Annotated in this window: 65 protein-coding genes and 1 pseudogene; 59 read left to right on the top strand and 7 right to left on the bottom strand. The window is 49.4% G+C overall.

Going from position 1 to position 90,062, the window contains the following annotated elements:
- On the bottom strand, positions 1-372 hold a 372-nt coding region (locus FFM79_RS09720; protein ID WP_170177440.1), incomplete at its 3' end, for a transposase family protein.
- A 253-nt stretch (positions 373-625) separates the two neighbouring features.
- Positions 626-1,366 carry an HAD family hydrolase gene (locus FFM79_RS09715; RefSeq protein ID WP_137643284.1) on the bottom strand — a complete coding sequence of 247 codons (741 nt, stop codon included), beginning with the start codon at positions 1,364-1,366 and terminating at the stop codon, positions 626-628.
- 507 nt (positions 1,367-1,873) lie between these two features.
- On the opposite strand from FFM79_RS09715, the gene rpsB reads away from it, so the two are divergent.
- The 35 genes from rpsB to lepA all read left to right on the top strand — a co-directional run bounded on the left by rpsB (position 1,874) and on the right by lepA (position 43,854).
- The gene (gene rpsB / locus FFM79_RS09710) at positions 1,874-2,680 is read left to right on the top strand and encodes a 30S ribosomal protein S2 (protein WP_137643283.1); all 807 of its coding nucleotides are present in this window, start codon (positions 1,874-1,876) and stop codon (positions 2,678-2,680) included.
- Positions 2,681-2,784: 104 nt separating this feature from the next.
- Positions 2,785-3,663 (top strand): translation elongation factor Ts, encoded by an 879-nt coding sequence (tsf, locus tag FFM79_RS09705; protein WP_137643282.1) that lies wholly within the window; start codon positions 2,785-2,787, stop codon positions 3,661-3,663.
- Between the two features lie 168 nt (positions 3,664-3,831).
- Positions 3,832-4,554: a UMP kinase gene (gene pyrH / locus FFM79_RS09700; RefSeq protein WP_137643281.1), complete on the top strand. Its 723-nt coding sequence runs from the start codon at positions 3,832-3,834 to the stop codon at positions 4,552-4,554.
- Between the two features lies 1 nt (position 4,555).
- Positions 4,556-5,119: a ribosome recycling factor gene (gene frr, locus FFM79_RS09695; RefSeq protein WP_137643280.1), complete on the top strand. Its 564-nt coding sequence runs from the start codon at positions 4,556-4,558 to the stop codon at positions 5,117-5,119.
- A 120-nt stretch (positions 5,120-5,239) separates the two neighbouring features.
- The gene (uppS, locus tag FFM79_RS09690; RefSeq protein ID WP_137643279.1) at positions 5,240-6,019 is read left to right on the top strand and encodes an undecaprenyl pyrophosphate synthase; all 780 of its coding nucleotides are present in this window, start codon (positions 5,240-5,242) and stop codon (positions 6,017-6,019) included.
- Between the two features lie 15 nt (positions 6,020-6,034).
- Entirely contained in the window at positions 6,035-6,820 is a 786-nt protein-coding gene (locus FFM79_RS09685) for a phosphatidate cytidylyltransferase (protein ID WP_137643278.1), read from the top strand.
- A 39-nt stretch (positions 6,821-6,859) separates the two neighbouring features.
- Positions 6,860-8,137, top strand: coding sequence for an RIP metalloprotease RseP (gene rseP, locus FFM79_RS09680; protein WP_137643277.1), 1,278 nt, complete (start codon positions 6,860-6,862; stop codon positions 8,135-8,137).
- Positions 8,138-8,179: 42 nt separating this feature from the next.
- On the top strand, positions 8,180-9,889 hold the full coding sequence (locus FFM79_RS09675; RefSeq protein ID WP_137643276.1) for a proline--tRNA ligase: 1,710 nt from the start codon (positions 8,180-8,182) through the stop codon (positions 9,887-9,889).
- 219 nt (positions 9,890-10,108) lie between these two features.
- Complete coding sequence (locus FFM79_RS09670) at positions 10,109-14,428, top strand: PolC-type DNA polymerase III (protein WP_137643275.1); 4,320 nt, start codon at positions 10,109-10,111, stop codon at positions 14,426-14,428.
- Positions 14,429-14,603: 175 nt separating this feature from the next.
- A complete protein-coding gene (gene rimP, locus FFM79_RS09665; protein WP_137643274.1) occupies positions 14,604-15,080 on the top strand; it encodes a ribosome maturation factor RimP in 477 nt (158 codons plus the stop codon).
- Positions 15,081-15,101: 21 nt separating this feature from the next.
- Complete coding sequence (gene nusA / locus FFM79_RS09660) at positions 15,102-16,349, top strand: transcription termination factor NusA (protein WP_137643273.1); 1,248 nt, start codon at positions 15,102-15,104, stop codon at positions 16,347-16,349.
- Positions 16,350-16,372: 23 nt separating this feature from the next.
- A complete protein-coding gene (gene rnpM / locus FFM79_RS09655) occupies positions 16,373-16,672 on the top strand; it encodes an RNase P modulator RnpM (protein ID WP_137643272.1) in 300 nt (99 codons plus the stop codon).
- A complete protein-coding gene (locus FFM79_RS09650) occupies positions 16,662-16,967 on the top strand; it encodes a L7Ae/L30e/S12e/Gadd45 family ribosomal protein (RefSeq protein ID WP_137643271.1) in 306 nt (101 codons plus the stop codon). Before rnpM ends, FFM79_RS09650 begins: the two co-directional genes overlap by 11 nt.
- Positions 16,968-16,981: 14 nt before the next feature.
- Complete coding sequence (gene infB / locus FFM79_RS09645; RefSeq protein WP_137643270.1) at positions 16,982-19,573, top strand: translation initiation factor IF-2; 2,592 nt, start codon at positions 16,982-16,984, stop codon at positions 19,571-19,573.
- Positions 19,574-19,598: 25 nt separating this feature from the next.
- Positions 19,599-19,952 (top strand): 30S ribosome-binding factor RbfA, encoded by a 354-nt coding sequence (gene rbfA / locus FFM79_RS09640; protein ID WP_137643269.1) that lies wholly within the window; start codon positions 19,599-19,601, stop codon positions 19,950-19,952.
- 900 nt (positions 19,953-20,852) lie between these two features.
- A complete protein-coding gene (locus tag FFM79_RS09635) occupies positions 20,853-22,313 on the top strand; it encodes an MFS transporter (protein ID WP_137643268.1) in 1,461 nt (486 codons plus the stop codon).
- Positions 22,306-23,475, top strand: a complete 1,170-nt coding sequence (gene aroC, locus FFM79_RS09630) for a chorismate synthase (RefSeq protein WP_137643267.1) — start codon at positions 22,306-22,308, stop codon at positions 23,473-23,475. The genes FFM79_RS09635 and aroC overlap by 8 nt, the downstream gene beginning before the upstream one ends.
- Before the next feature lies 1 nt (position 23,476).
- Entirely contained in the window at positions 23,477-24,025 is a 549-nt protein-coding gene (locus FFM79_RS09625; RefSeq protein WP_137643266.1) for an amino acid biosynthesis protein, read from the top strand.
- Positions 24,025-25,344, top strand: coding sequence for a 3-phosphoshikimate 1-carboxyvinyltransferase (gene aroA / locus FFM79_RS09620; protein WP_137643265.1), 1,320 nt, complete (start codon positions 24,025-24,027; stop codon positions 25,342-25,344). Before FFM79_RS09625 ends, aroA begins: the two co-directional genes overlap by 1 nt.
- The gene (locus FFM79_RS09615) at positions 25,338-26,435 is read left to right on the top strand and encodes a prephenate dehydrogenase (RefSeq protein ID WP_137643264.1); all 1,098 of its coding nucleotides are present in this window, start codon (positions 25,338-25,340) and stop codon (positions 26,433-26,435) included. Before aroA ends, FFM79_RS09615 begins: the two co-directional genes overlap by 7 nt.
- 4 nt (positions 26,436-26,439) lie before the next feature.
- Positions 26,440-26,949 carry a shikimate kinase gene (locus FFM79_RS09610; protein ID WP_137643263.1) on the top strand — a complete coding sequence of 170 codons (510 nt, stop codon included), beginning with the start codon at positions 26,440-26,442 and terminating at the stop codon, positions 26,947-26,949.
- 828 nt (positions 26,950-27,777) lie between these two features.
- A complete protein-coding gene (truB, locus tag FFM79_RS09605) occupies positions 27,778-28,713 on the top strand; it encodes a tRNA pseudouridine(55) synthase TruB (RefSeq protein ID WP_137643262.1) in 936 nt (311 codons plus the stop codon).
- A 13-nt stretch (positions 28,714-28,726) separates the two neighbouring features.
- Complete coding sequence (ribF, locus tag FFM79_RS09600) at positions 28,727-29,731, top strand: riboflavin biosynthesis protein RibF (RefSeq protein ID WP_137643261.1); 1,005 nt, start codon at positions 28,727-28,729, stop codon at positions 29,729-29,731.
- Complete coding sequence (gene budA, locus FFM79_RS09595; protein ID WP_137643260.1) at positions 29,731-30,444, top strand: acetolactate decarboxylase; 714 nt, start codon at positions 29,731-29,733, stop codon at positions 30,442-30,444. The genes ribF and budA overlap by 1 nt, the downstream gene beginning before the upstream one ends.
- A 340-nt stretch (positions 30,445-30,784) precedes the next feature.
- On the top strand, positions 30,785-31,828 hold the full coding sequence (hrcA, locus tag FFM79_RS09590; RefSeq protein ID WP_137643259.1) for a heat-inducible transcriptional repressor HrcA: 1,044 nt from the start codon (positions 30,785-30,787) through the stop codon (positions 31,826-31,828).
- 20 nt (positions 31,829-31,848) lie between these two features.
- On the top strand, positions 31,849-32,454 hold the full coding sequence (gene grpE, locus FFM79_RS09585) for a nucleotide exchange factor GrpE (RefSeq protein ID WP_137643258.1): 606 nt from the start codon (positions 31,849-31,851) through the stop codon (positions 32,452-32,454).
- A 39-nt stretch (positions 32,455-32,493) separates the two neighbouring features.
- Positions 32,494-34,362: a molecular chaperone DnaK gene (gene dnaK / locus FFM79_RS09580; protein WP_137643257.1), complete on the top strand. Its 1,869-nt coding sequence runs from the start codon at positions 32,494-32,496 to the stop codon at positions 34,360-34,362.
- Positions 34,363-34,462: 100 nt separating this feature from the next.
- Positions 34,463-35,608, top strand: coding sequence for a molecular chaperone DnaJ (gene dnaJ / locus FFM79_RS09575; RefSeq protein WP_137643256.1), 1,146 nt, complete (start codon positions 34,463-34,465; stop codon positions 35,606-35,608).
- A 577-nt stretch (positions 35,609-36,185) separates the two neighbouring features.
- Complete coding sequence (locus FFM79_RS09570; RefSeq protein WP_137643255.1) at positions 36,186-37,340, top strand: serine hydrolase domain-containing protein; 1,155 nt, start codon at positions 36,186-36,188, stop codon at positions 37,338-37,340.
- A gap of 12 nt (positions 37,341-37,352) precedes the next feature.
- Positions 37,353-37,502 (top strand): teichoic acid D-Ala incorporation-associated protein DltX, encoded by a 150-nt coding sequence (locus tag FFM79_RS09565; protein WP_137643254.1) that lies wholly within the window; start codon positions 37,353-37,355, stop codon positions 37,500-37,502.
- 30 nt (positions 37,503-37,532) lie between these two features.
- Positions 37,533-39,059 carry a D-alanine--poly(phosphoribitol) ligase subunit DltA gene (gene dltA, locus FFM79_RS09560; RefSeq protein ID WP_137643253.1) on the top strand — a complete coding sequence of 509 codons (1,527 nt, stop codon included), beginning with the start codon at positions 37,533-37,535 and terminating at the stop codon, positions 39,057-39,059.
- Positions 39,056-40,270: a D-alanyl-lipoteichoic acid biosynthesis protein DltB gene (dltB, locus tag FFM79_RS09555; protein WP_137643252.1), complete on the top strand. Its 1,215-nt coding sequence runs from the start codon at positions 39,056-39,058 to the stop codon at positions 40,268-40,270. Before dltA ends, dltB begins: the two co-directional genes overlap by 4 nt.
- Before the next feature lie 26 nt (positions 40,271-40,296).
- Positions 40,297-40,533 (top strand): D-alanine--poly(phosphoribitol) ligase subunit DltC, encoded by a 237-nt coding sequence (gene dltC, locus FFM79_RS09550; protein WP_170177436.1) that lies wholly within the window; start codon positions 40,297-40,299, stop codon positions 40,531-40,533.
- Positions 40,530-41,819 carry a D-alanyl-lipoteichoic acid biosynthesis protein DltD gene (gene dltD / locus FFM79_RS09545; protein ID WP_137643250.1) on the top strand — a complete coding sequence of 430 codons (1,290 nt, stop codon included), beginning with the start codon at positions 40,530-40,532 and terminating at the stop codon, positions 41,817-41,819. The genes dltC and dltD overlap by 4 nt, the downstream gene beginning before the upstream one ends.
- Before the next feature lie 199 nt (positions 41,820-42,018).
- Positions 42,019-43,854: a translation elongation factor 4 gene (lepA, locus tag FFM79_RS09540; protein WP_137643249.1), complete on the top strand. Its 1,836-nt coding sequence runs from the start codon at positions 42,019-42,021 to the stop codon at positions 43,852-43,854.
- 315 nt (positions 43,855-44,169) lie between these two features.
- Here lepA and FFM79_RS09535 read toward each other — a convergent pair whose 3' ends face one another.
- Both FFM79_RS09535 and FFM79_RS09530 read right to left on the bottom strand, forming a co-directional pair.
- Positions 44,170-45,357 (bottom strand): DNA/RNA non-specific endonuclease, encoded by a 1,188-nt coding sequence (locus tag FFM79_RS09535; RefSeq protein ID WP_137643248.1) that lies wholly within the window; start codon positions 45,355-45,357, stop codon positions 44,170-44,172.
- A 512-nt stretch (positions 45,358-45,869) separates the two neighbouring features.
- Complete coding sequence (locus FFM79_RS09530) at positions 45,870-46,160, bottom strand: hypothetical protein (protein WP_137643247.1); 291 nt, start codon at positions 46,158-46,160, stop codon at positions 45,870-45,872.
- A gap of 239 nt (positions 46,161-46,399) precedes the next feature.
- Here FFM79_RS09530 and FFM79_RS09525 point away from each other — a divergent pair, with 239 nt between their 5' ends.
- The 17 genes from FFM79_RS09525 to FFM79_RS09445 all read left to right on the top strand — a co-directional run bounded on the left by FFM79_RS09525 (position 46,400) and on the right by FFM79_RS09445 (position 78,958).
- On the top strand, positions 46,400-46,690 hold the full coding sequence (locus FFM79_RS09525) for a hypothetical protein (protein ID WP_137643246.1): 291 nt from the start codon (positions 46,400-46,402) through the stop codon (positions 46,688-46,690).
- Positions 46,691-46,858: 168 nt separating this feature from the next.
- Positions 46,859-50,059 carry a CapA family protein gene (locus FFM79_RS09520; protein WP_137643245.1) on the top strand — a complete coding sequence of 1,067 codons (3,201 nt, stop codon included), beginning with the start codon at positions 46,859-46,861 and terminating at the stop codon, positions 50,057-50,059.
- Positions 50,060-50,139: 80 nt separating this feature from the next.
- Positions 50,140-50,781, top strand: coding sequence for a DNA-3-methyladenine glycosylase (locus FFM79_RS09515; RefSeq protein WP_137643285.1), 642 nt, complete (start codon positions 50,140-50,142; stop codon positions 50,779-50,781).
- A gap of 120 nt (positions 50,782-50,901) precedes the next feature.
- On the top strand, positions 50,902-51,852 hold the full coding sequence (gene prmA / locus FFM79_RS09510) for a 50S ribosomal protein L11 methyltransferase (RefSeq protein ID WP_137643244.1): 951 nt from the start codon (positions 50,902-50,904) through the stop codon (positions 51,850-51,852).
- Between the two features lie 24 nt (positions 51,853-51,876).
- Positions 51,877-52,635 carry a 16S rRNA (uracil(1498)-N(3))-methyltransferase gene (locus tag FFM79_RS09505; RefSeq protein ID WP_137643243.1) on the top strand — a complete coding sequence of 253 codons (759 nt, stop codon included), beginning with the start codon at positions 51,877-51,879 and terminating at the stop codon, positions 52,633-52,635.
- Between the two features lie 720 nt (positions 52,636-53,355).
- Positions 53,356-53,787: a hypothetical protein gene (locus FFM79_RS09500; protein WP_137643242.1), complete on the top strand. Its 432-nt coding sequence runs from the start codon at positions 53,356-53,358 to the stop codon at positions 53,785-53,787.
- A gap of 169 nt (positions 53,788-53,956) precedes the next feature.
- On the top strand, positions 53,957-54,148 hold the full coding sequence (locus FFM79_RS09495; protein ID WP_225424426.1) for a hypothetical protein: 192 nt from the start codon (positions 53,957-53,959) through the stop codon (positions 54,146-54,148).
- A gap of 213 nt (positions 54,149-54,361) precedes the next feature.
- Positions 54,362-65,620, top strand: coding sequence for a KxYKxGKxW signal peptide domain-containing protein (locus FFM79_RS09490; RefSeq protein WP_307723036.1), 11,259 nt, complete (start codon positions 54,362-54,364; stop codon positions 65,618-65,620).
- 176 nt (positions 65,621-65,796) lie between these two features.
- Positions 65,797-67,443 (top strand): glycosyl transferase family 1, encoded by a 1,647-nt coding sequence (locus tag FFM79_RS09485; protein ID WP_137643240.1) that lies wholly within the window; start codon positions 65,797-65,799, stop codon positions 67,441-67,443.
- Between the two features lie 18 nt (positions 67,444-67,461).
- Positions 67,462-68,973 (top strand): glycosyltransferase, encoded by a 1,512-nt coding sequence (locus tag FFM79_RS09480; RefSeq protein ID WP_137643239.1) that lies wholly within the window; start codon positions 67,462-67,464, stop codon positions 68,971-68,973.
- Positions 68,974-68,978: 5 nt separating this feature from the next.
- A complete protein-coding gene (locus FFM79_RS09475) occupies positions 68,979-70,526 on the top strand; it encodes a glycosyltransferase (protein WP_137643238.1) in 1,548 nt (515 codons plus the stop codon).
- 77 nt (positions 70,527-70,603) lie between these two features.
- The gene (locus tag FFM79_RS09470) at positions 70,604-73,795 is read left to right on the top strand and encodes a CapA family protein (protein ID WP_170177435.1); all 3,192 of its coding nucleotides are present in this window, start codon (positions 70,604-70,606) and stop codon (positions 73,793-73,795) included.
- 292 nt (positions 73,796-74,087) lie between these two features.
- Complete coding sequence (locus tag FFM79_RS09465) at positions 74,088-74,495, top strand: MarR family winged helix-turn-helix transcriptional regulator (RefSeq protein WP_137643236.1); 408 nt, start codon at positions 74,088-74,090, stop codon at positions 74,493-74,495.
- Positions 74,496-74,740: 245 nt separating this feature from the next.
- The gene (locus FFM79_RS09460; protein ID WP_137643235.1) at positions 74,741-75,070 is read left to right on the top strand and encodes a hypothetical protein; all 330 of its coding nucleotides are present in this window, start codon (positions 74,741-74,743) and stop codon (positions 75,068-75,070) included.
- An 84-nt stretch (positions 75,071-75,154) separates the two neighbouring features.
- Positions 75,155-77,419 carry a RelA/SpoT family protein gene (locus FFM79_RS09455; RefSeq protein ID WP_137643234.1) on the top strand — a complete coding sequence of 755 codons (2,265 nt, stop codon included), beginning with the start codon at positions 75,155-75,157 and terminating at the stop codon, positions 77,417-77,419.
- A 28-nt stretch (positions 77,420-77,447) separates the two neighbouring features.
- Entirely contained in the window at positions 77,448-77,894 is a 447-nt protein-coding gene (gene dtd, locus FFM79_RS09450; RefSeq protein WP_137643233.1) for a D-aminoacyl-tRNA deacylase, read from the top strand.
- Between the two features lie 440 nt (positions 77,895-78,334).
- Positions 78,335-78,958, top strand: coding sequence for an HAD family hydrolase (locus FFM79_RS09445; protein ID WP_137643232.1), 624 nt, complete (start codon positions 78,335-78,337; stop codon positions 78,956-78,958).
- 69 nt (positions 78,959-79,027) lie between these two features.
- Here FFM79_RS09445 and FFM79_RS09440 read toward each other — a convergent pair whose 3' ends face one another.
- Together FFM79_RS09440 and FFM79_RS09435 are read right to left on the bottom strand one after the other, a co-directional pair.
- Entirely contained in the window at positions 79,028-79,870 is an 843-nt protein-coding gene (locus FFM79_RS09440) for a fructosamine kinase family protein (RefSeq protein WP_137643231.1), read from the bottom strand.
- A 236-nt stretch (positions 79,871-80,106) separates the two neighbouring features.
- Positions 80,107-80,955, bottom strand: coding sequence for an N-acetylmuramoyl-L-alanine amidase family protein (locus tag FFM79_RS09435; RefSeq protein ID WP_137643230.1), 849 nt, complete (start codon positions 80,953-80,955; stop codon positions 80,107-80,109).
- 384 nt (positions 80,956-81,339) lie between these two features.
- Here FFM79_RS09435 and hisS point away from each other — a divergent pair, with 384 nt between their 5' ends.
- From hisS to FFM79_RS09400, 7 genes are all read left to right on the top strand, one after another.
- Positions 81,340-82,623 carry a histidine--tRNA ligase gene (gene hisS, locus FFM79_RS09430; RefSeq protein ID WP_137643229.1) on the top strand — a complete coding sequence of 428 codons (1,284 nt, stop codon included), beginning with the start codon at positions 81,340-81,342 and terminating at the stop codon, positions 82,621-82,623.
- 21 nt (positions 82,624-82,644) lie between these two features.
- Complete coding sequence (aspS, locus tag FFM79_RS09425) at positions 82,645-84,444, top strand: aspartate--tRNA ligase (protein ID WP_137643228.1); 1,800 nt, start codon at positions 82,645-82,647, stop codon at positions 84,442-84,444.
- 533 nt (positions 84,445-84,977) lie between these two features.
- A complete protein-coding gene (msrA, locus tag FFM79_RS09420) occupies positions 84,978-85,508 on the top strand; it encodes a peptide-methionine (S)-S-oxide reductase MsrA (RefSeq protein ID WP_137643227.1) in 531 nt (176 codons plus the stop codon).
- Between the two features lie 126 nt (positions 85,509-85,634).
- On the top strand, positions 85,635-86,510 hold the full coding sequence (locus FFM79_RS09415) for a YitT family protein (RefSeq protein ID WP_137643226.1): 876 nt from the start codon (positions 85,635-85,637) through the stop codon (positions 86,508-86,510).
- A gap of 177 nt (positions 86,511-86,687) precedes the next feature.
- Positions 86,688-87,821, top strand: coding sequence for a CDP-glycerol glycerophosphotransferase family protein (locus FFM79_RS09410; RefSeq protein ID WP_371852207.1), 1,134 nt, complete (start codon positions 86,688-86,690; stop codon positions 87,819-87,821).
- 52 nt (positions 87,822-87,873) lie between these two features.
- Positions 87,874-88,683 (top strand): ABC transporter permease, encoded by an 810-nt coding sequence (locus FFM79_RS09405; RefSeq protein ID WP_137643224.1) that lies wholly within the window; start codon positions 87,874-87,876, stop codon positions 88,681-88,683.
- Positions 88,684-88,950: 267 nt separating this feature from the next.
- Complete coding sequence (locus FFM79_RS09400; RefSeq protein WP_137643223.1) at positions 88,951-89,847, top strand: deoxyribonuclease IV; 897 nt, start codon at positions 88,951-88,953, stop codon at positions 89,845-89,847.
- 129 nt (positions 89,848-89,976) lie between these two features.
- On the opposite strand, the pseudogene FFM79_RS12855 reads toward FFM79_RS09400, so the two are convergent.
- Positions 89,977-90,062: pseudogene (locus FFM79_RS12855) on the bottom strand (IS200/IS605 family transposase); the annotation flags it as partial.

The raw sequence follows: 90,062 nt of genomic DNA, 5'->3' as shown, positions 1-90,062 counted from the left end.
AATACTACTCATAGTGCGGTCTTCCGTGAGGGCCGCGTCAATGGCGTGCAGGGTGTTTTCAGAAATTTGATGTTGTTTCTTGACTAGCGTTGTTTGAGCGATGCAAGTTTTACCGCAATTTTTACAACGAAATCGCTGTTTCCTAAGTACTAGTAAAGTTGTTCGCTCACTAACCCGTGGCAGTCGAATCACGGCGGTTTTATGCCCGTTATGGCTCATATTTGTTTGACCACAGCGTGGACAAACAATATCATCATAGGATAAATCACCAGTAATGCGCATGACACCGTCAGATGAGACCTCGGCATTAAGATTTTTGATGTTGTGGTCTTTAATTTGAAGTAAAACTCTAGTAGACTGTTCTTGGGACATACTGTTCACTCGCTTTCGATTGGTTTTCGACGACTCGATTGTAGCACAGGGCGGTATGCCCTTTTTGATTTGTAATAAAAAAATTTGGTGTTAATGGATTTCATCCATCAACACCAAATATCATAGACCCTTTTTTGTTGAAACCGGGTATCGAAAGTCGGCTGGCTTTCGATACCCGGTTTGACAATTGAGACTTGGAAGTGCTAAAAAGGGCTGTGACTTGTCGCCACGGCCCTTAACTTAGTTATTATATTTAGTGATTGGGGCAAGCGGTTGGAGCAGCTGCCGCAACGAGTGCTAAGAGGAGCTCGTTTAATTCGGCCGCACTCTGAATGATTTGATCAGGAATGACGGCTGGTTGCGCCTGGTTATTTTCGCGATGGTTAAACCAAAAAGTTTGCCAGCCGGCGTGACTCGCGCTGGTAACGTCCAGCTGGGCGTTATCACCAACGTAAACGGCCTCGTTAGCACGTACGCCCACTTGGTGCGCCCAGGTGGTAAAAATTGATGGGTCGGGTTTAGCTATCCCCAGTTCCTCGGAAATAAAAATATGGTCAGGATGCACGTAGTGTTCAATTTGAAGCTGGTGCAACTTGTTCCGCTGGGTTGCGGCGGGGCCGTTGGTAATGATGCCAATTTTAAAACAATGACTTAGCCGGGTAAGCGTCGCTGCTAGCCCGTCAAAAAGCTGAATGTTTGTGAGCGCCCGTTGATAGGCCATTTGGAACTGAATAGCCCAGTCGGTCGTGACTGCTTCCGAAGTTAATTCAGCTAGACTATGGCGCATCCGCGCGGTTTGCCACGCTTCGAGGGTCAGCTCTTGACCGGTCACACGGTTGAAAGTTTGGTCGTTAAATTCGTGGAAACGCTGAAAAACAACGTTCGCTTGCTCAGCTGTTAACGTGCGTTGCAACGTTTGATTAACAGCGGTAATCAGCGGACTTTTTTGATCATATAACGTGTCATCGAGATCGAAAATGATGGCTTTTATCATGAGTAAGTTACACTTGTTTGCGTGATTGGTGCGGTTGAGACGTGCATCGCAAAACGCAGGTTCCTTTCTTCAGGTATTAGCAGAACGACCCCGGGGGCCTGATGCTGCCACGAACGGTGTGATTTTAGCCTTAACAACGTTGGAAAAGGACGCTTAACTTTCCATAACGCTGAATAGGGGCCGGCGGTTGGCGCGCCGTTTGGCGGCGTTAGCCGCGCGTACTTAATAATTACGTTAACCGCAGGCCCTGCCATTTTGAAGCGTCACGATTTACCGTTTCGGTTCATTCGGGCGATGGTGCCATGCGAAATTGTATTCTAACACACTTTCTGAAAATCACAAATTTCCAGTGAAATAGCTTGCATGCGACCGGGATATTCGGTATACTAACTTTCGGTATCAAACCAATTCACACTCATTGTGATGGCGTCAGGTGTGCTCGGGAGAGTCCCGACGGCAGTTGATCGGTGAGGAGGATCAAAACAAATTTTTGGAGGAACATTTATCATGGCTGTTATTTCTATGAAACAATTGCTTGAAGCCGGTGTCCACTTTGGTCACCAAACTCGTCGTTGGAACCCTAAGATGAAACCATACATCTTTACGGAACGGAACGGCATTTACATCATTGACTTGCAAAAGACGGTTAAGATGATCGACTCAGCTTACAACTTCGTTAAGGATGCTGCTGCTGACGATGGTGTTATCTTATTCGTTGGGACTAAGAAGCAAGCGCAAGATTCAATCGAAGAAGAAGCTACCCGTGCGGGTCAATACTACGTTAACCATCGTTGGTTAGGTGGGACGTTGACTAACTGGAACACCATCCAAACGCGGATCAAGCGTCTTAAAGACTTGAAGAAGATGGAAGAAGACGGTACTTTCGAACGCTTACCAAAGAAGGAAGTTTCATTATTAATCAAGCAACGTGCTAAGCTTGAAAAATTCCTTGGTGGGATCGAAGACATGCCACGGATTCCAGACGTTATCTTCATCGTTGATCCTCGTAAGGAACAAATCGCGGTTAAGGAAGCTCAAAAGTTGAACATTCCGATCGTTGCGATGGTTGATACGAACACTGACCCTGACGATATCGATGTTATCATCCCATCAAACGATGACGCTATTCGTGCCGTTCGTTTGATTACTTCTAAGATGGCGGATGCCGTTGTTGAAGGTCGTCAAGGTGAAGAACAAGACGTTACTGAAGACTCTTTCAAGGGTAACAAGGACGCTAAGAAGTCTGCAGACTCAATGGAAGATATCGTTGAAGCCGTTGAAGGCGACAACGACAAGAAGTCTGACAACAAATAATTAATTTGAAATAATTAGGCTGTCTAAAAAATCGTGGACCGTATCGGCCTGATTTTGCGGGCGGCCTTTTATCTAAAATCAAGCTACTCAAAGGAGAGTAAATTATGGCAAAGATTTCTGCAGCACAAGTTAAAGAACTCCGTGATAAAACCGGTGTTGGTATGATGGACGCCAAAAAAGCGTTAGTTGAAACTGAAGGCGACATGGAAAAAGCCGTTGACGTTTTACGCGAAAAAGGCGTTGCTAAGGCTGAAAAGAAGAGCGGCCGCGTTGCTGCTGAAGGGATGACTGCCGTTGCCATTAAGGACAACAAAGCGGCCATCGTGGAAGTTAACTGCGAAACTGATTCAGTTGCTTCAACTGATAAGTTCAAGGATCTCGTTGCTGAATTAGCTGACAAAATTGCGACCGAAGAACCTAAGACGGTTGACGACGCCTTAGCTTTAACGACTGCTAACGGTACGGTTAAGGATGACATCATTGAAACGACGCAAGTTACCGGTGAAAAGATCAGTCTTCGTCGCTTCCACGTCATCGAAAAGGGTGCGGACCAAAACTTTGGTTCATACTTGCACAACGGTGGTTTAATTGGTGTTTTAGTTGTCTTAGACGGTGCTGATGAAGCAACTGCTAAGGACGTTGCGATGCACGTTGCTGCCATTAACCCAGAATACGTTAACCGGACGCAAGTTCCTGCTGACCGTTTAGCGCATGAAAAGGAAGTTCTTGTCAAGGAAGCCTTGAACGAAGGCAAGCCTGAAAAGATCGTTGAAAAGATGGTTGAAGGCCGTTTGAACAAATGGCTCTCAGAAATCAGCTTGGATGACCAAGAATTCGTTAAGGATTCTGATCAAACGGTTGCGCACTTCGTTGAATCTAAGGGTGGTAAGGTTAACACCTTTGTTCGCTTCGAAGTCGGTGAAGGAATCGAAAAGAAGACTGATAACTTCGTTGACGAAGTCATGGGTCAAATTAAAGACTAATTGATTAGTTAAGTTATAACTTAAAGAGAACGGTGGCAAACTTGGCTTTGTCGCAGTTCTCTTTTTGTGTAAAGTGGCCGATTTTTTCACTAGGATGCGTAGCGGTGCTATAACGGCCGTTGATAATATGGTAAAATAAAGGCAGATAATCTCGAGGAGGACAAAACGATGTCGGAAGTTAAATATAAGCGCGTGATTCTAAAACTTAGTGGTGAGGCCTTAGCTGGCGAAAAGGGCTTTGGAATCAACCCACCCGTTATTAAAACGGTTGCTGAAGAGTTGAAGGACGTCTATGATATGGGCGTTCAAATCGCCATTGTCGTCGGTGGTGGCAATATGTGGCGCGGTGAAGCCGGGGCCCAAATGGGTATGGAACGTGCTCAAGCGGACTACATTGGTATGTTAGCAACCATTATGAACGCTTTAGCGTTACAGGATAACTTGGAATCAATCGACGTTCCAACCCGGGTTCAAACGTCGATTGAAATGCGCCAGATTGCTGAACCATACATTCGCCGCAAAGCAATGCGACACTTAGAGAAGCGGCGCATCGTTATTTTTGCTGGTGGGACTGGTAGCCCATACTTCTCAACCGATACGACCGCAGCGTTGCGGGCCGCTGAAATTAACGCGGACGCGATCTTAATGGCCAAAAACGGGGTGGATGGTGTTTATTCTGCTGATCCGAATAAGGATTCTAGCGCCGTTAAGTTTGACACGTTAACTCATCTTGACATTATCAATAAGGGCTTACAAGTGATGGATACGACCGCTAGTTCGTTATCGATGGATAATGATATTCCGGTTGTTGTCTTTAATTTGAATAAGCCGGGCAATATTCGCAAAGTTGTTGCCGGTGAACACATCGGGACAACGGTTAGGGGGAAATAACATGGCATTGACAGAACCAATTTTAAAAGATGCGCAAGAACGCATGCAAAAAGCAGAAGCAGCTTTACAACGGGAATTAGGTAATATTCGGGCTGGTCGGGCTAACGCCTCACTTTTAAACCGGATTTCCGCCGATTATTACGGGGTTCAAACGCCACTTAACCAAATGGCAGCCATTACGGTTCCAGAACCACGGGTTCTGATGGTGACGCCGTTTGATAAGTCCGCTTTAAAAGAAATTGAAAAGGCAATTTTAGCTTCCGATTTAGGGATTAGTCCTGCAAACGATGGCTCCGCCATTCGGTTGGTCATTCCACAATTAACTGAGGAACGCCGCAAGGAACTCGCTAAGGACGTTAAGGCCGAGGGTGAACGCGCCAAGGTTGCCGTTCGAAACGTACGCCGCGATGCGATGGAAGCGTTGAAGAAGGGTAATAAGGATGGTCAGTTTACTGATGATCAATTACACCAACTCGAAGAACAAACCCAGAAGTTAACCGACGAAGCCGGTAAGGGTGTTGACGCCATTGTGGCGGATAAAGAAAAAGAAGTATTGGAAGGCTAGTTGGCCCACCAATTATTAAGGCTTGGAGAAATTCAAGCCTTTTTTTGTTGACGAATAGTTAAATGCGGCATTTTTTGGTAAAATAAGGCATAGTTAAGCTATTTTTTGTGGAGGTGCGATTTGTTCGCTTTTTTAAATAAAAATGATCCCGCCGAACAGGCGCCGATTGAATTAGACCCGCAGCGGATTCCGGCTCACGTTGCCATCATCATGGATGGCAACGGTCGGTGGGCTAAAGCGCGACACTTACCGCGGGTAGCTGGCCATAAAGAAGGGATGAACACCGTTAAGAAGGTGACCATCGCGGCGAGCGACCTGGGGATTAAGGTGTTGACGCTTTATGCGTTTTCAACTGAGAATTGGAAGCGGCCCTCGGATGAAGTTAACTATTTAATGCAGTTACCAGTCCGGTTTTTCGATACGTTTGTGCCCGACTTAGTTAAAAATAATATTCGTGTTCAAGTGATTGGTTACCCAGAACAGTTACCCGCAGCAACCCGGAAGGCCGTTAACGATGCAATTGCGGATACGGCTCATTGTGACGGCATGGTCCTTAACTTTGCGCTTAATTACGGGTCGCGAGCTGAAATTGTGAGTGGTGTTCAAGAAATTGCACGCCGGGTTCAAAGCGGTCAGCTGGATCCAGCAACAATTGATGAACAAACGATTGATGACGCGTTAATGACGTCGGCACTTACGCCGTACAACGATCCGGATCTGTTAATTCGGACGAGTGGTGAAGAGCGGATTTCGAATTTCTTGTTATGGCAAATTGCATACAGTGAACTTGTGTTTACGGATGTTAAGTGGCCAGATTTTACAGCGACGACCTTAAAGGCCTGCATCGCCGATTTTCAGCACCGCGATCGCCGGTTTGGCGGTTTGTCGGATAAAAAGTAAAGGGAGTTTTATAGGATGAAACAACGGGTCATTACGGCAGTCATTGCCCTAATACTATTTGTACCGGTCATTATTAAGGGTGGCCTGCTTTTAGATATTGTCGCGATGTTGCTAGGTGCAATTGCGATGGGCGAGTTATTGATCATGCGGAAAAAATTGCTAATTTCGTTTGAAGCAATTGTGAGCATGGTGGCGGTTGCAATTGAAATTGCACCTAACAAGTGGTTTAATGGGTTACCAGCCCAACTTGATAAGCAGTACGTGGTGTACTTTTTAGTCATTTTACTCTTACTCCACACCGTGTGGTCACGGAACCGGTTTTCGTTTGACGATGCCGGCGTATTAACGTTAGGTGTTTTGTACATTGGGATGGGCTTCAATTACTTTACGGCTGCCCGCGGTATCAGTGTTTACATGTTACTGTACCTGATGTTCATTGTTTGGTTGACAGATAGTGGCGCGTATATGGTTGGCCGTAAACTCGGTCGACATAAGGTGACGCCAATCAGCCCGAATAAAACTTGGGAAGGCTGCATTGGCGGGAGTGTCGTTGGCGTCATTATTGCCGGCGCCTTCGCGATTATTTTAAACGTCGGTTACCAAAGTGTCGTTTCAATGATTCTGATTACGCTAATCTTATCGATTGTTGGCCAATTCGGTGATTTGGTTGAATCCGCCCTTAAGCGCTATTACGGCGTTAAGGATTCCGGTAAAATTTTACCGGGACACGGTGGGATCTTAGATCGGTTTGATAGTATGTTGTTGGTTTTCCCAATTGCCCACCTATTTGGTCTCTTTTAGGACCGGCAAACAGTCGGTTAGAGCGAAAGGAGCGTTTAATTGATAGTTACAATTATTGCGTTCATCATCGTGTTCGGTATTTTAGTCATTGTTCATGAGTTCGGCCACTTTTACTTTGCGAAGCGCTCGGGCATCCTTGTCCGTGAGTTTTCAATTGGAATGGGGCCGAAAGCGGTGGCATTCCGGCGTAATGCGACCACCTATACCCTCCGCTTTTTGCCAATTGGCGGGTACGTCCGGATGGCCGGGGTGGCTGATGATGAGGACGAAGAATTAAAACCCGGAACGCCAGTTAGTCTGTTGATTGGACAGGACGGGCGCGTTGAGTCGATTAACGCTAGTAAAAAGACCACCTTATTCAACGGAATCCCACTTGCCATCACGGCAACGGACCTGGAAAAGGAACTGTGGATCGAAGGGTACGAAAACGGGGATGAAAGTACCGTTAAACGCTACCCGGTTGATCACGATGCGACGATTATTGAAAGTGACGGTACTGAGGTTCAGATTGCACCGGTTGACGTGCAATTTCAATCGGCCAAGTTATGGCAGCGGATGTTGACCAACTTTGCTGGGCCGATGAACAACTTTATTTTGGCTATTATTACCTTTGCAATTTTAGCGTTTATGCAGGGGGGCGTGACTTCGGTTACCCAGAAAGTTGACGCAACGATGGCCAATTCCGTTGCGCGGGATGCCGGGATTAAAGCTGGCGATGAGATTCTAGCCGTCAATGGTAAGCGCATGAAAACGGCGCAGTCAATTTCAATTTTGATTCAGGATAGCCCGAAGGAAAAATTGAATTTGACGGTCAAGCGGAACGGTACAACTAAACACGTGACCGTGACGCCGAAATCGAAGACCGTTTCTGGTACGACCATTGGCCAAATTGGCGTGGTCTGGGCCACCCACACGGATAAGAGCGTGGGTGCTAAGCTGGCTTACGGTTTTACGGGCTCGTGGAACATTACGAAGCAGATCTTTCAAGTTCTGGGCCGGATGGTCACGCACGGCTTTAGTCTCAATGATTTGGGTGGTCCGGTTGCCATTTTTGCAACGACCTCGCAGGCGGCCCGTTCAGGGGTTCGCCAGGTAATCTACCTACTGGCAGTGCTCTCGATTAACCTTGGAATTGTTAATTTATTACCAATTCCGGCATTGGACGGTGGTAAACTAGTTTTAAACGTGGTGGAAGCGATTCGTCGCAAGCCACTGCGGGTTGAAACCGAAAGCGTCATTACGCTGATCGGTTTTGGCCTGCTAATGTTATTAATGATTTTAGTAACTTGGAATGATATTCAACGTTATTTCTTCTGAGCTATTTAAAAAATTGGAACCAATAAGGAGAAGATTTAGTCCATGAAACAGTCGAAAATGTTAATCCCAACGCTAAAGGAAGTTCCGAACGACGCGGAGGCACTCAGTCACCAAATGATGCTCCGAGCCGGTTACATTCGCCAAATTTCTGCGGGAATGTACGCGTACTTACCCTTAGCTTACCGGGTCTTAACCAACATCGAAGGGATTATCCGCGATGAAATGGAAAAAGTTGATGCGGCCGAAATGTTAGTACCGGCCGTCATTCCAGCGGAACTTTGGAAGGCGACGGGCCGTTACGATACTTACGGGCCAGAACTGTTCAAGTTAAAGAACCGGCATGATCGGGAATTTATTTTAGGCCCAACTCACGAAGAAACCTTTACTTCGTTAATTCGGGATGAAATTAAGTCCTACAAACGCTTGCCGCTGACTTTATATCAAATTCAAGCGAAGTACCGTGATGAGGATCGGCCACGTTACGGGCTGTTACGTGGGCGTGAATTTATGATGCAGGATGCTTATTCGTTCCATGCGGACGAAGGCTCCTTGGACGACACCTTTAAGAATATGGCGCAAGCTTACCAGAACATTTTTGAACGTTGTGGCTTAAAGTTCCGCTCAATCATTGGTGATGGCGGTGCCATGGGTGGTAAGGATTCACGCGAATATTCAGCGATTGCGGCCGTTGGTGAAGATACGATCGTTTATTCGGATGCCAGCGACTATGCGGCTAACCTCGAAATGGCCCGTAGCTTGTACGTACCTAAGAAGTCACACGCTTCCTTGAAAGATATGGAAAGAATCGACACTCCTGGTGTTGGGACAATCGATGAGTTAGCAGCTTTCTTGAAGGTTGGTGCGGATCAATTAGTTAAGAGTATTCTCTTTATGGCTGATGACCAGCCAGTAATGGCGTTAGTTCGTGGTGACCACGAAGTGAACGACATTAAGTTAAAGAACTATTTGGGCGCGGACTTTCTTGAAATGGCAACGCCGGAACAGGCCCAGGAATACCTCGGTGCTAGTTTTGGGTCGTTAGGACCAGTCAACGTTAGTGAGGATGTTAAAATCATTGCCGACGTTTATGTTAAGGACATGGTCAACATTACCGTTGGTGCTAACGAAGATGGTCATCATTTCACCAACGTTAACCCTGAACGTGATTTCCACGCTGAAGACTACGTTGATATTCGTTTTGCGCAGGAAGGTGAATTATCACCGGACGGCGCCGGCGTTTTGAAGTTTACCAAGGGGATTGAAATTGGGCATATCTTCAAGCTGGGTACCCGGTATTCAAAGGATTTACACGCCGAAGTCCTGGATCAAAACGGGCGGAATATTCCAGTTATTATGGGTTGTTATGGGATTGGCGTTTCCCGGTTACTTTCAGCGATTGCGGAACAACGAGCTGACGAAAATGGCTTGATTTGGCCAAAGGCGATTGCACCGTTTGACGTCCACGTTATTCCAGTTAACCCGAAGAAGGAAGACCAAGTTAAGGTTGCTGATCAAGTAGAAGCGCAGTTGGAAGAAGCTGGCTACAAAGTGCTCTATGATGATCGGAAAGAACGTCCCGGGGTTAAGTTTGCGGACTCTGATTTGATGGGCTTGCCGGTTCGAATCACCGTTGGTAAGAAGGCCAGTGAAGGTATCGTTGAAATTAAGTTACGTTCAACGGGCGAAACGCTGGAAGTTAAACAAGAAGAAGTTGCGAATAACTTAGCCGTTTTACTCAAAAACATTGACTAAGCAACTGAACGGCACAACCGTTGCATGTTGCACAAAAAATGCGTACACTAAGTGATTAGTGGATGCGAAAAGCACCTAGTTTCGGCCACTTCGAAGCTAGGTGCTTTTAATTCCAAGCGATTCGGTTGTGCGCACCGCTAGCGGTGACTAAGCGCACTGATAATCATAAACGAACTTTGATTTAAAATTTTAGTTTTAAAGAAGTAAAGGAGGGGCACCGTGAGCCTAAATCAGCAGGAAATGTTTGAGAAGCTGCTCGAACAAATTGGGATGCCTAGTAATCCGGATTTCGCGGATGCGGCCATTGAAAAACTGACCGTCCACCAAGCCTCAAAAGTTTGGGAGTTCCATTTACACTTTCAACACGTGTTACCATACACGCAATTTATGACGTTCCACAATCAACTCCAAATTGCCTTTAAGGGGATTGCTCAGATTCGATTGCGAATCCAGACGGATGATACCGAAGTTCCCGCGCAAGCACTGGCCGATTATTGGGAATGGATCGTTCAAAATAGTGGGATTCAATCGCCACTGGTTCAATCGCTTTGTAATAGCAACGTACCGACGTTAGATGACGGGCGCGTCATTTTACTCGCTGAAAACGAAGTCATTCAAAACTTTTTAACGAATCAGGCCCTCGGACCAATTGAGCAACATTACCGGGTCCTCGGTTTTCCAAAGTTTTCAATTCATACGATGATTGATGAATCGGCGTCGCAGGCTAAAATCAATGCGTTTCATGCCCAAAAGGCGAAGTCTGACCAAGAGCTCGCCAAGCGCGCGGAGGCGGCCATTAAAAAGGCGAATGAGAAGCGGGCCAAGCAGGCTGAAACGGCCGCACCCGTTGATGGTCCGGTTCAGTTAGGTAAACAAATTAATCCGCAGGAACCAGCTAAACAGTTGGTGCAAATTACGGAGGAAGAACGGTCGGTCATTGTGGAAGGCTACGTCTTTGACATGGAGGTCCGGACGTTACGTTCACAGCGGCAACTTTTGATTTTAAAGGTCACCGACTACAGTTCCTCGATGGTCGTGAAAAAATTCTCGCGAAACGCAGACGACGAAGCCCAGTTTGCGGCTCTTAAGACCGGCATGTGGGTCCGCGTTCGGGGGTCGGTTCAAGAAGATAGCTTCATGCGCGACCTGACGATTAACGCTTACGATATTAACGAAGTCGGCCACGCCACTCGTCAGGATAAGGCGCCGGCTGATGATAAGCGGGTTGAATTGCACCTACATTCCAATATGAGTCAGATGGATGCGACTAATAGTATTTCAGATTACGTTAAACAGGCTGCTAAGTGGGGCCACCCGGCGATTGCGATTACTGACCATTCCGGTGCGCAGGCTTTTCCAGAAGCGTTTGCGGCTGGTGAGAAAAATAACATTAAAATTTTATACGGGGTCGAAGCCAACATGGTTGATGACGGGGTTCCGATTGCGTATAACGATGCGCATACCGACCTGAAGGAAGCCACGTACGTGATCTTTGATACGGAAACGACCGGTTTGTCAGCGATTTACGACCGGGTGATTGAATTATCCGCGGTTAAGATGGTCAAAGGCAACGTTGTCGACCAGTTTGAGGAGTTTATTGATCCGGGCTTTCATCTATCCGCGCAAACCACGAACTTAACGAGTATCACGGATGAAATGGTCCGCGGTTCCAAGTCGGAGGAAGAAGTATTCCGCCTGTTCCGCGAATTTTATGGGGATGCCATCATTGTTGGGCATAACGTCACTTTCGATATGGGCTTTATGAATACTGGCTATCAGCGCCATCACATGGAGCCAATTTCAAACCCAATTATTGATACTTTGACGTTGGCGCGATGGTTATATCCCGATTTTCGGCGTTATACGTTGGACTCACTGTCAAAGAAATTTAATGTTAATTTGGAGCACCATCACCGGGCGATTTACGATGCTGAATCAACGGGGCATTTAAATCATATTTTCCTGAAAGACGCTGAGGAGCGCTATGGCGTTCAATTTCATAGTCAGTTGAATGACCACATGAACGAAAATGCAGCTTACCGCCACGCGCGGCCATTCCATGCGACCTTGTACGCAACGACCCAGGCGGGGCTAAAGAACCTCTTTAAAATCATTTCATTGGCGAACGTGCAGTACTTTGCGAACGTGCCGCGGGTTCCCCGCAGCGTGCTGAATAAGTACCGGGATGGCATCTTGGTTGGTTCGGCTTGCCACAATGGCGAAGTTTTTACAGCTATGATGCAAAAAGGCCGTGCCGAAGCCAAGCAAAAGGCCAGTTATTATGATTTCTTAGAAGTTCAGCCGAAGCCCGTTTATGCTGATTTGATTGAATCCGGCCTGATTGCGGATAATAATCACTTGGAAGAAATCATTAAGAACATGGTCGACTTGGGCCACGAACTCAATATTCCGGTCGCGGCTACCGGGGACGTCCATTATTTGAACCAGGAAGATAAAATTTACCGGACGGTTCTAATCAAATCACAGCCGAAAATTGCGCTGGGACGCAAACGGCTAGAGTGGCCGGACGTCCATTTTCGGACCACTGATGAAATGTTAGCGGACTTCAGCTTCCTAGGTGAGGAAACCGCGCACGAAATTGTGGTTGATACACCGCGGGCGATCGCGGACCGGTTTGAATACGTGCGGCCGGTTAAAGATAAGCTTTACACTCCCCGGATGGAAGGGGCCGAAGCGGAAATTAAGCAACTAACGATGGACCGGGCCCACGCGTGGTACGGTGATCCGTTGCCAGAGATTGTGCAAGCCCGGGTTGATAAAGAGCTTAAAAGTATCATTGGGAACGGGTTCTCAGTTATTTACTTGATTGCCCAACGGTTGGTGTTTAAGAGTAACAAGGACGGTTATTTGGTTGGATCGCGGGGCTCGGTCGGCTCAAGTTTAGTGGCCACTTTATCCGGGATTACCGAAGTTAACCCAATGCCGCCGCATTACCGGTGCCCCAACTGTCAATATTCGCACTTCTACGTGAATAATGAGTATGGTTCCGGATACGACTTACCACCTAAGGATTGTCCTAAGTGCGGTACCGAGATGGTTCGTGACGGTCAAAACATTCCGTTCGAAACGTTCCTAGGTTTTTACGGGAACAAGGTGCCCGATATTGATTTAAACTTCTCTGGGGACTACCAGCCAATCGCGCATAACTATACGAAGGTGCTGTTTGGTGAGAAGAACGTTTACCGAGCTGGGACGATTGGTACGGTTGCGGATAAGACCGCTTACGGTTACGTCAAGGGATATGAACGTGATAGTGGACAAAACATTCGCACCGCTGAAATTGACCGGCTGGCGAAGGGAATGACTGGTGTGAAGCGGACGACCGGGCAACACCCGGCCGGAATCATCGTTGTACCCGACTACATGGATATTTATGATTTTACCCCGGTTCAGTATCCAGCCGATGACCAGAGTGCGGCTTGGCAAACGACCCACTTTGATTTCCATTCGATTCATGACAACATTTTGAAAATTGATATTCTGGGGCATGATGATCCTACGATGATCCGGATGCTTCAAGATTTGTCAGGAATTAAACCGGAAAGTATTCCGCCGGTAGACCCAACCGTGATGAAGATTTTCTCGAGTCCGGAAGTACTCGGGGTGACGCCGGAACAGATCTTTTCAAAAACGGGGACCCTCGGGATCCCTGAATTTGGAACCCGGTTCGTACGAGGCATGTTGGAAGAAACGCACCCCTCAACCTTTAACGAATTACTTCAAATTTCCGGGCTATCACACGGAACCGACGTGTGGCTAGGTAACGCCGAAGAGCTGATTAAGGACGGTACGGTTACGCTGGCTGAAGTTATTGGGTGCCGGGATAACATCATGACCGACTTGATTCACTACGGGATGGAATCCGATATGTCCTTCCAAATTATGGAACACGTGCGGAAGGGCCGGGGGATTCCCGATGAATGGCAACAAGCGATGAAGGACGCGAACGTGCCGGACTGGTACATTGAGTCTTGTTTAAAGATCAAGTACATGTTCCCGCGGGCCCACGCTGCCGCCTATATTTTGATGGCGTTGCGGGTGGCCTACTTCAAGGTTTACTTCCCGCTAGTTTACTACGCGGCCTATTTCTCCGTTCGGGCGGATGACTTTGACCTAGTTGCGATGGCTAACGGTAAGGACGCCGTAAAGGATGCCATGAAGGTGATCACCGATAAGGGGATGGACGCCTCCGCTAAGGAAAAGAACTTGTTAACGGTTCTTGAGCTGGCCAACGAAATGCAAGAACGGGGCTTTAAGTTCCAGATGGTGGACCTTTACAAGTCGGACGCGTCCGACTGGTTGATTGACGGTGATACGTTGATTGCGCCGTTCCGGGCAGTTCCTGGGTTGGGGCTCAACGTCGCCAAGCAAATCGTTGCAGCGCGCGCGGATAAGCCATTCTTATCAAAAGAAGACCTCTCGAAACGGGGGAAAGTTTCACAAACCCTGATCGATTTTATGACCGAAAATGGCGTTTTAAATGATTTACCAGATGAAAATCAATTATCACTTTTCTAGCCAATTTTAACGACTGACCAGGGAAAAAGGACGCATAACCGCCGGCACCAGTACGCTTAAGCTTGCGGTTGCGCGATAATTGTGCTAATATATGGGTTGTAATTTAAAACTCGTTAACGAGTGAGCAGCGATGCTCACTCTTTTTATTGGACTAATCTGGATAGGAGGCACAGCCTTGAGCAATAACGTTGTTGAGACCATTCAGCCCGTTGCGCAAGCAATTATCGCTGCTCATCAATTTGAACTCGTCGATATGGAGTTTGTTCGTGAGGGCCAGAGTTGGTACTTACGGGTCTATATTGATAAGCCAGGTGGCATTAACATTGAAGAATGCGCCATGGTTAGTGACGAATTAAGTGAAAAATTAGATGCAATGGAACCAGATCCGATTCCCCAAGCTTACTTCTTGGAAGTATCCTCTCCGGGTGCGGAACGACCGTTGAAAAAAGAGGCGGACTACCAAAACGCCATCGGTAAGTACGTTCACATCGGACTGTATCAGAAGGTGGACGGTAAAAAGGTTTTTGAAGGCGATTTGACTGCGGTTACGCCAACGACCTTAACCCTTGATTATTTGGATAAGACCCGGCATAAGACGATTACCGTTGAACGCCAACAAATCGCCCAAGCCCGTTTAGCGGTCAAGTTCTAATTTTAGTAAAGGAGTTTACTCATGAGTAAGGAATTATTAGGGGCGTTAGACACCCTTGAAACCGAAAAAGGTATTAAAAAGGAAGTTGTCATTGACGCGTTGGAAGCAGCCTTAGTTTCCGCATACAAACGGAACTACGGTCAAGCTCAAAACGTGGAAGTCGAATTCGACCAAGTTAAGGGGAACATTCACGTGTACGCCGTTAAGGAAGTCGTTGAAGACGTCTTTGATTCACGCTTGGAAGTTAGCCTTCAAGACGCACTCGCCATCAACAAGGCGTACGAAATTGGTGATGAAATTCGCTTCGAAGTAACGCCGAAAAATTTTGGTCGAATTGCTGCCCAAACGGCTAAGCAGGTCATTATGCAACGGGTTCGTGAAGCGGAACGCGGCATTATTTACGACGAATATAGTCAGTACGAAAATGAAATCGTGACTGGTGAAGTTGAACGTCAGGATAACCGGTTCGTTTACGTTAGCCTCGGTAAAGTTGAGGCGGTCATGGGCCGTTCCGACCAATTACCAGGTGAAACGTACCGAATTCACGATAAAATTAAAGTGTACGTTTCAAAAGTCGAAAATGCGACGAAGGGGCCGCAAGTGTTCGTCTCACGGACAGCGCCGGACTTGTTAAAACGTTTGTTTGAACAAGAAGTTCCTGAAATTTTTGATGGCATCGTTGAAATCGTCTCAATTGCCCGTGAAGCGGGTGATCGGGCTAAGGTTGCGGTTCGTTCAAACAACCCGAACGTTGATCCAGTCGGGACTTGTGTGGGTCCTAAGGGCCAACGGGTCCAAACCATCGTGAACGAATTACACGGTGAAAACATGGATATTGTTGAATGGACGGACGATACGGCCGTCTTCATTGCGAACGCTTTGAACCCGGCGGAAGTCTTAGACGTTATTTTTGATCCGGAAAACGAACGTGGTTGTACCGTCGTCGTTCCAGATTATCAATTGTCATTAGCGATTGGGAAGCGTGGTCAAAATGCCCGCTTAGCTGCTAAGTTAACTGGGTTTAAGATCGATATTAAATCAGAGACGGAAGCTTCTGATATAATGGAAGCGAACCCCGATAACGTTGCAGCGGCCGAAACGGCTACTGATCCTGCTGACTTGGATGCTGAGTCAGCAACTAGTGAAGCACCTGCCACGGAAGAAGCTGATGATTCAGTAGCTTCGGACGTTGAAGCACCGGCAGATGCTGAATCCGCAACACCCGCAGACGACGCTACCAGTGATGCAACTGACGAAAGTAGTCATTAAGTAACTAGAGGAGGTTTTGGGATATGAAAAAAAGAAAAGTGCCGTTACGCAAGGACATTGTAACGGGTGAAATGCATCCCAAGAAAGACTTAGTCCGAGTCGTTAAGAACAAGCAGGACGAAGTGTCGGTCGACCCAACCGGGAAAAAACCGGGCCGGGGCGCCTACATTTCATTAGACGTCGAAGTCGCCAAGCGTGCCCAGAAAGAAAAGACCTTTGATAAGGCCTTTGGTATTAAGGTTGCGCCTGATTTTTACGACGAACTCGTCGCCTACGTCGATCATCAGCAAGCCCGAAAGGAATTGTTCGGTGATGACGCCTAAACAAGCTTGTTTAAACTTACTGGGCCTTTCAGGGCGTGCCAAACAGCAAATTGCGGGCGAGGGCTTGACCCTGGCAGCAATTCGTAATCAATCGGCCAAACTGGTTTTAATCGCCAGTGATGCCGGTCCCACGACCGCTAAGAAGTTTCATGACAAGGCCCAATTTTATGACGTTCCTGTGATCGATACCTTTACCAAGGCTGAATTAAGTGCGGCTGCGGGCAAGCCCCGAACGGTTTTTGCAATTACTGACCGGGGATTTGCGGAGAAAATGGTGGCGATCATGACGCATTAAAGGAGGGTGACGATATGGGAAAAAAGCGAATTTATGAGTTAGCAAAGGAACTCAACGTACCGAGTAAGCAACTGATTGCCCGGGCACATAAGTTGGGCTTTGATGTTAAAAATCATATGTCGACACTTGGCGAAAACGAGGCCCGTCAGTTGAAAACGACGGCTTCGAGTGCCCATCCTACATCCCAACCGGCCAACAATGACCGGGCTACCAAACCGGTAGCAAAAACTGTGACACGAACTGCTAATCAGCAGCAATCCAACTCGCGTCATCAACAGAGTGGTGATTCTTTGAATAATAATCGTAATAATAACAATAACCAAAATCGTAACCAACATTCAAACAATAATGGTAACCGGACAACGACGGGGCGGCCAACTAACGGCAACCGGTCGGCTAATAGCAGCAACCGGACCAGTAACGGTAACCGTAATGGGAACAACACCCAAAACCGGAGTAACAACCGGCCAACCAATGGTGGTAACAACAATAACCGGAATTCAAACCGTTCTAATAATAACGGTCAAAACCGGTCCAATAACCAAAACCGTAACCATAACGGCAGTAACGGTAATAGCAATAACAACCGGAACAATAACCATACGAATGGTTCGGCTAACCGGACAACCAACAATGGTAACCGTTCAAATACCACGAGCAACAGCTCGCGGAATGGCGGCGGCCGCTTTGGTGGCAGCCTAAATAACAATAATAATAACGGTGGCGGTCGTTATCGTGGTAATAATAACAACCGGCGTCGGAATAACCGCAATAAGCAAAACCGCAAGAATCAACGGATTCGGCAAGTTAACCATAAGCCGGCACCAGTTCGTAAGGATAAGCCGTTGCCAGAAACGCTGGTTTATACGGTCGGCATGAACGCCCAAGATTTGGGTAAGATTTTGCACCGCGAACCCGCTGAAATTATTAAGAAGTTATTTATGCTGGGCGTAGCCGTTAACCAAAACCAATCGTTAGATAAAGATACAATCGAAGTTTTAGCGGCTGATTATGGGATTAACGCGCAAGAAAAGGTTCAAGTCGATGTGACTGACTTGGATAAGTTCTTCGATGATGAAAACAAGAATACCGAAAACTTAGCACCACGGGCACCGGTCGTAACCGTCATGGGGCACGTTGACCACGGGAAGACGACCTTGCTGGATAAGTTACGGCATACGCACGTGACGGCCGGCGAAGCTGGTGGGATCACGCAGGCCATTGGTGCTTACCAAGTTAAGCATGATGGCAAGACCATTACTTTCTTGGATACGCCTGGGCACGCGGCCTTTACTGAAATGCGGGCACGGGGTGCGGACATTACCGATATCACCGTCTTGGTTGTTGCGGCCGATGACGGGGTCATGCCACAAACTATCGAAGCCATTAACCACGCGAAGGCGGCGGAAGTTCCAATCATCGTTGCGGTTAACAAGATTGATAAGCCGGGTGCCAACCCGAACCACGTTATGGAACAACTGACGGAATACGGGTTGATTCCAGAAGACTGGGGTGGCGACACGATCTTTGTTCAAATTTCCGCTAAGTTTGGTAAAAACTTGGACGAATTGCTGGACATGATCTTATTACAAGCAGAAGTGCTTGAATTAAAGGCTAACCCCAAGCAAAACGCTGCTGGGTCCGTCTTGGAAGCTAGTTTGGACCGTGGTAAGGGGTCAACTGCAACCTTGTTAGTTCAACAAGGGACGATGCACGTTGGTGATCCAATCGTCGTTGGGAACACTTATGGTAAGGTTCGGACGATGACGAACGATCACGGTAAGCGGATCAAGGAAGCCGTGCCGTCAACGCCGATTGAAATTACTGGTTTGAACGATGTTCCGGATGCCGGGGACCGCTTCGTCGTCTTTGATGATGAAAAGACGGCGCGTGAAGCCGGTGAACAACGGGCTAAACAGGCCTTGATGGATGAACGGAACAAGACGACCCACGTCACGCTGGATAACTTGTTTGATTCGATGAAACAGGGTCAACTTAAAGAAGTTGACGTGATTATCAAGGCGGACGTGCAAGGTTCCGTTGAAGCGCTAGCGGGTAGTTTACGTAAAATTGATGTTGAAGGCGTACGGGTCAACATTATTCATACTGCCGTTGGGGCCATCAATGAAAGTGACGTGGCCTTAGCGGAAGCAAGTAACGCCATCATTATCGGGTTCAACGTACGACCAACGCCACAGGCGAAGTCACAAGCTGATACTGACGACGTTGATATTCGGTTGCACCAAGTCATCTACAACGCGATTGATGAAATCGAAAGCGCGATGAAGGGGATGCTCGAACCGAAATACGAAGAAAAAATCACTGGTCAAGTTGAAATTCGTGAAATCTATAAGGTTTCGAAGGTCGGCACGATCGGTGGTGGGATGGTCACTGACGGGGTCATCCACCGTGATTCTGGGGTTCGCGTTATTCGTGACGGCGTTGTTATTTACGACGGTAAGCTTGCCAGTTTACGGCGCTTCAAGGATGACGTTAAGGAAGTTAAGCAAGGCTTCGAATTAGGGTTACGAATTGAAGATTATAACGATATTAAGGTTAACGATGTGATTGAAGCTTACGTGATGAAGGAAGTTCCGATTGACTAAGCACCTGACAAAGGGGGTCAACTAAATGGCACAACATTATCGGGTTGGTCGGCTTGAACAAGAAATTCAACGTGAAGTTGATGATATCTTGTTAAAACGGGTCCGTGATCCACGGGTTGCGGGTATCACTATTACGGGTGTTACCGTAACGGGGGACCTGCAACAAGCCACCATTTATTACAGTATTTTATCTGATAAGGCGTCGGATGGTGAAAAGACGGCGGCCGGTTTAGAAAAGGCCAAGGGTTTAATTCGGTCTGAACTAGGCTCGCGCTTAAGTATTTACAAGACGCCAGAACTCACATTTGAACGGGACCAGTCCGTTCAATATGGGAGCCGAATCGACGAATTAATTAATAATTTGAAACGGCAAGACTAACCAGTTGATGACGTTGATTATTCGAGCGTGTGCCAAAAGCCAGCTGGCTTTTGGCACACGTTTCGGCTATTGATATTCGAAGACACACAAGGGGCCGCGGCTAATGTCGCAGCCCCTTTTTTGTATAGATTAGTGTAGGAATACCGCCAGCAGCGGGTGTAACCGGTTGGCTGGAACACTGCGGGCATTGATTTGAGCTCACTCAGAAAAACCACTGAGCAATCTCAAATTCGAGCCTTATTCTAAGCCGAAAGAACTTCACTTCCGGCTAAGAATAATTTCGCAGTTGAGCCATGGTTACACCCGCTACTGGCTAATCTTACCTTAACATGCGGTTGTGCGGTTGACTTTAGCGAGTCTCAATTGATGAAGTTGGTTGTGCGGAGCGTTTACTAAAATAAGCGCAACCTTGCCCACTTATTCTGGCAAGTATAGTGAATTTTTTGAAAGCTCACCTGGCATCTTTTTAAGAAAATCGACACCGCATATCATGGAATCTTTTTTGATAAATTTAAACCGCTTTCAACACCGTGGCTGCCGGCTTATAGAAAAATGGCTATTAAATTAAAATAAAATAAGTGTTGACGGATTAAAATGAGAATGCTTTAATATAACTATTCAATTCAACGGAAAGGAACGATAATTATGACTCAGGGACTACCAATCAATGCGTATTATTTTGGCTTAGTTTACTTTAGGTAGCGTCCGGATCTTTAGATGCGGACGGCACACACGTCCGTGTCTAAGGTTAGCGAAGTCATTTTTGTCTTAGCCAGCTAGACACGTTTGGGAGTCTAGCTGAAATTCAATCACGTTAATGACGTCTTAATGTGAGCCAGCTAGATTCTCAGAATCTAGCTGGCTTTTTTTCGTTAAATTTTAGTTGAAGGGGTCTTGACGATGAATCGAAAAATGCTTTCTGGCAGTCTTTACCTAAACTACTTTATTCACGGTTTGGGCTTAATTATTTTAACGCAAAACATGCAGGCGCTCAGTCACCACTGGCAAACGCCACTAGCTACGGTTTCTTACGTAGTTTCAGGAATTGGGATTGGCCGGTTAATGGCTTACTTTATCTTGGGGAACCTTTCGGACCGCTTTGGTCGGCGCCTATTCGTCAACCTGGGCATGTTGAGCTACCTCGTTTTCTTCCTGGCGATGCCGTTTGTAACGAATATTCAATTAGCGTACGGGTTAGCCATCTTAGCGGGAATTGCAAATTCCGCGCTGGATTCAGGCACGTATACGACGTTCATGGAAATGGGGGGCAACGCGGGTGCGGCTAACGTTTTCTTGAAAGCGTGCATGTCGGCCGGTGAGTTCTTGCTGCCCCTCCTAATCGCACTTCTGGATCAACGACAGTGGTGGTACGGTTGGTCATTCTTGATAGCAGCAGCCATTCTCGTGATTAACTTTGTTTGGTTAAACCGGCAGACCTTTCCAACCCGAAATCAGGGGTCGGCGCAAGTCGTTGAGCAGCGGGCGCAATTACCCCGGGGACGGCGGCTAGTTGCTTCGATTGGCTTAGCTGGCTACGGCTACACGTCGATGGCCCTAATGATTCTTTACACCCAGTGGATTAGCTTGTTCGTGACGCGGACGTTTGGGTTCCACCAAGTCCTCGCCCATTTATTGTTATCACTTTACAGCGTTGGTTCTATCAGCGGCGTGCTGATCATTTTTATCTTACTACGGCGTGGGATTGCGGAGACCAAATTACTTATCGGAATGAACGGTGGTGCGTTGGCGGCGCTGCTAATCGTCAGTTACAGTGCGGTTAGCTGGTTATCAATGGCGGCGGCGTTAGCCTTTGGCTTCTGTGCAGCCGGGGGCATCATGCAAGTCGGATTGAACCTGTTCATTAAGCTCCATCCGCGTATTAAGGGGGGCGTTACCGGGTTGTATTTTACCTTTGGGAGTTTGGCGTCCTTCACGGTTCCGCTGATTACGGGGTGGCTGTCACAACAGAGCGTGGCAACGGCAATGCGCTTCGACCTGGTCATTGGATTGGCTGGTTTGATGCTTGTTAGCTTGGTGACCTGGGCGCTCCGACCGGTAAAAAAGACGCAAACCGCGCCCACGTTAGCGACCCAACGCCAGCGGATTAATCAAATCGATGCTCAAATTGTGACGTTACTAAACGATCGTTTTGAAACGGTCAATGCGATTGGTCAGTTAAAGGCGCAAACCCACCAACCAGTGCTCGATTCAAAGCGCGAGGCGGCGGTGTTGGCACAAGTGGCAACGACTAGTCGGCAGACGGGCCACACGCCGTACTTACAGGCAATTTTTCAAGCAATTATGACGAATTCGCGGGCTTACCAAGTTCGCTTGACAAGAAAGGATGAAACGAATGATTGATTACGTGACGGCCGGGGAATCCCACGGTCCAGAATTAACGGGAATTTTAAGTGGCTTTCCAGCGGGGGTCGCCATTGACGTAGACGCTCTGAACGCAACGCTGGCGGCGCGCCAAGGAGGCTTTGGGCGGGGCAACCGTCAGCAGATTGAACACGATCAGGTCAAAATCACCGGCGGGTTGCGCCACGGCGTTACGCTGGGGTCACCACTGGCGCTGACGATTACCAATCGCGATCACGCACACTGGTCAGCGGTAATGGATCCGACGAGTCCCGCCACGACAGCGAATACGCTCCGACAAGTGACCCGCCCGCGTCCCGGGCACGCGGACCTCGTTGGCGGGATGAAGTATGGCCAGCGCGATCTACGGAACGTACTGGAACGGTCTTCAGCCAGAGAAACGGCGATGCGAGTCGCGATTGGAGCCCTCTGTAAGCAACTATTAGCGCAGTTGGACGTGCACCTGATTGGCTACGTTTGTCAGATTGGCGCAACGAAACTCACCGAACCGACCGGTTTAACGGTCGCTGAATTAGCAGCGCGGGTTGGCGACAACGACTTACGGATTGCGGATGCGCGGCAGCTGCCCGCACTTCACGACCTAATTTCAGCGACCAAGCGCGCCGGCGACACCCTCGGCGGGGTGGTGCGGGTCGTTGCCGAAAACGTGCCGGCGGGACTAGGAAGTTACACCAGCTGGTCAACGAAGCTTGATGGTCAGTTAGCGGCCGCGGTCATGGGGGTCAACGCGATCAAGGGAGTCGAAATTGGCGACGGTTTTACCGCGGCGGCCAATCCTGGTAGCCGGGTCATGGACGCCATTGATTGGTCCGCTGATACGGGCTGGTCGCGACTGAGCAACCATCTTGGGGGCTTTGAAGGTGGAATGACGAACGGTATGCCAATCGTTTTACAAGCGGCGATGAAGCCAATTCCGACGCTGTACAAGCCGCTTCAAAGCGTTGACGTGGTGACCAAGGAAAAACGGAAGGCCAGTATTGAACGCTCGGATACGACCGCGATTGTGCCCGCGTCACTGGTGGTGGAAAGTGTCGTGGCCATTGAACTGGCGCGGGCGGTTACGGCAACTTTTGACGGCAGTCAGTTGACCCGGTTGCAAGCCCAACTCACGGCTTACCGGGAAGAACTCCGGCGGTATTAAGATGCGAATCCACACGCTGGGACCGCAAATGACGGACAGCTACGCGGCGGCCCGGGCGTATCAGCGCCACCATCCGCAACTGGCCGTGACGATCAGCGGGCACCTGAGTTTTGAGCAACTATTTGCGACGCTGGCGCGCTACCCCAATGAGTACGTCCTGGTCCCCGCGGCGTTTAAGTCCGAACAGCTAGATGCCAGCTGGGGCGACCTCCACTACGCGTTATTGGCGCAACTGACACTGTGTCATAGTTTCATTACCGCGTTAGATCCACTCGTCGTCGTGGCCCGGCGTCACCCGGATAATCAGATTGGTTACACCCACGCAGCTACCGCCCAATTGCTACAACGGACGGTGCGCGCGGTCAGCGTCCAGACTTGCGCGAGTAAGTACTTGGCGTATCAAGCGTACCAACAAAATCAGGCGGCTTACGTCTTGACGAATGAACGAAACGTGACGCTCACGGCTGACGAGCGGTTGGTGAAACGTTTCACACCCAAAATGGTCTGGTGTTTATACCGGATTAATTCAATTGGAGAGGAAATTAGTTAATGAAAATTATGTTAAATCAACGCCCGCAAGGCGGGCTTCACGGGACCTTACAAGTTCCGGGGGATAAGAGTTTGTCGCACCGTGGCCTAATTTTAGGGGCAATCAGTACCGGGACGACCACGTTGCGGCGCTTTCTACCGGCGGCTGATTGTCTGGCCACCTTAACGGCTCTGCAAGCCTTGGGGGTCCCGATTAAACGCCAGGGCACAACGGTGACGGTCACGGGCGTTGGCTTGCGGGGCTTGCGACCGGCCAGTGCGGCGTTAGACTTGAAAAATGCTGGCACGGCTACCCGGCTCCTAACCGGATTGTTGGCGGGGCAGGCGTTTGATAGTCGCTTGATTGGCGACGCTTCGTTGAGTCGGCGACCCATGGCACGTGTGCAGGCGCCGCTTGCAAAGTTCGGCGCGCGGGTTCAAACGACGAGCGGGCACTTACCCCTCACCATTCACGGGCGTCAGTTGCACGCCGCGCAGGTCAGGATGACGGTTGCCAGTGCTCAGGTTAAAAGCGCGCTGATTTTAGCGGCCCTTCAAGCGCCGACTGCTAGTACCATCGTTGAAAAGCAGCCAACTCGCGACCATACGGAACGTTTACTTCGCCAGTTTGGCGGGCGGATTACGACCGCTCCGGATCAGCGCACGATCGTCGTTGATCCGGGGGCGCAATTGCATGGGTGTGACGTGACCATTCCGGGGGATCCCTCCTCGGCAGCGTTTTGGTTGGCGGCCGCCACGATTGTGCCGAAGTCCCGACTACGGCTGACTAACGTGGGCTTAAACCCGACCCGCTTAGGTTTTCTCCGGATTTTGAAACGGATGGGTGGGCGGGTGACCGTGACCCCGCATACCAGCGCCACGACTACGGCGGAGCCGGTCGGGGACCTGCTCGTTAGTTCTGCTGAATTAACCCCCGTGCAACTAACGGCGGCGGACATTCCGGCGGTGATCGATGAACTTCCACTGGTCGCGTTATTAGCTGCGACGGCCAACGGTGTGAGCACCATCCGCGGTGCGGCGGAACTCCGGTTTAAGGAAACGGATCGGATTGCGACCATCGTCACGGAACTCCGAAAATTGGGGGTGGCGGTGACTCCGCTAGCAGATGGGCTAATTATTGATGGGCGGCAAACGTGGCAACGACCAACCACGGCGTTTGATAGCCATGGTGACCATCGCATTGGCATGATGATGGCGGTCGCGGCGTTACGCTTACCGGCACCGGTCGCATTAGTGGGGGCGCAGGCTTGGGAAATTTCCTACCCGGCGTTTTTAACGGATTTACAAACGGTTTGTCGGGAGCGGGTGAACGCATGGTAACGGTGGTTATTAAGGGGTTGGGGTTGATTGGGAGCTCGCTGGCTCGCGCTGTGAAGCAAGCCGACCCGCGAACCCACGTGATTGGGGTTGACGTAGACCCGGCCAGTTTAGGGTGGGCGCGTCAGCACCGCGTCGTTAATGAAGTGCATCGCGATTTCTCAGATTGCGTTTCGCAAGCAGATTTTATTATTTTAGCGGGTCCGGTCAACGTTATTCAAGCGGATTTAAAATGGCTCGCAACCGCTACCTTAAAACCCGGCGTCGTCGTGACCGACGTCGGGAGTACCAAGCGGGCCGTCATGGCGGCGGCGCTGCCGTTACAACGCCGCGGCGTGCCGTTCATTGGTGGGCACCCAATGGCCGGTTCGCACAAGGCGGGCGTCCAAGCGGGGCGCGCCGACCTCTTTGCCAACGCCTTCTATTTTCTGGTGCCGGGCCTGACCGCCACGCCCGCAGTACCGCGGCTACAACGGTTACTCAGCGCAACGCAGGTTAAATGGGTCACGGTAACGCCCCAACAACACGACCAACTGGTGGGCCAGTTGAGTCACTTACCCCACGTCGTCGCGGCTGCTTTAGTGAATGAAACGCAGACGGCCTTGGCGACGTCCCCCTTAGGTTTACGCCTGGCGGCCGGGGGCTTTAAAAGTATTACCCGGATTGCCAGTTCCGACCCGACGATGTGGACGGCGATTCTGGAGAGCAACGCCGACGTTTTAACCAGTCAATTGCAGGCTTATATTGACGCGCTTCGCGCCGCGCAACGGGCTTTGACGCGTCATGATCAGGCGGGCATTCACGCGCTTTTTGAACGGGCGAAGGTCACCCGCGACCGCTTGGGGCCCGCTCATCAGGGCCAATTACCTAATTTCTTTGACCTATTTTTGAATATTCCCGACCAGGTCGGCGCAATCGCAGCCGTGACGCACCAGTTGGCCAAGGCGCACCTGAACGTTGTTAACCTGCATTTATTAGAAGTTCGCGAAGACGTCGACGGGGTCTTACAGTTAACCTTTAGTGATGCAGCGAGTCGCATGCGGGCGGTTGAAGTTTTAACGGCTGCCGGGTTGCAAATTATTCGAAAGGACTGAGCAAATGCAAGCAGTTTTAATTGGATTTATGGGGTGCGGTAAAACGACGGTTGGTCGCGCGCTAGCAACTGAGCTTCGAACCGAACACGCCGATTTAGATGAGTTGATCGTTGCTGAAGCGGGGCGCCCGATTACGACGATCTTTGCCGATTCGGGGGAAGCCACTTTTCGGCGACTGGAGCGTGAAACGCTACGTCAAACCTTGGCACGGACTGGCGTGTTATCGACGGGCGGTGGGACCGCCGTTTCGGCGGCGAATGCCGAACTACTCGCGGCTAGTCGGGTACCGGTCATTTGGCTGACGGCTTCGGATCAGACAACGCTAGCGCGGGTTCAAAATGATGCCCAAAGGCCGTTAGTCAACCAGCTTGACGTTGAAGGGCTATTGGCACTTAAGCATCAGCGGGCCCCGCGGTACGAACAAGCTGCGGACTTAGTAGTCGCAACCGACCAGCGCACGCCCGTGCAAATCGTTAGCCAGATTGCCCAGTGGTTAGCACTACGAACGGAATAAAGATTAGAGCGTGTGCCAAAAGCCGGCTGACGTGTGGGGCACGTTTCGGCTATTAGTGTTTGGAGATAAGCAAACGCGGTGATGCTTACGCTCGCAGTATTTTATTCTTAGCCGTTCGTAACATGATTCGCCGACAAAAAGCGGCTTCCAACCTTATTGTTGATTACTATTATCAATTAAAAAAGGACCTCATTCCAAATAGGATAAGGTCGCAGTGGTGGCTTGCATGCATAAGACGGTCAAATGGCTGTTAAGCATGGTGAAGACCAGCCAAGGGTCTGGCTACTCATACCACGGACTCGCAGTCCAATCAGGTTCACACCTTATAATTTAATTTTAGCAGTCTCCCAATGATTGATGTTTCCAATTTCAATCATTGGGAGCCACTGTTTAGTTGACACTCATTTAGCCGTGAGGGCGGTCCTAAAGTGGCTCAGTGGTGTCGTTTGCGTTAGTCGGGGTTGTTTCCCGACTTACCCAAAGACCGAGCTTTAAGACAAGTGGGTTGCTTGGCTTAAAGTCGTGTCCACCACGTTCCAGCCGCTTTAGGACCAACCGGTAAGGCGACAAGTTTTCACTATCCGGGCTTGACTAATCGTAGGAAGGGGCTGTGACTAATGTCACGGACCCCTTTTTGGGTTCTAAATGACAATGGCCGCAACGGGTCTAAAAGTAGCGGGGAGCTTACCCGCTAGTTTGAATTTGGAACGTAATTGACGCATAATGGATAATGCGCTTACAAAGCGGACAATGTGGTATACTGAAAAAAGTTTATGAATTTACGCTGAATTCGCGGGTTAACAACACTTAACGTGCGGTTCGGTATCAATGAGAGGTGCCCTTTTGAACGGAATTTTACCATTATATAAGCCACGTGGCATGACCAGTTTTGATTGCGTGGCTAAGATTCGCAAATTATACCAAACCCGCAAGGTGGGTCACTCGGGGACGCTCGATCCGAACGTCGACGGGGTGTTACCAATTTGTATCGGTAATGCAACCAAGGTCGTTCAATTTTTGGTGGCTTCGGGCAAGCAGTACCAGGGGAGCATTACCCTGGGCTTTGCCACGACGACCGAAGACCTCGATGGTGACACGGTTGAACAAGCCGCAATAACGCGCCCCTTTACAACGGCGGAAATTGACGCGGGGTTGGCGGCACTGACGGGGGCGATTACGCAGATTCCGCCGATGTTTTCCGCGGTCAAAGTTAATGGTCGGCGCCTATACGACTACGCGCGTCATGGTGAGACGGTTGAGCGGCCGCAACGCCATGTCACGATTACATCTTTTATCCAGCGACAAGCCGCCACCTACGATCCACAGCGGCAAACGCAAACCATCTACTTTACGGTTGCTTGCAGTAAGGGGACCTACGTCCGTACGTTAGCGGTGGACCTTGGCAAGCAACTCGGGGTGCCCGCGGTTATGAGTGACTTGACCCGCTTGAAAAGCGGGGGCTTCACGCTCGCTGACACCGTGACGTTTGAGGAAATTGAAGCGCACGTTGCGGCGCAAACTGAAGCCGACTTGTTGGCGCCGATTGATCGGGCGCTGACCCAATATCCGCAGGTCACGCTGACGGATGCGCAGTGGGCGAAAGTGAAGAACGGGGTTTGGTTGACTAAGGACGAAGGCCAACAGGCTGCCCCGGACGAAAACACGGTGCTTGCGCTCGTTTATCAAAATAGCATAAAATGTTTATACAGTTACCGACCAAACGAACAACGGTACAAACCGCTGAAAATGTTTGCGGTTAATTAAGGAGTTTTTGTTCATGCAGGTGATAAATTTAACTTATCCGGTGTCCGCTAATCAAATTCCGAACGTACCGGTTGTGCTGGCACTCGGCTTTTTTGACGGCGTTCATCGCGGTCACCAGCGGGTCGTTGCGGCGGCCCGCAAAATTGCGACTGATCGCCAGGCCAAGCTGGCTGTAATGACCTTTGATCGGCACCCATCGGTCGTTTTCCAACACGCTGATCCGGACCACGTGCGTTATTTAACGACGGTCGCCCAAAAAACGGCGCTGATGGCCGAACTTGGCGTAGATTATCTGTACGTGTTGCAATTTGACGCGACGGTTGGCGCCCTAGCACCCCAAGCGTTTGTTGATCAATTGATTGTCGGACTACGGGCCCAGACGGTCGTTGCTGGTTTTGACTATACTTACGGTCCCGCTGAAATTGCAAATATGCGTTTGTTGGGTGGGTATGCCAAGGGCCGTTTTGAGGTCGTCGAGGTGCCTAAAGCGGAATTGGATGCCCAAAAAATTAGTTCGACGCGGATTCGGCGGGCGTTGGACGCTGGCGACGTTGATCAGGCTAACGCGCTATTGGGTTATCAATATGAAACGGCCGGCCGGGTCGTTCACGGTGAGGCCCGTGGTCGCACGCTGGGGTTTCCAACCGCCAACGTTGCGCATAGTGACAATACCCGGGTCCCTGGAATCGGGATTTACGCGACCATGGTTCAAGTGGCCGGTCAATGGGTTATGGGAATGGCGTCGGTGGGGCGCAACGTGACGTTTGGCGATCACCGACCAATTACGGTTGAAATTTACTTATTAGACTTTAAAGCAGATATTTATGGTCAGGCGTTAACTATTCGGTGGGGCCACCGGATGCGGGGCGAAATCAAGTTTGACGGGGCGGCGGGACTGGTTACCCAGTTAAAACACGATGAACAAGCGACCCGGGATTACTATCAGGCCCACCCGTTTCGGGCCCAACCACGGTTAACAACACCAACCGGACGATTAACGAAAACGGAGGGATTCTAATGGCGGCAACGGGAACAATTTTTCAACACGGAACGCTTGGCTTACTCGTACCCGGATTATTTGACGGGACGATTACGGCCGGAGCGCTGTTAAAGCACGGGGATACTGGAATCGGAACGCTGGCTGGTTTGGATGGCGAAGTCATTATTATTGATGGACACGCTTATCAAGCCCGTGAGGATGGTCAAATTCGTGAAATCGCGGCTGACGAGACGCTTCCATTTGCGTCGGTGCACTTTGAGAAACCGGATATTAGTGATCAGCTCCAAGCACTAAGTCAGGCGGATTTTGAAACGCAAGTTGTTCGCGATTACCGTTTAACCAACGTGTTTGCGGCAATCCGGATTGACGGACATTTTAAACACATTAAGACCCGGGTGGCGCCGCGGCAACAACCGCCTTATAAAACGTTGGTCGAAGCGACCTCAACGCAACCCGAATTTAGTGGTGATGACGTAGATGGCACGATTGTTGGCTACTATGCGCCGCACCTGTTTCAAGGCGCAACAGTGGGGGGCTTTCACCTCCATTTCCTAAGTGCGGATCATCAATTAGGTGGCCACTTATTGGGGTTTGAAATTGCGAAGGCGACCTTGAAAGTTCAGCACTTTGCCGATTTTCACGTCCATTTACCAATTGATAACGAAGCGTATTTACAAGAACAATTTGATAACCAAACGATTGATCACGCCATCAATAAGGCGGAACGTTAATTGTTGACCGGGGACCAGGCTACGGCGGGGCCCCTTTTTTTGCACAGCGTGGGCGGGGGCTTTAACTGCCGCGCTTGCGCCTGCGATCCAAGACTGGCGAACTGCTCGGTTGCACTCAGCCAATAATGGGTGTATATTAGCACTCGAAAGCTCGGAGTGCTAATTAAGCGCTTCGGCTTAAAACGCCCGTGTTAATGCTAATCAGGAGCAGGACTTAGTCGGTGTGGCGAGTTTAATGAGTCGTTTAAAAATACTTTGTCCTTCCTTGACTTTCACAGGGCGGATTGGTATATTAGTAATTGTGTTAGCACTCCATTAAGACAAGTGCTAAAAAGAGGTGATGATCACGTTAACTGAACGACAACGCCTAATTTTAAAGGCAATTGTCCGTGACTATACCGAAGGCGGTAATCCCGTTGGTTCCAAGTCGTTAGTGCAAGAACTCCCGGTAAAGGTTAGTTCCGCAACGATTCGTAATGAAATGGTTCGACTGGAAGACTTGGGGTTAATCGTCAAAACGCATTTATCATCAGGTCGGATTCCGTCAATCAAGGGGTATCGATACTACGTTGATCATATCCTCAAGCCTGAAAAGGTGGATGGACGGGACCTGCAAGTCATTCAACATTCATTAGGTGGCGAATTTCATAAAATTGATGAGATCGTTGCGCAGTCGGCCGATATTTTGTCACAATTGACGAGCTATACGACCTTTACGTTGCGACCAGAATTGAAAGATAGTCGCTTGAGTGGGTTTCGGCTGGTTCCATTAGGCAACCACCAGGTGATGGCAATTCTAGTGACGAATAATGGTGACGTGGAGAATCAAACCTTCACGATTCCCAACGATTTAACGGGTGATGAACTGGAACCAGTGGTTCGCTTCATTGATGACCAGTTAGTTGGCCTGCCGTTACAAGACGTCCTTCAGCAACTTCAACGGGAAATCCCGTTAAAGTTGGCAAAGTATCTCCAAAATCCAGATGGATTTTTAGATATTTTTGGAAGTGTACTGTCCAAGGCAGCTTCGGAGCGGTTCTTTGTGGGGGGCAAGTTAAACTTGTTCAACTACACGGCGCAACAAAATCCGAAAACGCTCCAATCGTTGTATTCGTTGCTAGACCAAACCGATAACTTGGCCAACGTGATTGGCCCACCTGGCCAGCGCATCCAAGTGCGAATTGGTAACGAAATCACTAATGATTTGTTGAAGGATTACAGCTTGATTACCGCTACGTACGACGTTGATCGCCACGGAAAGGGTATGATTGCCATTCTGGGGCCGACCGCCATGCCGTACTCACGGATGATCGGGTTAATGGGCGCGTTCCAACGCGAACTTGCCCGTAAATTATTAGACTATTACCGGTACTTTGACGAGTAACGGACGGGGAGATGAAAACATTGGCAAAAAAATCAACGAGTGAAACGGCTAGCGAAACTGCGCAAAGCAGTGCCGCAGCTGAATCAGCAACGAGCCAATCAGAAGCAACTGCTAAGGCCGCTGCTAGTGATACAACCAGTGCGGCGGATCAAACCAGCCAAACTGATCCACGCGATGAACAAATTGAGCAATTAAAGCAACAATTGGACCAACAAGGCGACCAATTGTTACGGGCTCAAGCTGAAATCGTTAATATGCAAAACCGGAACAAAAAGGAACAAGCCGCAATCATCAAATACGACGGCCAGTCCTTAGCGAAGGATGTCTTACCGGTTTTGGATAACTTGGAACGCGCGCTGGCAACCGAAGCAGATGATGCCGCCGCTCAACAACTCAAAAAAGGTGTTGAGATGGTTTATGGGCACCTGCAAGACGCGTTAAAGAAGCACGAAATAACGGAAGTGCCAGCCGCTGGTGAGAAGTTTGATCCAAATATTCATCAGGCTGTCCAAACCGTGCCCGCTGACGATGATCATCCGGCTGATACGGTGGTACAAGTTCTTCAAAAGGGGTACTTGTTCAAGGACCGGACGTTACGCGCCGCAATGGTAATTGTTGCACAGTAATTAACAAAAATAATAAATTCAAAAGAGGTTTGTTTATTTATGGCAAGTAATAAAATTATTGGGATTGACCTTGGGACGACGAACTCTGCGGTTGCCGTTCTAGATGGTAACGAACCTAAAATTATCACAACGCCTGAAGGTGGCCGGACGGTCCCATCAGTTGTTGCGTTTAAAGACGGTGAAACACAAGTTGGTGAAGTTGCCAAGCGGCAAGCCATCACTAACCCGAACACGGTTGCTTCGATTAAGCGCCACATGGGTGAAGCGGGTTACAAAGTTAACGTTGATGGCAAGGACTACACGCCACAACAAATTTCTGCGATGATCTTACAATACATCAAGGGCTTTGCTGAAGACTACTTAGGCGATACGGTTGAAAAGGCCGTTGTAACCGTTCCGGCATACTTTAACGATGCCCAACGGCAAGCAACTAAGGATGCTGGTAAGATTGCTGGTCTGCATATCGAACGGATCATCAACGAACCGACTGCCGCAGCCTTAGCTTATGGGCTTGACAAAACTGATAAAGATGAAAAGATCTTAGTTTATGACCTTGGTGGTGGGACCTTTGATGTTTCCATCCTTGAATTAGGCGACGGGGTCTTTGAAGTCTTATCAACCAACGGTGATACCCAACTTGGTGGGGATGACTTTGACCAAAAGATTATCGACTGGTTAGTTGACGGTTTTAAAGCCGATAACGGCATCGATTTATCTAAGGATAAGATGGCCTTACAACGGTTAAAAGATGCCGCTGAAAAGGCTAAGAAGGACTTATCCGGGGTTTCAGAAGCGCAAATCAGCTTACCATTTATTTCAGCTGGCGCGAATGGCCCATTACACTTGGAAACTACGTTATCACGGGCGAAGTTCAACGAATTGACGGAAGACTTAGTTGAAAAGACCCGGATTCCAGTTGAGAATGCGTTGAAGGATGCTAAGCTTTCTGCTAACGACTTAGACGTTGTTATCTTAAACGGTGGGTCCACCCGGATTCCAGCCGTTCAAGAAGCCGTTGAAAAGTGGACGGGTAAGGAATCCAACCACTCAATTAACCCTGATGAAGCGGTTGCCTTAGGGGCCGCGGTTCAAGGTGGGGTTATTACCGGTGACGTTAAGGACGTTGTCTTGCTTGACGTAACGCCGCTTTCCCTTGGGATTGAAACCATGGGGGGCGTCTTCACGAAGTTAATCGATCGGAACACGACGATTCCTACCAGCAAGTCACAAGTCTTCAGTACGGCCGCTGATAATCAACCAGCCGTTGATATCCACGTCTTACAAGGTGAACGTCCAATGGCTGCCGATAATAAGACCTTAGGCCGGTTCCAATTAACGGATATTCCAGCCGCACCACGGGGGGTTCCTCAAATCGAAGTTAAGTTCGATATCGATAAGAACGGGATCGTTAACGTTTCTGCGAAGGATATGGGAACTAACAAGGAACAAAAGATTACCATCAAGAGTTCATCGGGTCTTTCTGATGAAGAAATTGATCAAATGGTCAAGGAAGCTAAGAAAAACGAAGACGCCGATAAGAAGCGTAAGGAAGAAGTTGACTTGAAGAACGAAGTTGACCAATTAATCTTTACGACTGATAAGACGTTGAAGGAACTCGATGGCAAAGTTTCCGAAGACGAAGTTAAGAAGGCTAAGGATGCGCGTGATGCGTTGAAGAAGGCCCAAGACGATAACAACGTTGACGAAATGAAGGCTAAGAAGGACGACTTGAACAAGATCGTGCAAGACTTGTCCGTCAAGCTTTATCAACAAGCTCAACAAGCACAAGGGAGCCAAGCTGGCGCCGCTGATAGTGCTGCTGGGAATGCTGATCAAGGCAAGGCTGGCGACGATAACACGGTTGACGGTGATTTTGAAGACCTTGACAAGGATAAGGACAACAAGTAATTACCGGTAAAACAAAAAGGCCAGGGCCGCGCGGTCTTGGCCTTTTTGCGTGAAATATGCTAATATGAGTGAGACTTTAATGGATCATTAGGAGGTTACAATGGCAGAACAAGACTTATATAAGGTTCTGGGTGTTGAAAAGGATGCCAGTCAGGACGAAATCAAACGGGCTTATCGCAAGCTCTCAAAAAAGTACCATCCTGATTTAAACCACGAACCTGGTGCGGAAGCGAAGTTTAAAGCTGTCAACGAGGCGTATGAAACGTTAGGTGATCCGCAAAAGCGGGCTCAGTACGATCAGTTCGGCGCTGCTGGTGGCCAGCAACAAGGCTTCGGCGGTGGTGCCGGCGGCTTTGGCGGTCAAGGCTTCGGTGGCTTTGGCGGCGGTGGTGGTTTTGATGATATCTTTAGTCAGTTCTTTGGTGGCGGCGGTGGCGGTGCCCGGCGAAATCCGAGTGCCCCCCAACAAGGTCGCGACTTACAATATGAAATGACTTTGAAGTTTGAAGACGCCATTTTTGGTAAGAAGACTAACATCACTTATAACCGTGAAGAACAATGTGAAACCTGTGACGGTTCTGGGGCTAAACCCGGGACGTCGCCCGTTACTTGTTCAAAATGTCACGGTAGCGGCTACGTTCAAGTTCAGACGAACACACCACTTGGTCGGATGATGAGTCAACAAGTTTGTGACGTTTGTCATGGTACGGGTAAGGAAATCAAGGAAAAATGCCCAACTTGTGGTGGCTCTGGTCATACCGAACAAAGTCATTCAATCAAGGTCACGGTACCAGCCGGAGTTGAAGAAGGCCAGCAAATGCGGCTTCAAAACCAAGGCGAGGCCGGTGTTAACGGCGGCCCTTACGGGGATCTGTTCATTATTTTCCGAGTTGAACCAAGCAAGGACTTCGAACGTGACGGGGCGACGATCTACTTCAAGTTGCCGATCGACTTTGTTCAAGCGGCCCTGGGTGATGAAGTTGAAGTGAAGACGGTTCACGGGGACGTTAAGTTAAAAATTCCCGCAGGAACGCAAACCGGTACGACTTTCCGGCTTCGTGGTAAGGGTGCGCCCCGGCTACGAGGAAACGGAAATGGTGACGAACGCGTCACCGTCTCAATCGAAACGCCAACCCACCTGAATAAGGCGCAAAAAGACGCATTACAAAACTTTGCGAAGGCCAGTGGGAAGTCGGTTTCGGGCAACGGTAAGAGCTCGTTATTCGATAAGCTGCGCGGCGTTTAAATTTTTAAATGAATTGACGGCGGAATAGCCGTGGAGAAGGCGTGTAATCAGCGATGATTGCACGCTTTTTTTGCGCTTAAAATGGTTGGCTTAGAATAAGGCTCGAATTTGAGATTGCGGGTGGGGGTTCCCGTGAGCTTAAATCGATGCCCGCAGTGTTCCAGCCAACCGGTTACACCCGCTGCTGGCGGCACTAGTAACGTCAATTAGTACGGGGGACCTGCGAACCCCCAAGCGACCTTGCCGCATTCGGCCAGCAATGTAAACTAAAGGCGACGATTAATTAATTCACTTTTTTGACAACGGCTTTTTTTGAAAACTGTTTCGCTATGTTACCAATCCCTAAATTGCCAGTGCTAGAATTAGTCGAGGTGATGAGGAAGCCGCTAAATGGGGGTTAGCGACGATTATGTTACAAAATCGTTACGAAACCGCAATCAGCTAAACGAATAGGTAGGGATTTGTTCTTTTTAGGTTCATTACCGGCGTTAGCGGGTCAACTTGCTAAAATTAGTCTTGAACAGAACGGGCAAGTTTCCCGACGTGTTCCGGAAAAAAACGATGGGAAGTTGGACGGTTGAAACGCAATCAAAAAATATTACTCATAATTTTAGGCCTGTTGGTTATTGTGGAGGGCGGTTGGGGCGCTTATCAGTGGCACCACCGCCACACTAGTTCGCCGCAGTCGTCGGCGATGCGTCACTTGCAAAAGCGGACCCAGTCGCGGACGACGAAGCAGACGGCCTTCACAAAAACCAAGGATGAGTTGCCTGCGGTTACGCGCCTTTTGCACCAGCAACGGTTTGTGGGAACGGCTTTGATTGTTGACCACGGCCGGGTCGTTTACCAGCGGGGCTTTGGTTATGCGGACCAGGCCCGCCAGGTGCATAACGGGCCCCGGTCACGCTTTCAAATTTTGTCGATTCAAAAATCGCTGACGGCGGTGGGCATCATGCAACTAGTCCAACAAGGACGTGTTAAATTGAGTGATCCGGTTTCCAAATATTATCCGCAACTGAAGCACGGGCGGCAGACGACGCTCCGGCAAATGCTGGATATGACGACGGGGTTTCGGTTGAACCGCGGTGCTGACCAACCTGCCAGTGAGGCTCAGGTCGTTGATTACGCGGTGCGCCACGTCAGCTATAATCCGGCTAAGGACGGTGTCAACAATTATTCTTCCGTTAATTTCTTATTATTAGCTGGGATTATTCGGCAGGTTAGTGGTAAGTCGTACCGCCACTTCTTCGATCGGCAGATCATTCAGCGGTGCGGCTTAACGGCCAGCGGCTTTGTCGTGGATGGTTTGGCACCGCACGCCACGGTTGGCTACCGACCGGCAGATGCGACGGACGTGGCACCAACCTATCAACAGCGGATGCCTGAAACGAAGGCCCAAATGGCTAACGAGCTCGGAACTGGTCAAACGTACATGAGCGCAAGCGATTTATTTACCGTGGAGCGGGCGATTTTGCGGGGAAAAGTGGTTTCTAAGCCTAACGTGGCCATTCTCCATACCCGCACCGCGACCGGTGAATATGGCGGGGGTGTTTATAACATTAGTAATGGTATCCGTTCGCACGGCGTCGGGTACGGCTACGAAGCTGATATCCACCTTTCGCCGGATGGCAACACTGGCGTTGTGCTACTTAGCAACTATTACCGCAAAAACGCAAGCATTGAAAAAGCAGCCGGAATCTTGTTTGACCGGCTCTTAGCGGGTGAATTATAAGGAGGTGAGAGCATGCTTGCAAAGCTTAAACACTGGTTTCAACGACCGGTGGTTCAATTTGTTGCACTAACCATTTTTTATTTTGCGGTCATGCTGGCACTGGTGTACTTGTATGGCTATAGCGGGATTAACCAAGCGAAATTTATTTACAATGAATTCTAATAGTGAAGGTCACATTTGGGGGGAAGATCGATGGTCACAAACTTAATTGAAACAATTGACGATTACGCTCGCACGCAACCTGAACAAGTCGTTTACGACGTTCAGGGCGTACGGCATACGTATGCGCAGTTAAAGGCGTATTCGGATGCGTTGGCGGCCCATTTAGACGCGTTAGCACTACCAGAAAAGGCGCCAATCATGGTTTTTGGTGGGCAAACGTTTGAAATGATTGCAACTTTTTTAGGGATTGTTAAGGCGGGACGCGCGTACATTCCAATTGATACGCATTCGCCAAACGACCGCATTACGATGATTAATCAGATTGCAAAACCAGCTGCGATGATTGCGGTTGAAAATTTACCGGTGGGGGTTGGCACGACGCCGGTCATTACGCCGGACCAGTTAGCCGCCATCTTTAAGACGGAAACGGACTACCACGCGGACCACGCGGTTAGTGGCGATGACGATTACTACATCATCTTTACGTCGGGGACCACTGGTCAACCGAAGGGGGTTGAAATCAGCCACCGCAACTTACTGAGTTACGTGAACTGGATGTTAAGTGATGACTTTGGGTTACCTAAGCATCCCAACGCTTTATCCCAACCACCGTATTCGTTTGACTTGTCGGTCATGGATCTTTACCCGACGTTAGCACTAGGTGGAACGCTGTACGCATTACCTAAGGCGGTGACCGACGACTTTAAGCAACTCTTTAGTGCGTTACCGCAGTTACCAATCAACGTCTGGGTGTCCACGCCGTCCTTCATGGATATTTGCTTACTAGAACCGAAGTTTGACGCAGCCCACTTACCGGCGTTGACCCATTTTCTGTTCTGCGGTGAGGAGCTGACCCATAAAACGGCGGCAACGTTGAAGCAACGCTTTCCACAAGCCCGGATCTTTAACACTTATGGTCCAACCGAGACGTGCGTGGCCGTAACGCAGATTGAGTTGACGGACGCCGCCTTAAAGCAATATGATCGGTTGCCAATTGGTTACGTTAAGGCGGATACCCAAATGTTCGTTGTGGATGAAAAGGGCCAACCGCTCCCGGCAGATACCGAGGGTGAATTAATTATCGCCGGTCCGAGTGTGTCCAAGGGGTACCTGAATAACCCCCAAAAGACCGCTAGCGCCTTTTTTGAGTGGCAGGGGCAGCCGGCTTACCATACTGGGGATGTCGGTACGATGACTGCGGACGGTTTATTCCGTTACCGCGGGCGGGTCGATTTTCAAATTAAGATGCACGGTTACCGAATCGAACTGGAAGAAGTTAACCACTACTTGGCACAGCAAGCGCAAATTGAACAAGCAGTGGCGGTGCCGAAGTATGACAAGAATCACAAAGTGACGCAGATGATTGCTTACGTCGTCCCTAAGCCCAATGATTTTAAGAGCGACTTTGCGTTGACGACTGCCATTAAAAAGGACCTTCAAGGAATGATGATGGAATACATGATTCCACAACGGTTTATTTACCAACAGCAGTTACCAAGAACCGCTAACGGTAAGATTGACGTTAAATCGATCATTAAAGAGGTCAATCCCGAATGATGTCCTTTGATCCGTATGGGAACCCGACCTACTTCATTTTACTTTTCGTGGCGTTACTGCCACTAATGATTGGCCTGTTGTACGGTCGGCGTTCACACGTCTACGAAACCATTATCTCGTTTGTCTTCTTACTGCTCACCTTTGGTGGGGTGAAGTGGCATACGGGAATCGCACTGATCTGTTACTTGGTTTATCAGATCGTCTTGGTGGGGCTATATTCCAAGTATCGCCAGCGACCGGATTCGCCCAATAAGGGCTGGGTTTTCGTCGTTAGCGTGATCTTAGCCATTGCGCCACTGGCCGTTGTTAAAATTACGCCCGCCGTTAGTCACGGTGCCAGTTCCATCATTGGGTTTTTAGGAATTTCCTACCTAACATTTAAGGTGGTTCAAACCATCATGGAGACCCGTGACGGCGTGATTACCGAGTTTCACCCGGTCTTATTCGGCCAGTTCTTACTCTTCTTCCCAACGATTTCTTCGGGACCGATTGACCGCTACCGGCGGTTTGTCAAGGACTACGAAAGTGTACCAACCAGGGAAAAGTACCTGGCGCTAGTTGAAAAAGGGGTCCGCTACGTCTTCTTAGGTTTCCTCTACAAATTTATTCTTGCTTACATTTTCGGTACCCGGATGTTACCAGTCGTTGAGCACGCGGCTTTACAGGCCCACGGCATTTCATGGGCGCTTCTTGGTGTCATGTACGTTTACAGTATGGACCTCTTTTTCGATTTTGCGGGCTATAGCCTGTTTGCGGTTGGGATTAGTTATTTAATGGGTGTGGAAACGCCAATGAACTTTAACCAGCCCTTTAAATCGAAAAACATTAAAGATTTCTGGAATCGGTGGCACATGACGCTGTCATTTTGGTTCCGCGATTTTATCTACATGCGGCTCGTCTTCTTCGTGATGAAGCACAAGGTGTTTAAAAGCCGAATCACAACCGCAAACGTCTGTTACGTGATCAACATGTTAATCATGGGATTCTGGCATGGCGAGACGTGGTACTACATTGTTTACGGGCTTTTCCACGGGTTTGCGATGGTAATCAATGACGCGTGGCTGCGCTACAAGAAGAAGCACCGGGCAAGCATTCCATCTAATAAATTCACGGAATACTTCGCGATTTTCTTAACGTTTAACGTTGTTTGTTTTAGTTTTTTAATTTTCTCAGGATTTTTAGACACGCTATTTTTTGCGGGTCGACCATAAAAACGATAATTAAGGGGTAATTGATCATGGATGAAACAAAATCAGCAGTTTTAGCAATTTTACAAGATTTGACGGGGGAAGACGTTTCCGCCAACATGGATGCGAACCTCTTCGACGAAGGGTTATTAGATTCAATGGGTTCCGTTCAATTATTATTGGAATTACAAAACCAACTGGGAATTGAAGTACCAGTTTCAGAATTTGAGCGTTCAGAATGGGAAACGCCCGCTAAAATCGTTGCCAAGGTTGAGAGCATGCAATGAAAATGGGGAAACGCCTGTTTAAGATTTTTGGGCCAATTGTTTTAGCGGCCGTCTTATTACTGGCCGCGTTACTCTCACCGTTCTCATTCGGCTTAAACCATGTTTCCAAAGAGACCGAGCAAAAGGCGGCCGTTTCCCTATCTGCAAACGTTTTAAAGGGGCGGCTCATTAAACGCCAGGCCCTCGATGATGGTTACGTCCCATTCTTTGGTTCTTCCGAATGGTCGCGGTTTGACCCGATGCATCCGTCGGTGTTGGCGCAAAAATATCACCGGGATTACCAGCCCTTCTTATTAGGTGCGCGGGGAACCCAGTCATTGACCCAGTACTTTGCGATGCAATCGGTCAAAAAACAACTGACCCATAAGAAAGCGGTTTTCGTAATTTCACCCCAATGGTTTGTTCCGAAGGGGACTCGCAAGGACGCTTTCGGTTACTACTACTCGCCACTCCAAACGACGGACTGGCTTCAAAGTGAACGTAACACGGCGATGGACCGGTACGCGGCCAAGCGGCTGCTCCAAATGCCGTCCGGCTCATCCGACCGGGTTTTAGCGGACGCTCTCGCCCGGGTGGCGGCCGGGTTTAAGCCGACTAAGTCCCAGCAAGCTTATATTAACTATAAAGCCCGGCTATTAGGGAGTGAGGACGAATTCTTTTCCCGGGTCGGCATTGCCGATAAAAATTTACGAAAAGTTGAGCACCAAACGCAAGCCTTACCAGCCAACTATAACTTTAATCAACTTGATCAGTTAGCGGGTAAGATTGGTAAGGCGAACACGACGTCGAATAGCTTGGAAATTAGTAATCAGTTTTGGCGGACCCAGCTTAAGCGGAACTACCACCGCTTACAGGGTTCCCAGACGCATTTGAATTACACGAAGTCACCCGAATTTTCGGATTTCCAACTCGTTTTAAACCAGTTTGCGAATAATCATACGGACGTACTGTTCATTATTCCACCAATCAATCAACGCTGGGCCGATTATACCGGTCTATCAATGAAGATGATTCAACAGTTTGACCGTAAGATTCGTTACCAGCTGACGAGTCAGGGCTTTACGAATATTTGTGACCTTTCGCGGCGCGGGAGTGAAGATTACTTCATGACCGATACGATTCACCTTGGTTGGCGGGGCTGGTTAGCCGTTGATCAAAAGGTGGCACCGTTCTTGAAGCAACCAAGTGCTGGCCAACTGCACTATGACTTGAACGATGCGTTCTATTCGAAGCAGTGGCAACAGCTTAATCCCAATGATATTCGCCGCTTTGAACAGAGTAATTAGGTGAACAAAAGAGAGTGTGCCAAAAGTCGGTTAATGCTCACCAGCTGACTTTTGGTACACGTTTCGGCTATTAACACGAGGCGATACACAAGAGGCTGTGACTAATGTCGCAGTCTCTTTTTGGCGCTTGAATTGAGATTCGGCCGTTAAGTTGGTATAATTGGAGAGATTAGGAATTAGGAAGAAAGTAGGAAAGTCAATGGATAAAGCGACTATGCAGGATCGACAACGACACATCCGGAATTTTTCGATTGTCGCCCACATTGATCATGGTAAATCAACCTTAGCGGATCGAATCTTGGAGTTAACGGATACGATTTCTAAGCGCGAAATGCAGGATCAAGTGCTCGACTCGATGGATTTGGAACGCGAACGTGGGATCACGATTAAATTGAATGCGGTTGAATTGAATTATCACGCCAAGGATGGCGAGACGTATATTTTTCATTTGATCGATACGCCGGGACACGTGGACTTCACGTACGAAGTGTCTCGGAGCCTAGCAGCGTGTGAGGGCGCCGTCCTCGTCGTTGATGCGGCTCAGGGGGTGGAAGCCCAAACGTTAGCGAACGTTTACCTGGCCATTGATGATGACCTGGAAATTGTGCCGGTCATTAACAAGATTGACTTACCGTCCGCTGAACCGGAAAAAGTTCGCAAGGAAATTGAAGATGACATTGGAATTGACGCCGAGAACGCGGTTTTAGCGTCCGCCAAGGCTGGTATTGGGATCGAAGAACTGTTGGAGCAGATTGTTCACCAAATTCCAGCACCGCAGGGCGACGTGGAGGCCCCCTTAAAAGCGTTGGTCTTTGATTCCGTCTACGATGATTACCGGGGCGTGGTCCTCAGTGTCCGGATTCACGAAGGTATCGTCAAGCCCGGTGACCGGATTCGCTTGATGAACAGCGGTAGTGAGTACGAAGTGACCGAAGTTGGGGTCAACTCGCCGAAACCGCTCCCCCGGGATTTCTTAATGGCTGGGGACGTGGGTTACATTACCGCTAGCATCAAGGATATTCAGGATACGCGGGTTGGTGATACGGTGACTAATGCGAAACGCCCAGCTGAAAAGCCGTTGGCGGGTTACCGCGAAATGAACCCGATGGTTTACGCGGGGATCTATCCAACCGATAATGCCAAGTTTACCGACTTGCGTGAAGCGTTGGAGAAGTTAAAATTAAACGATGCCGCCTTAGAATTTGAGCCAGAATCATCCCAGGCCCTAGGTTTTGGGTTTCGGTGTGGCTTTTTAGGCTTGCTTCACATGGACGTGGTTCAGGAACGGCTCGAACGGGAGTTCAATCTAGAACTGATCACGACCGCGCCGTCCGTTACGTATCACGTCTTGTTAACGGATGGAACCGAAAAGAAGGTTGAAAACCCGGCTGAAATGCCCGAAGCGTCATCCATTAAAGAAATTCGCGAACCGTACGTTAAAGCGCAGATCATGGTGCCTAACGATTACGTTGGGGCGGTCATGGAATTAGCACAGCGTAAGCGGGGCGAGTTCGATACGATGGAATACCTCGATAGTAACCGGGTCAACGTGGTGTACCACATTCCACTATCAGAAATTATCTTTGATTTCTTTGATAAGTTAAAGTCGAATACGCGCGGCTATGCGTCATTGGACTACGATTTGGACGGGTATCGGCCAAGTGACTTAGTTAAGATCGACATTTTACTGAACGGTGACCAAGTCGACGCGCTAAGTTTCATTGCGCACCGCGACTTTGCCCCGGCGCGTGGGCGTGAAATTGCTTCGAAACTGAAGAATATCATTCCCCGCCAAAACTTTGAAATTCCGGTGCAGGCGACGATTGGTTCTAAGGTCATCGCGCGAACCAACATTAAGGCTTACCGGAAGGACGTGACGGCCCACTTGTATGGTGGTGACTGGACGCGGCGGATGAAGTTATTGGAAAAGCAAAAAGCCGGAAAGAAACGAATGAAAGCCGTTGGTCGGGTGGAAATCCCACAAGAAGCCTTCATGGCAGTTTTGAAAACCGACGAGGAAGAAAAGCCGAATTGATAGGGTTCCGCGGAAGCGGAGCTCTTTTATTTTGGTGATTTGCCAACATTTTGCCAACATTGAGATTGAAATGTTGGTAAAATAGACACTTTTAGTGATTGTGTCTTCTAACTAAATTTATAAAAATTTTTCCTGTGTTCTAACTAAAAGACCAAAATATTTCGGCCAACCAGTGCGACTCACTACTGGCAAGAATTTCAATACCAACTGGTACGAAGCCCAAAAGATCCAGCCCGTCATTACTCTGCGGTCTGGATCTTCTAATTATCTTGATATGTGAGCCAAATGCTTAGTACCGTTAGCCCATTTTGAGCGTTAAGGTTGCGCGTATCCGTTGCCGCGCTTCGCCCGAGTAGCGCCGTCCTGTTCGGCTTGGGCCTGCGTTTTTAGCGCGTAATTTTGCGGGTTAGTGACCCGGGTGTAGTAGCGGTCGCTGTCTGAGACGAAGACCTTACCAGCCGGGGCGAGCGTCCACTTACCATCCGTTTGAAGGTCGCCAGCTTGCGTTTCCGTGCTACTTTGCGCCTGACTAGGCGCTTGGCTACTACTTGCAGCTTGGCTCGTCGCACTCGAAGCGGACGATGAACGTTCGTCACTTGCAGCAACGCCGTTACTCGTCTTAGTGTTCGTGGCGTTATCGTAGTTAATTTTGAATCCTTCAGCCGAATTAACCACGACCACTTCCATATCTAACGTATGGTCCGACGATTGAAAGTCAACCACCGATCCGCGGGGTACCGTTTCGTCACCGTGATAGAGCGGGGTTGTTTGGTAAGTAACGACGGCGTCCGTTTTAGGGTGGTTTTGCCAGTAGCGCTCAACTTGGCTTTCCGCGTAACGCATCCCCCCATTTTGGTCAGCACCAACGTTTTGGGGCCGGGTACCGGTCGTAAAATTGTTGGTGGATTCGTAGGAAGCTTTTCCGAGCAAGCTATCAGCGATTGAATGACTCTTATTGTATAAATAACCGTGGTAGGTGCGGCCGGTATAGCCGTAACTAATTGCAACGATTGGATTTTTAGCTGGCCAGCTATCTGGCGTGATGGGCGTTCCTTGGCGACTGCCGCGGGAGGCCTCGTATTGGCCGTACGTTAACATGGCCTTGGCCGTAGCCGGGCGGCCCTGCTTATCGGCGGTAAACCGGTATTGACCAGCGTGCAGGGTGGCCCCGGTAAACTTAGCGTAGCCGTTTTGCCAGTAATAATTACCCGTAGGACCAGCGGACGAGTTATTGGTTAATGAAACTAATTTGGTTAGTAGTTCGGTTTGGCTACTCGTGACCTTAGGCGCAGCGGCTGAGGAGGCGCTAGCCTGACTAGTCGAAGATTGGCTGGCCGAACTTGAAGTTTTCTGCGAGCTCGCCTTAGTGGACTTAGCCGTGCTAACTGCGCTCGTTTCTTCGTCGGTTGTTGAACTTGATTTGGTTGTTTCGTTGGACTGACCACAGGCACTCAGCGTTAAACTGAGGATGAGTGTGAGGCCCGCCAGCATTGGTTTTTTCATCGTTGATTCCTCCAGTGTACTTTTCCGCAAAAAGTGCTCATAACCGCCAACCCCCGAGTTGGCTAAGCACTGATTGTTAGGTTCATTACTAGAGTATTAGTTTTTACGATTAAAAGCAATTAGAAATTTCAAGTTGAGCGGGGATGGAAGCTCACTAACGCAAAAAAACGCGGCGCTTGGACAACGCCGCGTGGTCATTCAGGGATTTGGTTTCAAAACCGGATTTGCTGACCCGCGGGGGCCAGTACTAGTAAGTTCGCTAAAACAAGGAAGCTTCCTTTTTTTGCGCGCCTTTTTTTCAAAAAGAGTGGCATTTAAATGTGAGTGCTCGGTTCGTCAATAGTGGCTGTAACCAAAAAAGCGGCTGTGATTTGATCCCAGCCGCTTGTGTGTCGCCCTCCCAGCCCCATTATCGCACAGGATGAGCACGGCGTAAAACCGGACACTAGCTAGTATTTGGCACGTGCGCTTGGTACTAGCAACTAATTAATTGTACGGGCTAGCCCTCAGTGCTAACCCCAACTATTTTCCATGCGGGGTAGTTGGAGGAGGCCGTCATTTTCGGGATCGGTATTGCCAATTGTTTGTAAGCGCCAAGTTCCCGTTGAATCCTTATTGGCAACGACTTTTTTACGTTTGCCATCTTGATTTTTATAAAAGCAATTCTCGTGGTCGGCGCCAATCGCCCGGGCTAGGACGTGGTTGGGACTAACGTAGCCGTCGCTCGTTTGGAACTTTTCAATCTCGTCAACCGTGGTTGGCGCTTGGTGCCCGCGCCGGTAGATCTTTTCAACTAAAATCACTGTTTTTCCCCCTAAGTATCCGCGTCATTAATCGCCATTTAGTTTACCATAACTGTCTAAATTCGGTGCGATTTAGCGCCGGCTTAGTCAAATTATAATCTTTAAGCCGGTTTCTTGAAAGACCGGCGGTAAATTGATACAATAACTGTTTAAAATCTGTTATAATATTTTGCAGATATGAATTAATTGCAATTATTATAATTTAATCAATTTCACGTTGTGAAGGAGAGATAAACGGCATGTTAAAACGCACGAAACAGTTTCTGCGATCGATTCATTACGATTATGATAAGCGATATATTCGACCGCTGATGGTGCCCGATAGCGTTTACGTGTTGAAATTCGGTAAGGACCATCGAAATAATCGCGTGGTCGTGAAGTATAGTCATACTTGGACAGGTCGCGTTAAAATCAATGAGATTGCGGTGCGCTTGCATAAGCAGAAGCACCCACGAATTTTTAAGCACGAAGCGGATTTGGTCAAGTATTTGAATAAACACTTAGCGAAAAGAGCGTCCGAAGAAGAGTAGGCGCTCTTTTTTGCTACGCAATTTTCAAGCGATTAAAAGCGTGAATAATTGTCCCCCTGAACGAACTTGAATATACTGTTAATTAACAAGAAAGCGGGTCGTCTAGGTGCGGTTGAAACCGCTTGCGGTCATTAATGGCCGGATGACTGCGTTGAGGGGGAAAAATGAATGACACCATTAAAGATGCAAACCATTGCCGAAATCGTGGGTGGGACGTGGGTCGTTGAACCGGCCAACGTTTCCGATCCAGTTCTACACTTCGCGTTGTATACCGGCGAACTCCAAAAAGGAATTGGGCCGGTAAATTTGTTATTTGCGATGTCGCTAGACCACTGGCAAAAGGGCACCGGGAATACCGGTGTTTACGCCAACACGTTTAAAGATAACCACGCGGCGGTCCGGACGCAGCAACGTCACCTGAAAATGGCCATCGTGGAACGACCGGTTCCAGATTCACCCGTGCCGCAACTGTTGGTCTCGAACGCCTACGAAGCACTGCAAAAGTTAGTGGTAGCCACGGCCGCGGATTATACGGGTAAAAGCATTGCCGTCACGGGGTCGGTTGGTAAGAGTACTACCAAAACGTTTATCGCGGCGCTACTCGGTTACCTTGGTTCCACGAGTAGTTCGGTTGGTAACCATAATTCACGAACGAGCGTTAAAATCCAGGCCCTGAATCACGGTCAGGGTGCGTTTAACGTGTTTGAAATTGCGGGTATCGCACTGGGGTACCGGGAGGCTAACCACGAAACGGGTGGCGTGGCGGCCTTACTGACTTTAGATTTAGCCGTTTTGACCCAAGTAGATGCCGGGCAAAAGGGCTGGAGCGCCAGTAAAACCGCGGACGTTAAAACCCGGATTGCCGTTAACTTAAAACCAGACGGGCACTTCTTAATTAACGGCGAAATCCAAAACCTGGCGGAAACGCAAGCCTTTGCCCGGCGGTTTACCACTAACCTGCTCACGTACGGGCTGACCCCGGACAATGATTATTACGGTACCATCACCGCGGACGGGCAGTTGCGGGTCACGCGGGCTAGCCGGACGATTGCAACGGTCAACGCCACCGGCTTGGATCACGGCACGATTAGTGATATGGTGGCCGCCTTGGCCGCCTTTGACTTGATGGGCGGAACGGCCACGCCGGCTATGATGACTGCGTTTGGTGAGCTTTGTGCCCAAACGACCACCCATAAAGTGAGCCAGTTTGTGGCTAATAATCGGACCATCACGGTCATTGATGATACCCATAATGCTGAATTATTGTCGATTAAAAATTTTATTGATTTTGCGGTCGCGTATCCCACCAAACCTAATCAACGTAAAATTTTTATCGAGGGGCGGGTCCGGGATTTACGGGGGTTTTCGTACCAAACCCACTTAGAAGTGGTTCAGCGACTAAACGAGGCGCAATTTGATCACTTCTATCTTTACGGGCCGGAGATGGACTGGGTGATTCCAGCCGCTGATCAAGGCTCCTTTGGCGGTTACTATACGACCCCACGCCAGGTTTTGCGGGCGATTGCGGCCGAACCCCAGCAGGAACTCGTAATCTTTATTAAGGCGGACAGCCGGGCCAGTACCATTGACCAGATTGGTCAGACGTTACGTCAGCACTTGGATTACCAGGCGAGCACGGCCAGCAGCTTTGCCATGACGACCGCTAAGCCGGACCAAACGGCGTTTGCCCGTAACGGTGTCGGTCGTCTGCTGGTGATTTTAGAGGTACTTCGACGGGTCGTTTACGGCAAACTGAACTTAACGGATCCGGTTAGCATTACCACCGACTTAGCCAAGGACCGGAGTATCAATAAAGTTGGGCTGACGGTGGGGGATCGCCATTCGGTGTACGACCTAGTGACGTTAGCCATGGTGGCTTCGGCGCCGGACGTTGTTATGAATCTAGCTGAATTTTTGTTTGGCAGTAATCGACAGGCCTTTCACGGTGTGCGCCAACTAGCAAGCGCGCTAGACCTAAATCCGGCCAGCACGACGAACGTAACGGGGCGGCCTGCAAAGTTGCCGCAAAAAACGACCTTAGCGGATTTAGAAAAGATTGGGGCGGCGTATTGCCAACTACCAGATGAAGTGTTTAGTTTACTTAGTATCCAGGAACGAGTCTTTAAGGGCCGGTTGTACCAAAAACGTGCCCAACTCGCGAAGCACGGTCAGGTGAGTGGGGTTCTGTTTACGGACTGGCAGGAGCAAAATGGGTTGTATTTCACACGGGATCAACGCGGCAAGCACGCGGTGGCCTTTCTTAATAGTCCCCACGCAGCCACGGCCGATGCTTACATGGCTGAGCTAGTTACGGCCGCACCGGGGGCGGTTAGACCTCAAGCACCAGTTGAAACGGTAACTCTAACGCAACCACGCTTGAATATCTTAGCGGATACCTATTTTGGAGAGGATTACACGCGTCGGCGCCAACGCCAGCACCGCGTGGATGGGTTACAGAAATTTGGCTACGACCACTCCTTTGCAAAGTTACGGCCGTTTTTTGCCGAGGGCGCCTATAATATTTTTAATTTTGAAGCGGTCTTTGCTCAGGGGGCTAGTCCGTTAGACGGGCTTAAACCGTTCGTTTTGGACGCGGACGCCGCGCCAACGCTCAAGGCACTGCAAACGGTCGGCTTTAATTTAGCACTCCTTGGTAATAACCACGCGAACGATTACGGTCCCGAAGCGCTTACTGCGACCCTGGCAGCGTTTAAACGAGCGAATATGGCCACCCTGGGAGCGGGCGTTGACCGGCTGGCGAGTCGTAAGATCATCGAGTTGCAGTTTGAAGGGCAAACAATCGCGTTATTGAACGGCTATTGGTACCGGCAACAGGCGGAAAACCGGTTTGATTTTTATGCCCGGGCGAACTACGCCGGTGTCAACTGTTTGGATGGGTTATTAGCTGAAGATATTCGAACTTATAAGGCGGCCCATCCGGAGGCGACGGTCATCGTTAACGCGCACTGGGGGACGGATTATGGTGAAATCAAACCCGCCCAACGGCAGACCGCCGAGCGGCTAGTGTTAGCCGGAGCCGACTTGATCATTGGACACGGCCCACACCGCCTCCAACCGATTGAATACGTCGGCCGCACCCCGGTGCTCTATAGTATTGGTAATGGCGTTTTCAATAATAACGGGGAGTTCAAGAAGCGCGGGGTTCCCCCGTACGCCGCGGTCGTGCGGCTCGACCTGGCTAAGCGCGAGCTCTATTGGTGTCCAATTTATGCGGATAACCAAACCACGTTTTGGCAACCTGATTTCGTGAATGCGACCGATTTTGATCAAATTCGGCAGTTAAACGGGCCGCGGTTTAAGACCACTCAGCTGGAGAACCAGGTCAACGCAGTGGTGATTCCCTTTTAGAAGTTAGCAAAGAACCGGCACTTGCTGGTTCTTTTTCTTTGGACGGTGGTATCCTAGGCTTAGTAAGGGAGGTCTTTTTTATCAACTCAGCCATAACCGCATTCTTAACGGACCGGCCCACGCCAACCATTGCCCGGTCACTGTTAGGGCACCAATTACACTTTCAAACGCCGACGGGAAAGCTAACGGCCCTGATCACCGAAACGGAAGCCTATTTGGGCGCGCCAGACGCTGGCGCGCACGCGTATCAAAACCACCAAACGCCCCGTAACCGGGCGCTGTGGCAGCCGGCGGGAACGATTTATATTTACCAGTTGCGGGCTTGGCTGCTTTTGAACCTTGTCACGCAATCTGCGGGGACGCCCGAGTGCGTTTTGATCCGCGCGGTTGAACCGGTCGCGGGCCTGAAACGAATGCAACAAAACCGTGCCCAGACAGGGGCTAACTTGACAAACGGGCCCGGAAAGCTCATGCAAGCGTTAGGTCTGCCGCGAGAATTAAACGGGCACCCCCTGAACGAAAGCGCCCTATCATTGGACATTCAACCGAGTCGGCAGCCAGCCCAAATTGTGACGACGTCTAGAATTGGCATTGTTAATAAGGGGGCGTGGACCCAAGCTGCCCTGCGCTATTACGTGGCCGGTAACCCGTACGTCTCAAAAATTAGTCGCCGGACAGTTGACCATCAGCACCATGGCTGGCTGGTTGCGTCTGAGCGCTAATTTGTGTAACGAAATGGGTTTGTTATATAATTGAATCTAATTGATGGCGGGGCTAGTGCAACGTCTTAATATGGAAGAAAGGATACGCGTTATCATTAAGATAGCGTGGTGGTTAATGAAATGAAATGGACAGAAGTAACCGTCAGCACCTCCAATGAAGCGGTCGAAGCCGTTTCTAACATCTTGATGGAGGCCGGCGCGAGTGGGGTCAAAATTGACGACGCGCTCGATTACTTAAATTTGAAGCCGGACCGGTATGGTGAAATTATCGATTTGGATACGATTCCGCACGTGACCAGTGGTGCACAAATCTCGGCTTACTTTCCCGAAACGGTGTTTGTGCCGGAAATTTTGCCGACTATTAAGCAGCGGGTCACCAAGCTAGCGGATTACGGCTTAGATCCAGCGCCCAACGAAGTTAGCATGGCCGCTTTATCGGATGAAAATTGGGCAACGGCTTGGAAGAAGTATTACCATCCGGTGCGGGTCACCCGCTACATCACGATTGTGCCGAGTTGGGAAGATTATCAGGCCGCTCAGCCCGGGGAACAAGTTCTGCGCTTAGATCCCGGCATGGCCTTTGGAACCGGGACGCACCCGACGACAAAGCTGTGCATTCAGGCGTTAGAGACTGTTATCAATGGTGGCGAGCACCTGTTAGACGTGGGAACTGGCTCCGGCGTGTTGAGTATTGCTGCCAAAGCGATGGGCGTTGGCGACGTTGAAGCTTACGATTTAGATGACGTGGCGGTGCGTTCCGCGCAGACTAATTTGGATTTAAACCCGGTGGCCAAAGACGTGAAGGTCGCGGCTAACGACTTATTGAAGGGCATTCAAACGCAAGCCGATATTATTGTCGCTAATATTTTAGCGGAGATCATTATTCCGTTGGTTCCGCAGGCCCGGGCGAACTTGAAGCGGGGTGGTTACTTTATTACTTCTGGGATTATTGATGATCAGTTTGAAAAGGTGTTAACCGCCATCACCGCGGCCGGTTTTCAAATTAAGCAACAGACGCAAATGGGTGACTGGCACGCGATTGTCGCCTATTTACCAACGGATGAAGATTAGAAACAGGGATAAGTGAGGTAGAACATGCAACGGTATTTTTTGACGCACGCGGTTGCGCCAACGATTGGTACGACTTTTACCGTCAGTGGACCGGACGTCAAACACTGGGTCAAAGTGATGCGAGCCCAGCCTGGTGATCAGGCTGAGTTCGTGACGTCCGCCCAGCAAGTGTTAGTTGCGACGCTAGTGTCAACTGACGGGCAGCAGGCGGTTGCCAAGGTGGTAGCCGTGACGACGCCCGCGGTTGAACTCCCGCTCCCCGTAACGATTGCGTGTGGGTTGTCAAAGGGGGACAAACCCGAGCAAATCGTCCAGCGTGGAACTGAACTGGGCGCGGCTGCGTTTGTTTTTTTTGATAGTCAGTGGGCGGTCGCCAAGTGGGCCCCGGCCAAGCGGGCGCGTAAGCTCGAACGGTTGGCAAAAATTGCCCACGGTGCGGCCGAACAGTCGCACCGGACGGTGATTCCAACCGTCACGTATCAGGATAATTTAGCGGCTTTATTAGCGCACACGCCGTATGATCAGGGCATTGTGGCCTGGGAAGAGTCCGCTAAGCAGGGTGAAAGTAGTCAATTAGTGCAAACGTTGAAACGGATGACCGCGCCCCAGCGCTTATTGGCGGTATTTGGGCCGGAAGGGGGCTTAACTGCAGCCGAGGTGGCGCAGTTGACGACTGCCGATTTTGTTCCGGTTGGATTAGGACCCCGGATTATGCGGGCCGAAACCGCGCCACTATACTTGTTAAGTAACGTTTCTTTTTGGTGTGAACTAATTGCACGTTAAGGTAGTTGGCGTTAGGAGGCTGTGACATTTGTCGCAGCCTCTTTGCGTATTCGTCGCATATTAATAGCCAAAACGTGCGCCAAAAGTCAGCTGGCTCCGCTTAACCCCGCAAGTCAAACAATCCCAGCCCGGGATGATTCATTTTACGCCGTTAACGCGCACCAGCTAACCGCCTTTTGGCACACGCTCTTTTTGGTTGATGAAATTTGAATAGACTTTTTACTCAAATGATCATTTTATCCTTTGATAAATGAAAATGGCTAGACTACTTCTCAAATACGGTGGCGGTAATCAGGATAATGAACAACACTTACCTTTAAGCAAGTAGTTTAGGGGGAAGGCGCGCGGGAATCCGATAGTATTAGTAATGATAGTATTAGTAATAAAGATGAAAAAGAATGATGAAAATAAGTATAAATTGGTTAATAAAGATAGATAAATTACTAAATATAAAAGTATATATATTATTGATTATGAAAGCGCTTTTTGATATTCTACGCATGTACTGGTTAAGCGGCGAAACTAATTTATCAGAATATTAGGTACATAACATTGATTAGGTAATTAACTATTATGTTATCTTAGTACGATTTATTTATAAAATAGAATATTAGGATAATTATTGATTTCAAGTAACTATCGTTCGTTGAAATTGATGCTGGGCTTGATGGCCACGGATCAATAATCCCATTCAGTGGGATTGAAGGGGGGAAGTTAGTAATGAATGCTGTCCAGCCAAGTGATAATAATTCAGAAGCTGCCTTTATTGAAATTGTTAAGCTACAAAAGATGGTTGCAACGCTAACCACACGCTGGTACGAGCTGACCGGATTTAATTTGGATGAGCTCCTTTTTTTAGCTTGCAGTTTTCGTGGCGGCCACCTAACACAACGGGAGTTATTGGGTTACTATCGCGGACAGGCAATTGATTTAACACCATTAGTGAAAAAGTTTCAAGACGCAGGCTGGCTGCAAGCAACTGAATCACCAGCAACGTCTGCCAATTTGGAGTACTGGTTAACGGCAACCGGGCGTGCGCGAGTGGCTACATTGATCACGGAGTTGAAGAAAACTTTGTCGCTTTTTAATGCGGACAACTTTTTTGATGAGTTGGCAGCTTTTAAGCGGACGACCGTTCAAGGCGATGCGTAGGTTGTGATTGTTAAGTAGCGTTGGTGAACTAAATATAAAGTGTGCACTTGTAATTAAGCGTCGAAATAGTTGCTAGTGTATATGCTTTCAAGTACGATAAGAATAATTATTTTTAATAACATATTTATTTAAATTAAAAATAAAGGTTTAGATGTTTGGGGTGGTTGAAATGATATTCACAATTTTTTTTAGTCTAAAATACATGCTTCGAACTGGCGCGTACGTTGCGCTTGGCGGGCTTGTTTTACTTATTCGGCACCACAATCGAAAAAAACGGCGTGCTGAATTAGAACGAGGGACCCGTAAAATGATGCGCGAAACGCCTAAAGACGAAAATGGTAAGTATCCTTGGGAGCGTTAATATTCGGACTCGCCGGGGGAAATTAGCAAGGTTAACTTTGAAAGGGGGGATGCGTTCTGGCGATTTTTTTACCGGTGTTGAAAAATGGATTTACATTCCCATTAATGCCATAAATGAGGCTTAAGTTGGTTAGCGTTCTAATGGTTTGGATAACCGACTAACTTGATGGTCCGGCTTAACGTGGGAAACTATAAAATGGAGGCGGGTTCATAGATGAAATTTCTTAGAAACCGAGCTTTTAAGGGAGATCCCAAATTACGGTACAAAATGTTCAAAAAAGGGAAGGCCTGGATTTTTACAACTATCGCGGCCTTCACGCTTGCTAGCGGTTCACAATTAGCTGCGCGTGCCGATAGTAGTCAGGATGCCGAAGCAGCAAACCAAAGCTCGTTGGTAAGTACGTCATCCGGGGCGGACCCCGGGACGGCAATTGAAGAAGAAACGGAACCAGAAAATGAAAAAGAAGCGGACGCGACGGGAACCGACGCTGCCGCTCAAGCTGCGATGTTAGCAGCAAACGCGGGTACGGAAAATGAGCCAGCAACAACTGGTGCGCAACCGACAAGCACGACTGACACACAAACGGACGTGCAGACGACGGAGACGAGTTCGGTTGCTGCAGCGCAAGATGAGCTGACACCAGCAACGGAAACGAGCTCAGCAGCAGAAACACCGCCAACGGTCGTGGCGCAATCAGAAGTTGATACGTCAACAGATGTGCCAACGAGTACGACGGACACGAATGTAGCCAAAAAGAGCGATACCAGTTCAAGTGTGGAGACCGAAACTGATACCGCAACCTTAGCAACTGAGAACGATCAGCAAACGCAACCTGAAAATCAGAATAACGTTAACGAAAGCTTCAGTACTAACGAATATCTTAACACATCCTTAGTTCGGACTGCTAATATTTCGAAGTTAAGCTTAGATACTGATTTGGAACAAGTTGATCCTGAAACTGAACATACTGACAGCACGGCAGCAGAAAATGCTGCTTCGGCAGCGACTGAGGCACAGTCGTCTGCCACCGTTGCAAATACGTATGCGGATGCTGTTCAGACCGATGCCGTCAAAGCAGCCGTTAGTGGTGCGAACGGTGCAGCAAGTCAGGCAGCTTATCAGGCAGAAGTCGCTAAACATTATAATAGTTTAGCTAACATGTACATGTACACGATGGATGATAACGTTGGTTCGGCGGTTGATAATGCGCAATCATTAGCGACCGCTCAAAATTTGGCGACGAGTGCGGTTGAAGCGGCCATTGCGGCAGCGGCGACGGCTAGTTCTTATACGAACGTGGCAAGTACTGCGGCTGCCCAAGGCTTAGTTGAAATGGCTAAAACGCAAGCCTTGAACGCGAGTTCGGCGGCAACTAACGCACAACAATTGGCAAATAGCGCGGTTAAGGCGGCTAACGAGGCTTATTTAGCAACACAATATGATAAGACGAACGCTAACGTCTCAGCAGCTTATCAGGCTGCAAGTAACGCGGCGGTCCAAGCGACAAGTGCAGCTAATGCGGCGGTCAGCGCTGCCGATGATGCGGCCAATCAAGCGGCCAACGTAGCTAGCGCTGCTGAAGAGGATGATTTTGATAAGGCCTATTCAGCGTATCACACAACGGTGAGTGCAACGACCTTGGCAAATAGTGAAAACTCAGCGGCCAATACAGCTTATGATACTGCTCAAACGCAAACGACGGTGGCAGTTACAACGGCAATCGCTGATCGAGCACAGGCGGCCAGTGCCAGTGCGACGGCGGCTAATGAAAGTAACACGATTGCAGCATCTGCGGCGACTGAAGCGGGTGGCTATTCTGGCCAACAAGCTTCTTCATACGCTACGGAAGCCCAAACGGCAGCCACGGCGGCAACGAATGCTTATTCACTGGCAAGCTCGGCTGCAGCCGCGGCAGCTAACGAAGCAACCCCCCTGTTAGCAAATTCGCAAGCGCGGGTCGCCGAATCGGCCGCCAGTGATGCGGCGAGTTATGCGGCCATCGCGGTAACCAACGCTGCTTTAGCGAAAAAGTTCAATACGGAAACGCAAAACCAAGCAGTCAGTGATCATGATGATACGGTACTAACCCTTAAGTCAGCAACGACTGCCGTAAATGTTGGTGATGAAATTAGTGTTGAAATCGAAACGTTGGTCCCTGGTAAAAACTCGCTAGGAATGGATACGGTCGTTGTTGGAACGCCGAAGTACCAATGGAAAGTTTCGACGGATGGAACGACTTGGCAAGATATTACTGGCGCGACGGACGCGACGTTAACAGCGATGAACCCAGCCGGGACCTATTATTACCAGTTGATTGCTAATGGAAAACGCAATATAACTAGCTCACCAGTCGCGGCTGGCGACTTTATGGCGGCCAGTGAAGTTCTGACGGTAGTTGTCACGGATCCAGCGGGTAATTATACGACGCAAGGGCAGCAAGCTGCTAGTTCGGCGGCTGTTCAAGCTAAGTTAGCGGATGATGCGACTACTGCGGCCTCAAATGCGCTTTCAATTGCAAGTAGTACGGCGGACTTGAACGCGGATGTTTCTGCTCAGGATAATTTTAGTCAGGCCCAGGATGCGTATACTGAAGCTCAGAATTACTTGGGGCTTGCTGAAAGTGCGGCCACGGTAGCTTCAGATGCAGCAGCAAATGCGGCTACTGAAGAAGCAAAAACGAATTACGAAATGGCCAGTTCGTATGTGACTGATGCACAGTCAGCCGCGGCCATTGCAACTGAAAATTCTGATTTAGCGCAAAGCGCGGCGGCCCAAGCAAATTCCTTAGCAAACGAAGCCCTTGGTGCTGCAGCGGATGCTACGGATGATTCTGCAGCACAAAAGTACATGGCAGAGAGTTATGCAGCTGGGGCCAAGACTTCTGCCGAAGCGGCGCTGATGCAAGAATCACTGGCAGCGCAACACGCAACGGATGCTAACGCGGCGTATACCGCAGCTGGTGACCAGTTTATCGATGAAGCCGTTACGGCCTCCAGTCAAGCGACGGATCAGGCAGCAGCTACGGCAAGTAGTTATAATAGTGCCGCTCAAAGTTATGCGGATGCGGCGGCTTCTTATGCCGAGGTTGGTAGTTATATTAAAGCGTTAGCGGCCTCTAATAATGCGGCTACGATGTTGAAACGAGCGACGTCGGCAGCTGATGAAGCGGCGAGTGCGGCCGAGGAAACCATTACGGCCATTGCTGCCTCACAAGCCACTTATTATAATTCGTTAGCAACTGCCGCAAACGATGCGGCTACGACTGCTAACTCAACGGCGGCAGCAACGACGAATGTGCTTAATAGCTTAGCGAGTTATCAACAAAATACAGCGTTAGGAGCGTCGTATGCCGACACGGCAAACGAACAGATCGCTGACGCACAATATACTGCTGGTAAAGCAACCACGGCTGCTAACGAAACGACTCAGCAAATGAGTATGGCTCAATCAGCGGCTACGGCTGGTGATTACGCGGCGGCTAGTTCGTACGTGAACGCGGCCAGTGATGCGGCGAGTGCGGCTAATTCGTATGCGACTGAAGCCAATAGTATGGCGGAAGCAGCAGCCACAGTAGCGGGTGAAGCGGTTAAATATTCAACTGATTTAAGCACGAACGTGGGTAAAGGGACCAACCAAACGCCCAATACAGGGTTACTAGGTCTCATCCGGTATACCGGTGGGATTAGCGTCGAGCCGAAAGCGCTTACTTCAACCACCTCTGGTGGGACGGTTTCACTATCAGCAACTGGGGTTTTGAATTCCTTTGAAATTGGTCCAGTAGCCGGTCCAAAGGGTACTTGGTACGTGAAATCTTCAGCTGGTGATTGGGTTAAATTAGACGGTGATGCCACGGAAGGACGTTTCCTTTGGGATCAAAAGACTACTGGGACCGGTATCCTTTCGCGTTCAATGGGGAGTACGTTGACGATTGACATTGATCCAGACTATACCGGAACGCTCTCTTTCCAATGGGTTGCTGATTTTTCAACTATCGGAATCGGTTCTGTTTGGCGGACTAAGACGGCGGAAGTCGATGTTTACTCCGATGATATTCCAGCAAACAATATTCAAATTAGTGGTGCGGATAAAATTATTTTACCTTCAACGGCGACCGCGGATGACAGTTCGGCTGAAGCTGTTACGAGTGCGTACACGGCAACGACGGATCCGACAAACGCGACCGGTAATATAACTTGGAGTACTAGTGATGCAAGTATTGCAATCGTTGATCAAGCTGGGATGGTTACGGCTGTTGGGTATGGTACCGTGACGGTAACGGCAACAATTACTAATGCAGACGGTACAACTCACAGTGCTTCAAAGCAAGTGGTGGTTTCGAACGGATTACAAAGCACTAGTGTTAATGCTGGTGATACACTTTCCTGGATCTCTGAAGTTGGTAGTACGGCTGCGGAAGATGCGACCTATGCTTGGTACGACCAAGATGGTAATGTTATTGGAACGGATCCGGTACTAACAATCGAAAACGTTACACCCGAAATGGCCGGTAGTTACCAGTTAGTCCAAACCATTGTTGATGATAATGGTAAGTCACAGAACACAACCTTTGGTAGTGCGACATTAACTGTAACGATGATGGAAACCGAAGCAGCTTCTTCTGCTGCAATGCAAGCTAATGACGCTGCATCCATCACCACTGAATATGCTACGATTGCTGACTCGTATGCAAACGTTGCAGCTCAGTATACAGATACTAGTGATCAATCTAGTTCGTACGCCGTTCAAGCGGCAACTGCGGCCCAGGAGGCAAAAGATGCTAGTGCGGCGGCAGAAGCGGCTGCTACTGCTGCCCAAGAGGCCCGAGAAGAAGCTAACTCTTATGAAAATGAAGGTAACCGAGAATCAGCTGCTGCCTCTAAGGAAAAGGCTAAGAGCGCTGCTGCGGAAGCTGAAAGTCATAAGAAGAAGGCTGCCGCTGCTGCGGACGACGCTGGGTACTACGCAGACTTAGCTGCTAATATTTTGGATGATACTGATTCTGATAGCGACTCAGATGCTGATGGTGATTCCGACTCCGACGGTGACTCAGATTCCGACGCGGACGGCGATTCGGATTCCGATGGTGATTCGGATGCTGATAGCGATTCTGACGCGGACGGCGATTCAGATTCCGATAGTGACTCTGACTCCGATGGTGATTCAGATTCTGACGGCGACTCAGACGCGGATGGCGATTCAGATTCCGATGGCGATTCAGATGCTGATGGCGACTCGGATTCCGATGGCGACTCAGATGCTGATGGCGATTCAGACTCCGACAGTGACTCAGACGCGGATAGCGATTCTGACTCTGACGGCGATTCGGATTCGGACGGCGACTCGGATTCGGACGGCGACTCGGATTCGGATGGTGATTCAGACTCTGACGGTGATTCAGACTCCGACGGCGATTCAGATGCTGATGGCGACTCGGATTCTGACAGCGACTCCGATTCGGATAGTGATTCGGATTCTGACGGTGATTCAGATTCCGATGGTGATTCGGATGCGGACGGCGATTCGGATTCCGATGGCGACTCAGATGCTGATGGCGATTCCGACTCCGACAGTGACTCTGACTCTGATGGTGATTCGGATTCCGACGGCGACTCCGATTCGGATGGCGACTCTGATGCCGATGGTGATTCCGACTCCGACGGCGATTCGGATTCCGATAGTGATTCCGATTCGGATTCTGACTCTGATGCCGATGGCGATTCCGATTCCGACAGTGATTCGGATTCCGACGGCGATTCGGATGCTGATGGCGATTCGGATTCTGATGGTGACTCTGATGCGGACGGCGACTCTGACTCCGATGGTGATTCCGACAGTGATTCTGACAGCGACTCAGATTCGGATGGCGACTCTGACTCCGACGGCGACTCTGACGCCGACAGTGATTCTGACGCGGACGGCGATTCTGATAGCGATAGCGACTCAGATTCTGATGGTGATTCCGACTCCGACGGCGACTCAGATTCTGATGGCGACTCAGACGCGGATGGCGACTCTGACGCCGACAGTGACTCCGATTCGGATGGTGACTCTGATGCGGACGGCGACTCTGATTCCGATAGTGATTCTGACGGCGACTCGGATGGCGACTCGGATTCTGATGGCGACTCGGATTCTGACGGTGACTCGGATTCCGATGGTGATTCTGATTCTGACGGCGATTCTGATTCGGATGGTGACTCTGACGCTGACGGTGATTCTGATTCTGACGGCGACTCGGATTCTGATGGCGACTCGGATTCCGACAGCGACGCTGACTCGGATTCTGATGGCGATTCCGACTCCGACGGCGACGCTGACTCCGATTCTGACGGTGACTCGGATTCAGATGGTGATTCCGACTCCGACGGTGATTCGGATGCAGACGGCGATTCAGATTCTGATGGTGACTCGGATTCCGATGGTGATTCCGACTCCGACGGCGATTCAGATTCGGATGGTGATTCGGATTCTGATGGCGACTCGGATTCTGACGGCGACTCGGATTCCGATGGTGACTCGGATTCCGATGGTGACTCGGATTCCGATGGCGATTCCGACTCCGACGGTGACTCGGATTCCGATGGTGATTCAGATTCCGACAGCGATTCCGACTCCGACGGCGATTCAGATTCGGATGGTGATTCCGACAGTGATTCGGATGCAGACGGCGATTCAGATTCCGATGGCGATTCCGACTCTGATGGCGATTCCGACTCTGATGGCGATTCAGATTCGGACAGTGATTCAGATTCGGATGCGGACGGTGATTCAGACGCAGATGGCGATTCTGATTCTGACGGCGACTCGGATTCCGATGGCGATTCCGACTCCGACGGCGACTCAGATTCTGATGGCGATTCAGATTCCGACAGCGATTCCGATTCTGATGGTGATTCTGACTCCGACGGCGATTCGGATGCTGATGGCGACTCAGATTCGGATGGTGATTCAGATTCTGACGGCGACTCGGATTCTGATGGTGATTCAGATTCTGACGGCGATTCTGATTCTGACGGCGACTCAGATTCCGACAGCGATTCCGACGGCGATTCCGATTCCGACAGTGACTCTGACTCCGACGGCGATTCTGACTCTGACGGCGATTCAGATTCTGATGGCGATTCTGACTCTGATGGCGACTCGGATTCTGATAGCGACTCGGATTCTGATAGTGATTCGGATTCCGACGGCGACTCAGATTCCGATGGTGATTCGGATTCTGACGGCGACTCGGATTCGGATGGTGATTCGGATGCGGACGGCGATTCGGATGCGGACGGCGATTCAGATTCGGATGGCGATTCGGATTCTGACGGTGACTCTGACTCCGATGGTGATTCAGATTCTGACGGCGACTCGGATTCGGATGGCGACTCGGATTCGGATGGTGACTCAGATTCCGACGGCGACTCTGACGCGGATGGTGACTCAGATTCGGATGGCGATTCCGACTCCGACGGCGACTCAGATTCTGATGGCGATTCAGATTCCGACAGCGATTCGGATTCTGACGGTGACTCTGACTCCGACGGCGACTCAGATTCGGATGGTGATTCGGATTCTGACGGCGATTCAGATGCCGACAGTGACTCTGACTCCGACGGCGACTCAGATTCTGACGGTGACTCTGACGCGGATGGTGACTCGGATTCCGACGGTGACTCAGATTCGGATGGCGATTCCGACTCCGACGGCGACTCAGATTCGGATGGCGATTCGGATTCTGACAGCGATTCGGATTCCGACGGCGACTCAGATTCAGATGCCGATGGTGACTCAGATTCAGATGGCGATTCCGACTCCGACGGCGACTCGGATTCCGATGGTGATTCCGACTCCGACGGCGACTCAGATGCGGACGGCGATTCAGATTCCGACAGCGATTCCGACTCCGACAGCGATTCAGATTCCGACGGCGATTCTGATAGCGATAGCGACTCAGATTCGGATGGTGATTCCGACTCCGACGGAGACTCCGATTCTGATGGCGACTCTGACTCAGATTCCGACGGTGACTCGGATGCTGATGGTGATTCAGATTCCGACAGCGACTCTGACTCCGATGGCGATTCCGATTCGGATGGTGACTCTGATGCGGACAGCGATTCCGACTCCGACGGCGACTCCGATTCCGACAGCGACTCTGACTCTGATTCGGATGGCGATTCGGATGCGGACGGCGACTCAGATTCTGATGGCGACTCTGATTCCGACAGCGATTCGGATGCGGACGGCGATTCCGATTCCGACGGCGATTCCGATTCCGACGGTGACTCAGATTCTGATGGTGATTCGGATTCTGATGGTGATTCAGACTCCGACGGAGACTCAGATTCCGATGGCGATTCCGATGCCGATAGTGATTCGGATGCCGATAGCGATTCGGATGCCGATAGCGATTCAGATTCGGATGGTGATTCGGATTCTGACGGCGACTCAGATTCGGATGGTGATTCGGATTCTGATGGTGACTCGGATGCGGACGGCGACTCTGACTCCGATGGTGATTCAGATTCGGACGGCGACTCGGATTCTGACGGCGATTCCGACTCCGACGGCGACTCGGATTCCGACGGTGATTCTGACTCCGACGGCGATTCTGACTCTGACGGCGATTCAGATTCGGATGGCGATTCTGACTCTGATGGCGACTCGGATTCTGACAGCGACTCCGATTCGGATAGTGATTCGGATTCCGATGGCGATTCAGATGCCGACAGCGATTCCGATTCGGATGGTGACTCTGATGCGGACGGCGACTCTGATTCCGATAGTGATTCTGACGGCGACTCGGATGCGGACAGCGATTCCGACTCCGACGGCGACTCCGATTCCGACAGCGACTCTGACTCTGATTCGGATGGCGATTCGGATGCGGACGGCGACTCTGACGCGGACGGCGACTCAGATTCTGATGGTGATTCGGATTCTGACGGTGATTCGGATGCTGATGGCGATTCGGATTCTGACGGTGACTCAGATTCCGACAGTGATTCGGATTCCGACGGCGACTCAGATTCCGACAGTGATTCGGATTCCGACAGCGACTCTGACTCCGACGGCGATTCCGACTCCGACAGCGATTCAGATTCTGATGGTGACTCGGATGCGGACGGCGACTCAGATGCTGATGGCGATTCGGATTCTGATGGTGACTCTGACTCCGACGGCGATTCAGATTCTGATGGTGATTCCGACAGCGATTCGGATGGTGACTCAGACGCGGATGGCGATTCTGACTCCGATAGTGATTCCGACGCCGATAGTGATTCCGACGCCGATGGTGACTCAGATTCTGATGGTGACTCGGATTCTGACGGCGACTCTGATTCCGATAGTGATTCTGATAGTGACTCAGATTCTGATGGCGATTCAGATTCCGATAGTGATTCCGATAGCGACTCAGATTCTGATGGTGATTCCGACTCCGACGGCGATTCCGATTCTGATAGCGACTCAGATTCGGATGGTGATTCGGATTCTGACGGCGACTCGGATGCTGATGGCGATTCCGATTCGGATTCTGACGGCGACTCAGATTCGGATGGCGATTCCGATTCCGACAGCGACTCTGACGCAGATTCGGATGGCGATTCCGATTCCGACAGCGACTCTGACGCAGATTCGGATGGTGATTCAGATTCCGACAGCGACGCTGACTCGGATTCGGATGGTGATTCAGATTCCGACAGCGACTCTGACTCGGATTCGGATGGTGATTCGGATTCTGACGGCGACTCGGATTCCGACAGCGACTCTGACTCGGATTCGGATGGCGATTCGGATTCTGACGGCGACTCAGATTCCGACAGCGATTCTGACTCCGACGGCGATTCTGATAGCGATAGCGACTCAGATTCGGATGGTGATTCAGACTCCGACGGCGACTCAGATTCGGATGGCGATTCGGATGCCGATAGCGATTCGGATTCGGATGGTGATTCGGATTCTGACGGCGACTCAGATTCGGATGGTGATTCTGACGCCGACAGTGACTCAGATTCGGATGGTGATTCAGACTCCGACGCGGATGGCGATTCAGATTCCGACAGCGACTCTGACTCCGACGGCGATTCCGACTCCGACAGCGATTCCGATTCTGATGGTGACTCTGACTCCGACGGCGATTCGGATGCGGACGGTGATTCAGATTCCGACAGCGATTCCGATTCTGATGGTGATTCCGACAGCGACTCAGATTCTGATGGTGATTCCGACTCCGACGGCGACTCAGATTCTGATGGCGACTCTGACGCCGACAGTGACTCAGATTCGGATGGTGATTCGGATTCCGACGGTGACTCGGATGCTGATGGTGATTCAGATTCCGACAGCGACTCTGACGCGGATGGCGACTCTGATTCCGATAGTGATTCTGACGGCGATTCCGATTCCGACAGCGACTCTGACTCGGATTCTGACGGTGACTCGGATTCCGATGGTGATTCGGATGCAGACGGCGATTCCGATTCCGACAGCGATTCCGATTCTGATGGTGACTCTGACGCTGACAGTGATTCCGACTCCGACGGCGATTCCGATTCCGACAGCGACGCTGACTCGGATTCTGACGGTGACTCAGATTCGGATGGTGATTCGGATTCTGACGGCGATTCCGACTCCGACGGCGACTCAGATTCGGATGGCGACTCAGATTCGGATGGCGATTCCGATTCCGACAGCGACTCTGACGCAGATTCGGATGGTGATTCAGATTCCGACAGCGACTCTGACTCGGATTCGGATGGTGATTCAGATTCCGACAGCGACGCTGACTCGGATTCTGACGGTGACTCAGATTCGGATGGTGATTCGGATTCTGACGGCGATTCCGACTCCGACGGCGACTCAGATTCTGATGGCGATTCAGATTCGGATGGCGACAGTGACTCAGATTCGGATGGTGACTCTGACTCGGATGGTGATTCAGACGCAGATGGCGATTCCGATACAGACAGTGATTCTGATTCTGACTCGGATTCCGACAGCGACAAAGATCCAAATGCCAATGTTGATTCGGACCTGAATTACGAAACAGACACTGACGCTGATGATGAGATTGATGCTGAAACGGATCTTGATCCGGATGGTGATTCTGATGCTGATAGTGATTCTGACGCTGATAGTGAAGTTGATTTTGGGGCTGCTAACGGTGGTAGTGGCAACGGCAATGGTTCTGCGGATCATTTGACGAATCTTGGAGTTGGCTCAACTGGTGTAAATGGTAGTGGCCAAATTGGTGGTCAGACTGTAGGTACCGGCATGAATCAAACACAATTAGGTTCAGATGGTCTTGGTACTGGTACTGCTGATGACTCATCAGCAACCGGTATGCAGACTGGTACTGATGGATTACCACAAACTAATGAGGCTAATAATGCACACCAAACGGTAATCGGAAGCTTGCTCCTAGCAGTTAGTGGTGTACTGACCCTCTTTGGCTTTGGTAGTAAGAAGCATCGTGAAGAGTAATTAATAGCTGTAAAATGCAAGCGCTTTATCCAAACCGAGCTAGCTTGGTTTAGACCAAGCTAACTTAAGCATAAATGAACCTACGGGATGCATCCCGTAGGTTTACATAGAACAAGATACTGGCTACGTTTGGTAGCCAAACATAGGTTAAAAAAATAAATAGGGTGGCGTAACTAATGCAAAAATCGTTTGTAAATCAATTGGAGCACGCCTTAGTTGGAACGGGAAATTTATTAGATTGGGGAACCAATACTGTGACGTTAGCGTTGTCGGTTTCGGATCGACGGCACCGTGCCCAGGTTACTTTTATTCGACATAAAACGTTTAAACGTGCTTGGGAAGAAGTGGCGCACCAATTAGCTGAAACCCCTCATGATAGCTGGGTTCGAATCGAAAGCGTTCAGGGCGTACAACGTTTAAGTCGAACAGATTTTGAAAAACAGTTGGCAGCGGTTGTTCGAATGAATTACTGGCGTCGCGGCGTTAGCTTTGACGCTGAATTTAAGACGGCGATGCTGGAAATGGAAATCAACGGTAATGCTTGTTTTCGTCCGGTAAAGGCACACAAAATTGGTCGAAATGGCGCCCATGCGTGGGTTGATTATCCGCGAGTAGAAAAATATCTCAAGAAACGAAATGGCAGCGTTTCTCCGGAAATCCGGACGAGTGCGTTTGTATGGACTTTTACAACTGCGGGAATTTTTACGGATGGAAAAGTAGTCTATGATTTATCGACGCAGAATAAATACACGACTGGCATGCGGGAAATAACTGATTTTCAGATTGAACTGGCGCATTCAATTGACGTTGGGGAAACGTTTTTGAGACATCAGTTACGTGAAGATGGTCAATTTATTTACGGTTATTTTCCAGCTCGGCAGTTAGTGCTAAAAAATTACAATATGATTCGGCACTTTTCATCGTTATATGCATTGATGGAAGCAATTGAGTTCACCGGACGAACGGAAGGGTATGCACAAGTGAAGCAGGCCCTTCAATGGGGAATTGAGCACGCCCTACTTGAAAAAGATGGTGCTGCTTTTATTAATGATAAGGGTGAAGTTAAATTAGGTGGTCAAGGAATGTTGATGTTGGCATTAAGCAAATACCAATCATTAACTGGGGATGCAACGTTTGCGCCGGTATTGGAAAAAGTCTTTAAGTGTGTGCCGGCGTTTATTCAGCCAGATGGAAAGTTAGTACACGTTCTTAATCCAGATTTGTCGGTTAAGAATGCGTTTCGGATTATTTATTACGAGGGAGAAATCGTTTTTGGCTTAACGCGTCTTTATGAACTAACAAAGCGTCCGGCGGTCTTAAAGCAGATTCAATCAATTTTAGACTACATGGTAGCGCATAACTATGGTAAGTATCATGATCATTGGATTTCTTACGCTGTTAATGAAGCGTTACACGTTTTCCCTAATAATCGGCAATATATGGCAATGGGCTTGAAGAATGCATTTGGCCATTTGAAGTTTATGGAGGACCGTGAAACGGCGTATCCAACCTTGTTAGAATTGCTTGACGCTGCCGTTAAGATGATTGATTTAGTTCGGCAATCGGGCAATGAAGATTTGCTCGCTCAGTACGATGTGATCCGGCTACGACGGGCATGGACATACCGGGCAAAGTATGAATTACTTGCGGGAAGTTTTCTACCTGAATTAGCAATGTATTTTTATTATCCGCAAAAGTTTATTGGTGGCTTTCATGCGCGTCACGATAATTTTCGGACCAGAATCGATGATTGCGAGCACTTTTTGTCGGGACTCATTAATTATTACGATTATGCTTATGACCGGCGTCAGACGAGTCATTAGAAAGTGAGATAATCTAAAATGATTTATTTTATTAATGAATATTTACTGGCACGTAATTCAAGTGTTGAACATGCGGCAATGAAACGCGAGGCCCTTTTCACAAAGTTTCAGCAACCCGCTCAAATCGTTACCAAAACGTATGACCGGCAATTAACACGAACGGTTAAAGATTTTGGATTGAATCGGAAGCAAGTAATTAATATGTATGATTATTTCCAAGACCAAGAAGCTGGGACAACAACGGCTCGTTTCATCGAGGACCTAAAGTTGCCCCGAGAATATGTTGTGACGACCGGTGCTAATTTTAGTCAAGTGTTTAATGGAGACACGCTGGTAAGTCGCGTTGGTTTCACGCCTGGAACGATTGGACGCTTGTTTTATCAAGAGTTTATTGATAGTCAGGGGAACCTGGTCTCAACGGACCTTTGGGACTGGCGAGGATTTAAGTCAAGTACCCAGTATTTTGGTCAAAACGGGCAGTTGATGATGCAACGTTACTATGGTGTTGCTGGTCAGACGGTCTTGGAGGCTTATTACGTTCCCGATACGAACGGTAAGCCGCTCTTGTCACGCATGTTGCTCAAAAATTATTGTGGTCGTAATGAACGATATTTTCATAATCAGGATGATTTGTTTGCGTTTTACTTGAATGAATTAGTCCATCGGTCAAGTAAGCCGGTTATTTTTGTCAGTGATCGTCCAGGAACTGGGGTTCAGCCGTTATTAGAACTTGATGCAGAATGTCATAAATTTATCATGGTCCCCATCTACCATACGCGTAAAATTAACGATCCGCTTCAGGCGCCGCTAGACGGCTACTTACAGCCCGCCTTTGATAATTGGCACCGCTTTGATGGGTTTGTTACTGGCACGGAGACGCAAGCTCGACAGCTACGGCACCGGTATCCGGGAGCCCAGATTAGCCACGTGCCGGCGGTTTCAGTACCGTCTAAAACCCAAGCGCCACTGGTTCCAATCGCTGCTCGTAATCGGCAATTATTATACGTTGGCCGGTATGCGCCTGATCGTCAGCTTGATCAATTAATCCGGGTCGTTTCGTTAGTTAATCAAAAAATTGACAACGTTCATTGTGATCTGTACGGCTATGGGGACCCCGAATATGTCCAAACGATGACAAAGCTGATCAGTGAGTTGGGACTTGAACACCAAGTAAGCATTCACGACTATACGCCTGAAATTGCCCCTGTTTATGATCATGCGCAGATTTTACTGAATACGGCGCTGGCGAACGGTGGTCCACTCGCAATGCAAGAAGCGCAGGCGCACGGATTACCAGTTATTAGCTATGATTTTAATTACGGTCCCCGCGATTTCATTATGGATGGTCAGGATGGGTTTGTAGTGAAGCAGGGCGACCAGTTAGCTATGAGTGCTCGGATTCAGGAATTATTAACGGATTCACAACGGTTAACGGCGTTTAGCGAAGCGGCCTATGCCAAAATGCACCAAACGCAAACGCATACGAAAATTTGGCATCGCTGGCAAACAGCACTTAGTTTGGAGGGATGATTCGGATGTACTTCTTTTTAAATGATAACTTACAATTTTCAAAGTCGGGGATTGAACACGCAGAAATTAGTCGGCTGAATTTATTTAAAAAGCACGGCGTTGCAGCTAAAATCGTAACCCGCATTTTTGCGATGAATCTGCACACGGTACTTCAACGGGCCGCAATTAACGAGGCTGATTGCATAAATTTATTTGACTTTTTCTGTGGTACCCAAAAAATGCCCCGGCAATCTTTTGACTTGAATGATGTGCAGGTACCAGCCGATGCCATTAAAACGCGCAAGGCGCGCCAAGTAAACGTCGTTCAGCGTGGTAAATTGCTCATGATTATTTATTTACGGCCTAAAAGTGACGCGGTTAGTAACATTCAATATTTTGACGTTAATGGTAAAACTTTAAAAATGGTATGGTGGAACGCCCAGGGCTTGAAGTGTTTGGAACAATTATTTGATTGGGACGGTAAAATTGCTCAGGAAGCGTATTTCGGTGCTGACGGACAGATCCATTTGGAAAAATTGCATTATTTGAACCACTTAAATCAGGAGAAAATTAGTTGGCGCGTGCTTAATTATCGGGGCCGAGCTTGGCTTTTTGACGGGCTGAACGCCTTGACGCGTTTCTTCTATGATGAGCTTAATCAAAACGGTGAGACGAATGTCTTTATTTGTGATCGCACCGTTGAATGTGCCTGGGGCTTATTTCACATGCGAACCCCGACTAAGAAAATTTTACATTTGCATAATAACCACGTTGGGAGTGACGGGGACTATTTACACGCGAAATTAAATAATAATTATCAAAATGCGTTGGACAATTATGATCAGTGGGATGGGGTTATTTCGGCTACCGCACAACAGACTAAAGAAGTCGTTGCACGGTTTGGACAACGAGTTCCAGCGTTTACGATTCCAGTGGGGTTTGTAACGGATGCCACTTTAGCCGCTAAACCCGTGCCGTTTCAACGGCGGCAATCACATTTGATTGTTCAAGTTGCACGCTTGGCACCCGAAAAGCAACCCGAACAAACGATTCAGGCTTTTCAACGGGTGCATGAACAACTACCAGATGCCCGGTTAGAGTTTTGGGGTTATGCGAACGGCGACACGTTAAAAAAGGTGCAGGCGCAAGTTCAAGCTTTGAATTTAACTGATTGTGTCGCGTTTAAGGGCTATACAACGGACGTTAACCAGGTTTATGAACGTGCTCAAGTGGGCGTCCTGCCAAGCCGTGCCGAGGGCTTTTCCTTGATGATCTTAGAGGCGCAGGCCCACGGATTGCCGATGATTGCGAATGATGTTCGCTATGGGCCAGGTGATATTATTCAGGATCATATTAGTGGTCTGTTAACGACTTGCGATGACGTTGACCAGCTAGCGGCAAGCCTCTTAACATTGTTGACTCATCAGGACCAGTTAGCACAGTACAGTGTAGCGGCGTATGCAAATGCCAAGCGGTATGCGGAACAGCGCGTTTTTGAACGGTGGACAAAGTTGTTTGACGCCATGGAAGCGCCGCAACCAGCGCGACCAGCGCGGATGCTTGCGTCCGTTTGAATTTAATCAATTAAATAATTAGTTATGATTGTGGGCTCCCCGTGATTAGCCCGGGCTAGTCCACTGGAGGAATGAAAATGAAACCGTTAACTTTTTCTGAAATTGCCACCATCGTCGGTGGCCAGTGGGTAACCACCCCGAATGATTTAGAGACGACTGTCCAACATTATGCCGTATACAGCGGTGAACTCCGCCGCGATATTGGGGCGAATAACTTATTATTTGCCATGTCCCACGAACACTGGTTGAAGGGAACCTTGAATACTGGCGTTTACACCAATACTTTTAAGGATAATCACGCTAATGTTCGGCGCTTAGCTCGTTACTTGAAGATGGCCATTGTGGAATACCCGGTTCCAACGAGCCCCGTACCGCAACTAGTGGTGCCCAACGGCTACGACGCGTTAGAGCGGCTGGTCCGGGTCGCTGCAAAGCGGTATGTGGGCAAGAATATTGCCGTGACGGGTTCGGTTGGCAAGAGTACGACCAAAACTTTCATTGCGGATTTGCTGCAGCACGTTGGCCCAACGATGAGTTCCGTTGGTAACCATAATTCCCGAACGAGTGTCAAAGTTCAAATGATGAACCATGAGGAAAGCGCTTTTAATGTTTTAGAAATTGCGGGGATTAGCGTGGCTTATTCGGAGCCTGATACTGGGATTGGCGGCGTTGCATCTTTGATGCCAATGGACGTTGCGGTTCTGACACAAATTAATGCCGGTCAAAAGGGTTGGAGTCCCCGTAAAACTGCGGACATGAAAACACGGATTGGGGTCAATTTGAAGGGGCGGCCGTTTGTTGTTAACGCTGAAATAAAGAATTTGGCGGATGTGCGCCACGATGTTCACCGCTATACTGATCAATTGATTACCTATGGATTAACACCGGATTGCGATTATTACGGGACGCTAGCGGCGGATGGCCAGTTGACGATTCATCATCACGAGAAAACTTTAGGTGTAATTGATGCTCAGGGGTTAGATCACGGGACGGTCAGCGATATGGTGGCAGCTTTAACGGTTTACGACCTTGAAGGCGGTCAAATGACTCCGGATGTGATGGCAGCTTTCAGTAAAACGGCGCATCAAACGACGACTCACAAAGTAGCGCGATTTAAAGCGAATGGCCGCCAGGTGACGGTGATTGATGATACGCATAATGCTGAATTATTGTCGATTGAAAATTTTATTGATTATGCTGAAAACTATCCAGCACCACGGACTACCCGTAAAATCTTTATTGAGGGACGGGTCCGCGATTTACGTCAATTTTCGTATGCGACGCATTCGCAGGTTGTCGCTCAACTTAATCAGACGCACCTAGATCGGGTGTACCTTTACGGCCCAGAAATGAACTGGGTAATTCCGAAATTAGTAGCTACTAAGTTTGGTGGCTATTACACCACCCCCCGACAAGTTTTGGAAGCAGTTGCGCGTGAACCGCAACAAGACTTAGTTATCTTTATCAAAGCTGATCGGCGGGCTAGTACGATTGACCAAATTCGTGATTTGTTAGTTCGGCGCTTAGATTATCAGGCTTCGGCTGCAAGTCAATTTGCCATTAGTACCGCCCAACCACAAGCGTTACATTATAATCATAACGGCGTAGGCCGGTTACTTGTGATCTTACGAGTGCTACAACGGGTGGCCCAGGGCAAGTTACGATTGACGCAGGCGATAACCATTACGACTGATTTGGCACAGGATCCCAGCGTGAATAAGGTTAGCTTAAAGAGTGGGCGGGCTTATACCGTTTATGATTTGCTGACGCTGGCAATTGTGGCGCCCGCCCCCGACGTGGTGATTAACTTAGCGATTGCCTTATTTGGTAGTAATCGGCGTGCAATGATTGGCTTACGGAAAATGGCCACGCAACTACAAGTCAATGCGGAAGCCGTTGGCAATATTACGGGACGCTTTACTCGCCGGCCGCAACGAACGACCCTGCAAGATTTGGAGAAAATTGGGGCAGCCTACTGCCAACTTCCGAATGAAGTGTTTAGTTTGTTGGCAAGCCAGCGGCGGACGTTTGCTGGGCGGCTATATCAAAAAAAGACGCAACTTTTGAAGACGCATCAAATTGTCGGTTCCGTTTTCCAAGAATCCCAGGAACACGCGGGGCTAATGTTTACGCAGGACTCCCAAGGAAAGCGGGCGATTGCATTCATTAATAGTCCGCACACTGCGTACGTGGATGCACGGGTTGCTGACTGGACGGCGACTAACCAGCCCCTGCCATCAGTCACGGTTAAAGAAATGTCGTTGGCTCATCCAATCATTAACTTGTTGGCAGATACCTATTTTGGCGAATCATACACGCGTCAACGGCAGCGACGCGGCGTTGATGATGCGTTGCAACGATATGGTTACGACTACTCCTTTAAAAAAATCGAGTCCTTTTTTAAGGGCAACGTTACGAATGGGTTGAACTTTGAAGCTGTTTTTGCCACGGGAACGAGTCCGTTGCACGGGATTAAACCGTTTGTACTTGATGCTGCTCAGCAGCCAACCCTCCAAGAATTAAAACGAGTCGGTTTTGATTTTGCGATGCTAGGTAATAATCACGCAAACGACTACGGTCCCGAACGGTTAACGGCCACCATTCAGACGCTCAGGGCCGCCGGGATTGAAACAATCGGTGCGGGGGCAACGTTGACTGAAGCGCGAACTGCACTGACGTTTAACTACCAGCAGCAACCATTTGTCTTCTTTAATGGTTACTGGTACCGCAACGCCGCTGCAAACTTGTTTGATTTTTACGCGACGAGTCACCATGCTGGTGTGAACTGTTTGGATAGCACGTTGGTGGATGATATTAAAAGCTACAAGCAAGCGCACCCTCAGGCAACAGTTATTGTCAACGCACACTGGGGAACCGACTTTGCGACGGTTGATCGCCATCAGCGAGCAAGTGCGCAACGTTTGGCAGCGGCGGGTGCCGACTTAATTATTGGTCATGGACCGCACCGGTTGCAGCCCATTGACTACGTTGGTCGGGTTCCAGTTTTGTACAGTATTGGTAATGGCGTTTTCAATAGTAATGGTGAGTTTAAGAAGCGCCAAGTCCCTGGATACGGGGCAGTGTTACGCCTTGATTTAGCGCGACGGAAACTTTTTTGGTGCCCAATCAAAACTAATAATTTAGAAACGTTTTGGCAGCCAACCTTTGTGACTGATCAGACGTTTACGACCCTTTGTCAAGCTAACCCGCCGCGGTTTGAAACGACCAAATTGGATGGCAATATTAACGCGGTGGTTGTTCCATTCTAAGCGGTACTGTGACTAATAGTTGGTGATAATCGAAGAACACGGACTGGTAGCCAAATTTGGCAGTCCGTGTTTTTTTGCGGGTTGCGGTTACGCGTTGTTTATTTAGCGGATTAATAATTTAGTGAACGGAATAGTCAGTGCTGGTCTAGTTAATGTCTTTAGTAGTACAATAAATGGATAGCGCGGGATTACATAATTATTTGGCTTAGTTGCTAATGGTTGTTTTGTATCAGCAAATGAGCTGAATTAAAAATGGCGGTGAGCGAATCGTTGTTGAGGAGGATTTGATTGGATGCAAGAATCACTTGACCACATTATTGATATCATGCAATTGGAACGATATTTAAAACAGTTAACAACTGACTGGGCGGCTGACACTGGATTAACGCTGAATGATTTACGTATTTTAGTGTATATTCAAAAGCATCCGGCTAGTGAGATTGCGGTGGTGGCTACCGCGCTACACGTCGTAAAGGTGTCACTGGTGCAAAACATTGGTAGCCTGACTAAGCAGGGCTTAATTGTCAGTGCGCCGAGTGCTACGGACCGGCGCGTGCACTTACTGTCATTAACGTCAAAGGGACACGAGCGGATGGCAGAAATTGATCAGCAATTGTCCAGATCATTGTCCCACGAATCTGCTCAGCGGTTAATTAAGTCATTACCGTCATTGGCAGGGCTGCTGCGTGACGCGGATTGATTATTATGAAGAAATCCCAAAGATGAAAACGCCTAGACGCACCCTGGGGTTATGCGAACCAATGACCAGGATTAACCTAGCGATTATGAGGTTGCCGTTCAAACGACTATTTAAAATACGTAACCGCAAGCGGACCTTGTTAAGTCAGGTTTCTTTTTGGTGTGAACTAGTGTAATTTAGCGGGCGGTGGTGTACAATGGATAATCATAGTTAAAAGGCAATTAAGCGTTAGTGAGGGAATGCGTGTGACAAAGAAGTTTCAGCAGTTAAACGGCCAGTATTGGCTCATTGCGCTAATCGTCGGGGTGGGGTTACCGTGGCTGCTCAAATTATTGAGTGTGAGTCGCTTCCATCAAATCGTGTGGCTACTATTTGTCGCGGATTTTATCCTCGCCGCCGTCCTTGGTTGGCAGATTCGGCGTACGGCCCGGACGGGATGGCTCGTCTGGTTATACCCCATTTTTTGTTTTTTAGGAATTTATTTATTTTTTCCAAAGTATGTCTACTACCTTGCCGTAGTTGATTTAGGAATTTCGTACTTAGCGTACGGGCTGACCGGCCCGCGTGAAGATTAAACCGGTTTAAAGGGGCCCGTTAGGTGGATACTGACGGGTCCCTTTATGAAAGTTAGAATTTTGTGGAAGTCGTGGTGAGAGTAAATGCCAAAACAACCGACTTGGACGGCTCAGGACGTCCTTGACATGGTTCAAAAATATATGAATGCGGATCACGTTGCCCTCGTGAAACGGGCTTGTGATTTTGCGACTTACGTGCACGGTGATCAGTACCGCCAGTCGGGCGAGCCGTACATTATGCACCCGATTCAAGTTGCCGGGATTCTGGCCGAATTAAAGATGGATCCCGAAACGGTCGCGTCTGGCTTTTTGCACGACGTGGTTGAAGATACTGGGGTGACGTTGGGTGACGTGGAGGAACTATTTGGTAAGGACGTTGCGGTCATCGTTGACGGGGTCACGAAGCTGGGAAAGATTCGTTATAAGTCCAATAAGGAACAATTAGCGGAAAATCACCGGAAATTGCTGCTGGCGATGTCTAAGGACATTCGGGTCATGATTGTGAAGTTAGCGGACCGCTTGCACAATATGCGGACGTTGCAACATCTGCGGCCGGATAAGCAGCGGCGGATTGCCAACGAAACGTTGGAAATTTACGCCCCAATCGCGGACCGGTTAGGGATCAGTACCATTAAATGGGAACTCGAAGACGTTTCGTTGCGCTACCTTAACCCGCAACAGTATTACCGGATCGTCCATTTAATGAATTCACGGCGCGAAGACCGTGAAAAGTACATCGAAATTGCTATTCAGGACATTAAAAAAGCGCTGAAAGATTTGGAGTTGCCGGAGAGCGAAATCTATGGCCGACCAAAACACATTTATTCGATTTATAAAAAAATGCGCGATAAGCACAAGCAGTTTAGTCAGCTGTACGACTTGTTAGCAATCCGGGTCGTAGTGGATTCCATCAAGGACTGTTACGCGGTCTTAGGCGCAATCCATACCCAGTGGAAACCGATGCCGGGACGCTTTAAGGATTACATTGCGATGCCGAAAGCCAACATGTACCAATCCCTGCATACGACCGTGGTCGGTCCCGAAGGCAAACCACTGGAGATTCAGATCCGGACGTTTGAAATGCACCGGGTCGCTGAATATGGGGTTGCGGCGCACTGGGCCTATAAGGAAGGTAAGCGCGATCAGGTTCAAGCAACCCAGTCGGGAAATAAGCTGAACTTAGTTAAGGAAATCATTGAACTGCAGGATGAAAGTAAGGATGCCGCGGACTTCATGGAGGGCGTCAAGGGTGATCTGTTTAGCGATCGCGTTTACGCCTTTACGCCGAAGGGCGACGTCATGGAACTTCCTAAAGGGGCCGGTCCGCTGGACATGGCGTACACGATTCATACGGAAGTGGGTAACCATACGACTGGTGCGAAGGTCAACGGTAAAATCGTGCCCCTAGACTACCAGATTAAGAATGGCGATATCGTCGATATTTTGACGTCGACGAGTTCGACGGGACCGAGCCGGGACTGGCAAAAGTTAGTTTATACGCGCCGGGCTCGAAACAAGATCAAACAGTTTTTCCGTAACGCTGACCGGGAAGAAAATATTATCACCGGTCGTGAGCTGATTGAAAAGCAATTACGCGAAATGGAATTTAGCTTGAAGGATACGATGACCAAGGAAAAGCTGGAAGCCGTTGCCCACAAGATGCACTACGCGAATGAAGACGATTTGTTGGCGGCGTTAGGTTTTGGCGATATTCAGCCGGTCGGCGTCGCTAATCGGCTGACGAGTGACGTTCGTAAGCGCCGCGAGCAGGACCGCCAGCGTGAACAGGAAGCGGCCATTTTAGCGGAATCTTCTGAACAATCAGCGAAGAAAAAGGCTAAGGAGCGTTCAGAAGCGCACGAGCGACAAGATAAGCAGCGCAAGAAGGTTTCCTCGTCTGGCGGTGTCATCATTCAAGGTGTAGATAACTTGCTCGTTCGGTTGAGCCACTGTTGTTCGCCAATTCCGGGGGATGATATCGTTGGTTACATTACGAAGGGGCGTGGGGTTTCCGTGCACCGTACAAACTGTCCAAACGTGCGTAACGCCGAGGCGAATGGCGAGCGGTTGATTGACGTGCAGTGGGAGGATCCTGAGGGTGACCGGACCAATTATAATTCGGACCTTGAAATTCAGGGTTATAACCGCAACGGCATGTTGAACGACGTGCTTAAAGTGATTAATAATAATACGAAGTTTTTAACCAACGTGAACGGGAAAGTTGACCACAATAAGATGGTGATCATCAGTGTCTCGTTGGGAGTGCGGAATTTGGATCACTTACAACGGATTATTGATAGCTTAAAGAACGTGCAGGACGTGTACGTGGTTGAACGGAAGTTGCTTTAAGCGTTCGTTAAGTTAGGAGGACGAGTGCGTGCGAGTAGTTGTACAACGGGCGCAAAACGCGCAGGTGACCATTGATGGGGCCGTTCACGGCGCCATCGGTCACGGGTTAGTTTTGTTAGTTGGCTTTCAAGACGGTGATGGGCAGGCTGAATTAGACTACCTGGTCCATAAAATTTTAAAGCTGCGAATTTTTAGTGATGAGGCCGGCAAGATGAACTTAAACGTTCAGCAGGTCAACGGTGCGATTTTATCAATTTCACAGTTTACGCTTTACGCGGATACCCGCCACGGGAACCGGCCGAGCTTCACGGATGCCGGTGATCCCAAGGTGGCGAGTCAGTTGTATACGGCGTTTAATCAACAGTTAGCGGCGGCTGGAGTTGAAGTCGCCACTGGTGAATTTGGCGCTGACATGCAGGTTAGTTTAACGAACGACGGCCCGGTCACGATTTGTTACGATACGGATCAACGTTAGGTCAAGTGATGAATTAATAAATGACATTGTATTAATTGGTGCTAAGGTTGCCGCCAGCAGCGGGTGTAACCGGTTGGCTGGAACACTGCGGGCATCGATTTGAGCTCACGGGGAGACCACCCGCAATCTCAAATTCGAGCCTTATTCTAAGCCGGAAGAACTTCACTTCCGGCCAAGAATAATTTCGCAGTTGAGCCATGGTTACACCCGCTACTGGCTAGACTAGCTTTAATACAAGGTTACGTGGCCCATCTTATAATAAGGTGTAATGGATGAAGGTTGTTAGAATCTACTAAATTAAAAGTAAGCTCGCTCATTTTGATGGTCACAGTGAGTTTGTTAAAATCTTTTGGCGGATTAACATCGAATATTAAAGAGCTAATAAATTAAGGGTCGGTCCTAATGGGAGCCGGCCCTTCTTGATGATGGGAGTCACACGAATGCGAGAATTTTTATGGGATTTAGACGGGACGTTATTGGACACGTACCCGGTAATGGTGCAGGCGATGCAAACGGCAGTCAGCGAAATGGGGGGCCACGCTAGTCGTCAAGCAATTTACACCCTGATGCGCGAGCACGCCGTGGGGTATACGCAACACACGCTGGCCGACCAATTTGGCTGGGACTGGCAGTTGCTCCGAGCACGTTACCGGGAGTTAGAGGCTCAATTACAAACGGCACCGGCAGCTTTTCCCGGCGCTCAAACGGTCCTGGCCGCGGTGGTCGCCGCGGGCGGGCATAACTATTTAATGACTCATCGGGACGCGCGGGCCCTTGATTTTTTGACCCGGGCTGGATTAGCGGATTACTTTAGCGACGCCGTCACCGCAGCGCAGCCGTTTCCGCGTAAACCGGATCCGGCCGCACTGAATTATTTGCTGGATCGGCATCAGGTCGACCGGCGAGTGGCCGTGATGGTTGGGGACCGGAATTTGGACATTGAAGCGGGCCACCGTGCGGGCATTGCCGGTTACTTGTTCGATTATGATCACTTAATTACGGTGACGAGTGCGCCCGAGCGGCAAGTTGATCAATTAGCAGTGTTACAAAGCAGTGTTCAGTAAAAAAGAACGGTTAAACGCCCCGTCAGTGTCGCAGTTGCGGCAGTGGCGGGGCGTTCATTTGATTGCGGTTTAGGCCGTTTTTAACAAGCGGTCAACCGCGGGCCCGTAGCTTTCACCGAATAAGTTAAGGTGGGCTAATAAATAGTAGAGTTGGTAGCGGGGCAGACGCTCGCGCATACCGGGCGCTAACGGGTAACGGTCCGCGTAGCCACGATAAAAGTCGCTATCGAAGCCCCCAAAAATCGTGGTCATGGCGAGGTCCATTGCCCGGTCACCATAGAAAACGTCTGGATCAATTAATAGTGGGGTACCGTCAGCGGTGAAGCCGACGTTTCCGGACCACAGGTCGCCGTGGAGCAGGCTGGGCTGAACCATTTGCATATACGAATCACTTAGGATGGCTTGCCTGAGTCGATGGTAGGCCTGCTCCCGGTCAGGTGACCAGTAGCCTTGTCGTTGCGCCAACTTGACTAATACATCTAAACGCTGCTCGACGTAAAAAGTCGCCCAATTGCTTTGCCAGTGGTTGTATTTTGGAATCTTACCAACTAAAAAGTCGTGGTCGAGTCCAAATTGCGGCGCGTGTTGTTGATGCACCCGCGCCACGGCCTGGCCTAAGTCGTACTGACTACCAACGCCCATGTCTAACCAGTTCAAGAGTAAATAGCCGTCACCGTTAATCGTCCCGCTAGCGAGGACCTTGGGCGTTGTGACGACCGCGCCTAAGCGGTTAAAGCCATCAACTTCGTGGGTGAAAAACGCAGCCCCCCGGTGGGGTTGAACCTTTAGAAAGTAGCGTTGAGTAGTCGTTTGAATGGCAAAGGCGGCGTTAATGTCCCCGCCACTGACGGCGTTAACGTGTTGAATACCAGTAAGTGGCAGTTGTGCGAGCCATTGAGTGGATAGTTGCATCTCAAAAGTCTCCCTTCAGTTTGAGCGTGTGCCAAAAGGCGGTTAGCCGTTCAGCGGAGCCAACTAACTTTTGGCACAGGTTTAGGCTATTAATGTCGCAGCCTCAAGCTGATGATACCGCGTTTGCGGATGCGCTTCAAACGGATGGTTGGGGGACTGAGACGCGTAACGGCCACCACAATCGGGCTGCATCAGAAGGTGCACGCTCGATTATGGTGGCCGTTAAATCGGTTAAGCTATTGTTTGGCAAAGTAGGTACTAAGTCCAGCGTAAACCGCGTGCGCCACTTCGTTCGGGTACTGGGTTGAACGAATCGTCTTGAAATCAGCCTTATCATTAATGTAGCCGAGTTCCATTAACACGGCGGGCACTGAATTATCCCGAATCACTAAGAAGTCCCCGTAAGCGACCCCCTTGCTTGGAATCGGCAGGGTCGACGCGTTGTTGCTGAGATCCTTTGCCAGCGTCAACGAGGTTGATTTGTGGTAGTAATAGGTGGTAATGCCAGATGCGGTGTTCTTTTCTGGTGAACTATCAAAGTGGAAACTGATGAAGGCGTCGGCGTTGAGCTTGTTCGCCATGGCTGGGCGGGCGCTTAAACCGACGTACTGGTCATCATCGCGGGTTAAAATGACGTTAGCGCCGGCCGCCCGTAACTTTTTAGCAACGGCCTTTGCAACGCGTAACGTGTATGTTTTTTCCATTTTACCCTTGCTCGAAAGAGCCCCGGAGTCGGATCCACCGTGGCCCGGATCCAAAACGATCGTTGCTTCTGAAATTTTAGTGGTCTTGCTGAGTTGCGAATTACGTTCATTCACCAACCAGCTAGCAATCCAACCAAATTTATGGTCAGCGTAACGAACGTACAGCCAGTTGTTCTTGCGCTTCATGATGTGAATTTTGGTGCCCTTAGTGGTTGCGTCCGTAATGGCGTAACTCATTCCGGGACCTTGCCGAATATTCACGTTGGCAATGTTAACGGTGGCGGTATTATTGGTTGCGAGGACGAAAACAAATCCAATAACTAGCCCGATAAAAACGGCGGCAATTGTTAGCTGTCGCCAGTAGTGTTTTAATATTTGCATGGGTGCGTTCACCAACTATGTTTTAATAATAATTTTAACGTTAAGTACAGTCATCAGTATACCAAAAAAAGCGGGCGCCGGAATGATATTCGGCGGGGAGAGTTGACTTTTAGCTGAAATTCGTGTAACTTTAACCGTATATTAATAAATCGACCGCAGAGAAAGTAAGAGCATTGTTCCCCACCATAGTCAGAGACCGGTAGTGCTGAGAATTCCGGATGGTGCGCAATGAGGAGACGCTTTTGAGGTGAACGGAAAGTTCCGCCTGTGTAACACAGACGTTATCAGTTAGTGCTCATAAAGGTGGTACCGCGCTTAAAAGCGCCCTTGGTTAATTCAAGGGCGCTTTTTTTGTCGATTCAAAATCCAAGGAGGAAATTTAATATGAAATATCAACGGCCAAAGGGTACCGCGGATATTTTGCCCGGCGACAGTGAAAAATGGCAGTACGTTGAACAAACGGCCCGGCAAGTATTCAAGACGTACCAGTTTAAAGAAATTCGCACGCCGATGTTCGAAAACTTCGAAGTATTCTCACGTTCTGCTGGGGATACGTCGGACATCGTCACCAAGGAAATGTATGATTTCCACGATAAGGGTGATCGCCACGTCACGTTGCGCCCCGAAGGTACGGCCGGGGTCGTGCGGGCCTTTGTCGAAAATAAATTGTACGGTCCCCAGGTACTTAAACCGTATAAAGTTTATTACATGGGACCAATGTTTCGGTATGAACGGCCCCAATCAGGGCGGTTACGCGAATTTCATCAACTCGGGGTCGAAGCCTTTGGGAGTGAAAGTGCCGCGTTAGACGTTGAAGTAATTGCGATGGGCTTCCACTTGTTGAAACAATTCGGTCTAAACGACTTGAAGTTAGTGATCAACACGTTGGGCGATCAAGCGACGCGCGACGCTTACCGGCAAGCATTGATCGATTACTTGGAGCCACACTTTGACGAGTTGAGTGATGATTCTAAGGCCCGGTTGCATAAAAATCCGCTCCGCGTCCTTGATAGCAAGGCACCGGAAGATCAGGCCTTCGTAGCCGATGCACCGTCGATCTTAGATTACTTAACGCCGGAAGCGCAAACCCATTTTGACCAAGCGAAGGCTTATTTGGATGCGTTGGACATTCCGTACGAGATTGATGCAACGATGGTTCGAGGCTTGGATTATTATAACCATACGATTTTTGAAATTATGACCCATTCCAAAGCACTTGGTCGCGGCTACACGACAATCTGTGCCGGAGGTCGTTATAACGGTCTCGTTAAGGAATTGGGCGGCCCTGAAGTTTCCGGTGTCGGCTTTGGCCTTGGGGTTGAACGGCTCTTAGTCTTAATGGACGCTGAAAAAGTGGCCATGCCAACCGATGACCAACTCGACGTGTACGTCGTTGGAATTGGTGATAACGCTAGCGTGACGACCTTGAAACTGGTTCAGGCGGTTCGGAACGCGGGCTATACCGCGGAACGGGATTATTTGGACCGCAAGCCGAAAGCCCAGTTCAAGAGTGCTGACCGCTTAAACGCGCGTTACACGATGACGGTCGGGGATACGGAAATTGCGGATCAGGTCGTTAATTTAAAGGACATGGCAACTGGAAAGGAACAGCAAGTTGCGATGGCTGACGTGGCCGCCACGTTAAAGGCATTATTGGCAAGTCATTAGTTTTAGGGAGGAATTGGTAAGATGAAACGTACCACTTATGCGGGCCTCGTAAACGAAGCCTATTTAGGGCAAGAGGTTACCCTTCAAGGTTGGGTGCAAAAGCGCCGGGACCTTGGAAGCTTGATTTTTATTGATTTACGTGACCGGGAAGGCATTGTGCAACTGGTCTTCAGTCAGGAGTTCTCGGCGGACGCGTTAGCCGTTGCGGATCAATTGCGGGGCGAATACGTCATTGAAGTGCAAGGAAAAGTGGTCAACCGCGGACAAGATGCGATCAACGACCGGATGAAAACTGGGAAGGTCGAAGTTGAAATCCATAGCGCGAAGATTTTAAACAAGGCCAAAACGCCCCCATTTTATATTCAGGACGACATTAACGTCTCAGATGAATTACGGTTGAAGTACCGTTACTTAGATTTACGACGTCCGGAAATGCAACGTAACTTGAAGATTCGTAACGGTATTACTCAGGCGGTTCACCGTTACTTTGACGACCAGGGATTCTACGATATTGAGACGCCGTTCTTAACGAAGTCGACGCCTGAAGGGGCCCGGGATTACTTGGTGCCATCCCGAATTTATCACGGGCACTTTTACGCACTGCCCCAATCACCCCAATTATTCAAGCAGTTATTAATGGGCGCGGGCTTTGACCGCTACTATCAAATTGCTCGTTGTTTCCGGGACGAAGACTTACGGGGCGACCGGCAACCTGAATTTACCCAAATCGATATGGAAACGTCCTTCCTTAGTGCTGAAGAAATTCAGTCATATACCGAAGGCTTGATTCAAAAGGTCATGAAGGACGTTAAGGGCATTGACGTCAGTGCACCGTTTACGCGGATGACTTGGCAAGAAGCCATGGACCGGTTTGGTTCAGAAAAGCCCGACGTGCGCTTTGGTATGGAGCTTAAAGACATGGCGGCGGCCGTTAAAGACGCCGGCTTTAAAGTCTTTGACAACGCCTTAGCCAACGGTGGTCAAGTTAAGGCCATCGCCGTACCGGGCGGGGCGGACAAGTATTCCCGGAAGCACATCGATGCTTACACCGAATACGTCAAGCGCTTTGGTGCCAAGGGCTTAGCTTGGATGAAAGTTACGGATGACGGCTTCAGCGGTCCGGTTGCAAAGTTCTTTAAGAATGATGGGGACTTTGAAGCCATTACAACGGCGGCCGGTGCTCACCCGGGTGACTTACTATTGTTTGCGGCCGATAAGTTCAAGGTCGTGGCTGACACGTTAGGTTACTTACGGACGGCTATCGCGAAGGAACTGGATTTGATTGACGAAAGTAAGTACGCGTTCTTGTGGGTCGTTGACTGGCCACTCTTCGAATACGACGAAGGAATTGAACGCTGGGTACCAGCGCACCACCCATTCACGATGCCTAACGAAGAAGACGTGCACTACTTAAATGATGGTGAAGATCCGCATCAGGCCCACGCCCAATCATATGATATCATCTTAAACGGTTATGAATTGGGGGGCGGTTCCATCCGGATTCACACCCGTGACTTACAAGAAAAGATGTTCAAGGCGTTGAACTTTACTAAGGAACGCGCTCAGGAGCAATTCGGGTTCTTGCTCGATGCGCTTGATATGGGCTTTCCGCCTCACGGTGGTTTAGCCATTGGGTTGGACCGGTTTGCGATGCTGTTATCCGGTAACGATAATATCCGTGAAGTGATTGCCTTCCCGAAGAACTCCAAGGCTTCCGAACCAATGACCAACGCACCCGCAGCGGTTTCGAATCAACAGCTTGCCGACTTAGACTTGCTAATTGATCCGGCTGGTGCCAAGGACGACGACGCTCAGGATTAAAATTTTTGATGAAGTACGGCTCCGTACCAATTAGTGTTGAGATTGCCGCCAGCAGCGGTGTAACCGGTTGGCGAAAACACTGCGGGCATTGATTTGAGCTCACGCAGAAGAGCACGCGTGCTTATTTTGGTGGTTACGATGACCTTATTGCAAATTCAATTGGTAACCTTTTTAGCAAATCAATACTATATATCATAGAATATGGGGTGTCAGAAGGCTGTGATGTAAGTCACGGCCTTTTGTGGTGCTTTGGCTGACGCTTGTGCCTATATGCTAGGGCGCCAGTGCCAACCTTGGACGGTTTACTGCTTTAAAGCCGAAACGTGTTCGGTCCAGCTGATGTCTGCGCCTACTACGATAACCCGCTATCGCGAAACCCGCGACAACGGCTTATCTAGGTAGTGCTCAACATCAACCCGCTGGCCCTCACACTCTGCCCAAGTTACTTCACTTAAAGAACGTTTAATCCCTGGATTGGACGTTCTTTTTTTAACGTGTTAAATTAGTATTAAAACTTAATTGGAGGAATTCTAATGGAAACAGCTATTTTTGCCGGGGGGTGCTTCTGGTGCATGGTTCAACCATTCGATCAGCAGCCCGGAATCGAGAGCGTCGTCTCCGGCTACACTGGCGGCCACGTTGCCAATCCGACCTATCAGCAAGTTAAATCCCATCAAACCGGGCATACCGAGGCAGTTAAGATTACGTTTGATCCCGCTAAAATCAGTTATGCGGAGCTCGTTGAAATTTATTGGCACCAAACGGACCCAACCGACGCGATGGGCCAGTTTCAAGACCGCGGTGATAACTACCGGCCAGTTATTTTCGTAAATAGCCCGGAACAACGGGCAGTGGCGACAGCCTCCAAAGCCCATTTACAGGCCAGCGAACGCTTTAGTAAACCAATCGTCACAACAATTGAAGACGCCAAACCGTTTTATCCCGCTGAAGCCGAACACCAACGGTTTTACGAAAATAATCCGGTCGTCTATGCCGCTCAAGAAGCGGGGGGCCGAGCCGATTTTGTTGCTAGTCACTGGGCAGATGCGCCTAAGGTTGACTAAGCATTGCGACTGAAATAAAAATCTAATGAGAAACGTGAGACTTTTGGGTGAATCCTGGTAAATCCCGCTTGAGCGGGGGGTTGCGTGGTACAATAGCCAGAGCAAAAACATAAAGGAGCCAAATTCATGGATGATTTTCAGCAGTTGTCCAAGCACCATCGTGACGTTGTTAAGGCGTCGACGGCGTTTATTTATGCCATTTTAGTCTCGATCGCGATGAACTTCTTTTGGACCCCCGGTCACATTTACTCTTCCGGAATTACCGGGCTTGCCCAACTGATCAACAGTTTGATGACGAAGTTCATGCCGGTTCAGCTTTCGACGGCCTTACTGTTATTCTTATTGAACGTGCCAATGTTCGTAATTGCCTGGCGTTCAATTGGGCGTCGGTTTACCGTCTACACGTTTCTGGCGGTTGCGCTTTCCAGTATTATGATTAAGGTGATCGCGCCAGTCGAATTGACCCACGACCCCATTATTTGCGCAATCTTTGGGGGAGCGGTTAACGGTTTTGGGACCGGAACGGCCCTGAAAAGTGGCATTTCAACCGGGGGGTTAGACATTATCGGAATCGTGCTACGCCGGAAAACCGGGCGCAGTATCGGGACGATTAACATGGCCTTTAACTCGCTGATCGTGTTAGCCGCCGGGTTCGTTTATGGCTGGCCGTACGCGTTTTACTCCGCGTTAGGGTTGCTCGTTAACGGCCGGGTCATCGATATGACTTATACCCGTCAGCAAAAAATGCAAGTCATGATTATTACGAGTCGGCCGAAAACGGTGATTGATAGCGTGCAAAATCGCATTCGCCGTGGCGTGACCATCGTGCATAATGCCGAGGGGGCGTACCAACACGATGATAAAACGATTTTATTTACGGTTATTACGCGTTATGAAATGCCGGAATTAAAGGCGGCGATGGCGGAGTCCGATCCGCACGCGTTTGTGAGCATTTCGGACACGGTTAAAATATTGGGCCACTTTTACGAACCCAAGCCGTGAGTCTGCTACAACGGCAATCACTGAATGTACGCTGGGGCTTAATGCCCCGGCGTTTTTTGTAACGCTTATTTGTTGAAAGTGTTAAACAAAACTAAAGGAATTGGGAATCCACCTGGGTCACGAGAAAAGTATGCTATAATACACGGTGAGTTTTTACAGTGTGAAAGGGTGACCGGGTTGAAAAAACAACTCTACATCTGGCTGGTGAGCGTAGTTTCGTGGTGGGCCCATTTTCGACCGAACCAGCGGGTGATTTATTTAATGAGTTTTGCGGATAACGGGGCCTTTGTTCGGCAATTAAACCAACGGGTCAATGGACGCCTGATTGTTTACTATTTACCAGCGGCGCAAGCCCAGGCCCAAGCGTTGGCTAAAGCTGGCGTTACCGTGCGGCCGTTTCATGATTCCGTGCACTTTGCTCTGAAGGGGGTCCCCGTCATCACACGGGCGGCAGACGTTTACTTGGACAACTATTACGCTTTCACGGCTGGCCTGTGGCGCCACCGCTCACAGCGCGTTATTCAGTTGTGGCACGCTAATGGGGCCGTTAAGGCCTTTGGCTGGGGCGACCCGCAGACGAGTCAGCGGTCGACGACGGACCAGCGGCGGTTTCAAGCTGTCTATAACCACATTACCGATTTTGTAGTGGCATCGCCCAAGATGGCGGCCATTTTTGCGGCGAGTTACCACGTGCCAATCAGTCGGATGCGCATTCTCGGTTATCCCCGTTCTGACCGCTACCAACAGTCAGCTTGGCGGGCGCAAACCCAAGCGGCGATTTATCGGCGCTATCCGCAACTGGCTAGTAAGCAGGTCATTTTATACGCACCAACATACCGGGCAGGGGTGGCGTTAACGCTACCGCCTGATTTTGGACAGTTGCGATTGCGTCCGGATCAGTGCTTAGTGGTTAAATTACACCCCCACTTGGCAACTCAGGCGCGAGCGTTAAAACGGCGGTATCCCGACCTCGTGACCTTGATCCCAGAGTTTAGTACCGATGAATTATTGACCGTAACCCAAACGTTGATTAGTGACTATTCGTCCGTTATTTTTGACTACGCCCTCTTGCCAAATTGTCAGAAAATGGTATTCTATGTTTTTGACTGGCAAAGTTTTCGGCAGAGTGTTGGTTTGCAACCCGACTTTGAAAAGTGGGCACCGGGCCCATTTGTCCGGACCGTCACGGAATTAAATCAGCAGTTAGCGGCCCCGAGCACGTCGCACCAATTGACAAGTTTTAATCAATTGTGGAATACTCATAACGATGGTCAAGCAACTGAACGAACGTTAACTTATTTTTACCAGTAAACACTATTAATAATCATAGTTACTATGATGATAGATAGGGAGTGGCAGTACCTTGAAAGAGGTCGTATCAATTATTAAGGAGCAGTTCCAAAACTGGGGCATTATTTGGCGAATCTCGCACTATGAAGATCAGGCCAGCTATCAAAACCACTATTTGGGACTTGCTTGGGAATACCTGTACCCGTTAATTCAAATTGGGATTTATTGGATCGTCTTTAGTAACGGGTTTAAAAAGGGCGCAACTAACGGCGGCGTTTCCTATTTAATGTGGATGGTGATTGGGATCACCCCGTGGTTCTTCATGAACCGCTCAGTTCTCGATGGCTCCAAGAGTATTTATCAGCGGGTTAACATGGTTTCCAAAATGAAGTTTCCGGTTTCAGTGTTACCGTCGATTAAAATTATGGGTAACCTGAATGCCTTTTGGACCATGCTGATTTTTTCCATCGCCCTCGGCTTTTTCAATGGTATTTACCCGTCATTTGCCTGGCTTCAGTGGATTTACTACTTCTTCGCGATGGTCTGTCTGATGTTCGCGTTGAGTGTGTTCAATTCAACTGTGTCGGTGCTCGTGCGTGATTGGCAAATCTTGTTGCAATCAATTATGCGGATGCTGTTCTACCTGTCCGGCGTCCTATTTAATTTTCAAACGAATGGCTTTCCGGCCGCGTTTGTGCGCATTTTACAACTGAACCCGTTCTTCTACGTGATTAACGGGTTTCGGCAGTCGATGTTCAATGAAGGTAAGATTTGGGATCAACCGGTGCTAACGCTCGTTTTCTGGGGCATCGTCCTCTTCGTATTACTAGTTGGCTCGCATTTGCATTACAAGTTCCGGTCCCGGTTTGTGGACATGATCTAATTGAAAATACTTGAACCGCATCCCCGTAATGGGCCGCGGTAACAACGGAATTGGCCGGCATTGGTCAGTTCCGTTTTTTATGGCGCGGTCCCAATTGGCGTTGAGATTGCTGGTGGTTCGGTGCGAGAGGACGTTCAAAGCGGCTAAAGATCAACCGCGGGGCTGAACTGCTTGCCCGCGGTGGCGCTTGCACATCCTAGCGAAGTTCGGCATAATGGAACCAACTTAATGGATTAAAATACAGGCTGATAAAGGATGGGATCAAGGATGCTGAGAATTGGTTCACACGTCTCGATGAAGGCGCCGGCGATGTTTTTAGGTTCGGTTAAGGAAGCCGTTAGTTACGGTGCCAACACGTTAATGGTGTACACGGGGGCGCCGCAAAATACGCGCCGCAAGCCGATTGCGGACTTAAACATCGCGGCGGCTAAACCGTTGCTGGCAGCAAATGACTTCCAGCAACTCGTCGTGCACGCACCGTACATTGTTAACCTTGGTAACACGACCAAACCAGGATACTTTGAATTTGCGACCGACTTCTTATATGCGGAAGTTCAGCGGGCGGAAGCGCTGGGCGCGACCCAGTTAACGTTGCACCCGGGAGCGCACGTTGGTGCGGGCGCGGATGCGGCGATCGCGCAAATCGTCAAGGGGTTGAATACCGTCATTCGCCCCGACCAAAAAATTCAGATTGCCCTGGAAACGATGGCTGGCAAGGGAACTGAGGTCGGGCGGACGTTTGAAGAGTTGGCTGCAATGATTGACGGTGTGACGTACAACGAAAAGTTGTCGGTGACGTTTGATACTTGCCATACGAGTGACGCCGGTTACGCCATCAAAACCGACTTTGACGGCGTTTTAAATGAGTTTGACCACGTAATTGGCTTGGACCGGTTGGGCGTGGTGCACTTGAACGATTCGAAAAATCCGCAGGGGGCGCATAAGGACCGGCACGCCAACATTGGCTTAGGGACGATTGGTTTCGATGCGCTGAACGCAATCGCGCACCATCCCCAGCTTGAAGCGGTACCGAAAATTTTGGAAACGCCCTACGTGGGTGAAGATAAGAAGCATCAACAACCACCGTACCGCTATGAGATCGCGATGTTACGCGCCGGAAAGTTTAATGAACATTTAGTGACGGATATTGAACAACAAGTTTAGTTAGAATTGAAGGGATTGGGCCGTGCGCTGCAATCCCGTTTTTATTACGGAGCCTAACTCCCACATCTCGGTAGCCAAGGCGAAAACTCGGTACTTTAGTGCCGAGATGAAGTCAAACGAAAAGTAACGTTAGTTGCCCTTCTTAGAGGGACGGCCAGCGTTGCTTTTTTCTGTACGTTGCTTGTTAATGTATTCTTCGACAACTTGCTTAGACA

Origin of the sequence: Lactiplantibacillus modestisalitolerans, from assembly GCF_005405425.1 — a bacterium.
In the GTDB taxonomy this organism is placed as follows: Bacteria; Bacillota; Bacilli; order Lactobacillales; family Lactobacillaceae; genus Lactiplantibacillus; species Lactiplantibacillus modestisalitolerans.
The sequence above is the reverse complement of the archived record's forward strand: the minus strand, read 5'-3'. Positions and strand labels throughout refer to the sequence as shown.

What these genes read in the sequence shown, in the direction of transcription:
- infB (WP_137643270.1), top strand. Translation starts at nt 16,982, where the DNA reads ATGGGAAAAAAGCGAATTTATGAGTTAGCAAAGGAACTCAACGTACCG.
- FFM79_RS09715 (WP_137643284.1), bottom strand. Translation starts at nt 1,366, where the DNA reads ATGATAAAAGCCATCATTTTCGATCTCGATGACACGTTATATGATCAA.
- pyrH (WP_137643281.1), top strand. Translation starts at nt 3,832, where the DNA reads ATGTCGGAAGTTAAATATAAGCGCGTGATTCTAAAACTTAGTGGTGAG.
- frr (WP_137643280.1), top strand. Translation starts at nt 4,556, where the DNA reads ATGGCATTGACAGAACCAATTTTAAAAGATGCGCAAGAACGCATGCAA.
- rpsB (WP_137643283.1), top strand. Translation starts at nt 1,874, where the DNA reads ATGGCTGTTATTTCTATGAAACAATTGCTTGAAGCCGGTGTCCACTTT.
- rbfA (WP_137643269.1), top strand. Translation starts at nt 19,599, where the DNA reads ATGGCACAACATTATCGGGTTGGTCGGCTTGAACAAGAAATTCAACGT.
- FFM79_RS09685 (WP_137643278.1), top strand. Translation starts at nt 6,035, where the DNA reads ATGAAACAACGGGTCATTACGGCAGTCATTGCCCTAATACTATTTGTA.
- hrcA (WP_137643259.1), top strand. Translation starts at nt 30,785, where the DNA reads ATGATCACGTTAACTGAACGACAACGCCTAATTTTAAAGGCAATTGTC.
- FFM79_RS09610 (WP_137643263.1), top strand. Translation starts at nt 26,440, where the DNA reads ATGCAAGCAGTTTTAATTGGATTTATGGGGTGCGGTAAAACGACGGTT.
- FFM79_RS09500 (WP_137643242.1), top strand. Translation starts at nt 53,356, where the DNA reads ATGAATGCTGTCCAGCCAAGTGATAATAATTCAGAAGCTGCCTTTATT.
- FFM79_RS09435 (WP_137643230.1), bottom strand. Translation starts at nt 80,955, where the DNA reads ATGCAAATATTAAAACACTACTGGCGACAGCTAACAATTGCCGCCGTT.
- FFM79_RS09445 (WP_137643232.1), top strand. Translation starts at nt 78,335, where the DNA reads ATGCGAGAATTTTTATGGGATTTAGACGGGACGTTATTGGACACGTAC.
- truB (WP_137643262.1), top strand. Translation starts at nt 27,778, where the DNA reads ATGAGAGGTGCCCTTTTGAACGGAATTTTACCATTATATAAGCCACGT.
- FFM79_RS09565 (WP_137643254.1), top strand. Translation starts at nt 37,353, where the DNA reads ATGCTTGCAAAGCTTAAACACTGGTTTCAACGACCGGTGGTTCAATTT.
- dnaJ (WP_137643256.1), top strand. Translation starts at nt 34,463, where the DNA reads ATGGCAGAACAAGACTTATATAAGGTTCTGGGTGTTGAAAAGGATGCC.
- dltB (WP_137643252.1), top strand. Translation starts at nt 39,056, where the DNA reads ATGATGTCCTTTGATCCGTATGGGAACCCGACCTACTTCATTTTACTT.
- FFM79_RS09505 (WP_137643243.1), top strand. Translation starts at nt 51,877, where the DNA reads ATGCAACGGTATTTTTTGACGCACGCGGTTGCGCCAACGATTGGTACG.
- FFM79_RS09470 (WP_170177435.1), top strand. Translation starts at nt 70,604, where the DNA reads ATGAAACCGTTAACTTTTTCTGAAATTGCCACCATCGTCGGTGGCCAG.
- FFM79_RS09615 (WP_137643264.1), top strand. Translation starts at nt 25,338, where the DNA reads ATGGTAACGGTGGTTATTAAGGGGTTGGGGTTGATTGGGAGCTCGCTG.
- FFM79_RS09490 (WP_307723036.1), top strand. Translation starts at nt 54,362, where the DNA reads ATGAAATTTCTTAGAAACCGAGCTTTTAAGGGAGATCCCAAATTACGG.
- FFM79_RS09475 (WP_137643238.1), top strand. Translation starts at nt 68,979, where the DNA reads ATGTACTTCTTTTTAAATGATAACTTACAATTTTCAAAGTCGGGGATT.
- FFM79_RS09635 (WP_137643268.1), top strand. Translation starts at nt 20,853, where the DNA reads ATGAATCGAAAAATGCTTTCTGGCAGTCTTTACCTAAACTACTTTATT.
- ribF (WP_137643261.1), top strand. Translation starts at nt 28,727, where the DNA reads ATGCAGGTGATAAATTTAACTTATCCGGTGTCCGCTAATCAAATTCCG.
- FFM79_RS09440 (WP_137643231.1), bottom strand. Translation starts at nt 79,870, where the DNA reads ATGCAACTATCCACTCAATGGCTCGCACAACTGCCACTTACTGGTATT.
- FFM79_RS09535 (WP_137643248.1), bottom strand. Translation starts at nt 45,357, where the DNA reads ATGAAAAAACCAATGCTGGCGGGCCTCACACTCATCCTCAGTTTAACG.
- aroC (WP_137643267.1), top strand. Translation starts at nt 22,306, where the DNA reads ATGATTGATTACGTGACGGCCGGGGAATCCCACGGTCCAGAATTAACG.
- FFM79_RS09525 (WP_137643246.1), top strand. Translation starts at nt 46,400, where the DNA reads ATGTTAAAACGCACGAAACAGTTTCTGCGATCGATTCATTACGATTAT.
- tsf (WP_137643282.1), top strand. Translation starts at nt 2,785, where the DNA reads ATGGCAAAGATTTCTGCAGCACAAGTTAAAGAACTCCGTGATAAAACC.
- FFM79_RS09465 (WP_137643236.1), top strand. Translation starts at nt 74,088, where the DNA reads ATGCAAGAATCACTTGACCACATTATTGATATCATGCAATTGGAACGA.
- FFM79_RS09455 (WP_137643234.1), top strand. Translation starts at nt 75,155, where the DNA reads ATGCCAAAACAACCGACTTGGACGGCTCAGGACGTCCTTGACATGGTT.
- FFM79_RS09400 (WP_137643223.1), top strand. Translation starts at nt 88,951, where the DNA reads ATGCTGAGAATTGGTTCACACGTCTCGATGAAGGCGCCGGCGATGTTT.
- aspS (WP_137643228.1), top strand. Translation starts at nt 82,645, where the DNA reads ATGAAACGTACCACTTATGCGGGCCTCGTAAACGAAGCCTATTTAGGG.
- FFM79_RS09520 (WP_137643245.1), top strand. Translation starts at nt 46,859, where the DNA reads ATGACACCATTAAAGATGCAAACCATTGCCGAAATCGTGGGTGGGACG.
- nusA (WP_137643273.1), top strand. Translation starts at nt 15,102, where the DNA reads ATGAGTAAGGAATTATTAGGGGCGTTAGACACCCTTGAAACCGAAAAA.
- dltA (WP_137643253.1), top strand. Translation starts at nt 37,533, where the DNA reads ATGGTCACAAACTTAATTGAAACAATTGACGATTACGCTCGCACGCAA.
- FFM79_RS09480 (WP_137643239.1), top strand. Translation starts at nt 67,462, where the DNA reads ATGATTTATTTTATTAATGAATATTTACTGGCACGTAATTCAAGTGTT.
- dltC (WP_170177436.1), top strand. Translation starts at nt 40,297, where the DNA reads ATGGATGAAACAAAATCAGCAGTTTTAGCAATTTTACAAGATTTGACG.
- FFM79_RS09650 (WP_137643271.1), top strand. Translation starts at nt 16,662, where the DNA reads ATGACGCCTAAACAAGCTTGTTTAAACTTACTGGGCCTTTCAGGGCGT.
- rnpM (WP_137643272.1), top strand. Translation starts at nt 16,373, where the DNA reads ATGAAAAAAAGAAAAGTGCCGTTACGCAAGGACATTGTAACGGGTGAA.
- msrA (WP_137643227.1), top strand. Translation starts at nt 84,978, where the DNA reads ATGGAAACAGCTATTTTTGCCGGGGGGTGCTTCTGGTGCATGGTTCAA.
- FFM79_RS09495 (WP_225424426.1), top strand. Translation starts at nt 53,957, where the DNA reads ATGATATTCACAATTTTTTTTAGTCTAAAATACATGCTTCGAACTGGC.
- FFM79_RS09415 (WP_137643226.1), top strand. Translation starts at nt 85,635, where the DNA reads ATGGATGATTTTCAGCAGTTGTCCAAGCACCATCGTGACGTTGTTAAG.
- dltD (WP_137643250.1), top strand. Translation starts at nt 40,530, where the DNA reads ATGAAAATGGGGAAACGCCTGTTTAAGATTTTTGGGCCAATTGTTTTA.
- lepA (WP_137643249.1), top strand. Translation starts at nt 42,019, where the DNA reads ATGGATAAAGCGACTATGCAGGATCGACAACGACACATCCGGAATTTT.
- budA (WP_137643260.1), top strand. Translation starts at nt 29,731, where the DNA reads ATGGCGGCAACGGGAACAATTTTTCAACACGGAACGCTTGGCTTACTC.
- hisS (WP_137643229.1), top strand. Translation starts at nt 81,340, where the DNA reads ATGAAATATCAACGGCCAAAGGGTACCGCGGATATTTTGCCCGGCGAC.
- dnaK (WP_137643257.1), top strand. Translation starts at nt 32,494, where the DNA reads ATGGCAAGTAATAAAATTATTGGGATTGACCTTGGGACGACGAACTCT.
- FFM79_RS09625 (WP_137643266.1), top strand. Translation starts at nt 23,477, where the DNA reads ATGCGAATCCACACGCTGGGACCGCAAATGACGGACAGCTACGCGGCG.
- FFM79_RS09485 (WP_137643240.1), top strand. Translation starts at nt 65,797, where the DNA reads ATGCAAAAATCGTTTGTAAATCAATTGGAGCACGCCTTAGTTGGAACG.
- prmA (WP_137643244.1), top strand. Translation starts at nt 50,902, where the DNA reads ATGAAATGGACAGAAGTAACCGTCAGCACCTCCAATGAAGCGGTCGAA.
- FFM79_RS09675 (WP_137643276.1), top strand. Translation starts at nt 8,180, where the DNA reads ATGAAACAGTCGAAAATGTTAATCCCAACGCTAAAGGAAGTTCCGAAC.
- aroA (WP_137643265.1), top strand. Translation starts at nt 24,025, where the DNA reads ATGAAAATTATGTTAAATCAACGCCCGCAAGGCGGGCTTCACGGGACC.